This window comes from Thermomonas carbonis (assembly GCF_014396975.1).
Taxonomy (GTDB): Bacteria; Pseudomonadota; Gammaproteobacteria; order Xanthomonadales; family Xanthomonadaceae; genus Thermomonas; species Thermomonas carbonis.
On record NZ_CP060719.1, the window covers coordinates 497501 to 612843 of the forward strand.

General features: G+C 67.1%; 102 protein-coding genes, 3 pseudogenes and 1 riboswitch (2 of these 106 running past the window's edge). Of the genes and pseudogenes, 47 read left to right on the top strand and 58 right to left on the bottom strand.

Annotation, left to right across the window (positions count from 1 at the left end):
* On the bottom strand, positions 1–167 hold the 5' portion of the coding sequence (locus tag H9L16_RS02430) for a rubredoxin (RefSeq protein ID WP_187553016.1). Its footprint begins 25 nt before the window's first position; 167 of the gene's 192 nt are visible here — the first part of the coding sequence; it begins with the start codon at positions 165–167; its stop codon lies beyond the left edge, outside the window.
* Positions 168–266: 99 nt separating this feature from the next.
* On the opposite strand from H9L16_RS02430, the gene thiE reads away from it, so the two are divergent.
* Genes thiE through H9L16_RS02455 form a run of 5 tightly spaced genes read left to right on the top strand, consistent with a single transcriptional unit; the run spans position 267 to position 5159 of the window.
* A complete protein-coding gene (gene thiE, locus H9L16_RS02435; RefSeq protein WP_187553017.1) occupies positions 267–905 on the top strand; it encodes a thiamine phosphate synthase in 639 nt (212 codons plus the stop codon).
* On the top strand, positions 902–2185 hold the full coding sequence (gene hemL, locus H9L16_RS02440; RefSeq protein WP_187553018.1) for a glutamate-1-semialdehyde 2,1-aminomutase: 1284 nt from the start codon (positions 902–904) through the stop codon (positions 2183–2185). The genes thiE and hemL overlap by 4 nt, the downstream gene beginning before the upstream one ends.
* Positions 2186–2188: 3 nt before the next feature.
* The gene (locus H9L16_RS02445) at positions 2189–3067 is read left to right on the top strand and encodes an ion transporter (protein ID WP_187553019.1); all 879 of its coding nucleotides are present in this window, start codon (positions 2189–2191) and stop codon (positions 3065–3067) included.
* Between the two features lie 7 nt (positions 3068–3074).
* Entirely contained in the window at positions 3075–4214 is a 1140-nt protein-coding gene (locus H9L16_RS02450; protein ID WP_187553020.1) for a trans-sulfuration enzyme family protein, read from the top strand.
* 9 nt (positions 4215–4223) lie between these two features.
* Complete coding sequence (locus H9L16_RS02455; protein ID WP_187553021.1) at positions 4224–5159, top strand: MBL fold metallo-hydrolase; 936 nt, start codon at positions 4224–4226, stop codon at positions 5157–5159.
* A 17-nt stretch (positions 5160–5176) separates the two neighbouring features.
* Here the strand turns inward: H9L16_RS02455 and H9L16_RS02460 are convergent, their stop codons facing one another.
* The 7 genes from H9L16_RS02460 to H9L16_RS02490 form a co-directional block, all read right to left on the bottom strand.
* Positions 5177–6412 (bottom strand): acetylornithine transaminase, encoded by a 1236-nt coding sequence (locus tag H9L16_RS02460; RefSeq protein ID WP_187553022.1) that lies wholly within the window; start codon positions 6410–6412, stop codon positions 5177–5179.
* A 14-nt stretch (positions 6413–6426) separates the two neighbouring features.
* On the bottom strand, positions 6427–6825 hold the full coding sequence (locus tag H9L16_RS02465) for a DUF350 domain-containing protein (protein WP_187553023.1): 399 nt from the start codon (positions 6823–6825) through the stop codon (positions 6427–6429).
* Between the two features lie 15 nt (positions 6826–6840).
* Complete coding sequence (locus H9L16_RS02470; protein WP_187553024.1) at positions 6841–7272, bottom strand: VOC family protein; 432 nt, start codon at positions 7270–7272, stop codon at positions 6841–6843.
* A 104-nt stretch (positions 7273–7376) separates the two neighbouring features.
* The gene (locus H9L16_RS02475; protein WP_187553025.1) at positions 7377–8057 is read right to left on the bottom strand and encodes a hypothetical protein; all 681 of its coding nucleotides are present in this window, start codon (positions 8055–8057) and stop codon (positions 7377–7379) included.
* 80 nt (positions 8058–8137) lie between these two features.
* On the bottom strand, positions 8138–9268 hold the full coding sequence (locus tag H9L16_RS02480; protein WP_187553026.1) for a hypothetical protein: 1131 nt from the start codon (positions 9266–9268) through the stop codon (positions 8138–8140).
* Entirely contained in the window at positions 9265–9825 is a 561-nt protein-coding gene (locus tag H9L16_RS02485; protein WP_187553027.1) for an RNA polymerase sigma factor, read from the bottom strand. Before H9L16_RS02485 ends, H9L16_RS02480 begins: the two co-directional genes overlap by 4 nt.
* A gap of 35 nt (positions 9826–9860) precedes the next feature.
* Positions 9861–10679, bottom strand: coding sequence for an SDR family oxidoreductase (locus tag H9L16_RS02490; protein ID WP_187553028.1), 819 nt, complete (start codon positions 10677–10679; stop codon positions 9861–9863).
* A gap of 70 nt (positions 10680–10749) precedes the next feature.
* On the opposite strand from H9L16_RS02490, the gene H9L16_RS02495 reads away from it, so the two are divergent.
* On the top strand, positions 10750–12681 hold the full coding sequence (locus tag H9L16_RS02495) for a bifunctional DedA family/phosphatase PAP2 family protein (protein ID WP_187553029.1): 1932 nt from the start codon (positions 10750–10752) through the stop codon (positions 12679–12681).
* Between the two features lie 9 nt (positions 12682–12690).
* On the opposite strand, the gene H9L16_RS02500 is transcribed toward H9L16_RS02495, so the two are convergent.
* From H9L16_RS02500 to H9L16_RS02510, 3 genes are all read right to left on the bottom strand, one after another.
* Positions 12691–13284 carry an LON peptidase substrate-binding domain-containing protein gene (locus tag H9L16_RS02500; RefSeq protein WP_187553030.1) on the bottom strand — a complete coding sequence of 198 codons (594 nt, stop codon included), beginning with the start codon at positions 13282–13284 and terminating at the stop codon, positions 12691–12693.
* Positions 13277–14602, bottom strand: a complete 1326-nt coding sequence (mpl, locus tag H9L16_RS02505) for a UDP-N-acetylmuramate:L-alanyl-gamma-D-glutamyl-meso-diaminopimelate ligase (RefSeq protein ID WP_187554013.1) — start codon at positions 14600–14602, stop codon at positions 13277–13279. Before mpl ends, H9L16_RS02500 begins: the two co-directional genes overlap by 8 nt.
* 95 nt (positions 14603–14697) lie before the next feature.
* Positions 14698–15276: an adenylate kinase gene (locus tag H9L16_RS02510; RefSeq protein ID WP_187553031.1), complete on the bottom strand. Its 579-nt coding sequence runs from the start codon at positions 15274–15276 to the stop codon at positions 14698–14700.
* Positions 15277–15404: 128 nt separating this feature from the next.
* Between H9L16_RS02510 and H9L16_RS02515 the strand changes: the two genes are divergently transcribed.
* From H9L16_RS02515 to H9L16_RS02525, 3 genes are all read left to right on the top strand, one after another.
* A complete protein-coding gene (locus H9L16_RS02515) occupies positions 15405–16661 on the top strand; it encodes a 6-phosphofructokinase (protein ID WP_187553032.1) in 1257 nt (418 codons plus the stop codon).
* 67 nt (positions 16662–16728) lie between these two features.
* The gene (locus tag H9L16_RS02520; protein WP_187553033.1) at positions 16729–17523 is read left to right on the top strand and encodes a CsgG/HfaB family protein; all 795 of its coding nucleotides are present in this window, start codon (positions 16729–16731) and stop codon (positions 17521–17523) included.
* Positions 17524–17612: 89 nt separating this feature from the next.
* Entirely contained in the window at positions 17613–17837 is a 225-nt protein-coding gene (locus tag H9L16_RS02525; RefSeq protein WP_187553034.1) for a DUF167 domain-containing protein, read from the top strand.
* Between the two features lie 43 nt (positions 17838–17880).
* Here the strand turns inward: H9L16_RS02525 and H9L16_RS02530 are convergent, their stop codons facing one another.
* The gene (locus H9L16_RS02530; RefSeq protein WP_187553035.1) at positions 17881–18393 is read right to left on the bottom strand and encodes a hypothetical protein; all 513 of its coding nucleotides are present in this window, start codon (positions 18391–18393) and stop codon (positions 17881–17883) included.
* Positions 18394–18583: 190 nt separating this feature from the next.
* Between H9L16_RS02530 and H9L16_RS02535 the strand changes: the two are divergent.
* The 3 genes and pseudogenes from H9L16_RS02535 to ppa all read left to right on the top strand — a co-directional run.
* Positions 18584–20611: pseudogene (locus H9L16_RS02535) on the top strand (sodium-translocating pyrophosphatase); the annotation flags it as partial.
* Positions 20612–20695: 84 nt separating this feature from the next.
* Positions 20696–21070, top strand: coding sequence for an OmpA family protein (locus H9L16_RS16065; protein ID WP_229796577.1), 375 nt, complete (start codon positions 20696–20698; stop codon positions 21068–21070).
* Positions 21071–21226: 156 nt separating this feature from the next.
* Positions 21227–21775, top strand: coding sequence for an inorganic diphosphatase (ppa, locus tag H9L16_RS02540; protein WP_187553037.1), 549 nt, complete (start codon positions 21227–21229; stop codon positions 21773–21775).
* A gap of 42 nt (positions 21776–21817) precedes the next feature.
* Here the strand turns inward: ppa and H9L16_RS02545 are convergent, their stop codons facing one another.
* The 6 genes from H9L16_RS02545 to H9L16_RS02570 all read right to left on the bottom strand — a co-directional run bounded on the left by H9L16_RS02545 (position 21818) and on the right by H9L16_RS02570 (position 28361).
* Entirely contained in the window at positions 21818–22753 is a 936-nt protein-coding gene (locus H9L16_RS02545) for an aspartyl/asparaginyl beta-hydroxylase domain-containing protein (RefSeq protein WP_187553038.1), read from the bottom strand.
* Between the two features lie 61 nt (positions 22754–22814).
* Positions 22815–23501: a two pore domain potassium channel family protein gene (locus H9L16_RS02550; RefSeq protein ID WP_187553039.1), complete on the bottom strand. Its 687-nt coding sequence runs from the start codon at positions 23499–23501 to the stop codon at positions 22815–22817.
* A 40-nt stretch (positions 23502–23541) separates the two neighbouring features.
* A complete protein-coding gene (locus tag H9L16_RS02555) occupies positions 23542–24123 on the bottom strand; it encodes a DUF4136 domain-containing protein (protein ID WP_187553040.1) in 582 nt (193 codons plus the stop codon).
* 135 nt (positions 24124–24258) lie between these two features.
* Positions 24259–27396 carry a TonB-dependent receptor gene (locus H9L16_RS02560; protein ID WP_187553041.1) on the bottom strand — a complete coding sequence of 1046 codons (3138 nt, stop codon included), beginning with the start codon at positions 27394–27396 and terminating at the stop codon, positions 24259–24261.
* Between the two features lie 168 nt (positions 27397–27564).
* Positions 27565–27864: a transposase gene (locus tag H9L16_RS02565; RefSeq protein ID WP_187553042.1), complete on the bottom strand. Its 300-nt coding sequence runs from the start codon at positions 27862–27864 to the stop codon at positions 27565–27567.
* Positions 27861–28361, bottom strand: coding sequence for a helix-turn-helix transcriptional regulator (locus H9L16_RS02570; protein ID WP_187553043.1), 501 nt, complete (start codon positions 28359–28361; stop codon positions 27861–27863). The genes H9L16_RS02565 and H9L16_RS02570 overlap by 4 nt, the downstream gene beginning before the upstream one ends.
* A 47-nt stretch (positions 28362–28408) precedes the next feature.
* Here H9L16_RS02570 and H9L16_RS02575 point away from each other — a divergent pair, with 47 nt between their 5' ends.
* Positions 28409–28723, top strand: a complete 315-nt coding sequence (locus H9L16_RS02575) for a hypothetical protein (RefSeq protein ID WP_187553044.1) — start codon at positions 28409–28411, stop codon at positions 28721–28723.
* Positions 28724–28908: 185 nt separating this feature from the next.
* Here H9L16_RS02575 and H9L16_RS02580 read toward each other — a convergent pair whose 3' ends face one another.
* From H9L16_RS02580 to ilvD, 4 genes are all read right to left on the bottom strand, one after another.
* Entirely contained in the window at positions 28909–31131 is a 2223-nt protein-coding gene (locus H9L16_RS02580; RefSeq protein ID WP_187553045.1) for a winged helix-turn-helix domain-containing protein, read from the bottom strand.
* 95 nt (positions 31132–31226) lie between these two features.
* Positions 31227–33113 (bottom strand): phosphomethylpyrimidine synthase ThiC, encoded by a 1887-nt coding sequence (thiC, locus tag H9L16_RS02585; RefSeq protein WP_187553046.1) that lies wholly within the window; start codon positions 33111–33113, stop codon positions 31227–31229.
* 70 nt (positions 33114–33183) lie between these two features.
* A riboswitch (TPP riboswitch) is annotated at positions 33184–33291 on the bottom strand.
* 29 nt (positions 33292–33320) lie between these two features.
* On the bottom strand, positions 33321–34694 hold the full coding sequence (locus tag H9L16_RS02590; RefSeq protein WP_187553047.1) for a glycoside hydrolase 5 family protein: 1374 nt from the start codon (positions 34692–34694) through the stop codon (positions 33321–33323).
* A gap of 110 nt (positions 34695–34804) precedes the next feature.
* Positions 34805–36661, bottom strand: a complete 1857-nt coding sequence (gene ilvD / locus H9L16_RS02595) for a dihydroxy-acid dehydratase (RefSeq protein ID WP_187553048.1) — start codon at positions 36659–36661, stop codon at positions 34805–34807.
* Between the two features lie 384 nt (positions 36662–37045).
* Between ilvD and ilvC the strand changes: the two genes are divergently transcribed.
* The 7 genes and pseudogenes from ilvC to leuB all read left to right on the top strand — a co-directional run bounded on the left by ilvC (position 37046) and on the right by leuB (position 44771).
* Positions 37046–38059, top strand: coding sequence for a ketol-acid reductoisomerase (gene ilvC / locus H9L16_RS02600; protein WP_187553049.1), 1014 nt, complete (start codon positions 37046–37048; stop codon positions 38057–38059).
* Positions 38059–39816 carry an acetolactate synthase 2 catalytic subunit gene (ilvG, locus tag H9L16_RS02605; protein WP_187553050.1) on the top strand — a complete coding sequence of 586 codons (1758 nt, stop codon included), beginning with the start codon at positions 38059–38061 and terminating at the stop codon, positions 39814–39816. The genes ilvC and ilvG overlap by 1 nt, the downstream gene beginning before the upstream one ends.
* Positions 39800–40036, top strand: coding sequence for an ACT domain-containing protein (locus H9L16_RS02610; RefSeq protein ID WP_187553051.1), 237 nt, complete (start codon positions 39800–39802; stop codon positions 40034–40036). The genes ilvG and H9L16_RS02610 overlap by 17 nt, the downstream gene beginning before the upstream one ends.
* Positions 40027–40944, top strand: coding sequence for an aminotransferase class IV (locus H9L16_RS02615; RefSeq protein WP_187553052.1), 918 nt, complete (start codon positions 40027–40029; stop codon positions 40942–40944). The genes H9L16_RS02610 and H9L16_RS02615 overlap by 10 nt, the downstream gene beginning before the upstream one ends.
* Positions 40944–41927: pseudogene (locus tag H9L16_RS02620) on the top strand (threonine dehydratase); the annotation flags it as partial. The gene H9L16_RS02615 and the pseudogene H9L16_RS02620, both read left to right, overlap by 1 nt.
* A gap of 113 nt (positions 41928–42040) precedes the next feature.
* Positions 42041–43630: a 2-isopropylmalate synthase gene (locus tag H9L16_RS02625; RefSeq protein ID WP_187553054.1), complete on the top strand. Its 1590-nt coding sequence runs from the start codon at positions 42041–42043 to the stop codon at positions 43628–43630.
* 49 nt (positions 43631–43679) lie between these two features.
* On the top strand, positions 43680–44771 hold the full coding sequence (gene leuB, locus H9L16_RS02630) for a 3-isopropylmalate dehydrogenase (protein ID WP_187553055.1): 1092 nt from the start codon (positions 43680–43682) through the stop codon (positions 44769–44771).
* Positions 44772–44843: 72 nt separating this feature from the next.
* On the opposite strand, the gene leuD is transcribed toward leuB, so the two are convergent.
* Together leuD and leuC are read right to left on the bottom strand one after the other, a co-directional pair.
* Positions 44844–45491 (bottom strand): 3-isopropylmalate dehydratase small subunit, encoded by a 648-nt coding sequence (gene leuD, locus H9L16_RS02635; RefSeq protein ID WP_187553056.1) that lies wholly within the window; start codon positions 45489–45491, stop codon positions 44844–44846.
* A 10-nt stretch (positions 45492–45501) separates the two neighbouring features.
* Positions 45502–46929 carry a 3-isopropylmalate dehydratase large subunit gene (gene leuC / locus H9L16_RS02640; protein WP_187553057.1) on the bottom strand — a complete coding sequence of 476 codons (1428 nt, stop codon included), beginning with the start codon at positions 46927–46929 and terminating at the stop codon, positions 45502–45504.
* Between the two features lie 144 nt (positions 46930–47073).
* Between leuC and H9L16_RS02645 the strand changes: the two genes are divergently transcribed.
* On the top strand, positions 47074–47943 hold the full coding sequence (locus H9L16_RS02645; RefSeq protein WP_187553058.1) for a LysR family transcriptional regulator: 870 nt from the start codon (positions 47074–47076) through the stop codon (positions 47941–47943).
* Positions 47944–48100: 157 nt separating this feature from the next.
* Here H9L16_RS02645 and H9L16_RS02650 read toward each other — a convergent pair whose 3' ends face one another.
* Both H9L16_RS02650 and H9L16_RS02655 read right to left on the bottom strand, forming a co-directional pair.
* Complete coding sequence (locus H9L16_RS02650) at positions 48101–51277, bottom strand: efflux RND transporter permease subunit (RefSeq protein ID WP_187553059.1); 3177 nt, start codon at positions 51275–51277, stop codon at positions 48101–48103.
* A gap of 6 nt (positions 51278–51283) precedes the next feature.
* Entirely contained in the window at positions 51284–52390 is a 1107-nt protein-coding gene (locus tag H9L16_RS02655; protein WP_229796520.1) for an efflux RND transporter periplasmic adaptor subunit, read from the bottom strand.
* Positions 52391–52480: 90 nt separating this feature from the next.
* Here H9L16_RS02655 and H9L16_RS02660 point away from each other — a divergent pair, with 90 nt between their 5' ends.
* The 3 genes from H9L16_RS02660 to H9L16_RS02670 all read left to right on the top strand — a co-directional run bounded on the left by H9L16_RS02660 (position 52481) and on the right by H9L16_RS02670 (position 55329).
* On the top strand, positions 52481–53155 hold the full coding sequence (locus H9L16_RS02660; protein ID WP_187553060.1) for a TetR/AcrR family transcriptional regulator: 675 nt from the start codon (positions 52481–52483) through the stop codon (positions 53153–53155).
* 132 nt (positions 53156–53287) lie between these two features.
* The gene (locus H9L16_RS02665) at positions 53288–53941 is read left to right on the top strand and encodes a protein-L-isoaspartate O-methyltransferase family protein (protein WP_187553061.1); all 654 of its coding nucleotides are present in this window, start codon (positions 53288–53290) and stop codon (positions 53939–53941) included.
* Positions 53942–53976: 35 nt separating this feature from the next.
* Positions 53977–55329, top strand: a complete 1353-nt coding sequence (locus H9L16_RS02670) for a TolC family outer membrane protein (RefSeq protein WP_187553062.1) — start codon at positions 53977–53979, stop codon at positions 55327–55329.
* Positions 55330–55405: 76 nt separating this feature from the next.
* Here H9L16_RS02670 and waaA read toward each other — a convergent pair whose 3' ends face one another.
* Positions 55406–56695, bottom strand: a complete 1290-nt coding sequence (waaA, locus tag H9L16_RS02675; RefSeq protein ID WP_187553063.1) for a lipid IV(A) 3-deoxy-D-manno-octulosonic acid transferase — start codon at positions 56693–56695, stop codon at positions 55406–55408.
* Positions 56696–56739: 44 nt separating this feature from the next.
* Between waaA and lpxL the strand changes: the two genes are divergently transcribed.
* Positions 56740–57657, top strand: coding sequence for an LpxL/LpxP family Kdo(2)-lipid IV(A) lauroyl/palmitoleoyl acyltransferase (lpxL, locus tag H9L16_RS02680; protein ID WP_187553064.1), 918 nt, complete (start codon positions 56740–56742; stop codon positions 57655–57657).
* Here lpxL and H9L16_RS02685 read toward each other — a convergent pair.
* The 8 genes from H9L16_RS02685 to H9L16_RS02720 all read right to left on the bottom strand — a co-directional run bounded on the left by H9L16_RS02685 (position 57648) and on the right by H9L16_RS02720 (position 63933).
* Positions 57648–58529: a lysophospholipid acyltransferase family protein gene (locus H9L16_RS02685; RefSeq protein ID WP_187553065.1), complete on the bottom strand. Its 882-nt coding sequence runs from the start codon at positions 58527–58529 to the stop codon at positions 57648–57650. The two genes, lpxL and H9L16_RS02685, sit on opposite strands and share 10 nt — an antisense overlap.
* Positions 58526–59290: a glycosyltransferase family 2 protein gene (locus H9L16_RS02690; protein ID WP_187553066.1), complete on the bottom strand. Its 765-nt coding sequence runs from the start codon at positions 59288–59290 to the stop codon at positions 58526–58528. The genes H9L16_RS02685 and H9L16_RS02690 overlap by 4 nt, the downstream gene beginning before the upstream one ends.
* A 1-nt stretch (position 59291) precedes the next feature.
* Positions 59292–60587, bottom strand: coding sequence for an O-antigen ligase family protein (locus H9L16_RS02695; protein WP_187553067.1), 1296 nt, complete (start codon positions 60585–60587; stop codon positions 59292–59294).
* The gene (locus tag H9L16_RS02700; RefSeq protein ID WP_187553068.1) at positions 60584–61696 is read right to left on the bottom strand and encodes a glycosyltransferase; all 1113 of its coding nucleotides are present in this window, start codon (positions 61694–61696) and stop codon (positions 60584–60586) included. The genes H9L16_RS02695 and H9L16_RS02700 overlap by 4 nt, the downstream gene beginning before the upstream one ends.
* 13 nt (positions 61697–61709) lie before the next feature.
* Positions 61710–61904 carry a zinc-finger domain-containing protein gene (locus H9L16_RS02705; RefSeq protein WP_187553069.1) on the bottom strand — a complete coding sequence of 65 codons (195 nt, stop codon included), beginning with the start codon at positions 61902–61904 and terminating at the stop codon, positions 61710–61712.
* Positions 61905–62008: 104 nt separating this feature from the next.
* Positions 62009–62716, bottom strand: a complete 708-nt coding sequence (locus H9L16_RS02710; RefSeq protein WP_187553070.1) for a pirin family protein — start codon at positions 62714–62716, stop codon at positions 62009–62011.
* Between the two features lie 7 nt (positions 62717–62723).
* Positions 62724–63314: a YceI family protein gene (locus tag H9L16_RS02715; RefSeq protein WP_187553071.1), complete on the bottom strand. Its 591-nt coding sequence runs from the start codon at positions 63312–63314 to the stop codon at positions 62724–62726.
* A 28-nt stretch (positions 63315–63342) separates the two neighbouring features.
* The gene (locus H9L16_RS02720) at positions 63343–63933 is read right to left on the bottom strand and encodes a malonic semialdehyde reductase (protein WP_187553072.1); all 591 of its coding nucleotides are present in this window, start codon (positions 63931–63933) and stop codon (positions 63343–63345) included.
* 116 nt (positions 63934–64049) lie between these two features.
* Here H9L16_RS02720 and H9L16_RS02725 point away from each other — a divergent pair, with 116 nt between their 5' ends.
* Complete coding sequence (locus tag H9L16_RS02725; RefSeq protein ID WP_187553073.1) at positions 64050–65003, top strand: mitochondrial fission ELM1 family protein; 954 nt, start codon at positions 64050–64052, stop codon at positions 65001–65003.
* Here the strand turns inward: H9L16_RS02725 and glnE are convergent.
* The gene (gene glnE / locus H9L16_RS02730) at positions 64989–67790 is read right to left on the bottom strand and encodes a bifunctional [glutamate--ammonia ligase]-adenylyl-L-tyrosine phosphorylase/[glutamate--ammonia-ligase] adenylyltransferase (RefSeq protein WP_229796521.1); all 2802 of its coding nucleotides are present in this window, start codon (positions 67788–67790) and stop codon (positions 64989–64991) included. The two genes, H9L16_RS02725 and glnE, sit on opposite strands and share 15 nt — an antisense overlap.
* Positions 67791–67832: 42 nt before the next feature.
* On the opposite strand from glnE, the gene H9L16_RS02735 reads away from it, so the two are divergent.
* Positions 67833–69317 carry an AAA family ATPase gene (locus H9L16_RS02735; RefSeq protein ID WP_187553075.1) on the top strand — a complete coding sequence of 495 codons (1485 nt, stop codon included), beginning with the start codon at positions 67833–67835 and terminating at the stop codon, positions 69315–69317.
* A gap of 171 nt (positions 69318–69488) precedes the next feature.
* Here the strand turns inward: H9L16_RS02735 and H9L16_RS02740 are convergent, their stop codons facing one another.
* Positions 69489–71081, bottom strand: a complete 1593-nt coding sequence (locus tag H9L16_RS02740) for a flavin monoamine oxidase family protein (RefSeq protein WP_187553076.1) — start codon at positions 71079–71081, stop codon at positions 69489–69491.
* A gap of 101 nt (positions 71082–71182) precedes the next feature.
* On the opposite strand from H9L16_RS02740, the gene H9L16_RS02745 reads away from it, so the two are divergent.
* On the top strand, positions 71183–73243 hold the full coding sequence (locus H9L16_RS02745) for a tetratricopeptide repeat protein (protein WP_187553077.1): 2061 nt from the start codon (positions 71183–71185) through the stop codon (positions 73241–73243).
* A 120-nt stretch (positions 73244–73363) separates the two neighbouring features.
* Here H9L16_RS02745 and H9L16_RS02750 read toward each other — a convergent pair whose 3' ends face one another.
* The 7 genes from H9L16_RS02750 to H9L16_RS02780 all read right to left on the bottom strand — a co-directional run bounded on the left by H9L16_RS02750 (position 73364) and on the right by H9L16_RS02780 (position 82601).
* A complete protein-coding gene (locus H9L16_RS02750; protein WP_187553078.1) occupies positions 73364–74992 on the bottom strand; it encodes a phytoene desaturase family protein in 1629 nt (542 codons plus the stop codon).
* 46 nt (positions 74993–75038) lie between these two features.
* Entirely contained in the window at positions 75039–75965 is a 927-nt protein-coding gene (locus tag H9L16_RS02755) for a hypothetical protein (protein WP_187553079.1), read from the bottom strand.
* Between the two features lie 115 nt (positions 75966–76080).
* The gene (locus H9L16_RS02760; protein ID WP_187553080.1) at positions 76081–77310 is read right to left on the bottom strand and encodes a RuBisCO large subunit C-terminal-like domain-containing protein; all 1230 of its coding nucleotides are present in this window, start codon (positions 77308–77310) and stop codon (positions 76081–76083) included.
* Complete coding sequence (locus tag H9L16_RS02765; protein WP_187553081.1) at positions 77307–77975, bottom strand: IspD/TarI family cytidylyltransferase; 669 nt, start codon at positions 77973–77975, stop codon at positions 77307–77309. The genes H9L16_RS02760 and H9L16_RS02765 overlap by 4 nt, the downstream gene beginning before the upstream one ends.
* Before the next feature lie 2 nt (positions 77976–77977).
* Positions 77978–79294, bottom strand: a complete 1317-nt coding sequence (locus tag H9L16_RS02770; RefSeq protein WP_187553082.1) for a LicD family protein — start codon at positions 79292–79294, stop codon at positions 77978–77980.
* A 26-nt stretch (positions 79295–79320) separates the two neighbouring features.
* Complete coding sequence (locus H9L16_RS02775; protein WP_187553083.1) at positions 79321–80298, bottom strand: hypothetical protein; 978 nt, start codon at positions 80296–80298, stop codon at positions 79321–79323.
* Entirely contained in the window at positions 80268–82601 is a 2334-nt protein-coding gene (locus tag H9L16_RS02780; protein ID WP_187553084.1) for a tetratricopeptide repeat protein, read from the bottom strand. The genes H9L16_RS02775 and H9L16_RS02780 overlap by 31 nt, the downstream gene beginning before the upstream one ends.
* Before the next feature lie 219 nt (positions 82602–82820).
* Between H9L16_RS02780 and H9L16_RS02785 the strand changes: the two genes are divergently transcribed.
* Complete coding sequence (locus tag H9L16_RS02785; protein WP_229796578.1) at positions 82821–83960, top strand: cytochrome-c peroxidase; 1140 nt, start codon at positions 82821–82823, stop codon at positions 83958–83960.
* Here the strand turns inward: H9L16_RS02785 and H9L16_RS02790 are convergent.
* From H9L16_RS02790 to H9L16_RS16460, 4 genes are all read right to left on the bottom strand, one after another.
* Positions 83957–85408 (bottom strand): hypothetical protein, encoded by a 1452-nt coding sequence (locus tag H9L16_RS02790; RefSeq protein WP_187553086.1) that lies wholly within the window; start codon positions 85406–85408, stop codon positions 83957–83959. The genes H9L16_RS02785 and H9L16_RS02790 overlap by 4 nt on opposite strands.
* A 327-nt stretch (positions 85409–85735) precedes the next feature.
* Positions 85736–85891: a hypothetical protein gene (locus H9L16_RS02795; RefSeq protein ID WP_187554242.1), complete on the bottom strand. Its 156-nt coding sequence runs from the start codon at positions 85889–85891 to the stop codon at positions 85736–85738.
* 13 nt (positions 85892–85904) lie between these two features.
* On the bottom strand, positions 85905–87689 hold the full coding sequence (locus H9L16_RS02800; protein ID WP_187553087.1) for a GDSL-type esterase/lipase family protein: 1785 nt from the start codon (positions 87687–87689) through the stop codon (positions 85905–85907).
* A gap of 198 nt (positions 87690–87887) precedes the next feature.
* Positions 87888–88955 carry a hypothetical protein gene (locus tag H9L16_RS16460; RefSeq protein WP_425507216.1) on the bottom strand — a complete coding sequence of 356 codons (1068 nt, stop codon included), beginning with the start codon at positions 88953–88955 and terminating at the stop codon, positions 87888–87890.
* 646 nt (positions 88956–89601) lie between these two features.
* Here H9L16_RS16460 and H9L16_RS16465 point away from each other — a divergent pair.
* Positions 89602–89889: a hypothetical protein gene (locus H9L16_RS16465; protein WP_425507217.1), complete on the top strand. Its 288-nt coding sequence runs from the start codon at positions 89602–89604 to the stop codon at positions 89887–89889.
* Positions 89890–89941: 52 nt separating this feature from the next.
* The gene (locus H9L16_RS16070; protein ID WP_187554243.1) at positions 89942–90286 is read left to right on the top strand and encodes a DUF5989 family protein; all 345 of its coding nucleotides are present in this window, start codon (positions 89942–89944) and stop codon (positions 90284–90286) included.
* Positions 90287–90305: 19 nt separating this feature from the next.
* On the opposite strand, the gene H9L16_RS02815 is transcribed toward H9L16_RS16070, so the two are convergent.
* The 6 genes from H9L16_RS02815 to groES all read right to left on the bottom strand — a co-directional run bounded on the left by H9L16_RS02815 (position 90306) and on the right by groES (position 95438).
* Positions 90306–90716: an SxtJ family membrane protein gene (locus H9L16_RS02815; RefSeq protein ID WP_187553089.1), complete on the bottom strand. Its 411-nt coding sequence runs from the start codon at positions 90714–90716 to the stop codon at positions 90306–90308.
* Complete coding sequence (locus H9L16_RS02820) at positions 90709–92547, bottom strand: carbamoyltransferase family protein (RefSeq protein WP_187553090.1); 1839 nt, start codon at positions 92545–92547, stop codon at positions 90709–90711. Before H9L16_RS02820 ends, H9L16_RS02815 begins: the two co-directional genes overlap by 8 nt.
* Positions 92544–92849: an O-antigen ligase family protein gene (locus tag H9L16_RS02825; protein WP_187553091.1), complete on the bottom strand. Its 306-nt coding sequence runs from the start codon at positions 92847–92849 to the stop codon at positions 92544–92546. Before H9L16_RS02825 ends, H9L16_RS02820 begins: the two co-directional genes overlap by 4 nt.
* A 110-nt stretch (positions 92850–92959) precedes the next feature.
* Positions 92960–93226, bottom strand: coding sequence for a hypothetical protein (locus H9L16_RS15980; RefSeq protein WP_223158163.1), 267 nt, complete (start codon positions 93224–93226; stop codon positions 92960–92962).
* A gap of 179 nt (positions 93227–93405) precedes the next feature.
* Positions 93406–95046, bottom strand: a complete 1641-nt coding sequence (gene groL, locus H9L16_RS02835) for a chaperonin GroEL (protein WP_187553092.1) — start codon at positions 95044–95046, stop codon at positions 93406–93408.
* Positions 95047–95150: 104 nt separating this feature from the next.
* Positions 95151–95438 (bottom strand): co-chaperone GroES, encoded by a 288-nt coding sequence (groES, locus tag H9L16_RS02840; RefSeq protein ID WP_187553093.1) that lies wholly within the window; start codon positions 95436–95438, stop codon positions 95151–95153.
* 255 nt (positions 95439–95693) lie between these two features.
* On the opposite strand from groES, the gene H9L16_RS02845 reads away from it, so the two are divergent.
* The 14 genes and pseudogenes from H9L16_RS02845 (at position 95694) to H9L16_RS02905 (ending at position 109386) form a co-directional block, all read left to right on the top strand.
* Positions 95694–98045, top strand: coding sequence for a protein-disulfide reductase DsbD family protein (locus H9L16_RS02845; protein ID WP_187553094.1), 2352 nt, complete (start codon positions 95694–95696; stop codon positions 98043–98045).
* A gap of 206 nt (positions 98046–98251) precedes the next feature.
* Positions 98252–98425 (top strand): annotated as a pseudogene (locus H9L16_RS16470) (TlpA disulfide reductase family protein); the annotation flags it as partial.
* A gap of 467 nt (positions 98426–98892) precedes the next feature.
* On the top strand, positions 98893–99333 hold the full coding sequence (aroQ, locus tag H9L16_RS02850; protein ID WP_187553095.1) for a type II 3-dehydroquinate dehydratase: 441 nt from the start codon (positions 98893–98895) through the stop codon (positions 99331–99333).
* Positions 99334–99350: 17 nt separating this feature from the next.
* Positions 99351–99842, top strand: a complete 492-nt coding sequence (gene accB / locus H9L16_RS02855) for an acetyl-CoA carboxylase biotin carboxyl carrier protein (protein WP_187553096.1) — start codon at positions 99351–99353, stop codon at positions 99840–99842.
* A 12-nt stretch (positions 99843–99854) separates the two neighbouring features.
* Complete coding sequence (gene accC / locus H9L16_RS02860) at positions 99855–101222, top strand: acetyl-CoA carboxylase biotin carboxylase subunit (protein WP_187553097.1); 1368 nt, start codon at positions 99855–99857, stop codon at positions 101220–101222.
* Positions 101223–101227: 5 nt separating this feature from the next.
* Positions 101228–101857, top strand: coding sequence for an HD domain-containing protein (locus H9L16_RS02865; RefSeq protein ID WP_187553098.1), 630 nt, complete (start codon positions 101228–101230; stop codon positions 101855–101857).
* A gap of 115 nt (positions 101858–101972) precedes the next feature.
* Positions 101973–102209 carry a hypothetical protein gene (locus tag H9L16_RS02870; RefSeq protein ID WP_187553099.1) on the top strand — a complete coding sequence of 79 codons (237 nt, stop codon included), beginning with the start codon at positions 101973–101975 and terminating at the stop codon, positions 102207–102209.
* The gene (locus H9L16_RS02875; protein ID WP_187553100.1) at positions 102143–103291 is read left to right on the top strand and encodes a hypothetical protein; all 1149 of its coding nucleotides are present in this window, start codon (positions 102143–102145) and stop codon (positions 103289–103291) included. The genes H9L16_RS02870 and H9L16_RS02875 overlap by 67 nt, the downstream gene beginning before the upstream one ends.
* A 67-nt stretch (positions 103292–103358) precedes the next feature.
* Positions 103359–104288, top strand: a complete 930-nt coding sequence (gene prmA / locus H9L16_RS02880) for a 50S ribosomal protein L11 methyltransferase (RefSeq protein ID WP_187553101.1) — start codon at positions 103359–103361, stop codon at positions 104286–104288.
* Complete coding sequence (locus H9L16_RS02885; protein ID WP_187553102.1) at positions 104285–104794, top strand: DUF3426 domain-containing protein; 510 nt, start codon at positions 104285–104287, stop codon at positions 104792–104794. The genes prmA and H9L16_RS02885 overlap by 4 nt, the downstream gene beginning before the upstream one ends.
* A gap of 142 nt (positions 104795–104936) precedes the next feature.
* Positions 104937–105200 carry a DNA-binding transcriptional regulator Fis gene (gene fis / locus H9L16_RS02890; protein ID WP_187553103.1) on the top strand — a complete coding sequence of 88 codons (264 nt, stop codon included), beginning with the start codon at positions 104937–104939 and terminating at the stop codon, positions 105198–105200.
* A gap of 179 nt (positions 105201–105379) precedes the next feature.
* Positions 105380–106942, top strand: coding sequence for a bifunctional phosphoribosylaminoimidazolecarboxamide formyltransferase/IMP cyclohydrolase (purH, locus tag H9L16_RS02895; RefSeq protein ID WP_187554015.1), 1563 nt, complete (start codon positions 105380–105382; stop codon positions 106940–106942).
* A 1-nt stretch (position 106943) separates the two neighbouring features.
* Positions 106944–108242, top strand: coding sequence for a phosphoribosylamine--glycine ligase (purD, locus tag H9L16_RS02900; protein WP_187553104.1), 1299 nt, complete (start codon positions 106944–106946; stop codon positions 108240–108242).
* Positions 108243–108246: 4 nt separating this feature from the next.
* Entirely contained in the window at positions 108247–109386 is a 1140-nt protein-coding gene (locus H9L16_RS02905; RefSeq protein WP_187553105.1) for a pyridoxal phosphate-dependent aminotransferase, read from the top strand.
* A 3-nt stretch (positions 109387–109389) separates the two neighbouring features.
* Here the strand turns inward: H9L16_RS02905 and H9L16_RS02910 are convergent, their stop codons facing one another.
* Both H9L16_RS02910 and H9L16_RS02915 read right to left on the bottom strand, forming a co-directional pair.
* Positions 109390–110508: an NADH:flavin oxidoreductase/NADH oxidase gene (locus H9L16_RS02910; protein ID WP_187553106.1), complete on the bottom strand. Its 1119-nt coding sequence runs from the start codon at positions 110506–110508 to the stop codon at positions 109390–109392.
* Positions 110509–110595: 87 nt separating this feature from the next.
* On the bottom strand, positions 110596–111177 hold the full coding sequence (locus tag H9L16_RS02915) for an arylesterase (RefSeq protein WP_223158164.1): 582 nt from the start codon (positions 111175–111177) through the stop codon (positions 110596–110598).
* On the opposite strand from H9L16_RS02915, the gene H9L16_RS02920 reads away from it, so the two are divergent.
* Positions 111176–111928, top strand: coding sequence for an ABC transporter ATP-binding protein (locus H9L16_RS02920; protein ID WP_187553107.1), 753 nt, complete (start codon positions 111176–111178; stop codon positions 111926–111928). The genes H9L16_RS02915 and H9L16_RS02920 overlap by 2 nt on opposite strands.
* Complete coding sequence (locus tag H9L16_RS02925; RefSeq protein ID WP_187553108.1) at positions 111925–114414, top strand: ABC transporter permease; 2490 nt, start codon at positions 111925–111927, stop codon at positions 114412–114414. Before H9L16_RS02920 ends, H9L16_RS02925 begins: the two co-directional genes overlap by 4 nt.
* A 4-nt stretch (positions 114415–114418) precedes the next feature.
* On the opposite strand, the gene H9L16_RS02930 is transcribed toward H9L16_RS02925, so the two are convergent.
* Together H9L16_RS02930 and ygiD are read right to left on the bottom strand one after the other, a co-directional pair.
* Positions 114419–114691 (bottom strand): hypothetical protein, encoded by a 273-nt coding sequence (locus tag H9L16_RS02930; RefSeq protein WP_187553109.1) that lies wholly within the window; start codon positions 114689–114691, stop codon positions 114419–114421.
* Between the two features lie 118 nt (positions 114692–114809).
* Positions 114810–115343, bottom strand: the 3' portion of a protein-coding gene (gene ygiD / locus H9L16_RS02935; protein ID WP_187553110.1) for a 4,5-DOPA-extradiol-dioxygenase. It continues 333 nt past the right edge of the window; 534 of the gene's 867 nt are visible here — the last part of the coding sequence; its start codon lies off the right edge, out of view; it ends in the stop codon at positions 114810–114812.

Sequence of the window (115343 nt, forward strand, 5' to 3'; positions counted from 1 at the left end):
TCCTTGCTGACGCCGCAGTCCGGGCAAGTCCACGTATCGGGCACGTCTTCCCAGCGCGTACCGGGCGCGATGCCGTCTTCCGGCATGCCCTGCGCCTCGTCATAGATGAAGCCGCATACCACGCACATCCAGGTGCGGTACGGCGCGTCGGAGTCGGATGCGGTCATCGGGGCGATAATTGGGAGAGCCGGCACCGATTCTCCCATCCTGCGTCGACCTGCGGAAGCGCAATGCCACTCACCACATTCCAACGCGGCCCTACGACCATGCTCGGGACAGGCCTGTACCTGATCACGCCCGACGATCCCGATCCGGCGCGACTGCTTGCGCGCACCACGCCATTGCTGCCGTTCGCGTCCTGCCTGCAATTGCGCAACAAGGTGATGGATGCCGCTCAGTTACGCGATGCGGGCCGCAGCCTGCGCGACGCATGCAGCGACGCGAGCGTTCCTTTCATCGTCAATGACGATGCCGCACTCGCCGCCGAACTCGGCGCCGATGGCGTGCACCTCGGCGAGGAGGATGGTGGCATCGCATTGGCACGCGCATTGCTGGGCGATGCCGCGATCATCGGCGCATCCTGCTACGACGATATCGAACGTGCCCGCCGCCTGGCCGCTGAAGGCGCGGATTACCTCGCATTCGGCGCATTCTTCCCCTCGCCGACCAAACCGCAGGCACGCCGCGCTTCACTGCAGTTGTTGCGCGACAGTGCCGGCCTTGGCTTGCCGCGCGTGGCGATCGGCGGCATCACCCCGGACAATGGGGGATCACTCGTTACCGCCGGCGCCGACCTGATCGCGGTGATCAGTGGCGTGTTCGACGCACCCGATCCGATTGCTGCGGCGCAGGCCTATCTCTCCCTTTTCCGAAACACGCTTTCCGGGACCAACAAAATCGCATGAACAACGCACGCTCGCACGACCTGTTTTCCCGCGCCCAGGCGCTGATGCCCGGCGGGGTGAATTCGCCGGTTCGCGCCTTCAAGTCGGTGGGCGGCGAACCCTTCTTCGTGCAACGAGCGGACGGCCCGCATCTGTTCGACGTGGACGGCAACCGCTACATCGACTACGTGGGCTCCTGGGGCCCGATGATCGTCGGCCATAACCACCCGCAGGTGCTCGATGCGGTCATCGAGACCTCACGCAATGGTTTGAGCTTCGGCACGCCGAATCCGCTGGAAGTCACGATGGCGGAAACCATCGCCCGGCTGATCCCAAGCTGCGAAATGGTGCGCATGGTCAATTCCGGCACCGAGGCCACGCTGTCGGCGATCCGGCTGGCGCGCGGCGCGACCGGGCGCAACCGGATCGTGAAGTTCGAAGGCTGCTACCACGGTCACGGCGATTCCTTCCTGGTGAAGGCCGGCAGTGGCGCGCTGACCTTCGGCGTGCCGACCTCGCCGGGCGTGCCGAAGGCGCTGGCCGACCTGACGCTGACGCTCACCTACAACGATTTCGACGGCGCGACGAAGCTGTTCGAGGAATGCGGCAGCGACATCGCCGGACTGATCGTGGAACCGGTGGTCGGCAACGCCAATTGCCTGCCGCCGCGCGAAGGCTACCTGCAGCACCTGCGCGACCTGTGCACGCAACACGGCGCGCTGTTGATCTTCGATGAAGTGATGACCGGCTTCCGCGTCGCGCTCGGTGGCGCACAGGCGCGTTACGGTGTGGCGCCCGATCTTTCGACCTTCGGCAAGGTGATCGGCGGTGGCATGCCGGTCGGTGCCTATGGTGGTCGTCGCGAACTGATGCAGCAGATCGCACCGAGCGGCCCGATCTACCAGGCTGGCACACTCAGCGGCAATCCGGTGGCGATGGCTGCAGGCCTGACGATGCTGGAGCTGGTGCAGGCACCGGGCTTCTACGAAGCGCTTGAAGCGAAGACGAATGCACTCTGCGATGGCCTGGAAGCGGCCGCGCGGGATGCCGGCGTGGCATTCACCACGCAACGCGTCGGCGGCATGTTCGGCATGTTCTTCACCGACCAGATCGTCGACACCTTCGCCCAGGCGATGGCCTGCGACAGCGCCGCGTTCAACCGCTTCTTCCACGCAATGCTGGAGCGTGGCGTGTACCTGGCGCCGTCCGCATACGAGGCCGGCTTCATGTCCAGCGCACACGACGATGCGGCGATCGCAGCCACCGTGCAGGCCGCACGCGAGGCGTTTGCTAGCCTGTAACGCATGGACGACCCGAACGCCACCGAGCGACCTCGCAACCTGTTCGAAAAAGAGTACTACCCGGCCTCGACGTCCGGCGCGCGCTATCGCTGGTATCGGCTCGTGTTCCACCATGACGCGCCCGACGAACGCAATTTCGACCTGTGGCTGATCGCGGCGATCCTGGCCAGCGTGGCGGTGGTGATCCTGGACAGCGTGCCTGCCGTCAAGGCGCAGTGGCATGGCGCGCTGTACCTGGCCGAGTGGTTCTTCACCCTCCTGTTCACCGCCGAATACATCCTGCGCCTGTGGGTGGTACGCAAGCCGCTGCGCTACGCGCGCAGTTTCTATGGCGCGATCGACCTCCTGGCGATCCTGCCCACCTTCCTGTCGCTGCTGTTCCCGGCCAGCGCCTCGCTGACGGTGATCCGCGCATTGCGTCTGTTGCGCATCTTCCGCGTCCTGAAGCTCGTCGAGTATTCGAGCGAGGCCGGCGTGCTGATCGAGGCGCTGCTGCGCAGCCGGCGCAAGATCTTCGTGTTCATCGCCACCCTGCTGACCATCGTGGTGATCTTCGGCGCGTTGATGTACGTGGTGGAGGGCCCGGAAAAGGGCTTTACCAGCATTCCGACCGGCATGTACTGGGCGATCGTGACCGTGGCGACCGTCGGGTTCGGGGACATCGCCCCGACCACCAGCTTCGGCCGCTTCATCACCTCCGTGCTGATCGTGATCGGCTACAGCATCATCGCGGTGCCCACCGGCATCTACACCGCCGAACTCGCGCGCAGCCTGCAGCCGAAGCGCCGCGTCGTGCGCTGCACGGAATGCGGCCTGCCCGACCACGAGAGCGACGCCTGGCATTGCCGCAAGTGCGGCCGCTCCCTTCCTTCCGACCAGTGAGACCTGCATGAACACGATCCGCCATCCCGCCACCGTCGCGGTGCATGCCGGCAACGCACCCGACGAAGGCACCGGCGCGGTGGCACCGCCGCTGCACCTGAGCACGACGTTCCGCCATGGCCCCGCCGGCGAACGCGTGGCCGGCTACGAGTACCAGCGCGAAGGCAACCCGACCAACGACCGCCTGCGCGAATCGCTGGCGGCGCTGGAAGGCGGCCAGACCGCCTGCACGTTCGCGTCCGGGATGGCGGCGATGACAACGCTGCTGGACTGCCTGCCGAACGGCGCACGCGTGCTGTTCCCCGACGACTGCTACAGCGGCCTGCGCATGCTGTTCCAGGAGTTCCTGCCGGAGCGCGGCATCATCGCCGAGGTGGTGGACATGGCCGACCTGGAGGCGGTGCGCGCGGCCTGCACGACGCCGGTCGCGATGCTGTGGATCGAGACGCCCTCCAATCCGCTGATGAAGGTCAGCGACATCCCCGGCCTCGCCGACATCGGCCACGCAGCCGGTGCCGTCGTAGTAGTCGACAACACCTTCGCCACCCCGCTGCTGCAACGGCCGCTGGCGCTCGGTGCCGACATCGTGATGCATTCGACCACCAAGTATTTCGGCGGTCACAGCGATGTCCTCGGCGGCGCGCTGGTGTTCGCCAAGGATGACGAGCTTGCCCACAAGGTGGCGCACCGGTTGCATGTCACCGGCGCGGTGCTGTCGCCATTCAATGCGTGGCTGACCCTGCGCGGCTGCCGCTCGCTGGGCGCGCGGATGGCGATGCACTGCGCGAACGCGCGCAAGATCGTCGACTTCCTGGCCGCACATCCGGCGATCGAGCGGGTGAACTGGCCAGGCCTGGCATCGCATCCGGGCCACGATATCGCCGCGCGGCAGATGCGGGAGTTCGGCGCGATGCTGAGCATCGAGGTGCGCGGCGGTCGCGAGGCCACGCTGGCGATGGCAGGCAAGCTGCGCGTGTTCACCAACGCCACCTCGCTTGGCGGCTGCGAATCGCTGATCGAACATCGCGCCTCCGTGGAAGGCCCCAATCCGCGTTCCCCGCAGAACTTGTTGCGGATCTCGATCGGGTTGGAGCATGCCGACGACCTGATCGCGGATCTGGCGCAGGCCCTCGACGGAACGGACTGAGCACCGCGCATGATCAGGCTGGCGCGTCGGGAATTCCTTGCCACCCTCGCGGCGGGCGGCCTGCTGGCCTGTGCGCCGAATCTATTGGGATCACCTGAGTCCGGCGTGCGACTGGTGGTGCTTGGTACTGCCGGCGGCCCCACGCCGAAACCCAATCGCTTTCCGGCGGCGTATGCGCTGGTGGTCGGTGAAGACGTCTACCTGATCGATGCCGGCAACGGCGTCGCCCAGCAACTCGCGCGTGCCGGCATCGGCATCAATCGCGTGCGCCACGTCTTCATCAGCCATCACCACTCAGACCACGACGCCGATGCCGGCGCGGTCGCGCTGCTGGCGTGGGCGACCAATCCGAAGCTGCCTTTGACGCTCTGGGGGCCGCCGCCGATGCGCGCGCAAATGGCGGCCTATCGCGACTACGCACGCTTCGACATCGAGACCCGCACCGCGGACGAAGGACGACCGGACTTCGACGCGTCGACCCGCGTCATGGAGTTCAACGAAGAAGGACTGCTGCTCGACGACGGCAAAGTGCGGGTGCGTTGCGCGCGCAACCTGCATCCGCCGATCCACGAGTCGTATGCACTGCGCTTCGAAACGCAAGATCGCAGCTATGTGTTCTCAGGCGACACCACGTATTCGCCATCTGTCGTGACCTTGGCCAAGGGTGCCGATGTGCTGGTGCACGAAATCATGTACCTGCCCGCGCTGGATGCACTCATCGCCAGTGAACCGAACGCCAGCACCCTGCGCGAACACCTGCTGGCCAGCCATTCCACGCCGGAACAGGTCGGACGCGTCGCCACCGAAGCCGGCGTCGGCACGCTGGTGCTCTCGCATTTCGTGCCTGGCGGGCCGGTGGTCGCGGACGAGACCTGGCTGGAAGCCGTGCGCCCGCATTTCAGCGGCCGCATCATCGTCGCCCACGATCTGATGACCTTGCCCTGAGGCAACCTTGCCGCGGATCAGCCCACGACGAACGCCTGCAGCGCAGTGCGCAACCGCGCCAGTCCTTCAGCCACATCGTCATCGCCGATGTTCAGGGCCGGCACGAAGCGCAGTACATCCGGGCCGGCCTGCAACAGCAAGAGGCCATTGGCCGCCGCGTGATCAAGGACCTCGCCCGCGCGTCCCGCATATGCAGGCTTCAATACCGCACCCAGCATCAGTCCGCGTCCACGCACTTCGGCGAACAAGTCGAGGTCGCGATTGATGGCATCCAGGCCATCGCGGATCGCCTGCGACTGATGTTGCACGTTCGCGGCGATTTCGTCGGAGCCGAGCTTGCGCAGCGCGACGCGCGCGACAGCGGATGACAACAGGTTGCCGCCGAAGGTGGTGCCGTGCGCGCCGAACTGCATGACCTCGGCGACCTTGGGGCCGGCCAGCATCGCGCCGATCGGCATGCCACCGCCAAGCGCCTTGGCCAGAGTGACGATGTCGGGCACCACTCCGTCCTGCCAGTGCGCGAACAGCACGCCGCTGCGACCCATCCCGCACTGGATCTCGTCCAGCACCAGCAGCGCATCGTGCTTGCCGCAGAGCGCACGCACTGCCTGCAGGAAGCCGGGCGCGGCCGGCATCACCCCGCCCTCGCCCTGCACCGGTTCCAGCATCACCGCAGCCACGTCGCCATCGGCCATCGCTGCTTCCAGCTGGGCGATGTCGTTGAAGTCGACGTAACGGAATCCGCCGGGCAGCGGCTCGTAGCCTTCCTGGTATTTCGGCTGCGCGGTCGCGGTGACCACAGCCAGCGTGCGGCCATGGAAACTGCCGCGGAAGGTGACGATGACGCGGCGGTCGGGTGCTCTGCCCTGTGCACTCGCCCACTTGCGGACCAGCTTGATCGCGGCCTCGTTCGCTTCCGCGCCGGAATTGCACAGGAAGGCGCGCTCGGCGAAACGCGAGGCCGTCACCAGCTCTTCCGCCAAACGCACCGGCGGCTCGCTGTAGAACACGTTGCTGGTATGCCAGAGCTTGCCGGCCTGTTCGATCAGCGCGGCGGTCAGTGCGGGATGGCAGTGGCCGAGTCCGCACACGGCGATGCCACCGGCGAGGTCGACGAATTCGCGGCCCTCGCTGTCCCACAAGCGGCTGCCGATGCCACGCTCGAGGATCAGCTGGCGCGGGCGATAGACGGGCAGGTAGTAGTCGCGGCCGAGGGCAAGCAGCTGCGCGGCATCGGATGTGGATTCAGTCATTGGGGAAGACTCGATCAGAAACTCATCGCAGCGGAATTGATCAGACCGACACCGAGGTGGATCGACCCGGCCAGCACCGCCGCCGCCATCTCGCCGCGGTTGATGCGCTTGGAGAAATCCTTCAGCAGCAACGCCACCAGCGCATAAGCGGCCAGTTGCGCGACCAGCGCCATGAACGCCCATGCCGCCACGTCAGGCAGGCCATTGGCGACCCGCAGCGCACTGGCCAGCGGTACCGCGAAGCCAAGCAGCGCGCCGGCGAGCACCACCGCGGCGGGCAGGTTGTCGCCGCGGATCAGGGTGATTTCCCGATGCGGCGTGGCGTACAGGTACAGCACCACGTACAGCACCATGAAGCCGAGGCCCATGCCGAAGTAAGTGGCGAAATCCGCGAGGCCCTGGGTGAAATGCATGCGCGTGTCCCGTCGTTACCAGACGCCGGTGTTCGGCATCGACGCCCAAGGTTCCTGCGCCGGCAAATTGCCTTCCTGCAGCAGCTCGATCGAGACCAGGTCGGGCGAGCGCACGAAGGCCATGTGGCCGTCGCGCGGCGGGCGGTTGATCGTGTAGCCCATCGCCTGCAAGCGCTCGCAGGTGGCGTAGATGTCGGCCACACGGAACGCGAGGTGGCCGAAGTTGCGGGCGCTGCCGTAATCCTCGCTCGTGACGTCTTCGCCTGGCCAGTTGTAGGTCAGCTCGACTTCGGCATGCGGGGTTTCATCGGCGGCAACGAAGACCAGCGTGTAGCGGCCCTTCTCGTTTTCGATGCGCCGCGTTTCCTTCAGGCCCAGGCCCTCGCAGTAGAAGCGCAGGGAGGCGTCGAGGTCGCGGACGCGGACCATGGTGTGCAGGTATTTCATCGGCGTGGCTGCATCCGGGGGATGCGCCTATCTTCCCATGCGTGACGCGGTTCCGTCCCGCCATCCGTGGCCCGCAGCGTTGCGCGGGCCACGGCGTGTAGGCCTCAGTAGGTGGCTGCGACCTGGCCGATATTGCGCGCGAGCAGCACATCTTCGGTGATGCCGGCGCGGGCGAGGCGTGCATGCGTGTTGTAGTCGCCCTTGCGCTCATCGGCGGCGGACACCAGCGCGGCGGCGAAGCGGATCGAGGCATCGTCGCCACGCAACTTGAGCGCCTCGGCGATGCGCAGGCTGCCGTCGCCCTTGGCGAGCACGCTGCGCAATGCGGCGACATCGACCTTGCCGATGCCGGGCATGTCGTAGCCCTGCAGGCGCGCGATGTCCTGCACGGTCTCGGCGAAGTAGCCGGCATCGAACAAGGCGAGTGCCTTCGCTTGTGGCGTCTTCGCCGCCGTGACGCGTGCATCCAGTGTCGCGGCGAGGCCACGCAGCCTCGTGCCGTCTGCGCTGGCGTAGATGGCGGCGCGACGCAGGGTCTCCATGCGTGCGATCACCGGCACCTGCGCGCCGAGCAGGGACGCGGTGTCGGCGCTGAGGCGCGCGGTGTCATAGCCCCGGTCCGGCACGTTCCAGCCCTTGCCCCAGGGCAGCGACGCCGCGCCACCAGTGTCGAACGGGTGGCAAAGCAGCGGCGGGCCGGCAAAGGCTGCGGACGAGAAGAGCAAGGCAGCGGCGAGCAGCGCGCCGCGCAGGGACGAGCGTGTGGAAGTGCGGAGCGAATTCATGGCGTCCTCCTGTGGATGCGGATGCCGCGTACCAGGCTTGATACGCATGCACCGGAAGGACGATGCGACGAGCCTTGGCGTTAACCGTTTCCCTGCGTGCGCAGCCAGTGCGCCATCTTGCCGCCGCGCGAGGAGAACGCATCCGGCCATTGCGTCCACCAGCGCTTGACCCGCGGATACGGCAGCGCGTCCCACCAGCTGTTGAGAACGGCCATGCGATCGCTGCGCCACGCATCGCGGGTGGCGGGCGCCTTCGTGGGCAGCAACTGCGCGACCCGCTCGAACATCGGACCGTCGGCGAGCTGCGGGTAGTCGCGCAGCAGCACCAGCAGGCTGATCGCATCCTGTTGCCGCGACTCGGCGATCAGGCGTTGGACTTCCTCGCCTTGCGGATCTACATCGCCGTTGCGCGCATCGATCGCTTCCAACGCGGCAACGAACGCCGGGCTCGCCGAGAACGCCTGCGGCGTGCCGGCCGCGCCATCGCCATTCACCCGCACGCGCGTGCCCTGCGGCACCAGCACTTCGCGGCGCAGGTTGTCGACCTGCACCCAGCCGCTGAGCACGCTCAGGCTGCCATTGCCGTCGGCGTCGACCTTGAGCAGGAACTCGCAGCCGAGGTCGATGACATCAGCGCCCGCCACGCCCACACCGAACTGGCCCGGCGGTGCCCACACCCGCGCCCACAGGCTGCCCTGCTCCAGTTGCATGCGATGGTGGCCCGTGCGCGTCTCGACCAGGCGCACGCGCGAGCCGGCACCGACCGCCACTTCGCCGATGCCGGCCGCGCGCAGGCGGGTCATCGCGTTCGCGCCGGTTTCCAGCGTGCCATCGAGCGTCAGTTCGCTTGCCTGCTGGCTGCGGCCGTCGATGCGCACGTCACCCTGTTGCGCGAGCACCTGCCAGGGTTCCCCGGCATCCCAGTGCAGGCGCTGCTTGAACCATGTGCTGACGCCGAGCGCGCAGATCGCCAGCACCGCAGCGGCCGAGAACGCGATGCGCCAACCGCCGCGGCGGATGCGCGAGGCAGGCTTTGTCGGCGCGATGGCGCGCGCGCGGCGTGGTGCGTCGGCATGCGCATGTCCGCGCAACAAACGCTCCAGTCGCGCGACCTCAAGATCCACCGGGCCGCTGCGATCCCACAGATAGTCGTTGTCCCTGCCGTCATCAGGCATGCGGTCGTCGCGCATGCGCTCGTTGCCGTTGTTCACGCGCCTGCTCCCGTTTTTCGTTCCGCCAATGCATCGCGCAGCAAGGCCATCCCGCGATGCAGGTTCACCCGTACGCTGCCGGCGGTGAGGCCGGTGCGCTCGGCGATCTCCGGACCGGTGAGGCCTTCGACCAGGCGCAGCAGCAGCGTGTCCCGATAGGCTTCCGGCAATCCGCGGATCACGGCCAGCGCGCGTTCCGCGTCGAGGCGATCCTCGTGCGTCGCGCGTGCATCCACCGCATCGATCTCGATACCGGTCAGCGGCGTGCGCCGGCGCTTCGCGTCGAGTGCGGCATGTCGGGCGATGCCAAGCAGCCAGCCCGGAAATGCCGCGGCCTCGCGCAGGTCGCCGAGGCGCTGCATCGCGATCTCGAAGACCTCCTGGGTGAGGTCGTCGGCATCGGCCTTCTGCACGTAGCCCAGCAGCACGCCATGCACCACCGGCGCGAAACGCCGGAACAGCGCGTCCATCGCGCCAGCGGTTCCCCGACGCGCGGCATCGACCAGCATCGGCACGCTTGCTGCCTCGTTCACATCGTCCCTGTCATCGCACTTCATGGGAGGACGCGGGCGTGGCGGCGAGTGTTAACGACTCAGTCGAGGAACAGGTCGGGTAGCAGCGGCAGCGCCGGATCCATCGCGTATGCGGAAAGACCAGTGATGCCGGCCTCGCGCAGCACCTCGTCATCGATGAAGAACTGGCCGTTGGTGCTGCGCGCATCGCGCACCAGCACGGCGTGCGCGGCATCGCCCATGATCGCCGGCGAACGGCCGTTGCCGGCCTGCACGCCCGGGATCATGTTGAGCGCGTCGGTGGCGATCAGCGTGCGCGGCCAAAGTGCATTCACCGCCACGCCGCGCGGCCCGAACTCCGCGGCCAGCCCGAGCGTCACGAAGCTCATGCCCATTTTCGCCAGGGTGTACCCGGTGTGCGGCGCCCACCACTTCGGGTCGAGCGAGGGCGGCGGGCACAAGGTCAGGATGTGCGGGTTCGGCGCATGGAGCAGGTGCGGAAGGCAGGCCTGCGCGCACAGGAAGCTGCCGCGCGAATTGACTTGCTGCATCAGGTCGAAGCGCTTCATCGGCGTGTCCAGCGCGCCGCGCAACCAGATCGCGCTGGCATTGTTGACCAGGATGTCGATGCCGCCGAACGCATCCACCGTGGCCGCCACCGACGCACGCACCTGGTCTTCCTCGCGGATGTCGCATTTCAGCGCCAGGCCACGCCCGCCGGCATCATTCACGGCCTGCACAGCGCTGTGGATGGTGCCGGGCAGCTTGGGGTTGGCGACATCTGATTTCGCCGCGATCGCCACGTTGGCGCCATCGCGGGCGGCGCGCAGGGCGATCGCCAGGCCGATGCCGCGCGAAGCGCCGGTGATGAACAGGGTCTTGCCGGAGAGGGAAGCCATGACATGCCCTTGGGACGGGTGAGGCCGGAGTGTAATCCGATGCCTGCATCCCACCTTCTATAATCGGCCGATGCAGAGCGCCTGGTTCGACGCCACCATCGCCTGGATCACCGCTCATCCGCATGCCGCGGGCGGGCTGGTGTTCCTGATCGCCTTCTGCGATGCGCTGGCGGTGGTGGGCATCGTGGTGCCGGCGCTGCCATTGCTGTTCGCGGTGGGCACGCTGATCGGACTCGGTCACATCGATGGCCCCTATGCCGTGACCTGCGCCGCGCTGGGTGCGTTCCTGGGTGATGGCTTGAGTTACTGGATCGGCCATCGCTGGGGTCCGGCGATGCGCGAACTCTGGCTGTTCCGTCGCTATCCGCAATTGCTCGATCGCGGCGAGACCCTGTTCCGCCGGCACGGCACCAAGGGACTGGTGATTGCGCGATTCGTCGGCGCAGTGCGCCCGTTCGTGCCGGCAGTGGCCGGGATGCTGCACATGCCGTTGCGGCGCTACATGCCAGCCAGCGTCTTTGCGTGTTTCGCGTGGGCGGCGGTATTCCTTGCGCCGGGCTGGATCTTCGGCGCGTCGTACGATGCGGTGGCGGCGGTGGCCGACAAACTGGCGCTGGTGTTGCTGGGCTTGGTCGCGGTGCTCGCACTGGTGTGGGCACTGGTGTTGTACACGTGGCGCTGGTTCGCCAATCACGCCGACAACCTGCTGGCGCGCGCCTTGCGCTGGACCCGCGCGCATCCACGGCTCGGCCGCTACGCCGCCGCGTTGATCGATCCGCGCCGGCCGGAATCCGCATCGCTGCTGGTGCTTGCCTGCTGCCTGTTCGTGGTCGCGTGGCTGTGGGCCGGCTTCAGTGCGACGCTGCTCATGCGTGGCGGGCCGTCGCTGTTCGACCACGATGTGCACGCGGCGATGTTCGCCCTGCGCAATCCGTTGGCCGATCGCTTGATGGCATCCCTGGCCGCGATCGGCAGCGCGCCGGTGCTCGGCCTGCCCGCGCTGGTGGCGATGGCTTGGCTGATCTGGCGCAAGCGCTGGATGGCGGCCGCGCACTGGCTGGGCGCGATCGCGGTCGGCCTGGCCCTGACCATCGGTCTGGGCGCGGTCGCCGACATGCCGCGCCCACCGACTGCCGTTGCCGGTTTCGGCTTTCCGTCGATCGCGGTGACCATGACCACGGTAGTGTTCGGCTTCTTCGCCGTGCTGATCGCGCGCGAACTGCCCGGCCGTCAACGCGTCTGGCCTTACCTGCTGGCAGGCGTGGCCACCGCCCTGGTCGGCTTTGCACGCCTCTACCTGGGCGCGCATTGGCTGAGCGACATCACCGGCGGCGTGCTGCTCGGCGTGGTCTGGCTGCTGGTGCTCGGCATCGCCTATCGCCGCCACAGTTCGCGCTCGTTCTGGATGCGGCCGCTGGCCTGGGCGTTCTACGGCAGCTTCGTGCTGGTCGCGCTCTGGCATGCACCGCGCAGTGCAAAGGCCACGCTCGCACAATTCGAACCGCCCGCACCGACCCACGTCATCGACGATGCCCGCTGGTGGTCGCAGGGCATCGACGATCCACGCCATTTCGATCTTGAAGCTGCCGGCAACCTGGGCGTGCTGCAGCGACGCATGCAGGCACAAGGCTGGACCGTGCAGGCACCAGCGGACTGGGTCGCCGTACTCGGCCTGCTCGACGACGATCATGCGCTGGCCGATCAACCGGTACTCCCACTGGCGCTGGATGGCCATCCGGAACGCTTGTTGCTGCGCCGTCCCGGTCCCTTGGCCGATGAACTCGAAGTGCTGCGCATCTGGCCTGCGCCTGTTCGCCTGGACAGCGCCGCGCCGCTATGGGTCGCCCGCTACGAGCGCATGCACGGGCGCAAGCGGTTGCGCCTGTTGACCCTGTGGCAACCGGAACCGCATGCACATGCATTGCCCGAGGATCTGCGCAACTTGGCCGGCACTTCGGCGGAACGCGACGCGGTGTTGCGGATCCGCATCGACCCGCCCTGAGCGGAACGATCAGCCGATCTCGGCGGCGATGCCGTCGAGCAATAGTTGCAGGCGCGCGTGCGGATCATCGAGTTGCAGCAGCACCTGCCGCTGCTGCATCGACAATGGCAACAGCTCTGCCAGCCGCCAGCCCGTCCACGCGGCATCCTCGAACAGCGCGGGATCCGGATCGATGTGGCCGGCATCCACCTGCAGCAGGATCCGTCGCAGCAATTCCACCAGCAGCGCGTGCTCCGGACGCAGGCGCGACGATGCCGCCGCATCCGCGCGCCACTCGATGTCGGCCACGATCAGGCCGGTGTCGCGCACGCGGGTGCGCAGCACGTGGAAGCGGCGTTTGCCACGCACACGCAGCGAGAGCAATCCTTCCGGGGTGTTGCCGAAATCCTCGATCACGGCTTCGGTGCCGAACGCGACCGGTGTCGCCGGCGTGCCGGTTTCGTTCCCCTCCAGGATCAGGCAGACCCCGAAGCCGCAACCGTTGCGCCCGCATTCGCCGACCATATCGAGGTAGCGGCGCTCGAAGATGCGCAAGTCCAGCGCGGCACCGGGCACCAGCACCGTCTGCAACGGGAACAGCGGCAGCGAGGGCGCGTCAGTCATCCCGCAAGGCGGCGTGGAACCGCCGCGGCGCGCCGTCGAAGCCGCCGTTGGACATGAACACCACGTGGTCGCCACTGCGCACGATTCCGCCCAACGCAGCGATCAACGCATCGCCATCGGCCACGGTGCGGGCGTCACCGCGCACGGCCGCGACCACCTTGCCGGCATCCCACGGCAGTTCAGGCCGCGCCAGGAACACCACCACGTCGGCGATATCCAGCGACGGTGCCAGCGCATCCGCATGCGCACCCAGGCGCATCGAATTGCTGCGCGGCTCCATCGCCACCACGATGCGCGCGTCGCCGACCTTCGCACGCAGCCCTGCCAGCGTGGTCGCGATCGCGGTCGGATGATGGGCGAAGTCGTCGTACACGGTGATGCCTTTGAGTTCGCCGATCACTTCCATGCGCCGCTTGACGCTGCGGAAGCTGGCCAGCGCGGGAATCACCGACGCCACATCGACACCGACCGCCGCACACGCGGCGAGCGCGGCCAGGCCGTTGAGCACGTTGTGGTCGCCGAGCAAGGGCCATTCGACGATGCCGAGCTCGCCGCCACGATGCATCACGGCGAAGCTGCTGCCGTCGTCGCGCAACTTGCGTGCACTCCATTCGAACGCGACATCGAATCCGAATCGTTCGAGCGGCGTCCAGCAGCCCATCGCCAGCACCTCGCGCAGGCGTTCGTCGTGGCCGTTGACGATCAGGCGGCCACGCCGTGGCACCGTGCGCACGAGATGGTGGAACTGGCGCTGGATCGCGGCCACGTCCGGGAAGATGTCGGCGTGGTCGTACTCGAGATTGTTGAGGATCGCGACCAGCGGGCGGTAGTGGACGAACTTGCTGCGCTTGTCGAAGAACGCGGTGTCGTATTCGTCGGCCTCGACCACGAATTCGCGGCCACCGCCGATGCGCGCGGACGCGCCGAAGTCCTCGGCCACGCCGCCGACCAGGAACCCCGGCGAACGCCCCGCCGCTTCCAGCAGGTACGACAGGATCGTGGTGGTCGTGGTCTTGCCGTGGGTACCGGCCACCGCCAGCACGTCGCGACCGGGCAGGACCTGCTCGCTCAGCCACTGCGCGCCGGAGGTGTAGCGCAGCCCGGCATCGAGCACATGCTCGACCGCTTCGTTGCCACGCGACAGCGCGTTGCCGACCACGATCTCGTCGCAGTCGCCCGAAATATTTTCGGGCCGGTAGCCCTGCTTAAGCGCGATGCCCAGCGTTTCCAGTTGGGTGGACATCGGCGGATAGATATTCTGGTCGCTGCCTTCGACTTGGTGGCCGAGTTCGCGCGCCAGCGCGGCCACGCCGCCCATGAAGGTGCCGGCGATGCCGAGGATGTGGAGTTTCAAGACAGGCTCCGAGGAATTCCGGGCGAAGATCGGTGGTCGGGGGCTTCGCGGCGACGAACTCAACCGACGTCGTGCCCCGGCTGGATCGCCTCGATGATCCGGGTGAACACCTCGTCCAGCGAGCCCACGCCATCGACCACGGTCAACTGGCCGTGCTGGCGATAGAAATCGATCACCGGAGCGGTCTGCTGGTCGTACACGTTGAGACGGTGGCGCACGGAGTCCGGGCTGTCGTCTGCGCGGCCCTCGGCCTTGGCGCGGCCGGCCAGGCGCTCGATGATCTGCTCGTTGTCGACGGTAAGCTGCACGGCGGCATCGAATTTCTGCCCCAGGCTGTCCAGCAAGTCGCCCAGCGCCGCGGCCTGCGCCAGGTTGCGAGGGTAGCCGTCGAGGATGAAGCCGGCTTTGGTGTCGTCGCGCGAAAAGCGGTCCTTCAGCATGCCCAGCAGGATCGCGTCGCTGACCAGGTCGCCGCGCGCCATGACTTCCTTGGCCTGCAGGCCCAGCGGGGTGCCGGCGGCCACTTCGGCGCGCAGCAGGTCGCCGGTGGAAATGTGCGGGACTTGCAGGTGTTCCTTCAGTCGTGCCGCCTGGGTGCCCTTGCCGGAACCCGGCGCGCCCAACAGAACCAATCGCATCGCATCGCTCCAGAATCGTGGGGCGGCCGCCACGCAACGCGCGCCGGCCTCGTCCGGGCCAGCTTACCGTATCGTTATGGGTCCGGCCCACGGCTTCGCCCAAGGGCCAATTCCCCGAGGAAACCGGCATGCCCGCAGGCACCTTGCTGTACGCCCAGAGCGGCGGCGTCACGGCCGTCATCAACGCCACCGCCTCCGCCGTGCTGCAGGCCGCCCGGACCAAAAAGGTGCGCGTGCTGGCGGCCCGCAACGGCATCCTAGGCGCGCTGCGCGAGGAACTGATCGACACCACCACCCTGTCCACCGCCCAGGTCAAGGCGCTGGCGCACACCCCCGGCGGTGCCTTCGGCAGCTGCCGGTTGAAGCTGAAGTCAGTCGAGGCCGACCGCGCCAAATACGAGCGCCTGCTGGCGGTCCTGCAGGCGCATGACGTGCGCTGGTTCCTCTACAACGGCGGCAACGACTCCGCGGATACCGCGTTGAAGGTCTCGCAATTGGCGGCCGAGTTCGGCTATCCGCTGACCTGCGTGGGCGTGCCCAAGACCATCGACAACGACCTCGCGGTCACCGACTGCTGCCCCGGCTTCGGCTCCGCGGCCAAGTACACCGCCGTCTCGGTGCGCGAATGCGCGCTGGACGTCGCGGCGATGGCCGAAACCTCGACCAAGGTCTTCGTCTATGAGGCGATGGGACGACACGCCGGCTGGCTGGCCGCGGCGGCAGGTCTGGCCGGTGAAGGCCGCGATGAAGCCCCGCACCTGATCCTGTTCCCGGAACGCCCGTTCGACGAGGCCGATTTCCTCGCTCGCGTGGATGCAGTGGTCAAACGCCTCGGCCATTGCGTGGTTGTGGCCAGCGAGGGCATCCGCGCCGCCGACGGCACCTTCGTGGCCGATGCGGGCGGCGGCAAGGACGCGTTCGGGCATGCGCAACTGGGCGGCGTGGCCTCGCACCTGGCCGGACGGGTCAAGGATGTCCTCGGCCACAAGGTCCACTGGTCGCTGCCGGATTACCTGCAGCGCTCTGCCCGCCACCTCGCGTCGAAGACCGATGTCGAGCAGGCGATGGCGGTCGGTCGCGCCGCGGTGGATTGCGCGCTGGCCGGGCAGAACGCGGTGATGCCGGTGATCGTGCGCACCGCCGACGAACCGTATCAGTGGCATGTCGACGTGGCCCCCCTGAGCAAGGTCGCCAACCACGAGAAAACCATGCCGAAGGGTTTCATTCGCGCGGACGGGCATGGCATCACTGCGGCGGCGCGGCGCTACCTCGCGCCGTTGATCGCGGGCGAGGCATATCCGCCCTATGTCCGGAACGGCCTGCCGGATTACGTAGTACTCCCCCAAGCCACGGTGCGGCGCAAGCTGCCCGCCTGGGCCGGCTGACGATCCGCGGCAGATGCAGCCGGGCCGCCATTTCGAATCATGCAGACACCACCTTGAGGGAATATCGATGAAGAAGCTGTTGTTGATCGCGGGCGCCTGCCTGCTGTTGAGTGGACCGGCCGAGGCCCAGCGCAACAAGAACGATCCGAAAGGCGCGGCGGCCGGTGCCAATTCGGAAGGCGCGGCGGCGACCCTGGAACGCTGCGATTCGCCCCTCGGCACCGTCGGCGTGGTCGAGGAACAGGATGGCGACTGGTATCGGTACCTGACCTCCGACCTGCGCCTGCCGTCGACCATCCCGCTGATCCGGATGATGATCCAGCAGTCCAACTGCTTCGTGGTGGTCGAACGCGGACGCGCGATGAAGAACATGATGCAGGAGCGCGCCTTGGCCGACAGCGGCGAGATGCGCGAGGGCAGCAACTTCGGCAAGGGCCAGATGGTCGCCGCCGACTACACCATCAACCCGACGATCAATTTCTCGCAGAGCGACGCCGGCGGCATCGGTGCCGCACTCGGAGCGTTCGGCGGGCGCAAGCTCGGCGCGATCGGCGCGGTGGTCGGCGGACTCAAGTTCAAGAAGGCCGAAACCATCCTGACCATGATCGACAACCGCTCCGGCGTGCAGCTGGCGGTGGCGCAGGGCCAGGCGCGCAAGACCGATTTCGGCGGCGGCATCGCCGGCTGGGGCGGCTCCGGCTACGGCGCGCTGGGCGGCTACACCAACACCCCGGAAGGCAAGGTGCTGGCCGCGGCCTTCGCAGATGCCTACAACAATCTGGTCCGCGCCCTGCGCAACTACGAGGCGCAGGAAGTCGAAGGCGGCATGGGCAAGGGCGGCAAGCTGAAAGTCGGCAACTGAGTTTTCCCCGTCATCGTGCAACACCGGAACGCCCGGCATTGCCGGGCGTTCCATTTTCCGCGATGCCCAGCGCATGCGATGCTCGCCCTATGCCCATCCTGCTGGTCAAAGCCAAACCGAATGCCCGTGTCTCCGCACTGACGCAGCAGGACGATGGCACCTGGCTGGCGCAACTGAAGTCGCCGCCGGTGGACGGCAAGGCGAATGCCGAATTGATCGGACTGGTGGCGAAACAGTTCGGTTGCGCGAAATCCTCGGTCGGGATCAGAACCGGCGCGGGCAGCAAGTTGAAGCGGGTGGCGATCCCGGACTGAAGCCTGGCCAACGTCGTCCTTGGCGACGCTCAGGATGCCGACGTCACTTGCAGGCCAGGCCTTCCATCGTCATCGCCGCGGCGAACACCGGGATCGGCTTGAGATCGCCGGCACGGGCGGCGTCCATGCTGTCCTTGAGGTAGATCCGCGAACGACCCTGCGCATCCAGCGTCGGCGGCGCGACCTTGGTGTCCTTGCGCCAGATGCGCACCACCGCCTGCCGGGCGGGACAGGCCGCGCTGGGTACGCGGATCACGTCATTCAACAACCAGCCGTTGGCGACCGAGGCCTTGGCGTTCGCCGCATCGACCAGCTTCGCGCGCGGCGCACAACGCTCGCTGGTGCGCATCGCAGCGAACTCGTAGGGCTTGCCGGCATTGCCGGTGAACTTGCCTTCCAGGCGCGCGCAGGCTTCCGGGATCGTGCGCAGCGTATGCACCACGCCCGCCGCCTGCGGCGTGGCGACGGCCCGCTTGATTTCCGGGGCCGGATCGGCCGCATGGGCGGCGGAAGACGCGACCAGCAAAGCGGCCAAAAGCATGTGCGATCGCAGCATCGAACGACTCCGGTGGAACGTGATGGTCGGGGCAGGCTTGCACGCGGTGCATGAATCCGGGGTTCATGGCCCGATCCATGCTTCCGCGCGCATCCCGCCAGCGCTGCCCTGTGCCATAGTCGGGGCGTCGCCTGCCCGAGGGCATGCGCACAACCAACGGTCATCCATCGAACACTCCGGGAGGGGTTTCATGCTGGAGCAATACGGTCTGGTACTGGCGCTTGTGTGCGCCGTCATCGCAATCGGCTACGGCCTCTGGGCCACGAGCTGGATCAACCGGCAGCCCGCCGGCAACGAACGCATGCAGGAGATCGCAGGGGCGATCCAGGAAGGCGCACGCGCCTACCTCAACCGGCAATACACCACGATCTCCATTGTCGGCGTGGTGCTGATGGTGCTGATCGGCTTCTTCCTGGGCTGGCATACCGCGATCGGGTTCCTGATCGGTGCGGTGCTGTCCGGCGCGGCCGGCTACATCGGCATGAACGTCTCGGTGCGCGCCAACGTGCGCACCGCCGAAGCCGCACGCAGAGGCATCGGTCCGGCGATGGATGTCGCCTTCAAGGGCGGCGCGATCACCGGCATGCTGGTGGTCGGCCTGGGCCTGCTGGGCGTGGCCGGCTACTACTACGTGCTCGGCGCCATGGGCGTCCCGCAGGACAAGGCGCTGCACGCGCTGGTCGGCCTGGCGTTCGGCTCGTCGCTGATCTCGATCTTCGCGCGCCTCGGCGGCGGCATCTTCACCAAGGGTGCCGATGTCGGCGCCGACCTGGTGGGCAAGGTCGAAGCCGGCATCCCCGAGGATGACCCGCGCAACCCGGCGGTGATCGCCGATAACGTGGGCGACAACGTCGGCGACTGCGCCGGCATGGCCGCCGACCTGTTCGAGACCTACGCGGTCACCGTGATCGCGACGATGCTGCTGGGCGGCCTGATGGTGGCCACCGCCGGCAAGAACGCGGTGCTGTATCCGCTGGTGCTGGGCGGCGCGTCGATCATCGCCTCGATCATCGGTGCGTTCTTCGTCAAGGTCAGCGGCGACAAGCCCAACATCATGGGCGCGCTGTATCGCGGCGTGATCGTCTCGGCGGTGCTGTCGGCGGTCGCGTTCTACCCGATCACCACCCAGCTGATGGCGGATTCCAGCCACGGCGCGCTGAACCTGTACTGGTGCGCGCTGATCGGCCTGGTGCTGACCGGCGCGATCGTGTGGATCACCGAGTACTACACCGGCACCCAGTACAAGCCGGTTCAGCACGTCGCGCAGGCGTCCACCACCGGCCACGGCACCAACATCATCGCCGGCCTCGGCGTGTCGATGAAGTCGACCGCCCTGCCGGTGCTGGCGGTGTGCGCGTCGATCCTGCTGGCCTACAAGTTCGCCGGCCTGTACGGCATCGCCATCGCCGCCACCGCGATGCTGTCGATGGCCGGGATGATCGTGGCGCTGGACGCCTACGGCCCGATCACCGACAACGCCGGCGGCATCGCCGAGATGGCGGAACTGCCGCCGGAAGTGCGCAACATCACCGACCCGCTGGACGCGGTGGGCAACACCACCAAGGCAGTGACCAAGGGCTATGCGATCGGTTCCGCGGCACTCGCCGCGCTGGTGCTGTTCGCCGACTACACCCACAACCTGCAGATGCAGCATCCGGGGGTGAACTTCACCTTCGACCTGAGCAACCACATGGTGATCATCGGCCTGCTGATCGGCGGCCTGATCCCCTACCTGTTCGGTGCAATGGCGATGGAAGCCGTGGGCCGTGCCGCGGGCGCGGTGGTGGAGGAAGTGCGCCGCCAGTTCCGCGAGATCCCCGGGATCATGGAAGGCACCGGCAAGCCGGACTACAGCCGCGCGGTCGACATGCTGACCAAGTCGGCGATCAAGGAAATGATCGTGCCCTCGCTGCTGCCGGTCGCGGTCCCGGTCGTGGTCGGCCTGACCCTGGGCGCGCAGGCGCTCGGCGGCCTGCTGATCGGCACCATCGTGACGGGCATCTTCGTGGCGATCTCGATGACCACGGGCGGCGGTGCATGGGACAACGCCAAGAAGTACATCGAGGACGGCAACTTCGGCGGCAAGGGTTCCGAGGCGCACAAGGCCGCGGTGACCGGCGACACCGTCGGCGACCCGTACAAGGACACCGCCGGCCCGGCGGTGAACCCGCTGATCAAGATCATCAACATCGTGGCGCTGATGATCGTCCCGCTGTTGCCGGCCACGGTCACCGGGGGCGATACCAACCTCCTTGCCACGCCACCGGCAATGGAGGCCGCGGCCACCGATGGCACGGTCGCCATGGATGCCGCAGCCGCCGATGCAGAGGTGGATGCCGCTGCCGTGGATTCCACCTTGCCGGATGCCAGCGCCGCCGCTGTGTATTTCGCAAGCGGCTCCGCAGACCTGCCGGCCGATGCCGGCGACACCCTGGGCCAGCTCGTCCAGCACCTCAAGGACGATCCCGCCGCGCGTGCCACGGTGTCCGGTTACCACGATGCCAGTGGCGATCCGGCGCAGAACGCGGAACTGGCCAAGCAGCGCGCGCAGAATGTCGCCGGTGCATTGGCTGCAGCCGGCATCGACGACACCCGCGTCGACCTGGAAAAGCCGGTCTTGGCCATCGAAGGCACCAGCGCGGAAGACGCGCGCCGGGTCGAGGTCACGGTGAAGTAAGCGAACCCAGTGCGGCATCGAAAACGGCGGCTCCGGCCGCCGTTTTCGTGTCCGGATCCTTGCTGGAGCGCTGGCTCAAGGGCGAGCGGTTAGAATGCGCGCCCCCACACCGTCCAGCGCAGCAGTGCGCGGACACCCGCATCGGAGCACAGCAGCATGGGCCTGGACCTCGTCCCCACCGGCAAGAATCCGCCGGACGAACTCAACGTCATCATCGAAATCCCGAAGGATGCCGAGCCGGTCAAGTACGAGGTCGACAAGGCCAGCGGCGCGATCTTCGTCGACCGCGTGCTGTCCACACCGATGCGCTACCCGTGCAACTACGGCTACGTCCCGCACACCCTCTGCGGCGACGGCGACCCGGCCGACGTGCTGGTGCTGATGCCGCTGGCGCTGATCCCCGGCTCGGTGATCAGGGTGCGCCCGGTCGGCGTGCTGCGCATGGTCGACGAGGCCGGTGCCGACGAAAAGATCCTGGCCGTGCCGATCAGCAAGGTCTACCCGGGTTACGACCACATCCAGCATCTCGACGACGTGCCCAAGCACTGGCTGGACCGCATTGGCTACTTCTTCGAGCACTACAAGGACCTGGAAGCCGGCAAGTGGGTCAAGCTCGACGGCTGGGGCGGTCGCGACGAGGCCCGCCAGCTGCTGGTCGAGTCGATCGAGCGCTACGAAGCGAGCGCGGAGAAGCCGAACTTCTGAGGTCGGCAGCATCGCCCCGCACCCGCGGCGGGGCGTGTGGCGTCAGGAACGCCTGATCGCCATCTTGGCGACCCGCGCGAGGACGCCATCGATCCAGTGCGTGCCGTTGGCCAATCTGATCATCGCGACCGGTTCCGGGATCTGCTGGATGAATCGTTCCAGCGCGGCCCAGTATTCGGCCTTGCCTTCTCCCGAATCGGCGTAACGCGCCCACAGCCCACGCCAGGCCTGGAAGAAACGCTCGATCTGCGCATGCGCGGCGGCCAGGTTGGGATCGCGTGGATCCGCGTCGTCCAGCAGTCGGCGCATGTGGTAGTTGGCTTCCCACGGCGACATCGCCTGCGGGATGTTGTAGTGCTCGAGGATCAAGGCAGGCCGGGACGCGGATGGCGGGACGCGGACTGGCCGCCAGTCGGCACGGTCGGCACCGTGCCCGCGGCCGGCCGCCACCAGGTTCCAGAAGGCTTCGCCGCCGACCGTATCGGCGACCAGGTGGATGCGGCTCTGGCTGGCGTCGTTGATCACGTTGTGGTTACGCCAGGTATCGAAGATCCAGCACTCCCCAGCCGCCATGTTGATGACCGCCGATCCGCATTCGAAACGTACCGTCGGCTGGGTCACGATCGGCACGTGCACACGCACGCGCTCGGCCCAGTAATAACCCTGGTCGACGTGCGGTGTGACTTCCGCCTGGCCCGCAAGCCGCATCAAGCGGGTGCGTCCGAGAGTGGCACCGAAGCTGGCCATCACCTGCATCAGGTACGGGCAACGCAGCAGCTCCGGCGTCGGTGCCATGGTGCCTGCGAACGATTCGTTCGCAGGATCGCCACCCACCGCCAGCAACGGCAGCATCGAATTGCCGGGGAACTTCTGCGGGTGGTCGCGCCATACGCTCTCGCCCAGTGCTTCGATCTCCGCGGCGAGCACGTCGGCATCGAACGACAGCGGCAACTGGATGAACGGAAGGGGCAGCTTCATTCCGGCGGATCCGGGCGAGGTATCGGCGAGGTGGCCATTGTAGCCACCCGGCACACAGGCTTCAGCCGCGCTCGCGGACGATGGTCAGGCCGATCAGCCGCGAGACCACGGTGGCGATGTAGCCCACCCCGGCGAACTGTTCGAGCATGGTCAGCGCGCGCGCCGGCGCGCTGACAGGCAACACGTCGCCCAGGCCCGTCGCCGACAGGTTGGTGAAGCTGTAGAACAGCAGCTCCATCCAGGTGCGCGGACGCTCGGGTTCGAAGCCGGTGAAGCTGCCGGGATACCACGCCTGGCAGACGTAATAGGCGTAGGCGAAGCCCCAGGCCAGCAAGGTGAAGGTGGCCGCCGCGGCGAACAGTTCGTCGGCGGTGACCTTGTGATCGTGCAGCATGTACGAGATCAGGCTGGCCGCGGCGTAGAAATACAGCGCCGCTTCCAGCAAGGCGGAAAACGGCAGCAACGCATCGTTCTCGAAGACCACGGCGAACACGGTCAGCAGCATCGCCGGAATCGCCAGCAGCCACGCGATGGTGTTGACGAACGAACTGCGGTTGACCACCCATACCGCCAGCGGTACCACCACCAGCGCCACCGCGCCGAACAGCACCCGGCCGCCGGCGCTGTCATTGATCAGCGGATACACCAGCAGGCTGAGCAGTTGCGCCGCCAGCAGGAACGCGGAGGGATGGCGTTTGGCCACGCGCCGCAAGCGCTGCGTGTGCAGGGCGACATCCCCGACCGACATCCCGTGTCCTTTCAGTGGATGCGTGATCGTGGCAAACGGGTTACGGCGTGGCTGCGCGATGCGGGTACTGCAGGAAGATCGCGTTGATGGCCTGGTCTACCTCGGCCATCTTTTGCTCGGGTGTTTTGTTGACCACGCGGCCGATCGCGGCACCGGTCCAGACCATGCGGTTGCGACGGGCATCGACCAGGTCCACGGTCAGGGTGCCCTCGCGATAGCGGCTAACCTGGGTGTCGTCGTACCAGACCGGCACGGCGACATAGGCCTTGCGGCGGTAGTTGTAGAACCATTGCGTATCCGCGCGCGGCATCGTCCACACATCGGTTCGATCCTGCACCACGCCCTGGAAGTTCACTTGCAGGTCGGGTGACGACTCGACGTAACGGTAGCCGCGCGCGTCCATTTCCCTGCGTACGTTGTCCTTGATGCGATCGGAGATCCAGGTGGAATAACCGGACTCCTCCATCGCGATCGGGCTGTAGAAGGACCAGGTGCGGTACTGGCTGAAATTCGCGGTGGGATCATGGTCGGTGCGCACCTGCGGACCGGTGGCGCAGGCCGCCAGCACGACGGTGGCGAGGAGGACGAAAAGCCATCGGCTGGTGCGCTGCAGGGTTCGCATGGAAGCACTCCTCGGGTCGGATCCGGACGAGCGGAAACACTAGCACGCAGCCATGCAACGCAAGGCGAATGGCCGTCCGCAAACAGGAAGAGGCCGCCCTTGCGGACGGCCTCCAGATCACACGGTCATGGCGGATCAGAAGTCGTACTGGACCATGAAGCGAACCGAGCGCGGCGCCTGCCAGCCAACCGGCATCTTGTACACGTCCGGCTGCGGGTTGCCCGCCTGATCTTCGCCCTGCTCGACGACGTTGACCGCCTTGTCCGCCTGCAGCACGTTGAACACATCCACCTTGAACTGCAGGCCCTTCGCCCACGCGGGCTTGTAGGCCAGGTTCAGGTCGAGGTTCTGAGTCCAGGGCAAACGCCCCGCCGTTCCGCGGTTGACGATGGTGCGGCCATTGTTAGCGCCGCCATCCCAATCCGGATTCGGGGTGTTGTCCCCGGGCGTGCCGATGTCGCCGTCCGGACCACCATTCAGGTAGCGCGGCTGGAAGGTCGTGGACGAGTCGCAGGAGAAGTAGCCGTTCGCGTAGTGCGACGTATTCGCGCCACCCAGGAAGCCGAAGCAATTGATCGGACGCCCGGACTGCACCAGGAAACTCGCACCGACCGACCACTCGTCGGTGATCTCGAAGTTGCCGAACAGCTTCAGGCTGTGGCGACGGTCGTTCGGCAGGTAGCCGTACGAACCGATCGCCAGCTCCGGGTAGTCGAAGTCCTGCGTGGTGCCGGTGTCGGCCTGGCCGATGTCCGACTTCACGCCACCCTCGGTATTGCCGATGCTCTTGGCGAACGTGTACGAGCCCTGCACGAACCAGCGGTCCCAATTGCCTTCCCAGAAGATTTCCAGCGCGCTGTACTTGCGCTTGGCCTTCGGACCCAGCACGTCGGCCGGAACGACGATCTCTTCCAGCTGTCCATCGCCATTGACGTCCATCTGGAACACACCATCACTGCCCGGGTTGTAGAGGTGGCAGAACGCGAAGCCCGGGTTGTAGACGGCGATGTCGCTGGGCTGGGTCTTGTCGATCGGCTCGATGAAGATGCCGCCGTCGGCGGTGAAGCCCTGCGCCAGGGCCGCCGCAATCAGCGGGCGGTAATCGCAGGTGTCGTCGATCGCACGCTTCAGGTCGCGGTGGATCGCGCGCACGCCCAGCGAGAAGTGCTCGTTCAACTGCTTCTGGAAACCGAGGATGTATTCGTCCTGGTACATCGGCTCCAGGTTCTGCGAGGCGATCGTCAGCGGATTCTTGCTCACTCCGAACTCGTTGTTCAGATAACGGATCGGACGCCCATTGGCAGGGTTGTCGATCAGGGTCAGGCCGGTCGGTGCGCCGGTGACCGGATCCACGCCGGTGTAGGTATAGAACTGCTCGCTGAACAGTGATTTCGATGCCCCGCGCACGGCAACGGTTGCGGTCAGCGGCAGGGCGTAGCGGCCGGCATTGCCGAACACCTTGAACGTGCTGTCGCCGAACACGTCCCAGCTGAAGCCAAGCCGCGGGGCGAACTGGTTCTTGATCTCGACATAGGTTTCGCCATCGCCGTTCTTGTTCTTGAAGGTGTCCCAGCGCAGGCCCAGGTAGGCGACGAAGTTGTCGGAAACGCTCCAGCTGTCCTCGATGTAGAACGCGCGTTGATCCACGCCAACCGTCGAGCCGGACTGGAACACGCGCTTGCGGACGACCTGGTTCTCGCTGGTGTTGCCGGTCGCCGGATAGCGGCCATAGCGCCAGTTCATGCCTCCGGAATTGGACACGCCTGCGACCGACTCGAAGTTGTCGATGTCGACGCCGCCGCGCAACAGGTGATCGCCCAGCTGCCATTCCAGGTCGATGCGGAATTGTTCCCGGCTGTCCTTGCCGTCCGGCCTACCAAGGTTGGCGGCCAGCGTGCAGCCGGTGATCGGGGTGACCTGGCCATTCACCGCCGATGGACGACCATCGATGATGATCGGGCAGCCGCTTGCAGGCTGTCCGACGTTGCCGTTGTATTCGTTGCGGATGCCGGTCGAGGTGATGCTGTAGTTGGAGCGTGCCGATTCGCTGGTGCCCGCCAGCGCCGACAATGTCAGGGTATCGGTCAGGTAGCCGGTGTATTTGGCGATGTAGGTCTCGCCGCCGAATTCCGTGTAGTCGGTCCCGCGGTAGGTCGAGAAGCGCGGATTGCTGACATCGTCGGCATCGGTGACCGTGTCGAAGAAGTCGGTCTCCAGCTTCTGCGTGTCGGAGATGGCGGTGAATTCGAGCAGGTGGTTGTCGCTGATGTTCCAGTCCGCCTTGAGCAACCACTTCGGTTGGCGATTGCGCAGCGAGGTGCTGTTGGCCTGGCCAGGATTGCCCGCGAAGGTATCGGTGTCGATCTTCGCGTATTCCACCAGTCCATAGGCGAACAGGCGATCCTTGATCAGTGCGCCGCCCGCCCATACCGCCGCAGTCAGGTTTTCGCCGAGGGTGTTGGGTGAGTTGTCGGCGAGTAGCGTCCCGGCATTGCTCACCAGGTCGGGGGTCGTCTCGGACAAGGACTCGGGCGACCAATACAGGCTGGCACCGGCACGGAACTCGTTGGTGCCGCGCCTGGAAATCTGGTTGATCACGCCGCCGGTGGAACGACCGAACTCGGCGCCGTAGCCACCCGTCTTGACCTGCTGCTCGGCGATTGCCTCGAACGGAATCAGGGCGAAATTCAGGTTCTGGAACGAGTTGGTGATGTTGAAGCCGTTGAAGTAGTACTGGTTCTCCGCGACCGAGGCACCACCGAACGAGGCCAGGTTGCCGAAGGCCGCATCGCCGCGCACGGTACCCGGTGCCAGCAGCGCGACCGACGTGGTATCGCGACCCACCGGAATCCGGGCAATCTGCTCGGCGGTCAGGATGGTGGTCGACTCCACCGACGACACGTCGATCGGATTGATCGCACCGGTCCCCACGACCGTCACCGTGTCCAGGTTGGTCGCATCGGCACCCACGAAGTCCAGCGTGGTTGCATTGCCGACGTTGACTGTCGCAGCGCGAGGTGCGCCGCCATTGCGACTCAGCTGATATTGGCCGGTCGGCAACTGCGAAAAGCGATAACCGCCATCCGATCCGACGGTAATCGTGCGGCTGTATCCCGTCGCCGGATTGCTGATGGTGATGGCGTCGCCGGACATGGCGCGGCCGGTCACCGCGCCGGCGGTGTTGGTCTGCGCCTGCACACCCGCGGTGAAACACAGGGCGAGAGCGAGAACGAGTGCCTTGCGGCGGCGGTGTGATGGATTGATCTTGGTCACCATGAATCTCCAGCGTTGCAGTGGTTGTGGAAGCGCGATCCCGTTCGCGTGCGGCGATGCCGCTCGATGCGGCTTACGGATTTGTTAACGATTCGATGCTAGGTGCAGCGCATGCCCTTCCGCTTTGCAGGACTTGGCGGATTGCACTGCGCAATCCGGTCGATGCGGTCAACGGAGACTGGAGCGGCGCAGACAGGCGACCAGCGAACCCGCATCTGCCGTGGACTGCGCGGCAACTTGCAACAGCTCACGATCCGGGGTGACACGCAGGCCCGCGCCATGTCCGCGCAGCGCACGAGTGCTCTCGCGCACGCTGCATGCGAATTGCCGGTAGCGGCGCACCCAGAAGAACAACGAGCCCTGGCTGACGCCGAACTCGCGGGCGACATCGCCCACGCTGCGACCATCCTCGACGACACGACGCACCGCATCGACCTTGCGCGCGGCGGAATAGCGCGGCTGGCTCATCGACCACTCCGTGCCTGCTGCCATGGGTGTTGCATGGCCGCGTTCCAGGGGTCGGCGGCATCGCCTGCGGTAAACCCATGCGGATGCAGCAGCCGATACTCGGACGCGGTCATGCCATGCCGCGCACGGAACGCACGCGAGAAACTGCACGGGTTGTCGAAGCCGCACGCCGCGGAAATTTCCGTCACCGGCAGGCGCGTCGTGGACAGCAGCCGGCAGGCATGCGCCAGTCGCAACTGCGCGGCGAACTGCTGCGGCCCGATGCCGTACAGCGCATGGAAGATCTTGGTGAAGTACCAGGGCGAGAAATTGCAGCGTTGCGCCAGTTCGGCCACCCGCAGGCCGCCACCGGCATGCCCTTCCAGGTACAGCCGCGCGCGCTGCATGCGCACCAGCACCTGGCGCTTGCGGCGCAGCGAATGGCCGGGGCAGCGCTCCGTGCCCGCGAGCAGTTCACGTTGCAGCATCGCCAGGAAACCGCGCAACGCGTCTGGCATGCGACCTTCGCCATCGGCCAAGCCCGTGTGCACGCGCCAAAGCCGCAATGCGATCGCACGTGCACCCGCCGGCATCCAGCCACGCGCCGGGAACAGCACGGGGCATCCGCCGCGGCCTGCAAGGCCTGCTGGATGGCCAGGTCGATGCCGACCGCGAACACCACGCTGTCGGCACCCGACCAGACCGTGGGCCGCGAGTCACGATCCAGCGCGATCCACTCGCGCGGCCCCAGCTCGAAGCCGCCCTCGCGCGAGCGCACCCGCACGCGACCACGCAGCACGCACCAGACGATGGCGGCGTGGCGGCCAGCATCGAGCAAGCCATCGCCAGTGGCCAGGACCAGATCGAATGGCGATTGTGAAGCCGCGACGACAGCGCAAGCGGCCAACGGGGGCAGGCGAGTACGGGGAACGAACAGGGACACGGGATGCATGGCCGGCTCCACTTCGGGATGTCGACCGCCATCAACAGGGATGCCTGCACGCAGGTCAGGAAATCGCGGCGAAACTCACCCGAAATTTTCCCGAATCCTTTTGATTCAACGTGTTAGCGGACAGGCTCCGTGACCAACTCCTCCAACCGGAGCAGCCCGATATCGCTGTCCTGCTGGCCCACGACCATGCTCACGTACAGCCAGCGACCGTCCCGCGACACCGTCGGCGCCAGCGTCGGCGCACCGCGCCTTTGCGCGTCCAGGCAACCGGCATCGGCTTCCGTTGCCGGCGTTCCCAGCCAGTGCCAGCGGGACAGACAGGCTGGCGCGGCGGTGCGCAGGGCAAATGCCCGGCCATCCAGCAGTGCCCAACGCCGCAGCCAGTAGTTCGCCGGCGATTCGGCATCGACCTGCACCAGCGCGCGCAGATCCGGATCCACCCGCCAAAGCCCAGGTCGGGTGGTGCGAACGAAATGCACCTGACCGGTGGCGGCGTCGAAACGCGCCTCGCCGACATCGTCCAGTTGCGCCAACACCTGAGGGCTCGTTTTCGACAGGTCCAGGATCTGCAACGCCAACCGGCTCGCGCCACGATCGACCAGCACCAGCATGCGTTGCCCGGGCAGGTACTGGGCGGCATACGGCAGACCCTCCAGCGGCAAGGCGTGGACGCGGCCGCTGGCGACATCGATTTCGTGCAGGCGGGCGCCGCCACTGCCCTTGCTTTCGCCAATCACCAGCAAGCGCCTGCCATCGTCGGACCACTGCGGTGGATGCCGCGAGATGGGAGTGAAATCTTCGATCATTCGCAACTGGTCGGGATCGGCGGGTTCGCCCAGCCACAGCCGCGCGTCGCGGTTACGGTCGGAATGGAAGGCCAGCCAGCGTCCATCCGGCGACGGTGACGGCAGCAGGTCGTTGCCGGTGGACGCGAACAGGGGTTCCGGCACGGCCCCGGCCCGCATCGGCAGCGGGTAGCGGAACATCGCGATGCGTTCCTCGCCGAGGGTGAAGGCCATCACCTTGCCGCGCGCAGCGATATCCAGGCCGACGCCCTCGAAGCCGCCGAGCGCGCGAGTCTGGCCGCTGCCCAGGTCGTGCCGATGCAACTGCGACGGATTGCCGGGCAGGGCCAGCAGCAGGGAGCGACCATCCGGTGCCCACGCCCAGCCGTTGAGGCTGCTTTGCAGCCGGGTGAGCTTGCGCGGCGTGCCGCCCGCCGCCGGCATCGCCCACAAATCGGAATGACTGAGGCCGCGACGGAACACCAGTTGCGTCCCGTCCGGCGAAAAGCGCGGATCGAAATCGACATCGCCCCTGCCATGCGCATACGCCAACGGCTGCCACAGGCCGCTGTCCAGGCGCAGGATCGCCAGCGGCGCGGCGGCACCATCGGCCTCGGATTCCAGTCCGGCGATGATCCCGCTGCCATCCGGCAACCAGTCGTAGCGGCCATTGACGCGGTCGCAGCGACCGACCGCGCGGGTAGCCCCGCCGCTGGCCGGTACCAGCAGCAATTCGCAGCCGGCTTTCTCGTCGATGCGGGCGAATACCAGCTGCCGGCCATCCGGCGACCAGCGCGGCAGATGATCGGAATGATCGTGCGGCGGTGAGGTCAGTTGCCGGGGCGGTGTGGCCTGGGTGGCCTGCACGAACAAGGCCGGGGCATCGTCCGCTCCACCAGGCGGCATCGCGTACGCAACCAGTGCGCCGTCGGGCGACAACGCCGGCTGGATTTCCGGGCCCGGCCGTGAGGTCAGCAAGGTATAGGGCAGTTCGCCCGGTGGCCGGGCCAACGCCGCCGTCATCGGCGCGGATGCATCTTCTGAATGCGTTCGCGACACGACCCAGCCAGCGACCGCCGCCACAATCAGCATGAACAGCCCGATGCCGACCACGCGCCCCCGATCGCGAGGCCTGCGTGCATCGGCATGCGATGCGGCCTGCTCCATGCCTGCCGCGGGCGATGCAACGACCTGGTCCGGCAACCACTCGACCTCGGCCAGCAGGCGATAGCCGGATTTCGGAATGGTTTCGAGATACGCAGGCGCTTCGCGATCGTCGCCCAGCGCCTTGCGCAGCGTGGTGATCGCCTGGGTCACCACGTCGTCGGTCGGCATCGTGCCCGCCCATACCGCATCGAGCAGCGCCTCGCGGCTCACCACCCTGCCCGGCTGCGCGGCCAGTACCTGCAACACCTGTAGCGCCTTCAGGGTAATCCGCTGCGGTGCATCATCGCCACGAACCACTTCGCGACAATCGATGTTCAGCACGCAGGCACCGACCCGCAGACGTGTGCTGGGCGATTCCGGCGATGGCGTGAAGTGGTTTCTCATGGCAGCAGCTCGACTCTAGCGAGTCCAGCCGTTGCAGCACACCTGCCCAGGGTCACGAGGCCGGGACGGATGCATTCGGCAAAGTGACCAGCGACTCAGGCGTCGCGATACACCTCCGCCCCCTGCTCGCGGAACTCGGCGGATTTCTCCGCCATGCCCGCTTCCAGCGCAGCGGCTTCGTCGACGCCGTGCTCGGCGGCGTAGTCGCGCACGTCCTGGGTGATCTTCATCGAGCAGAAATGCGGGCCGCACATCGAGCAGAAGTGGGCGACCTTATGGGCGTCCTTGGGCAGGGTCTCGTCGTGGAATTCCTTGGCCTTCTCCGGATCCAGGCCAAGGTTGAACTGGTCCTGCCAGCGGAACTCGAAGCGCGCCTTGCTGAGCGCGTTGTCGCGCACCTGCGCACCCGGATGGCCCTTGGCGAGATCGGCGGCATGCGCGGCGATCTTGTAGGCCATGATCCCGTCGCGCACGTCCTCGCGATTCGGCAGGCCCAGGTGCTCCTTCGGCGTCACGTAGCAGAGCATCGCGGTGCCGAACCAGCCGATCATCGCCGCGCCGATCGCGGATGTGATGTGGTCGTAGCCCGGCGCGATGTCGGTGGTCAGCGGGCCGAGCGTGTAGAACGGCGCTTCGCCGCACTCGGCCAGCTGCTTGTCCATGTTCTCCCTGATCATCTGCATCGGCACGTGGCCGGGGCCTTCGATCATGGTTTGCACATCGTGCTTCCAGGCGATCTTGGTGAGTTCGCCGAGCGCTTCCAGCTCGCCGAACTGCGCGGCGTCGTTGGCATCGGCGATGCAGCCGGGACGCAGGCCGTCGCCCAGCGAGAAGGCCACGTCGTAGGCCTTCATGATTTCGCAGATGTCCTCGAAGTGGGTGTAGAGGAAATTCTCCTTGTGGTGCGCCAGGCACCACTTGGCCATGATCGAACCGCCGCGCGAAACGATCCCGGTAACGCGCTTGGCGGTCAGCGGGACGTGGCGCAGCAGCACGCCGGCATGGATGGTGAAGTAGTCCACGCCCTGCTCGGCCTGTTCGATCAGGGTGTCGCGGAAGATCTCCCAGTTGAGTTCCTCGGCGCGGCCGTCGACCTTTTCCAGTGCCTGGTAGATCGGCACGGTGCCGATCGGCACCGGCGAATTGCGGATGATCCACTCGCGGGTTTCGTGGATGTGCTTGCCGGTCGAAAGATCCATGACGGTGTCGCCGCCCCAGCGGATCGACCACACCAGCTTTTCCACTTCTTCCGCGATGCCGGAACTCACCGCGCTGTTGCCGATGTTCGCGTTGATCTTGGTCAGGAAGTTGCGGCCGATGATCATCGGCTCGCTTTCCGGGTGGTTGATGTTGTTCGGCAGGATCGCGCGGCCGCGGGCGATCTCGTCGCGCACGAATTCCGGGGTGATGAATTTCTGGATGCTGGCGCCGAACGATTCGCCGGGATGCTGCTTCAGCAGCAACGCATCGCGCACCGCATCAAGGCGCTGGTTCTCGCGGATGGCGACGTATTCCATCTCCGGGGTGATGATGCCCTTGCGCGCGTAGTGCATCTGGCTGACGTTGGCGCCGGCCTTCGCCACGCGCGGCAGGGTGCGCGACGGGAAGCGCACGCCGGCAAGCTTCGGATCGTGCTCGCGGCCGCGACCGAAGGCGGAACTGAGCTGCGGCAACAATTCGGTGTCGCCGCGCTCCTCGATCCACTTCGCGCGCAGCGCGGGCAGGCCGACCGAGAGATCGATGCGCGCATCGGGATCGGTGTACGGGCCGGACGGATCGTAGACGGTGATCGGCGGATTGGTCTCGCCACCGAACAGCGTCGGCGTCTGGGTCTGCGCGATCTCGCGCATCGCGACTTGCAGGTCGGGCCGCGAGCCTTCGACGAAGATCTTGCGCGAGCCCGGGATCGGCCGGGTCACGGATTCGGACAACTGCCCGGTCTGTTGCAGGAGGTCGGCGGCGGGCTTGGGAATGGCATTCATCGGCATCGTCCAGTGGCTCGGCCGCGAAGGAGTCGCGTGCCGTGAACGAAGCGAAGGCGCATGCATGCCATGGGCGTGCTGCGAAGCTTCCCTACGCCGGTCTGAACCGGATCAGGTTCGAAGGGACTGTCTCAACCGCCAGGCCGGTTCACGGCCCGCGGTACCCCCGCTTCAGCGCGAATTAGACCACAGCCGGCCGAGGGGCGCTCAGGGCTCGAGGGCGTGGATCGCCTTCGCGTGGTCGGACACGACCTGCAGCGTCGAGGCGTCGCTGTCGAACAGCGAGAAAAGTCCCTGCGCTTCCTGCGGCGGATCGCCGGTGAACGGATCGCCGGCCTTCCACATGAAGTCACTGTTGGTCGTGCGGCCACGCCCGCCCCAGGCCCAGAAGTTCGAGCCGGCGATGGCGTCGCCGGCCTGCATGCGTTGCAGCAGGCGTTCGTAGATCGCGCGATGGAAGCGGTCGCGCGCGATCACCCCCGACGCCGGATCGAACGACCCGCCATCGCGGTTCAGGCCGAACTCCGACAGCACGATCGGCTTGCCCATTTTTCCGGCGGCGTCGATGTGGCGGTCGATGTATTCCAGAGACGTTTTCAAGCCGGACTCCAGCCGCGCCGCCGGATCCTTGTGGTCCATCCAGCTCCAGTTCGATGGCCACAGATGGAAGGTCAGGTAATCGACGTTCGCGCTCTTGTGCGCCTGCAGGAACAGGTCGAGGTCGCCGATCGAACCCATCGCGCCCTCGCTGCCGGTGCTGACCAGTTGCCTGGGCGCGAGTTCCTTGATGTAGCCAGCGGTCTCGTCGATCCAACGATCGTAGGCGGCGATGTTGGCGCGGCCACCGTCCTGGCTGCCGGGGCGCGGCTCGTTGGCCAGTTGCCACGACATCACCGTCGGATCATCGACGTACGCGACGCCGCTGATGCCATTGGTGCGGCCGATGACGGTGCGGATCGCGTCACGATAGATCGCCTGCGCTTTCGGCAACGCGTAGAAGCGCGCCGAGTGCTGCATGAAGCCGTTCCAGTCGCCGGTCTTGTCGGGATCGGACAACGGCTCGCCGGTGGCCCATGCCACGTACTGCGACATGCCACCTGACCATTGCCAGAAATTGTTGAGGTAGAGCACCGCCTTCATGTCGCGCTTGCCCATCTCGACCAGCAGGGTGTCCAGCCCCTGCAACATCCGTTCGTCGTACTCACCGGGCGCGGTCATGATCGCGGGACGCACCGCGCGCTGGAACGCGCTCGCCTCCGACATCGCCAGCACGCGCAGGTTGTCGATGCCGGCAGCCTTCAGCTGGTCGAGTTCGGCGCGCAGCCGCTCACGGTCGCCGATGCCGTCCGCCGCGCCGAGGTAGGCGCCGTACCAGAAGTTCGCGCCGGCGAAACGATAGGGTTTGCCGTCGATGGTGAAACGGGTGCCTTCCACTTTGACGAAGCCGGACTGCGCGTTCGGTTGTGCGTGCGAAGTGCCTGCGTCGGGATGCGTTGCGGGGGTCGCTTCCACCTTGGCGGGCGGCGGCGCGCAGCCGACCAGCAACAACGCGAACGACAGCAGCAAGTGCAAAGGGCGCATGGACGGGCCTGCCTGATGACAAGCCCGCACGATAATCCAGCGCGCCAGCCGCGACCATCGCCAATTCCGGCATAGCCGGCGCGTGTTTCGACATGCCTCGCGGCAGGCGGTCAGAGCGCGTCGAGCATCGCCTTGTCGCGCACGGCGCCCTTGTCGGCGCTGGTCGCCAGCAGTGCGTAGGCCTTGAGCGCGGTGCTGACCTTGCGCGCGCGCGGCTGCGCCGGCTTCCAACCTTTCGCGTCCTGCTCGGTGCGACGGGTCGCGAGCTCATCGTCGGCGACGAGCAGGTTGATGGTGCGGTTCGGGATGTCGATGCGGATGCGGTCGCCATCGCGGACCAGGCCGATCGCACCGCCGGCCGCGGCTTCCGGCGAGGCATGCCCGATCGACAACCCCGAGGTGCCGCCGGAGAAGCGGCCATCGGTGAGCAACGCGCACGCCTTGCCCAGCCCCTTCGACTTCAGGTAACTGGTCGGATACAGCATCTCCTGCATGCCCGGCCCGCCCTTCGGGCCTTCGTAGCGGATCACCACCACATCGCCGGCCTGCACTTCGTCGCCGAGGATCCCGGCCACCGCCGCGTCCTGGCTTTCGTACACGCGCGCCCTGCCTTCGAACACATGCACGGATTCGTCGACGCCGGCGGTCTTCACCACGCAGCCGTCCACCGCGATGTTGCCGGCGAGCACCGCCAGTCCGCCTTCCTGCGAATAGGCATGCTCGACGCTGCGGATGCAGCCTTCCACGCGATCGATATCGAGCGTCGGCCAGCGAGTGGCCTGGCTGAAGGCGACCTGGGTCGGGATGCCGGCCGGGCCTGCGCGGAAGAACGTGGTGACCTTCTCGTCGTCGACCGTGGCGATGTCCCACTTCGCGATTGCATCGCCGAGATTCGCTGCGTGCACGGTGGCGACATCCGTGTGCAGCAGGCCACCACGCACGAGTTCGCCGAGGATCGCCATGATGCCGCCGGCGCGATGCACGTCCTCGACATGGTACTTCGGCGAATTCGGCGCGACCTTGCACAACTGCGGCACGCGCTTCGACAGGCGATCGATATCTGCCATGCCGAAGTCGACCTCGGCTTCCTGGGCAGCGGCGAGCAGGTGCAGGATCGTGTTGGTCGAGCCGCCCATCGCGATATCGAGGGTCATCGCGTTCTCGAACGCCTCGAAGGTGGCGATGCCGCGCGGCAAGGCGCGCGCATCTTCGCCTCCATACCAGCGATGGCAGAGTTCCACCGCAGTGCGCCCGGCCTGCAGGAACAACTGCTCGCGGTCCGCATGCGTCGCCAGCACCGTGCCGTTGCCCGGCAACGACAGGCCCAACGCTTCGGTCAAACAGTTCATCGAGTTGGCGGTGAACATGCCGCTGCAGGAACCGCAGGTCGGGCACGCACTGCGCTCGACCACGGCGACTTGTTCATCGGATGCATTCGGATCCGCGGCCATCACCATCGCGTCGATCAAGTCGAGCTTGTGGCCGGTCGTGGAGCCGTCGGCGAGCCTGGTCTTGCCCGCTTCCATCGGACCGCCCGACACGAAGACCGTCGGGATGTTCAAGCGCAGCGCCGCCATCAGCATGCCGGGCGTGATCTTGTCGCAGTTGGAGATGCACACCAGCGCGTCTGCGCAGTGCGCATTGACCATGTACTCGACGGAGTCCGCGATGATTTCGCGCGAAGGCAGCGAGTACAGCATGCCGTCGTGGCCCATCGCGATGCCGTCATCGACGGCGATGGTGTCGAACTCCTTGGCGACGCCGCCGACGCGTTCGATCTCGCGCGCGACCAGTTGCCCGAGATCCTTCAGGTGGACATGACCCGGTACGAACTGGGTGAACGAATTCGCGATGGCGATGATCGGCTTGTGGAAGTCGCCGTCGGTCATGCCGGTGGCGCGCCACAGCGCGCGGGCACCGGCCATGTTGCGGCCGTGAGTGGAGGTCTTCGAACGGTACTCGGGCATCGGCTTGAGGCTTCGCGATTTCGCGTGGCGCGCTGGAAGCCTTGATTCTGCTGGGTTTCCACGGTTTCAGGTGCAACCGTCCTTCATGCGAAATCGGCATAAGCCGATCTGTTGACACCACCGCGTGGCGCATGGTCTTCTCGCCCCATGTTGCAACGCCGCACACCACTGACGACCAGCCCGACCGCACTTGCGGCGACCGTCCTCGTACTCGTCCTTATTACCTCGCCAACAGGTGCGGGACGATCCGGCGCGTAAGCAGAAACACAACGCCAGAATCGCAAACCCCGCACCGAGAGGTGCGGGGTTTTTCGTTTCTGGACGCGGAAAAAAAGAAAACGAAGACCACCGCACCACCACCGAACCCAACCCAGGACAGACGCAATGACCAGCACCAGCAAGCCCCGCATCGCCATCGTCGGCTACGGCAGCCAGGGCCGCGCGCATGCGCTCAACCTTCGCGACTCCGGCTTCGACGTCACCATCGGCCTGCGCCCGGGCGGTCCCACCGAGATCAAGGCGAAGGCCGACGGCTTCACCGTGAAAACGCCGGCGGATGCGGTCAGGGACGCGGAGATCGTCGCCGTGCTGACCCCGGACATGGTGCAGCCGCAGCTGTATGGCGAGGTCATCGAGCCGAACATCGCCAAGGGCGCCTGCCTGCTGTTCGCGCACGGCTTCAACGTGCATTACGGCCAGATCACCCCGCGCGAGGACCTGGACGTGGTGCTGGTCGCGCCGAAGGGCCCGGGCGCGCTGGTCCGCCGCGAATACGAGATCGGCCGCGGCGTGCCGTCGGTCTATGCGATCCAGCAGGACCTGAGCGGCAATGCCGAACAGTTGGCGCTGACCTATTGCGGCGGCATCGGTGGCGCGCGCCAGAACGCAATCAAGACCACCTTCAAGGAAGAAACCGAGACCGACCTGTTCGGCGAGCAGGCGGTGCTGTGCGGCGGCGCGACCAAGCTGGTCCAGGCCGGCTGGGAAACCCTGGTGGAAGCCGGTTACCAGCCGGAAGTCGCGTACTACGAATGCCTGCACGAGCTGAAGCTGATCGTCGACCTGTTCTACGAAGGCGGCATCACCCGCATGCACGAATTCATCAGCGAGACCGCGCAATACGGTGCGCTGACCCGCGGCGATTACATCGTCGACGCCAACACCCGCGCGCAGATGAAGAAGGTGCTGACCGAAATCCAGGACGGCACCTTCGCCCGCCAATGGATCGCCGAGTACGCCGCCGGCAACGCCAACTACAAGGCGCTGAAGCAGGCCGACCTGGATCATCCGATCGAGGCGGTCGGCAAGAAGCTGCGCGCCAACATGAAGTGGCTGGCCACCGCGCCGACCCCGGCGAAACCTGCGACCGAAGCGCAACCGCAGAGCGAGGCCGCGTAATGAATGGAGCCCGCTGGCTGGCGCAAGCCCTGGTCGCGGAAGGCGTGGAGACGCTGTTCGGGTATCCCGGCGGCACGATCATGCCCTTCTACGACGCGCTGCACAGCGCGCCCGGACTGAAGCACGTCCTGGTACGCCACGAGCAGGGTGCGGCGTTCGCCGCCAACGGGTATGCGCGTGCCAGCGGGCGCGTCGGCGTGTGCGTGGCGACCTCCGGCCCGGGTGCGTCCAACCTGGTCACCGGTATCGCCGACGCGATGCTGGATTCGGTGCCGATGGTGGTGATCACCGGCCAGGTGCCGACCCACCTGATGGGCACCGATGCGTTCCAGGAACTGGACGTGTTCGGCATGACCCTGCCGATGGTCAAGCACAGCTTCATCGCGCGGCGCGTCGAGGACCTGCCGATGATGGTCGCCGAGGCATTCCGCCTGGCGCGCTCCGGCCGTCCCGGTCCGGTGCTGATCGACCTGCCGAAGGATGTGCAGATCGCCGATGCCGCACATTTGCCGGCGCACGCATCGCTGGGCACCGATCCGGTGGAAATGCCGAAGGATGCGTCGCTGCATGAAGCACTCGCGCTGATCTCGCAGGCGCAGAAGCCGGTGATCTATGGCGGCGGCGGCATCGTCCTGGGCGATGCAGTGCAGGCGTTCCGCACCTTCGTCGATGCCACCCAGATCCCGACCGTGCTGACCCTGAAGGCGCTGGGTTCGCTGGCGACCGCGCATCCGCTCCACCTCGGCATGATCGGCATGCACGGCAGCCGCGCCGCCAACCTGGCGGTGCAGGAATCCGACCTGCTGGTGGTGGTCGGCGCGCGTTTCGACGATCGCGCTACCGGCAAGCTGGCCGAGTTCGCGCCGAACGCACACGTCGTCCACATGGACATCGACGCCTGCGAGATCGGCAAGCTGCGCCATGCCGACGCCGGCGTGCGCGGCGACATCGCCACCACCCTGACCAAGCTGACCCTGCCCTGCGCTGCGCACTTGCATGGCCGCCACGGCACCGCGCGCAAAGCCTGGCGCGCGCAGTGCCAGCAACGTGCGCGCCAGCACGCGGCACGCTACGACGCCCCCGGCGACACGGTGTTCGCACCTGCGCTGCTGAAGCGGCTGTCGGAACTGGCACCGGAGGCGATCGTGTCCTGCGATGTCGGCCAGCACCAGATGTGGGTGGCCCAGCACTGGCGCTTGGACGATCCGCGCAAGCACCTGACCTCCGGCGCGCTGGGCGCGATGGGCTTCGGCCTGCCCGCGGCGATGGGCGCGCAGGAATCCATGCGTAACGAGGGCCGCCACGACGCGCAGGTGATCTGCGTCAGCGGCGATGGCTCGATCATGATGAACATCCAGGAGCTGGCGACGCTGAAGCGCTACCGGCTGCCGGTGAAGATCGTGCTGCTCGACAACCAGGCGCTGGGCATGGTCCGCCAGTGGCAGGAACTGTTCTTCGAGAAGCGCTATTCCGAGATCGACCTGTCCGACAACCCGGACTTCGCGGCGGTCGCCACTGCGTTCGGTATCCAGGCCTTTCACGTGGACAAGGCGGCCGATGTCGAAGCCGCACTGCATGCCTTGCTGGCCGCCGAGGGCCCGGCCTTCCTGCATGTCGCCATCGACACCGCCGCCAACGTCTGGCCGCTGGTGCCACCGAACCGCAACAACGCGGAAATGATGGATGACAGCCCGATGGATGCCGCTGCGCCCTCGCCCACCCACGCCGCGGACGCTGCCCATGCGCTACCAGCTTGACTTGACCCTGCGCCGTGCCGAGGGCGCGCTGGTGCGCGTGCTGGGCACGACCGAGCGTCGCGGCTTCCAGCCGGTTCGCGTGGATGGCGAAACACTGGGCGATGACGACCAGTGGCAGCTGCGCCTGACCGTGGAAGGCCAGCGCGAACCCGAAGGCCTGCAGCTGCAGCTGGCGAAGTTGCATGACTGCCTGTCGGTGCAGGTGCAGCCATGTCCGTGAGTGCCGCCGCCCACGTCACGCCGATGTTCGATGCCGCGCATGCACCGAAGCCGAAGACCTGGTTCGACGGCGAACTGATCGAGAGCGACGCGCTGCAGGCCGGCCTCACCACGCACGCGATGCATTACGGCAGCGGCGTGTTCGAGGGCATCCGCGCCTACGCGACCGCCGACGGTGGCGCGGCGGTGTTCCGCCTGCCCGAACACCTGGAGCGCATGCGCAAGGGCGCCAACCTGCTGGGACTGGCCTTCGATCCCGCGCAGGTCACCGAGGCGGTGCTGGCAACGCTGCGCGCCAACGGCCATCGCGACGCCTACATCCGCCCGCTGGCGTGGTTCGGTGAGGGCAGTTTCGGGTTGGACGTGGAAGGCCATGTGCCGCACATGATGGTTGCGACCACCGCAACCCAAGTGCACTTGAACGGCACCCGCGCACGCCTCGGTGTGTCGTGCTGGCGGCGCAATCCGGCGGACTCGTTGCCGCCGCTGAAACTCTGCGGTGCCTACGTCAACTCGATCCTGGCCAAGCGCGAAGCGAAGTCGCGCGGTTTCGACGAGGCGATGTTCACCGATCGCGCCGGCAACGTGGTCGAGTGCACCGGCGCCAACCTGTTCATGGTCAAGGACGGCAACATCGTCGCCATCGAACATCCGGATGCATTGCCCGGGATCACCCGCGACAGCCTGCTGGCGCTGACCGGCGCGACCTCGCGGATGGCGACGCTGGAGGAATTGCTGGACGCCGACGAAGTCTTCGCCTGCGGCACCGCCGCCGAAGTCGCGCCGATCTCGCAGGTCGAAGAGCGCGAATACGGCACCAATCCGGTGACCCGCGCCATCGCCGCGCACTACCAGCGCGTGGTGCGTGGCGAAGACGCTTCGTATCGCCACTGGCTGACCGCGGTCTGATGGACGATCCGGTAGCCCGCGCCGTGCAGGTGACCGCCAGCGACGTGCTGGCGGCGCAGGCACGGCTGCGTCGTTACCTCAATCCCACCCCGCTGCATTACGCCGAGCGCTTCGGCTGCTGGCTGAAGCTGGAGAACCTGCAGCGCACCGGCTCGTACAAGGTGCGTGGCGCGATGAACGCGCTGCTGGCCGCGCGCGAACGCGGCGATACCCGCCCGACCATCGCCGCCTCCGCCGGCAACCACGCCCAAGGCCTGGCCTGGGCCGCGTATCGGCTGGGCATGCCGGCGATCACGGTGATGCCGAAGACCGCGCCGGAAACCAAGGTGGCCGGCGTGGCCCACTGGGGCGCGACCGTGCGCCTGCATGGCGACACCTACGACGAAGCGAAAGCCTTCGCTGCCGATCTCGCCGCGCAGCACGGCTATCGCCTGCTGCCCGCCTTCGACGATCCCGACGTGATCGCAGGACAAGGCACGGTCGGGCTGGAACTGGCCGCGCTGATGCCGGACGTGGTGCTGGTGCCGATCGGCGGTGGCGGCTTGGCCGCCGGCGTCGCCCTCGCGCTGAAGACACAGGGCGTGAAAATCATCGGTGCGCAGGTCGAAAACGTCGATGCGATGGCGCGCGTGCTGCGGGGCGACGTGACCCTGCGCGAACCCGCCGCGACCCTCGCCGATGGCGTGCGGGTCAAGGAGCCGGGCTACCTCACCCGCGCCCTGCTGCATGACCTGCTCGACGACATCGTGATCGTGCGCGAGGCCGAACTGCGCGAGACGCTGGTGCGGCTGGCGCTGGAAGAACACGTGATCGCCGAAGGTGCCGGCGCGCTGGCGTTGGCCGCGGGCCGGCGCGTGGCCGGCAAGCGCAAGTGCGCGGTGGTGTCCGGCGGCAACCTCGACGCCAGCGTGCTGGCCACGCTGCTGCAGGACGTGCGTCCGCGTCCGCCGCGCAAGCCGCGCCGTCGCGTGCAGGAACCGTTGCCGGCGATCGCCACGCAGGGACCGGTGCTCGACATCGCCGAAGCGCGCGCGGGTGCCGCGCGACTTAGGCCGGCGGCGGCCACCCGCATCGCTGCACCGACATCCGCCATCGCATGCACCACCGAGGATTGCACGACGTGACCGACCAGACACCGAGCGACGTAACCGCCCACGGCACGCAACGCATCAAGATTTTCGACACCACCCTGCGCGACGGCGAGCAGTCGCCGGGCTTCACCATGAACGCCGCGCAGAAGGTCCTGTTCGCGCATGCGCTGGAGGAGCTGGGCGTCGACGTGATCGAGGCCGGCTTCCCCAACAGCTCGCCCGCCGACTTCGGTGCCGTGCAGAGCATCGCCCGCGAGATCCGCCACGCCTCCATCTGCGCGCTCGCGCGCTGCCACCCCGCCGACATCGACGCCTGCGGCAGCGCGCTGCAGGGTGCCGCCGCGCCGCGCATCCACGTGTTCATCTCGACCAGCCCGCTGCATCGCCAGCACAAGCTCAACATGAGCGAGGACCAGGTCATCGAGCACGCGGTGATGGGCGTCACCCGCGCACGCAGCCACGTCGACGACGTCGAGTTCTCCGCCGAGGACGCCCTGCGCACCGAACCCGAATTCCTGGTCCGCGTGTTCGATGCCGCCATCGAAGCCGGCGCGCGCACCCTCAACGTGCCCGACACCGTCGGCTACACCACGCCCAGCGAGATCCGCGCGCTGTTCGAGTACCTGCGCGCTAACGTGAAGGGCGCCGACGGCGTGGTGTTCAGCGCGCACTGCCACAACGACCTCGGCCTGGCCGTCGCGAATTCGCTGGCCGCGATCGAAGGCGGCGCGCGCCAGGTCGAATGCACGATCAACGGCATCGGCGAACGCGCCGGCAACGCCGCGATGGAAGAACTGGCGATGGCGCTGAAGGTGCGCCCCGGCTACTACGGCGCCGACACCCGGCTCGACACCACCAAACTGCTGGCGACCTCGCGCCTGCTGTCGCGGATCACCGGCATCCAGGTCCAGCGCAACAAGGCGATCGTCGGGTTGAATGCCTTCGCCCACGAATCCGGCATCCACCAGCACGGCATGCTGAAGAACCGCGGCACCTACGAAATCATGCGGCCGCAGGACGTGGGCTGGGAGGATTCGCAGCTGGTGCTGGGTCGCCACAGCGGCCGCGCCGCGGTCGCCAACCGCCTGCGCGCGCTGGGTTACGTGCTGGAAGAAGGCCAGCTGGACCAGGTGATCGCCGAGGCCAAGGCACTGACCCACACCCAGCACGTGATCACCGACACCGACCTGCAGCGACTGGTCGAAGGCGAGCACGTCGGCCCCGGCTGGCGGATCGCCGGGATGGGCCTGTCCGACAACGCCGGCACCACCCATGCGCGCGTCGACCTCTCCGATCCCGATGGCCGCCACGTGGTCCAGAGCGCCGACGGCGACGGCCCGGTCGCGGCGCTGTTCGCCGCGCTGGCGCATGCCACCAAGGTCGACTTCGTGCTGGAAAGCTACGAGGTGCACAGCATGGGCGTCGGCAACGATGCACGCGGCGAGGCCAACCTGAGCGCGCGCGTCAATGGCGAGCTCATGAGTGGCCAGGGCACCAGCCGCGACGTGCTGGAAGCCAGCGCGATCGCCTGGCTGGACGTCGCCAACCGGCTGCTGCGCGAGCGCCAGCCGCTGCGCGTCGCCGCCAGCGCCTGACCTCCAACGAACACGCTCTTCCCCATCACACACGCAACGGAATCGCCCCATGCACGCTGACATCGTCGTATTGCCCGGTGACGGCATCGGCCCCGAAGTGACCGCCGCCGCGGTCGACGTCCTGCGCGCGGTCGCGCGTCGCTACGGCCACCATTTCCGCTTCGACGAGAAGCTGATCGGCGGTGCCGCCATCGACGCCACCGGCACCCCGCTGCCGGCCGATACGCTCGATGCCGCGCAGGCGGCCGACGCAATTTTGCTCGGCGCAGTCGGCGGGCCGAAGTGGTCGGACCCGAACGCGAAGGTGCGCCCGGAACAGGGCCTGCTGGCGATCCGCAAGGCACTCGGCCTGTTCGCCAACCTGCGCCCGGTGAAGCCGCACGTGGCCGGCCTGGGCGCCTCGCCGATCAAGCCGCACCTGCTGCAGGGCGTGGACCTGGTGGTGGTGCGCGAACTGACCGGTGGCATCTACTTCGGTCGCAAGCAACGCAGCGCGGACAGCGCCAGCGACCTGTGCGAATACAGCGTCTTCGAGATCGAGCGGGTGGTGCGCCACGCCGCGAAACTGGCGCGCAGCCGCAGTGGCCGGCTGACCTCGGTCGACAAGGCCAACGTGCTGGAGACCTCGCGGCTCTGGCGCGACGTCACTACCCGGGTCATCCGCGACGAATTCCCGGACGTGACGCTGGAACACCAGCTGGTCGATTCGATGGCGATGCACCTGATCGCCAAACCGCGCGCCTACGACGTCATCGTCACCGAAAACATGTTCGGCGACATCCTCACCGACGAGGCCTCGATGCTGGCCGGTTCGCTGGGCCTGCTGCCGAGCGCATCGCTGGGCGAGGGTCGCTGCGGGATCTACGAGCCGATCCACGGCTCGGCACCCGACATCGCCGGCCTGGGCGTGGCGAATCCGTACGCCTGCATCCTCAGCGCGGCGATGCTGCTGCGCCACTCGCTGGGCCTGGAAGGCGAAGCCACCTGCGTCGAGCAGGCGGTGTCGCGCGCACTGGATGCCGGCTTCCTCACCGCCGATCTCGCCGGCGAAGGCCAACGCGCCATCGGCACGCGCGCCGCCACCCAGGCGGTGATCGAACAACTGGAGTTGCCTTGCCAGGTGATGGAGTTGCGCGATTGAGTCGATGACTCGCGTCGCAAACGAAAACGCCGCCCGAGGGCGGCGTTTTTGCATCCGTCGATTGCACGCGCGTCAGCCGCCTGCGTCGAACAACCAAGGCTGCGCCGCACGATGCCGCGCCTCGAACCCGCGGATCGCATCGTGGTCTCGCAGGGTCAGGCCGATGTCGTCCAGGCCGTGCAGCAGGCAATGCTTGCGGAAATCGTCGACCTCGAAGCTGTATCGCACGCCATCCGGTCGGGTCACGGTCTGCGAAGCCAAATCAACGGTGATTGCGTAACCTTCGGTCGCCTCGCACTGCGCGAACAACGCATCGACCTCATCGGCGGCCAGCACGATCGGCAGCAGGCCGTTCTTGAAACTGTTGTTGTAGAAGATGTCGGCGAAGCCCGGGGCGATGATCGCGCGGAAGCCGTATTCCTCCAGCGCCCACGGTGCATGTTCGCGCGAGGAACCGCAGCCGAAGTTCTCGCGCGCCAGCAGCACGCTGGCACCGGCATAACGTGGTGCGTTGAGCACGAAGTCGTGGTTGAGTGGACGCACGCTGTTGTCTTGCCCCGGCTCGCCGACATCCAGATAGCGCCACTTGTCGAACAGGTTCGGGCCGAAGCCGCTGCGCTTGATCGACTTCAGGAATTGCTTGGGGATGATCTGGTCGGTGTCGACGTTCGCGCGATCCAGCGGGGCGACCAGGCCGGTGTGGGTGGTGAAGGCTTTCATCGGCGTGTCCTCAAGACTGCATCAGTTCGCGCACATCGACGAAGTGGCCCGCCACCGCAGCAGCCGCGGCCATCGCCGGACTGACCAGGTGGGTGCGGCCACCGCTGCCCTGGCGGCCCTCGAAATTGCGGTTCGACGTCGATGCGCAATGCTCGCCATCGCCCAGCTTGTCGGGATTCATCGCCAGGCACATCGAACAGCCGGGCTCGCGCCACTCGAAGCCTGCATCGAGGAAGATCCGATCGAGCCCTTCGGCCTCGGCCTGCGCCTTGACCAGGCCGGAGCCCGGCACCACCAGTGCCTGCTTCACGCTCGCCGCGACCTTGCGGCCCTTGGCGACATCCGCCGCCGCGCGAAGATCCTCGATCCGCGAGTTGGTGCACGAGCCGATGAACACGCGATCGAGCCGGATCGTGATGATCGGCTGGTTCGCCTGCAAGCCCATGTACTTCAGCGCGCGCTGGATCGAATCCTTGCGCACCGGATCGGCTTCGCGATCGGGATCCGGGACGTTCTGGTCCACCGCCAGCACCATTTCCGGCGAGGTGCCCCAGCTGACTTGCGGCTTGATGTCTTCGGCGCGCAATTCGACGACGCTGTCGAACACTGCGTCGTCATCAGACACCAGCGTCTGCCACAACGCCACCGCCGCGTCCCAGTCCGTCCCCCTCGGTGCGAACGGACGCCCGCGCACGTAGTCGATGGTCTTCTGGTCGACCGCGACCATGCCGACCCGCGCGCCGGCCTCGATCGCCATGTTGCAGATGGTCATGCGGCCTTCCATCGACAGCGCGCGGATGGTGCTGCCGGCGAACTCCAGCGCATGCCCATTGCCGCCGGCGGTGCCGATGTGGCCGATGATCGCGAGCACGATGTCCTTGGCGGTGACGCCGAACGGCAGCGCGCCCTCGACCCGCACCTGCAGGTTCTTCATCTTCTTGGCGACCAAGCATTGCGTGGCCAGCACGTGTTCCACCTCCGAGGTGCCGATGCCGTGCGCGAGCGCACCGAACGCGCCATGCGTCGAAGTGTGCGAATCGCCGCAGACCACGGTCATGCCCGGCAGGGTGGCACCCTGCTCGGGGCCGACCACGTGGACGATGCCCTGGCGCACGTCATCCATCCTGAATTCGAGGATGCCGAAGTCGTCGCAGTTCTCGTCCAGCGTCTGCACCTGCAGCCGCGACACCGGATCGGCGATTGCCTGCAATCCTCCGTCGCGCTCGATCTTCGTCGTCGGCACGTTGTGATCGGGCGTGGCGATGTTGGCATCGATCCGCCAGGGTTTGCGCCCGGCCAGGCGCAAGCCCTCGAAGGCTTGTGGCGAGGTCACCTCGTGGAGGATGTGGCGGTCGATGTAGAGCAGCGACGATCCATCATCGCGGCGCACGACTTCGTGCATCTCCCACAACTTGTCGTACAGGGTCTTGCCGGCCATGCGCGCCTCGGTCAGGTCTGGCGGCAGGCTGGCATCGAACCCCGGCCCGCCGCCTGGAGGCCCATGCTGCCGGCTTGCCTTCGATAACTCAAATGCATATTTTTCATTGGTTCGATTCCCATCCGGAATCATCGAAGGACTGCAATGGACTGGGCCAGCCTCAATGCCTTCGTCGCCGTCGCCGACCAAGGGGGCTTCTCCGCCGCGGCCGCGCAGCTGCACCTGACCCAGCCGGCGGTAAGCAAGCGCATCGCCCTGCTTGAATCATCACTAGGTGCGCGCCTGTTCGACCGCTTGGGCCGGCAAGTGGTGCTGACGGAAGCCGGCCGCCTGCTGCTGCCACGCGCGAAACAGATGCTCGCCGAAGCCGATGCCGCCCGCCGCGCCATCGACGATCTCGACCAGGACATCGGCGGCCGCCTCAGCCTCGCTACCAGCCACCACATCGGACTGCATCGCTTGCCGCCACTGCTGCGCCGATTCAGCGCGCTGCACCCGCGAGTGGCGCTGGATCTCGGCTTCATGGATTCCGAACAGGCGTATACGCGGGTGCTGCAGGGCAGCGCCGAACTCGCCTTGACCACGCTCGGCCCGACGCAACCGCCACTGCACTCCACGCCGATCTGGGACGACCCGCTGCACGTGGTGGTCGCGCCCGATCATCCACTGGCCACGCGCGCGAAGGTAACGCTGGCCGATCTTGCTGCGCATCCCACCGTGTTGCCGGATGCGGTGACGTTCACCCACACGATCGTCGCCGATGCCTTCGCACGCCGCGGTCTGTCATTGCAGTTGCGGATGACCACCAACTACCTGGAGACGATCAAGATGCTGGCCGCGGTGGGCCTGGCCTGGACCGTATTGCCGCAGACGATGCTGGATGCGCAGGTGCGCGTGCTGCCGGTCGCGGGCCTCAAGCTCACGCGCCAACTCGGCTGCACGGTGCATGGCGGGCGTACCCTGTCGCGCGCGGCCCAGGCGTTCATCGCATTGCTGAAGGCCGACGCTCGATAGCCGACCTCTCGAAGCGCTCCGGTGCGGTGCGTGCCGAAGCGAATGTCCTCCGGCATCGGCTCGAAAAGTCGGGTCGAGTGGAGTAGCACTCGTGCCGATGCCTCCTCCTTGATTTCGCTTCGGCACGCACCGCACCGGAGCGCCAACCGTAGCGAGCTCAAGCCGCCTGCGGCGGCTTCACCCGGAACCACGCCGCATACAGCGCCGGCAGGAACAGCAAGGTCAGCGCGGTCGCCACGATCAGTCCACCCATGATCGCCACCGCCATCGGCCCGAAGAACACCGAGCGCGACAGCGGGATCATTGCCAGCACCGCAGCGAGTGCGGTCAGCACGATCGGCCGGAAGCGGCGCACCGTGGCGTCGCTGATCGCATCCCATGGCGCACTGCCATGCGCGATGTCCTGCTCGATCTGGTCCACCAGGATCACCGAGTTGCGCATGATCATCCCGAACAGCGCGATGGTGCCGAGCATCGCCACGAAACCGAACGGCACCCGCAGCACCAGCAGGAACAGGCTTACCCCAATCAACCCCAACGGCGCGGTCAGCCACACCAACAGCACCCGCGAGAAACTGCGAAGTTGCAGCATCAGCAGCGTGGTCACCACCAGCACGAACAGCGGCATGCCGGCGTTCACCGAGTTCTGCCCGCGCGCCGAATCCTCCACCGTGCCGCCGACCTGCAGCAGGTAGCCGGACGGCAATGCCATGTGGATGTCATCCAGCGTCGGCCCGATCTGCGCCATCACGCTGGCCGGCAATTCCTTCCCATAGATGTCGGCGCGCACGGTGACCGTTGGCAAACGGTTGCGATGCCAGACGATGCCGTCCTCGAAGCCATCTTCAAGCGTGGCGATCTGGCTCAGCGGCACCGCCTTGCCGCTCGCGGTCGGAACTGCGAGCGAGCCGAGCATGCCGAGCCGCTCGCGTTCCTCGCCCGGCCCGCGCAGCAGAATCTCGATCGCCTCGTTGCCTTCGCGATACGTACTGACCGAGGTGCCGGACAGCGAGCCCGACAGGAATTTCGCCACCGCCGCCGAACTCACGCCCAATGCGCGCGCGCGTTCCTGGTCGATGCGCAGTCGCACCACCTTGCTCGGCTCGTTCCAGTCCAGGTTGACGTTGGTCACGTGCGGATTCGCACGCACCTTGTCGGCGACTTGCCGCGCAATCGCCTGCACCCGGTCGATGTGCTCGCCGGAGACGCGGAACTGCACCGGGTAACCCACCGGCGGACCGTTCTCCAGTCGCGTCACCCGCACCTGCAACTCCGGGAATGCCGGCGCAGCGGTGTCGATCAGCCATTGGCGCACCGCCTCGCGCGATTCGATGTCATGCGTGAGCAGCACGAACTGGGCGAAGTTCGCTGCCGGCAGTTGCTGGTCCAGCGGCAGGTAGAAACGCGGTGAACCGGTGCCCACGTAGGTCACGTAACTTTCCACGCCTTGCTGTTTCTGCAGCATTGCTTCCAGCTTCTTCGCCTGCGCGGCGGCGGCCTTGAGCGATGCGCCCTCGGCCAGCTCCATGTCGACCATCAGTTCCAGTCGCGTGGACGACGGGAAAAACTGCTGCGGCACGAAACGGAACAGCGCCAGCGACACGATGAAGATCACCACGGTCACCGCGATCACGGTCTTGCGGTACTCCACGCACCATGCGACCAGGCCGCGGAAACGTCGATAGAACCGCGTCTGGTAGGGATCGTGCGCCGCTTCGTGGTGATGCTTCGCGGTGATGTGGTCGGACAGCGCGTCACCGATGCGCGGAATGCGTCGAGCACCTGAGGCAAAGGCATCGCGCAAGCGACGGAAGCCGCGACCGATGCGTCCTTTCGGCGCGGCTTCGGCACCCTGTTCTTCCAGCAACTGGTAGCCCAGGTACGGGATGAACACCACCGCCGCGACCCACGAGATCAGCAGCGCGATGGTCACCACCTGGAAGATCGAGCGCGTGTATTCGCCGGTGCTCGATGCCGCAGTAGCGATCGGCAAGAAGCCCGCCGCAGTCACCAGCGTGCCGGTCAGCATCGGGAACGCGGTGCTTTCCCATGCGAATGCGGCCGCCTTGACCCGATCGAAGCCCTGCTCGATCTTCACCACCATCATTTCGACCGCGATGATCGCGTCGTCCACCAGCAGGCCGAGCGCCAGCACCAGCGCGCCCAGCGAGATCTTGTGCAGGCCGATGCCGAACCAATGCATCGTCGCGAAGGTCATCGCCAGCACCAGCGGGATCGACAGCGCGACCACGGTGCCGGTGCGCAGGCCGAGCGACAGGAAGCTGACCAGCAGCACGATCGCCACCGCCTCGGCCAGCACCTTGATGAATTCATCGACCGAGCGCGTCACCGCGAGCGGCTGGTCGGAGACCTTGCGCAGCGCCATGCCGGTCGGCAGGGTTTTCTGCAGGCGCGCGAACGTCGTTTCCAGCGACTTGCCCAGCTTGAGGATGTCGCCGCCGTTGCGCATCGACACCGCCAGCCCGATCGCGTCCTCGCCCATGAAGCGCATGCGCGGCGCTGGCGGATCGGAGAAGCCGCGGGTGACCGTGGCGATCTCGCCCAGGCGGAAGGTGCGGTCGCCGCTGCGGATCGGGAAATCGCGGATCGATTGCACCGAATCGAAGCGGCCGCTGACGCGCATCTGCACGCGTTCGCCGGCGGTCTCGAAATAACTTGCCGGCACCACCGCGTTCTGCTGGTCCAGCGCTTCCTGCACATCCGTCAGCGGAATGCCGAGCGAGGCCAGCTTGGTGTTCGACAACTCGATGAAGATCTTCTCGTCCTGCAGGCCGAGCAGGTCCACCTTGCCGACATCGGGCACCCGCTGCAGTTCCAGTTCCAGCCGCTCGGCGTAGTCCTTGAGCACGGCGTAGTCGAAGCCCTCGCCGGTCAGCGCGTAGATGTTGCCGAAGGTGTCGCCGAATTCGTCGTTGAAGAACGGGCCGATCGCATCGCGCGGCAGGCTGGACTTGATGTCGCCGACCTTCTTGCGCACCTGGTACCAGAGCGGCGGGATGTCCTTGCTGCCCAGCGAATCCTTGGCGATGAAGATGATCTGCGACTCGCCCGGCCGCGAGTACGCGCGGATGAACTCGTACTGGCCGGTCTCCATCAATTTCTTTTCGATGCGGTCGGTGATCTGCCGCGACACCTCTTCGGCGGTCGCGCCCGGCCAGATCGTGCGCACCACCATCGCCTTGAAGGTGAACGGCGGATCCTCGGACTGGCCCAGGTGCTTGTAAGACCACGCACCCAGCAGGCCGAGCATCAGGATCGCGTACAGCACGATGGTGCGGTTGCGCAGCGCCCATTCGGAAAGATTGAAGCGCATGGCCGCTTACTTCGCCGCCGTCGCGGTGGCGGCCATCTCTGGCGCGGCATTGCCCAGCACCGGGCGGTTGTCGCGATCCACCGGCGACACCAATTGTCCCTCGCGCAGCAGATGCCCACCGGCCGCAACGATCCACGCATTCGCATCCACGCCGCCCAGCAGCGGCACCATGCCCTCCGCGTAGGCACCGAGTCGGACGGGCGCGAGACGCACGCGTCGCGATTTCGGATCGACCACCCACAGCGACGCCGGCTTGCCATCCGCCGCGCGTTGCACCGCCGACAGCGGCACCCGCAGCGCGGCGCGCTCGCCCGACTGCGCCATGTAGACGCGCGCACTCTGGCCAAGTTCGACCGCATTCGCCGCTTCGCCTTCCAGTGCGACACGCGCGGCAAAGGTGCGCGCTTGCGGATCGGCGGCCGGCGAAATCTCGCGCACGCGGCCCGGCAACAACTGACCCGGCGCACTCCACAACTCCACCATGACCTGCTGTCCCACGCTGACTTCGCGAATGCGCGATTCCGGCAGCGCGATCGCGACCTCGCGGCCGGCATCGCCGGCCAGCATGTAGATCGCCTGCCCGGCGGCGACGGTCTGCCCGGCTTCAGCGGAGCGCGTTGCGATCACGCCATCGCGCGGCGCATGCAGGCGCGTGTAGGCGGACTGGTTGCGGGTCAGTTCGTACTGCGCGCGCGCGGCGCGATATGCCGCCTGCTGCGCGTCGAAGGTGGACTGGCTGACCAGTTTTTGCGCGACCAGCTTGCGATAGCGCTCCAGGTCGCCGCCGATGCGGGTCATTTCCGCCTGGGCGGCACTGGCCTGCAGGGCGGCATCGCCGGGATCGAGTTCGGCCAGCAGCTGGCCGCGCTGGACGCGATCGCCGGCATCGACCAAACGCTTCACCAGATTGCCGCCGACGCGGAACGACAGCGGGCTTTCGTTGCGTGCGCGGATGTCGCCGGCATAGGCCGCCGGCGCGGTGTCGGCACCCGCGGCGGGATGCACGACCAGCACCGGGCGCGGGGCTTCGACGACGGGCTCCTGCCCGCCGCAGGCCGCGAGTGTCGCCAGCAATGCCATCCCCAGCAGCACACGCATGCGGTCTGCGATCATCCCCGTTCCCCTTCACTTTGCTGGCTTGCGCCATTATTGGACTGGTCAGTAGAGTATAAATATCGAACCGAATAGTCTAGTATTCCCGCCATGTCATCACGTCCCGCGAAAACCCCCGCCGAAGCCGCCCCCGACGTGGCTCCCAAGCCTGCCGGTCCCGGCCGTCCGAAAGACCCGGGCAAACGTGCGGCGATCCTCGATGCCGCCAAGCGGATGTTCGTCAGCCATGGCTTCGACGGCGTCAGCATGGACCAGATCGCCAGCGAGGCCGGCGTCTCCAAGCTGACCGTCTACAGCCACTTCGGCGACAAGGAGAGCCTGTTCGCCGAGGCCGTGCGCGCGCATTGCGAGCAAGGGATGCCGACCCGCCTGTTCGAGGCCGATCCGACCATGCCGCTGCGCGAACGCCTGGCCTCGATCGGCAAGGCGTTCTTCGCGATGGTGATGACGCCCGAGGCGATCGCCGGGCATCGCATCCTGTGCTCGCCCCAGGTCGCCACCAGCACCATGCCCGAAGTGTTCTGGGAAGCCGGCCCGCAACGCGTGCACAACTCCTTCACCGATCTGCTGGAGCGTCGCATCGCCGCCGGCGACCTGGAGATCGACGACACCGATCGCGCGGCCGCGCAGTTCTTCACCCTGCTCAAGGGCGAAGCGCATGCGAAGGCCGTGTTCGGCTATTGCTGCAACAGGCGTCAGGACACGCCGGATCAGCATGTGGATGCCGTGGTCGAGTTGTTCCTGCGCGCGTATGCCCGCCGTTGAACCCGTCACTGCTGCGTCGTTGGTGCCGGTGACTTCCGGCACTGCGTACCGGTGTCCTAGCACAGCCACACTGCCGACCATGAAATGCGCCGCCGTTACAATGGCCGGCTCGACGCCACGGACCTTTCCCGCATGAACATCGACTTCGCCCGCGCCCGCGAAACCATGGTGGAACAACAGGTTCGCCCGTGGGATGTGCTGGACGCGCGGGTGCTGGAGACCATCGCCACGCTGCCGCGCGAGGCCTTCGTGCCGCAGGCCGTGCGCAGCCTGGCCTATGCCGATACCGAGCTGCCGCTGGGGCATGGCGAGACCATGATGAAGCCGGTGCTGGAAGGCCGCACACTGCAGTCGCTGCTCCCGCAAGCGCATGAATCGGTACTCGAAATCGGTACCGGCAGCGGCTATCTCACCGCCTGCCTGGCGCACCTTTGCCGCGAAGTCGTCAGCCTGGAGCAGCACGCCGACCTGGCCGATGCCGCCCGCGCGCGATTGGCCGCACAGTGCATCGCCAATGCAGACGTGGTGGTGGCGGATGCATTCGCCTGGACCACCGATCGCAGCTTCGACGCCATCTGCATCACCGCCGCAGTGGAACGGGTGCCCGCGCGCTTCACCGACTGGCTGAAGCCAGGTGGCCGTCTGTTCGTGGTGCGTGGCCGCTCGCCGGCGATGGAAGCGGTGCTGGTCCATCGCGATGTCAACGCACTGCGCACCGACTCGTTGTTCGAGACCGACCTGTCGTACCTGGCAGGTGCCGCACCGGCACCCGCCTTCATTCTCTAAAGCCTCCCCAGGACATCCCGCAAGGATCTGCCCCTATGTCGCGTCGCCCGCTTGCCCTCGCCCTTGTCCTTGCCCTGCTGCCCGCCGCGGCGCAGGCGGACGACCTGCTGCAGAGCTACACGAATGCACGCAACAGCGACCCGCAATACGCGGCCGCCGAATCCAACCGCGCCATCGCCGCCGAGCGTCCGGTGCAGGCACGCGCCGTGCTGTTGCCGCAGGTGAACGGCTCGGTCGGCTACGACCTCGCCAATCGCGGCGACATCGATGACGACGGCGACAGCGACGGCACCTCTCGCAGCGCCAGCTGGGGCCTGAGTGGTTCGCAGTCGATCTTCGATTACGGCAACTACACCGCATTGCGCGCCGCCAAGGCGCTGGATCGCGCGGGTGGCTTCGACCTGGAAGCGGCCGGCCTCAACCTGATCACCCGCACCTCCGCCGCCTACTTCAACGTGCTGGTGCAGCTGGAAACGCTGTCCGCCGCCGAAGCAGCCGAAACCGCGCTCAAGAAGCAGTTCGACTTCGCCAGCAAGCGACTGGAAGTCGGTCTGGCCCCGATCACCGATGTGCATGAAGCACGCGCGCAATACGACGGTGCCCGCGCCAACACCATCCTGGCTCGCAACGCGGTGCAGGACGCCTACCAGGCGCTGGTCGAGATCACCGGCGAACCGGTCGCCAGTCTCAAGGGACTGCCGGACGACTTCAAGCCGGCTCTGCCGGAAGCCCTCGACGTCGAGGGCTGGGTCGCCACCGCGCTTGCAACGAATCCTTCGCTGAAGGCACAGGCCGCCGATCTCGAAGCCGCCGAGCACAACATCGCAACCGCGCGTTCGGGCCACTACCCGACGCTTGGCCTGCGCGCCTCCTATGGCAAGGCCCTCCCCGGTCTGTACGACAACCCGTCCTTCTTCGGCAACAACGACGCCAACACCAGCGTCGGCCTGACCCTGAGCATTCCGATCTTCTCCGGCTTCGCCACCCAGTCCAATGTGCGCAGCGCGTTGGCCCAGCGCGACATCTCGCGCGATCAGCTGGAACAGCAGCGCCGCGCACTGGAGCGCAACACCCGCAATGCCTATCAGGGGCTTGTGGCCGGTATCAGCGAAGTCGAGGCCCGCCGCTTGGCGCTGTTCTCGGCGCAGAGCGCGTATGAAGCATCGCAGGTTGGTCTGGAAGTCGGCACCCGCACCGTGCTGGACGTACTGAACAACCAGCGCACGCTGTTCTCGGCGCAGCAGGCCTACGCGCAGTCGAAGTACAACTTCCTGCAGAGCCGCCTGCTGCTGGAACAGGCCGCCGGCACCCTGGAAATTTCCGACGTGGAAGACGTCAACCGCCTTCTGACCACCGACGAGTCGGTCGCCAAGGTCATCGCGCAGTAATCGCGGCTGCAAGCCGCTTACACCAGATCATTGCCGCCCCGAGCGGGAGCGGCCTACCGCCGCGATCTGTTGCCCATCACTTCGGCAGCGCCGGTTCGATCAGGGTGACGGTGCGCGCCAGTGCACCGCGCCCGTCCTCCAGCAAGCGTGACGCATTCGCCGCCAGTTGCAGGCGTGCCGGTTCGTCCGCGAACAGCGCCTGCAGCGCATGCGCCAACCCGCTTGCATCATCGACCACCCGCATCGCCTCCGCCTCGCGCAGGCGGCGCGCGATGTCGGCGAAGTTGTGCAGGTGCGGGCCAGTGAGGATCGCGGTGCCGGTCGCCGCCGGCTCCAGCAGGTTGTGCCCGCCGACCGGCTGCAGGCTGCCGCCGACGAAGGCGATGCCGGCGCAGGCATAGAAGCGCACCAGTTCGCCCAGGGTATCCACCACGAATACTTCGGTTCCACGCCCGGGCCACGAGTCCGTGCTGCGCGTGGCCACCGCGAAGCCGGCGGCCGTCGCCCGATCGGCTACCGCACGAAAGCGCTCCGGATGCCGCGGTGCCCACAGCAGCAGGGCATCGGGCTGCGACTGGCGCAGCAGCCGATGTGCATCCAGCACCGCTGCCTCTTCGTCCTCGTGGGTGCTGGCGGCGATCCACACCGGGCCGGTGCCACTGCGATGCGTGGCGAACTCGGCGGCGAAGGCAGCGGCATCGACCGGGGCCATGTCGAACTTCAGGTTGCCGCCGACCTGCACCCGTTCCGGCTGCGCGCCGAGCATGACGAAGCGGCGGGCGTCGTCGCGCGATTGCGCGGCCACCAGTTGCACCGTGCGCAGCGCGCGACGGATCAACGGGGCGAGCACGCGGTAGCCGCGCAGCGAACGCGCCGACAACCGCGCGTTGAGGATGTGGGTGGGAATGCCACGGTCGCGGCAGCCGAACAGCAGATTCGGCCAGAGTTCGGTTTCCACGATCAGCGCCAGCGCCGGGCGGAAATGATCGAGGAAGCGCCCCACCGCACCCGGCAGGTCGTAGGGCAGGTACACATGGGTGACCGCATCGCCCCACAGCGCGCGCACGCGCTCCGAGCCGGTCGGGGTGATGGTGGTCACCACCAGCCGCAGGTCGGGCCGCAACCGGCGCAGGCGGTCGATCAGCGGTGCCGCGGCATTGACCTCGCCCACCGAGACCGCATGTAGCCACAACGGCGCCGACGGACCGCGCTCCGGATAGTTGGCGTAGCGCTCGCTCCAGCGATGGAAGTACGCGCGCTGGCGGAAACCGCGCCAGATCAGGTGATAGAGGGTGATCGGGACGAGCACGTACAGCGCGGCCGAATAGAGGCCGCGCAAGACGCGTTCGGTGAAGTCGGCCCGCATCGCGACAGGATAGCGAAGCCGCGCGCGCCAGTAGAATCCCCCGAATGAACGATGTCGTCCGCACACCGCCGCCTCGTGGCCCACGCCACTGGCCCGCGTGGCTGGGCATCGGCATCGCCGCACTGCTGGCGCGGCTGCCGTGGTCGCTGCAGCGCGTGCTGGGCCGCGGCATCGGCAGGCTGTTGATGGCGTTGCTCGGCAGCCGTCGGCGCGTCGCCGCGCGCAACATCGCCCTGTGTTTCCCGGAACTGGATGTCGTTGCGCAAGCCGCGCTGCTGCGCCGCAGTTTCGAGGAACTCGGCATCGGCCTGTTCGAATTCGCGCGGGCCTGGTGGGGCTCGGTCGAACCGATGCGCGGCAAGGTCGTTGTCGAAGGACTGGAGCATCTCGAAGCCGCGCGTGCCGGCGGCCGCGGGGTGATCATCATTTCCGGGCACTTCATCACCCTGGAACTGGCGGCGCGGCTGATGTGCGACCACGCGCCGCTGGCCGGCATGTACCGCCCGCACGACGGCGCGGTGATGGAATGGGCGGTGCTGCGCGGACGCCTGCGCTATGCAAGCGCGATGTTCACCCGCGAGGAACTGCGCCCCGCGTTGCGCCACCTCAAGCAGGGCGGGCTGCTGTGGTTCGCGCCCGACCAGGACACCCGCCGCGGCGACAGCGTGTTCGTGCCGTTCTTCGGCCGGCCCGCGTACAGCCTGACCTCGACCCACCAACTCGCGCGCTTGTCCGGCGCGGCGGTACTCGGCTTCGCCCATGTGCGCCACGACGACGGCAGCTACACGCTGCGACTGACGCCTGCGTTCGAGGCGTTTCCTTCGGCCGATGCGACCGCCGACACCGCGCGGGTGATGACCGCGATCGAGACGATGATCCGCGCCGCGCCGACGCAATACCTGTGGATCCACCGTCGCTTCAAGCACCAGCCCGACCAGCCCGACAACGCGCTTTACCGATAGACCGGCAGTTCGCCCGGCGGGCGCGTCTTGAATCGCCGATGCACCCACAGGTACTGCTCGGGTGCCGCCTGCAGGCGCTCGCCGATCCACGTCATGTAACGTGCCGCCGTTTCGGTGTCGTCTGCGCCTGGCCAGCCCTCCCAGGCCGGTTGCAGGTCGATGTGCTGGCGGCCGTCGGCATCGCGCCGCGCCCACATCAACAGCACGCGCCCACCAGACCGCTGCAGCACGCCGCCGATCGCCCCCAGCGTGGCCGCCTGCACGCCCAGGAACGGCACGAACACGGTGCGCCGCGCCGCATTCTGGTCGGGCACGTAGAACACGCCATGCCCGGCGCGCACGGCCGCAGTGAAGCCGGCTATGTCCTTCTTGTCGTAAGTCTTGCCGGCATACGTGCTACGGGCTTCCGCGATGACGGCCTCGATGCAGGGATCGTTGTTGCGACGGACCAGGATCGGCATCGGCTGGCCGCTGGCATCGGCGACATGGCGCATCGCCAGTTCGATGCCGTCGTAGTGCGCGCCGACCACCACCACGCCGCGTCCTTCCGCCATTGCCGCATGCAAATGTTCAAGGCCGACGATGTGCGCGTGCGCGGTCAGTTGCGCAGGCGTGGCGAACCAGCCGCGCAGGGTTTCCAGCACGCCGGTGGTGTTCGAGACCAGCGTGTTCGCCAACAACGCCTTGCGCGCGGCATCGTCCAGTTGCGGGAAACACAATTCGATATTGGTCGCGGCAATCCGCCGGCGCTTCGCATTGATCCATGGCAATCGCGTCAGCCCGCGCGCCAATGCCTGCGCTTTCGCCGGCGAGCGCCCGGCGACCCACCGACCCAGCGCCGCGAATGCGCGGCCATGCCAGCAACGCGTCATGCGCGCGGGCCGCGGCCGGGATCGCGCGTCGCTTCCAGCACTTTGGCGTACTTGAGGAACGCGTAGAACGCCTGTGTGCGCGCGGCGAAATAACCGGCCCAGCCGTTGAGGAAATAACGCTTGCCGAGATACAGCTTGAGGAACACCAGCGGCGGATACAGCAGCAATCGCAGGCCGATGAAGCGCACGCGTCGTTCGCGCTTGTGTTCGACCAGTCCGCTCGAATAACGGTTGACCTTGTCGACGCGATCCGCGAGTCGTGGCTCGCCGTAATGGCGGAACGGCGCATCCAGGTCGATGACGGTGCCGTCCACCACCGGCGCCGCATGCACCGGCACCATGTTCATGCGCCCGTGCGCCTTGCGGAACAGCCGCAGCTGCCAGTTGGGCCGCGTCGCCGGATGCGGCCAGCGCCAGAACAGCCATTCGCGCCGCGGCAGGCGATAGCCATCGGCGCGCGGCGCGGCGAGCTCGCGCTGGATCGTCGCGCGGCCGTCCTCGGCCAGCGATTCGTCGGCATCCAGCAACAGGATCCACTCGCCTTGCGCCAGTTCGATCGCCGCCTGTTTCTGCGGGCCGTAACCGGCGAACGGCTGCGTCGCGATGCGCGCGCCGTGCTTCGACGCGATCTCCAGGGTGGCATCGGTCGAACCCGAATCCAGCAGCACGATTTCATCGCAGAAACGCAGGCTGGCCAGGCACGCATCCAGCGTGGCCGCGTTGTCCAGCGTGGTCACCACCGCCGAGATGCGCAACGACATCTCAGTCCTGCTCGCGGCCGAGCAGGCTGCCGGCATACAGGGCGGAGAGCAGCAGCAGCACGCCGCCCCAGAACGTCGAATACGAGGCCAGATGCGTGTTGAGCGGGAATACGGTGACGGCGAGCGCCAGCATCGCCGGGCGGGCGCGATCGCGCGCCGCGGCATCGGCGTAGCGCCACGCGCGCCAGGCCAGCGCCGCGCCGGCCAGCCACAGCAACAGGCCGATGCCACCGGTTTCGCTGAGGATTTCCAGCACTAACTGGTGCGCATGCAGGGCCGCGCCTTCGCCCCACGCCGCGATCACGCCGGGCTGCGGGTCGCAGGGCGGGAACGCGTGGCGGAAGCCGCGCGCACCGACACCGTTGACCGGATGCTCGCCCGCCATGCACAGCGCCGCCGACCAGATGCGCGTGCGTCCGGACAGCGCGGTGTCCATGCCCTTGGAATCGGCGGTGAGTACGTGTGTCGTGCGTTCGATGCGCTCGCGCACCTGCGGCACCATCAGCGTGGTCGCGACCAGCGCCAATGCGCCCAGTGCGAACACCATCAATAGTTTCTTCCGACCCAGCGTGCGCCAGCCGGTCCACAGCAACACCAGGCCGTAAGTCAGCCACGACGCTCGCGAGCCGGCCAGCAACACCACCAGGCCGATGCCGACTGCAGCGCCCAGCCAGCCAAGCCGACCGAAGCGCCGACGCATCGCGTCCAGCGCGAACGGCGACAGGCTGGCCAGGACGATGCCGAGCTTGAGGTTGCACGGCCCCAGAACGCCCGCCAGCCGGTCCGCCGCCGCGACCTGTGCCGCGGTGCACATGCCGTGCCCGCTGATCGCCCGCTTGGCGGCATCGATGCCGCTGAACAACGGACTCGTGCCAGTCGCGGCTTCGATGAGCGCATCCAGCGTCCACACGCCGACGATGATCGCCAGCCCGCCGAAGGTGCGACGGCGGCCGGCATCGTCCGCCACCGCGGCGGCGACGATCCACAGAAATGGCAGATAGCGCAGGTCGACCAGCGCCTCGCGCAATGCGCGGCCGCGATCCATCGCATCGACAGCGGAGAACGCCTCCGGCAACCAGTAGGCGAAGAACAGCACGCTGGTCAGCGCCCACGCCGGCCCACTGAGCAGCGCATTGCCGCCACGGAAGCGGCTGCCGACCAGCTTGATCAGGCCCGCCAAAGCACCCAGCGCGAGCACGCCTTCCGCATAGCCCGGTGCCGGCCACAAGGCGACGAAGGCCAGCACCCACGCCGGGGCCCAGCGCCAGCCGTGCACGGCCTGCGTTGCGTCGTTCATGCCTGCACCAGTGCGTGGTACTGCACCAAGGTCGCCTCCTGCATCGCCTGCAATGTGTACGGCATCGTAGCCGGTGATGTCGGCGGATTCGCGAGCAGCACCCGTGCGCGTTGCCGCAACGCATGGCCATCGAAGGGCATGACCGCACCCTCGGGTTGCAATTCGCGCAGCAAATCGCCGACGCCGCCATGGTTCCAGCCCAGCACCGGTCGACCAATTGCCAAGGCTTCGATCACGGTGCGGCCGAATGCCTCCGGCTTGCGCGAGAGTTGCAGCACGATGTCGCTGGCGGCGTAGGCAAGCGCGATGTCCGATGTCGGTTCGGTCATCGCCACGGCGTCCTCGACATCGACCTCGCACGTCATGGCGTTGAGTTCGGCGAGGTACTCCTCGCGCGCGGCCTGCACCACGCCCGGCATCCACAACCTCGCGTCACTGCCATTGGCGCGCAGCCGGGCAAGCAATGCTATCGCATCGGCATGGCCCTTCAGGCGAGTGCCACGACCGGGCAGCAAAAGCAGCGGGCCGTCGCCGGCGAGTTGCGGATGCAAGTCGGCGATGCGCGCGCGCGATGCGCGATCCGGATGCGGCGTGCGCGGAAAAGCCGCGGGATCGATGCCGCGCGGAATCACAGTCAATCGGGCCGGATCGGTCACCGGATACTGCGCCAACAGGTAATCGCGCACGGTCTGCGAGACGCAGATCACCCGCTCGCCGCGGGCCATGATCGCGCTGTAGCGCGAGGGCGAGTTGAGTCCATGCGCGGTGGTGACGAAATGCGGGGCCTTGCCATGCATGCCGCGCAACGCCCACCAGCCCAGCCACGCCGGCAGTCGTGAACGCGCATGGACGATGTCGGCATCGACCTCGCGGAACAACCCACGCAAGGCATGCACATGACGCAGCACCAGTAGCGACTTGCGGCCGATGTCGAGCTGGACGTGTTCGCCGCCGACGGCTTCAAGCTGCGGCAACAGGCGCCCACCGGCAGAGACCACGATGGCGCGATGGCCGGCGGCGACCAGCGCTTCGACGATCTCGAGGGTGGAACGTTCGACGCCGCCCGCGTCCAGCGCCGGCAGCAGTTGCACCACGGTCAGGCGGCGCATCGTCGCTACGCGGTCAGTCCACCAGCACGTAGATCGCGCCGCAGTACGGGCAGTGACTCTGCCCGCCCTCTTCCTCGATCGGCAGGTACACCCGTGGATGCGAATTCCACAACGCCATCGATGGCTGCGGGCAACTCAGCGGCAGGTCGGCGCGATGCACCTCATAACGCTGCTGGGCATTGGCTGGCGACGAGGCGGTATCAGTCATGGCGATGCGGCGCGGTGGCGGGAACCGCAGCAGTTTACTGCACGCCGTACTTTTGCCGTCATCCGCTTTTTGCTGTCATCCCGGCCTAGCCCGGGATGACGAGCCTATGCCGGCAGGTCGAACAGCAAGACGTCGCTGCTGTCGCCGATGCCGCGCACGGCCAGATTGCCGGATTCCTGCACGAAACCGAGCGCATCGCCGGCCTTCAGCACGCGCTCGCCGATCGCGACTTCACCAGTGGCCACATGCACCCAGTACAGGCGCGCTTGATCCAGCGTGGCGGTGACATCGTCACCGGGTTGCAGGCAGGCCGCACGCAGGGTGGCCTGCTGGCGGATCGCGATCGACCCGTCCGCGCCATCCGGCGACACCAGCACGGCCCAGCGCCCGCGCCGGTCGGCCGGCTCGAAACGCTGCTGCGCGTACGCGGGCTGCACGTTGAGCCGGTCCGGCTGGATCCAGATCTGCAGGAAATGCACCGGCGCGGCATCGGAGCCGTTGTACTCACTGTGTTCGATACCGTGGCCGGCGCTCATCCACTGCACGTCGCCAGCCTCGATCACGCCCACCGTGCCGGTGCTGTCGCGGTGCGCCAGCGCGCCCTGCAGCACCACGCTGATGATTTCCATGTTGGCGTGGCGGTGCGGCGAGAAACCGCCGCCGGGGGCGACGGTGTCGTCGTTGATAACGCGCAACGGCCCGAAGCCCATCCAGGCCGGGTCGTGGTAATGGCCGAACGAGAATGTGTGCCGGCTCTGCAGCCAACCCAGGCTCACCTCGCCACGGGCGTTGGAGGGGCGTTCGATGATCATCGCGGCATCACTTGGCGGCGTCGGCCTTCGGCGCGGTCGCTTCGGTGGTGATGCGCAGGGTCACCTCGTCGCCCACGTTCGGCACATACGCGCCCACGCCGAAGTCGGTCCGCTTGATCGTGGTGGTGGCGTCGAAGCCGATCGCCGGGACCTTCTTCATCGGGTGATCCGACGCCTTGTTGAGGGTCGCATCCAGTACCACCGGCTTGGTGATGCCCTTGATGGTCAGGTCGCCGGTGATCTTCAGCTTGCCGTTGCCGGCGGCCTCGACCTTGGTGCTCTTGAAAGTCGCGGTCGGGAACTTCCCGGCATCGAAGAAATCGGCACTGCGCAGGTGCGCGTTGAACTTGTCGCTGAAGCCGTTCAGGCCGGACAGCGGCAGGGTCACTTCGACGCTGGACTTCGACACATCGGCGGCGTCGTAGACCAGGGTGCCATCGACATCGCCGAAGTTCGCGAACGGGTTGGAATAGCCGAAGTGGTTCCAGCTGGCCAGCACGTTGGTGTGGGTCGGGTCGAGCTTGTAGGTGACACCGGCGGCGAAGGCATTGGCGCTGGCGGCGACCAGGGCGGCGGTGAGCAGCAGTTTCTTGAACATGGTGAATCTCCGGGAATGGGTGTGGCGATCAGAGGATCTGGCAGGCTTCGTCGAAGCCGAGGCGCGGCGAACGCGGGAAGATGCTGGCCGGGTCGCCCTGGCCGAGGTTGACCAGGATGCTGGAACGCACCGGGGTTCCGGCAAAGAATGCCTCGTCGACCTTGGCGTTGTCGAAGCCGGTCATCGGCCCGCAATCCAGGCCCAGCGAACGTGCGGCAAGGATCAGGTAGGCGGTCTGCAGACTGCTGTTGCGGTTCGCGACCCAGGCCAGGTCGGCCTCGTCGCGATGCTCGAACCACGGCTTCGCATCGACATGCGGGAACAGCACCGGCAGCTTGTCGAAGAAGCGCATGTCATAGCCGATGATGGCCACGCACGGTGCCGCCATCGTCTTCTTGTAGTTGCCTTCGCTCAGCGCCGGGCCCAGCTTGGCTTTGGCCTCCTCCGACTTCACGAACACGATCCGCGCCGGGGTGGTGTTGGCCTCGGTCGGGCCGAACTTGAGCAGGCCGTAGAGCTGCTGCAGGGTCTCGTCGGACACCTCGCCGGTGAATGCGTTGTAGGTACGCGCGGTGCGGAACAACTGGTCGAGCGCGGCATCGTTCAGGGCTTGGGTCATGCGATCCTCGTGGCGGGGTGCGGAAGCGCACAGTGTAGAGTTCCACGAGTGAAGCGAATGCGCCGAGAAAGGAACGGATCGGTTCCATCCATGGAACAACCCCGGTGCTCTCGCCGATGAATCGCGTGCTCGCCCTGCACGATGGCCGAGCCGGCAATGCGCGCCAGGCAACTGCGTTGGCGCGAGCGCTGGCGCCAGACGACGCACGCGAATTCGTGTTGCAACCGAACCTTGCGGCGCGTCGGTTCGCGCCCCGCACCTGGCCGCTGCTGTCTGATCCATTCGGCCACTCCTTCCGTGCCGGATGCGAGCATCCGCCGCACATCGCAATCGGTTGCGGCCGGCAGGCGGCATTGGCGACGCGGCTGTTGCGCGCGCGCGGCAGCCAATCCGTGCAGATTCTCGACCCGCGCATCGACACTCGCCACTGGGATCTCGTCGTCGCACCGGAACACGACAGCCTGCGCGGCGACAACGTCATCACGACGCTGGGCAGCCTGCATCCGGTCGATGACCGGTGGCTGGCGCAGGCGCGGAAGGAGGCGCCGCAGCTCGCGGCACTGCCATCGCCGCACACGTTGTTGCTGGTCGGTGGCCCGACCCGGCATGCGGCACTGGACGATGCTGCCTTCGCTGCACTGCTTGCGCAGCTGTCAGCGCACGCACTCCGCGAAAACGGCAGCTTCAGCATGGTGGCATCGCGACGCACCCCGGAACGCTGGCGCGCGATGTTGACCACGGTGCCTGCCGACATTCCCGGCATCCGCTGGCGCGACGAACGCGACGGGCCGAATCCCTACGCCGGCCTGCTGGCGCACGCCGACCGCATCGTCTGCACCCCGGACTCGGTGAACATGCTCAGCGAAGCCGCAGCCACCCCGGCACCGGTGTTCGTATGGTCGGCGGGTGTTGCCCGCGGACGCTTGCGGATATTCCTCGATGCGCTGCGTGCCAGCAGACGCGTGCGCGGACTGGACGACGCACTTTTGCCGTTTGCCATCGAACCATTGCGCGAGACCGCACGCGTGGCGGCTGAGGTACGACGGCGACTGGGCTTACCGCTGGCCTGATGCCTCGAACTGCAATCCCCGCGCGCGCACGGCATCGCGGATCGCCTCGCGCGCAAGTTCGATGCGTTCGTCGCGCGCGACGCGGCGCGGGCGACGATCAAGGGTGCAGCGCAAGCCGGCATCGAGTAGCGTGGCATGCGCGACCTGCAGGGCCGCGCGGGTGTTGGCATCGAACACATCGGCGGCATGCAGTGCATCGATGATCGCCGGTGACGCGCGCGGCGTGCGCAGGCCGGGATGCGCGCGGCTTTCGCGCAAGAGCAGGAACTGCAGCAGGAATTCCAGGTCGACCAGGCCACCGTCGCCCTGCTTGAGGTCGAACAGCGCGGCATCGCTGCGATCCAGTTCCGCGCGCATGCGTCGACGCATCGCCAACACGTCTTCGTGCAACTTCTGGATGTCGCGATCACGCGCGAGCACGTCGCTGCGCAGCAGGTCGAAGGCATCGCGCAACGCGGTATCGCCGGCAATCGCGCGCGCGCGCACCAGCGCCTGGTGTTCCCAGGTCCAGGCGCGCTCGCGCTGGTATTCGGAGAAGCTGGCCAGGCTGGAGACCAGCAGGCCCTTCGCGCCGTCCGGGCGCAGGCGCACATCGACCTCGAACAGACGGCCAGCGCCGGTACGGGTATCCAGCAGCGCGACGATCTTCTGGCCGAGCCGGGCGAACCAGCGCGGCGCGTCCAGTGGCCGCGCGCCGTCCGACATCGCCGCCTCGGGCGCGTCGTACAGGAACACCAGGTCGAGGTCGGAGCCGAAGCCGAGTTCCTCGCCACCCAGGCTGCCGTAGCCGAGTACCGCGAATCGTGCGCCGTCGATACGCCCGTGCGACGCATGCATGCCGGCTAGCGCGAGCTTCAGCACGCAATCGACCACCGCATCCGCCAGCCAGGCGAGCAGACGCGCGCACTCCTGCGCTTCGATGCGGCGATCGAGTAGCGCCAAGGCAATGCGGAAGCTCAAGGCCTGGCGGATTTCGTTGAGCGCGTCCAGCGCGGCTTCGGTGTCGACATCGGTATCGCCTAGCGCGGCTGCACAGGCTGCATGCATCGCCGCGTGCCCGGGCAGTTCGCCGCCGATGCGCACATCGAGCAATTCATCGAGCAACAAGGGATGCGCGGCCAATCGCTCACCCAGCAAGGCACTGCGCGACAACGCGTCGACGAGGCGATGCAAAGCCACCGGTTGTTCATCCAACAGGGCGAGGTAACTCGCGCGGCGCAACAGCATGTGCAGCAACGGCACTAGTCGGCGCAACACGGCATCGGGATGCGGCGATGCGACGGCGGCCTGCAACAACGCCGGCAGCACGCGATCCAGGCGCGCGCGCGTCGCGTCGGACAAGGTGCGCACCGCCGGCACGCGGGCGAAGTCGGCGAGGCTGCGATGCAGGTCTTCGCCGGCCTCGAAACCGGCCGCCGCCAGCACCGCGCCATCGCCGGCATCGGGCAGGCCTCGCCAGTACGAGGCCAGGTCGCTGTCGCCAGTCGCCTCGCGGCGTGCCGCCAGCAGCGCATCGAATTCGCCAGATACACGCTCGCGCTGCACCGCCAGCGCATCCAGCAAGGCCTGCCAGTGCGGATAACCCAGGCCGTCGGCGATGCGCGCGCGCCGCAGCGCATCCCCGGGCAGGGCATGGGTCTGCGCGTCGCCGAGCATCTGCAGGCGATTCTCCAGCGTGCGCAGGAAGCGGTAGGCCTCCAGCAGCATGTCGCCGGTCGTGGCATCCATATGGCCCGCCGAAACCAGCGCGCGCAGCGCCGGCAGCAGGCGGCGATCACGCAACGCGAGTTCGCGCCCGCCGCGAATCAGTTGCAGTGCCTGCACCAGGAATTCGATCTCGCGAATCCCGCCGGGGCCACGCTTGATGTCGTCGGCCATGTCCTTGCGCACGACCTCGGCGGCGATCGCCGCCTTCATCGTGCGCAGGCCGTCCAGCGCGCCGTAATCCAGGTAACGCCGATACACGAACGGGCGCAGCGCCTGCAGCAGCCGCTCGCCGGCGCCCAGGTCACCGGCCACCGGACGCGCCTTCTGCCAGGCATAGCGTTCCCAGTCGCGACCCTCGGTGAGGAAGTAGTGCTCCATCGCCGCGAACGACAACGCGACGCGGCCGGCATTGCCGAACGGACGCAGGCGCAGGTCGACGCGGTGGCAGAATCCATCCGCGGTGACTTCGTCGAGCAGCTTGGCCAGTTGCTGGCCGAGCCGCGCGAACCAGTCCTGCGCATCCAGCGAACGCGCGCCATCGGACTCGCCCTCGTGCTCGTAGGCATAGACCAGGTCGACATCGGAACTGAAGTTCAGTTCGCCACCGCCGAGCTTGCCCAGGCCGAAGACGACCAGCCGCTGCACGCTGCCGTCGGCCGCGCGGACCACGCCGAAACGCTGCACCATCTCTGCTTCCAGCGCGTCCAGCGCCAGCTGCAGGCAGCCATCGGCGAGGGCGGTGCTGGCGGCAAGGATCTCCTCGACCGGTGCGGCTTGGATGACGTCCCGCCACACCATTCGAGTCGATTCCGCCTGCCGGTGCAGGCGCAACAGGCGGGCCCAATCGGCACGGTTGCCGGCATCCAAGATCGGTAGCGGCAGCGGCGTTGCGGCGTCGGCCTGCAGTGTCGCCAGCAGCGTCGGCTGCCGCACCAGGGTGGCGATGGCGAACTCGCTGGCGATGGCGAGCTTGCCTATCGCGGGCTCGTCGGCGACATCGATCGCGCAACCCGCCGCGCGCAGTCGGGAGCAGGCGCGCTGCGCGATGTCCCGCAAGTCGTCCGCGTGATCGAGATCCATGCCCGATTGTGGCATCGCGTGGCCGCCGCTATGGTGCCGGCCATGAGTGAATTGCAGGACCTGGTCGCGCTGATCCGCGCCGACACCCCGTTGCTGGTCATCGAGACGCCCGACGAAGCGCGCGTGGTCGAGCTGTTCCGGCAATCGCTGATGCATGCCTGGCGTGCGCTGTATCGCTGGTCGGTGACCGAAGGGCTGCGCCGGATCGACATGGATCGCGAGGACGAGGAGGGCATCGCGCCCGACCTCAGCGCGACCCTGCAGGAGATCCGCAATGCGAGCCAGCGCGGCATCTACCTGCTGCTGGACGCGCATCCCTACCTCGGCTACGCCAGCTACCAGCGCGCGCTGCGCGACCTGATCCAGCGCCGCGGCAGCCAGCCGCACGTGCTGGTGCTGATCGGCACCAAGGTCGAACTGCCGGCCGCGCTGGAACCGTTCGCGGTGCGCGTCTCGCTGCGCCTGCCCGACGCCAACGCGCTGCTCAAGCTGGTGAAGGAGGAAGCCGCGGCCTACACCGCGCAGAACGGTGGCCGCAGGGTCGAAGTGGATGCCGACGCGGTGCGCCAGATCGTGCGCAACCTGCAGGGCATGAGCCTGACCGACGCGCGCCGGATCGCTCGCCACCTCATTTACCGCGACGGTGCGCTGGGACCGGGCGACCTGCCGGAACTTTCGCGGCTGAAGTTCGAGCTGCTCAACAAGAGCGGCCACCTGCATTACGAGTACGACACCGCCCGCTTCGCCGACGTCGGTGGCGCGCGCCGGCTGAAACGCTGGGTCGAGCAGCGGCGCCTGCCGTTCGTGCAGGACCCGCCGCCAGCCGGCCTGGAACCGCCCAAGGGCATGCTGCTGCTTGGGGTACAGGGCTGCGGCAAGTCGCTGCTGGCGAAGGCGGTGGCCGGCGGGTTCGGGGTGCCGCTGGTGCGGCTGGACTTCGGCACCCTGTACGACAAGTACCACGGCGAAACGGAGAAGAACCTGCGTGCCGCGCTCGCCTCCACCGAACAGCTCGCGCCCTGCGTGCTGTGGATCGACGAGATCGAAAAGGGCCTGGCCGCCGGCAACGGCGAGAGCGACGGACTGTCGCGGCGGGTGCTGGGTTACCTGCTGACCTGGATGGCCGAGCGCAAGTCGCGGGTGTTCCTGGTCGCCACCGCCAACCAGGTGCATGACCTGCCCGCGGAACTGCTGCGCAAGGGTCGCTTCGACGAAATCTTCTTCATCGACCTGCCCGACCCGGCCACCCGCGTCGATATCTTCGCCCTGCACCTGGACCGGCGCTCGCTGGCAAAGGATGATCTCGACCTGTCGGCACTGGCCGCCGCGGCCGATGGCTTCTCCGGCGCGGAGATCGAACAGGTCATCGTCAGCGCGCTGTATGCCGCGCATGCCACTGGGGCCGGGCTCGATACCACCACGCTGATGCAGGCGATCCGCGACACCCGCCCGCTGTCGGTGCTGATGGCGGAACAGGTGCAGGCGCTGCGCGAATGGGCGCTGCCGCGCACGGTGCCGGCGGACTGATCGCCACGCCGGCGTCGCGGCCGGAAAAGGCGACAGGCATAAAAAAGCCCGCTCAGACCGAAGTCTCAGCGGGCTTGCTCCCTCCCCCACGTCGGGACGCGGGGCGACTGTGAAGGATTCGTTAGGTGGTTTGCACGCTGCACTGCAAAATTGCACCGCGCGGTGCAGCAATCACGCCGCGCGTGCGATGCCCCGCTGCGCCAGCACGGCCTGCGCCGCCAGCTCGCCGGATTCGCAGCCACCCTCCATGAAGCCCTGCGCTTCGACCGAGCAATGTTCGCCGGCAAAGTGCAGGCCGCCCACGGACTCGCCCATTACCCCACCCAGGCCCGCCCAGTCGCCGGGCCGGAAGCAGGCGTAGCTGCCCAGTACCCACGGATTGCTCGGCCAGTGCATGCGTGCCTCGCGGGCATTGCCGCGCGCGGCGGCTATGCCCGGGAACAGGCGCTCCAGGTCGCGCACGGCAGCTTCGGCCTGCTGCTTCGGCGTGCCCTGCCCCAGTTCGATACCGTGCCGGCCACCGGTGAAATTGGTCAGCGCCCCGGCGATGCCGGCCTGCTTGCGCGAGGTGTCCCACGTGGTCTGGTAGGCGAGGTCGCTCATCGATGCGCCGTTCGCGCCGTGCTCGCGCCAGGTGCGCCGCTCGAAGCCGATCATCAGCTTGGCGTTGGTGCCGTAGGTGAGTTGTTCGATGGCGTGCTTCTTCAATGCCGGCAATTCGACATCGACGCGCACCTTGCGCAACAGCGTGAACGGCAACGCGAGGATCACTTGCCTTGCACGTACCTCACGCGAGGTCGCGCCCTTGCGGAAGGTCAGGACATAGCCGCCGGCCTCGCCACGGATCGCTTCCAGCACATGGCCGGGTTCGATCGCATCGGTCAATTTCGTGCCAAGCGTGCGCGGGATCAGATCGTTGCCGCCACGCACGTGGAAGCGTTCGTCGCTCTCGCCGAAGATCTTGAACGCGTCCTTGTCCTCGGTGCCGACGAAGGTGAGGAAATTCAGCGCGGACTGCTGGTCGATCTCCAGCCCCATCTCGGTGGTGTAGGCCACGTCCAGCAGCTTGCGCAGCCAGCCAGTCACGCCGTTGCGATCGAACCACTGGCTGATGCTCATCGCGTCCAGCGCGCGGAACGCCGGGTTGCTGTCGGTATGGTCGTAGGCGCCATCGCCGGCGGAGGCGAGGTCGCGCTCGATCGCCGCGGCGACCGGCACGAAGGCGCGTACCAGTTCGGCCTCGCCGATCGCGCGGCCATCGAAGAACCAGGTCTCGTGGTCGCGGTCGCCATCCAGCAGGTCGTCCAGCGCGATGCCGAGTTCGCCCGCCAATGCGCGGATGCGCGCGTGGCCGGTGTCGATCAGTTCGCCGCCGAGTTCGATCACCTGTCCATCGGCGCCATTCGGGAACAAAGACGGATCGCGCAGGCTGAGCATGCGTCCGCCGATGCGCTCCTGCGCCTCGAACACGCGCACTCGCACGCCCTGCTGCCGCAATCGCCACGCCGCGGTGAGTCCGGCGATGCCGGCACCGACGATGACGACCTCGTCAGCGGCTCCGGCGCGCATCGGTGCGGGCACCGAACTGCAACCGGCAAGCAATGCACTCGCTCCCGCGCCCTGCAGCAGGCGGCGCCGGCGGCGGTCGATCCGCTGCGCGTGCACCGCATCAACGAATTCGTCCAGCGGCATGCGCTGGTGGCGCGACGCGCGGGCGATGGCGGCAGCGCGCTGCAGCAGGCGGAAGAGCGGCGTGCGTCCCATGGTGTCTCCCCAATGTCCCTTTCAGCGGGAATACGCGGCGCGGGCACGGAACGGGCCACCGCCCTGTCCTGCGCATGGACTCGCCCGCGTTTGCCCTACCGATGGCACCCATCCGTTATCTCCCTGCCCCGCGCTGGATCGGCATCGTCCTGCTGCTGACGCTCGCGTTGCTTGCCGGACTGCGTTCGTCGGTGGGCACCAGGCTCGACAGTTTCACCGTGGACGAGCCCTGGCACGTGGTGGCCGGCACCGCTTACGTGCGCGGTGAAGGGTTCCATCTCAACCCCGAGCATCCCCCGCTGGTGAAGCTTTGGGTCGGCGCGTGGATGCCGGAGACGTTCCACCTGCCACCCACGCCGGATCTGCGGGAAAAGTCGCAGGAACGCGAATGGGTCGAGAAGACCATGTTCTTCGGCAACGACCCACGCGCCGTACAGGTTCGCGCACGGATCTCGCTGTGGACGCTGCACTGCCTGATGCTGGCGGTGCTGGGTCTGCTCGTGTGGCGCGCGTTCGGGCTGGCGTGGGCCACCGGAACGCTGGTGTTCCTCGCCCTTGAACCCACCGTGGGCGCGCACCTGCCGGTGGTGATGACCGACCTGCCGCTGGCGCTGTCGCTCGCCATCGCCGCGCTGTGCGCCGGCCTGCTCGCCTCGACGTGGCATTGGCGATGGGCGATCGCATGCGGCCTGGCGATGGGCGTCGCGCTGGCGTCCAAGCATTCGGCACTTGCGGGATTGGGCGGGCTCGGCATCGGCCTGGTGATCGCGGCGTGCTGCGGCTGGCGGCAAGGAGGCATGGCGCTTATCCGGCGCGCTATGCAACTTTCGGTAGTGGCGTTGTTGGCGGTGGTTGTTCTGTGGTCGATGTACGGACTGCACTTCCATGCCGGGGCCGATGGCGGCGATGCCTTCAACCGGCCGATCGCGGACAAGATCGATGAACTGAAACTGCCGCACTGGCGCAACGCGATCGCCTTCGCCGACGAACACCAGTTGCTGCCGCGCGCGTATCTGTGGGGCTTGGCCGACACCGTCCGCACCGGCGTGGAAGGCCGCGGCATCGGCATGCACCAGGTCTGGGGCAAGACCTATTACGGCAACCCGCCCTGGTTCAGCTGGCCGGCGATCATCGCCTCGAAACTTCCGCTCGCGCTGATGGCATTGCTGCTCGCCGCGTTGCCCTTGCTGGTGCGCACGCGATTGCCGCCCAGCGCGCGCTGGAGCCTGGCCGCGGTGGTCGCGGCCTGCGGCTTCCCCATGGTGGCGCTGATGGGATCGGAAGGCATCTGGGGCGGCGTGCGTCACGCATTGCCGGTGCTGGTGGGCATGGCGATCGTCGCAGGCGGCGCGCTCGGCATCGCGATGCAACAGCGCTCGCGTCCACTGCTCATCGGCGTGGCGGCGTTGTATCTGCTGGCCGCAGGCATGACTCTGCGCGAGCCGCGGCTGTGGGAGTACCACAACGAGCTTGCCGGCGGCAGCAAAAACGCCTATCGCTATTTCGGCAACGAGGGTCTCGACCTGGGCCAGCGCTTCCACGAGATCCGTGGCTTCCACGACCGCGTGATCGCGCCCTCCGGCGAGCCGCTGTACATCGACTACTGGATGGGCGAGCAACAGATCCGCGCAGGGAAGTTGAATTTCCGCCGGCGCGTGGAATCGCTGGACGACACCAATGTCGCCGGTCATTACCGCGGGTACTTCGTGTATCCGATGATGGACACGCTGCCGTGGCCGCAATGGGACTGGGATCCGCAGGTCGTGTTCAAGGACATGACACTGGTCGAGCGCTTCGGCATCGTCGGCATCTGGCACGGCGAGATGACGCGCCCGCAGACCCGCGCCGGCAGCATGTTCTCCAAGGTCAGCGACTACATCTACAAGGAAAATGGCGACGACTGGAAGCTGGTCTCCGACCGCCTGGAAGAAGTCGTCGCGCAGCTACCCGCGAAGGTCGATGCGGGGGTGGAACTGGGCAATGCGTATTTGCGCCAAGGCCGGCGCGCCGAGGCCATCGCCGCCTATCGTCGCTTGCTGACGCAGACCAAGGTACCGGTCGAACCGGGCATCGCTGCGCAACTGAAGGCGCAGATCGCCGCCATCGAAGCAGCCCCGAAGGATGCGACGGTCGCGCCGATGCGCAATCCGTGGCTGGAATAACAGGCTTTTACACGATGCCGGTTCGTGACCGGCACCGGGCGTGGCGGGAATTCGCTACGCGGCTCGAAATGCCGCTGCGCGAACTCCCGCCACACCCGATGCCTGCATCTTCGTTGCCGACTAGTCCGGCCGAGGACCCTTGCCAAGATCCTTGAGGATTTCACGCGCGGCATTGCGTCCCGGCAGGCCGGTGACACCACCGCCGGGATGGGTGCCGGAGCCGCAAAGATAGAGCTGCTTGAACGCACCGCGATAGTTGCCCTGCCCGAGCAGCGGGCGCGCACTGAACATCTGGTCGAGGCCGAGCGCGCCGTGGAAGATGTCGCCGCCGACCAGGCCGATGCGTCGCTCCAGGTCGAGCGGGCTCAACGCCTCGTAGCCGAGCACGCTGCGCGCGAAGTTCGGCGCGTAGTCGTTGACGGTGTCGATCATCAGCTTCGCAACCGTGTCGCGATGCGCGTCCCAGCCGCCGTCCTCGTCGGAGATGATCGGATTCACCTGCTGGCAGAACAGACTGGCGACGTGCTGGCCCGCAGGCGCCAGCGTGTCGTCGAGCGTCGACGAAATCACCACCTCGACGATCGGCTTGCGTGCCCAGCCGGCGTTATGCGACTTCGATTTCGCATCGAAATACGCCTGCTCGAAATACTGCAGCGAAGGCCCGATCAGGATGCCGCTGGAGTGGTGCGGCTGCAGATGGGTGCCCGGCATCGCGGTGAAGTCCGGCAATTCGCTCAGCGCGACGTTCATGCGGAAGGTGCCGGAACCATTGCGATAGCGTTCGATGCGCTGCGCGGTGTCGTCGTCGAGTTGCCGGCGTTCCACGAGCTTCGTGTACAGCAGCTTCGGATTGAGGTTGCTGACGATCGTGGATGCGCGCAGCTCGCGGCCATCGGTGAGCACGACGCCAACGGCTTTCTCGTTCTCGATGATGAGTCTGACGACCTCGGCACCGGTCTCGATGGCGACGCCGCGCGCTTCGCATTCCTTGCGCATCGCCTGGGTGATCGCACCCATGCCGCCGATCGCGTGGCCCCACACGCCGGTCTTGCCGTTCACTTCGCCGAACAGGTGGTGCAGCAGCACATAGGCGCTGCCGGGGGTGTACGGACTGGCGAAATTGCCGACCACCGAATCCCAGCCCAGCACCGCCTTCAGCGGCTCGCCTTCGAAATAATGGTCGAGCAATTCGCCGGCGGACTTGGTGAACAGGTCGAGCAGGTCGCGGCGGCCACGCAGGTCGAGATGCTTCAGGCGTTTCGCCACCGCATACGAACCGAGCCATTCGGCGAAGGCGATGCGCTCGCCGATGTTGGGTGGCGTGAGGTGGATGAGTTCCTTCAGCACCGCCACCACGCGGTCGAGCATCGCGGTGTAGTCGGCCCAGCGGGCGACGTCGCCCGGCGCGAACTTCGCGATCTCGCTTTCGGTATGTCCGCCGCCCAGGCGGAAGCTGCGCCCGTCCGGCAACGGCAGGAAATTCGCGTACGGTCGCTCGACCACGCGCAGGCCGTGCTCGTGCAGGTGCAGGTCGCGGATCACCTTCGGATTGAGCAGGCTGACCGTGTAGCTGGCCACCGAATTACGGAAACCGGGGTGGAATTCCTCGGTCACCGCCGCGCCGCCGACGATGTGCCGGCGCTCCAGCACGCGCACTTTCAGGCCTGTCGCCGCGAGATACGCCGCGCAGACCAGGCCGTTGTGGCCGCCACCGATGATCAGGACATCGGCGTTCGTTGGTGTCGTCATGAAACCCTCCAAGGCCGGCAGCATAGCCGGCCTTGGAGGCCCCTCCCTACTTCAGCCGCGCCACCAGTTCCGCGTTGAAGGCCTTGCCGGCGGCGAGCATCGCGGCCTCGGCCTTGGCCCAGTCGGGGGTCATCTGGTAACCGGTGCGATCCACGCCGCCCATGCCGCCGATGAAGCGGATCACGTTCTCCGCCGTGCCCGCCTTGGAGCCGGCGATTTCGCCGAGTGTGCCGATGTCCGGCACCACCACCAGACCCTCTGGCTTGATGTTGATGTTGCCCCAGCCGCCACGCTCGGCACCGTTGAAATCGGCGCGCGCGTTGAACCACAGGCCGGCGCCGGCTTCGGTTCCGAGCATGCGCGAATCGGTTTCGCCGACCGTACCGGGCGCGAAGGTGTAGACGATGTTGGCGTTCAGGCCCTTCTTGCCCTTGAGGAAGCGCTGGATCGCCATGCCGTTACTGATCGCCTTCGGATCCACCGGCGCGGTGCCGGGAAGCGAAACGACCACGTGGTCCTGCGCGTTGACCGTGTCGTTGTACTTCAGCAGCGGCAAACCCAACTCCGCATCCGGCTTCAGAGTCTTCATCTGCGGCATATCGGTGCCGAGTTCGCCCGCGGTCATGGCCTGCCAGCCGGCCGCCTCGAAACGCGCGGCAAGATCATCCTGCAAGGCGACCAGCACGCGCTCCAGCACCGCCTGGTCGAACGGCGCGAAGATTTCCTTGCTGGACTTGTGCTTGCGGAACACGCCGCCGGTGGCGGTGGCCTTGCTGCGTACCGCCCAACGCAACTGCATGGCCGGCAGGTAGGCGATCTGCGCTTCCTTGCCCTGGATGCGGCCGAGGTAATCCTCCATCTGCTTCGCCGGCAGGGTGACGACGGGCGCGTCCTGCGCCTGTGACGGCGCGACGGCGCACACGCCGAAGCAGGCGATCGCCAACGCGATCATCGGTGTCCTGAGCTTGCCCATGTCGCGGTTCCCTTCGCTGCCGGGCCAAGCGCCCGCAACGGAAGTGTCGCTGCGAGCGATGCGCGCTTGAATCCCGCAGCTGCGGGGGTGCTGGCGCGGACGCCGCGTCTCGGGCCTAGGCTTGCGTATCGATGGCAGCGCGGAACGCGCGTGCGGCGGCCTCGACGCCGTCCTGGTGCACATCCAGCCACGAGGCCACGTTGAGCACGTAGTCGTCGCCGCCGATGGCGCGGCGGTATGCAGCCAGCCCGGCGGGTTGCTTGCCGCCCTGCAGCAGCGGCAGCGCACGCGGAGCGGCTGTCGCGCCCGGCTGCGACCATTCACCTGCAATGCCGTCGTCACCGAAGCCGCCGGGCGCAATGACCATGTCCGCGCCATAACACTCGAAGATCGCGTTGAGCAGCGTCGGCGCGATGCCCCATCCCGGATGCCGGGTGAACAGTTCGGAACAACTGGTATGCGCCAGGATCGGCATGCCGCCCTGCTTCGCGACCCAGGCCAGTGTGCCCAGGCCCTGCAGCATCGGCGCCAGCAACACCCCGTCCACGCCGGCGTCGTGGGCGATCTGCAGGCGCGAGGCGAGTTCGTCCGGTTCGCAGACAAGACTGGCGATGTAACCCTTCTTCTCGCCGGCGCGATCCGCTGCCGCATCGCGCGAGGCGGCCATCGCGCGCACATGGGCGGCGAAGGCCTCGTCATCCGCGAACGCCTGCAGCTCGCAGTCCTTGACCAGATGGCAACCGCCGACCAATACGTCGTGGTTGAGGCGGGCCATGGTGTCGATGTCGATGCCCACCGCCGGCCGCTGCGGCCGGCACAGCAACGGGCCGCGGGGCACGTCGAAGCGCTGGCGCAAGCCGGCGACACCGAAGCCCGGGCCGGGCCCGAAACCACTCTCGGGGAAGGCCAGCGCCTCCAGCCGGAAGCGGGTGATGAAACCGTAGCGCGGCATGTCGCCGACCACGCCGTTCAACAGCTGCGTGGGCCTGGCAGGCAGCAGGCGCAGCGGGATCGCCAGCGCGATCCGCCATAGCCGCGCGCGCGCGGGGTCGTGCTGCGCAGGATCGCCATCGTAGGGCGCGATATCCGACATCGCCGGCGCATCCAACGCGTCCACCGACAGCACACGCACGGTACTCGCGCGCATCAGCGCATCCGGCTCCACATATCCGCGGATCGCGGTGATCGCCGCGCTCTGCTCCATCGCCATCGCCACCGCGGTGGTCTCGCCGTCCAATTGCGAACCCACGGTGTAACGCGCCTCGATGTAGTCGGCGCGATCGAGGCCGGTGTCCCACCGGAACAGGTCCGGATGGTCGACCAGCAGACGCAGTGCGGAAGTCATGCCAGCAGATGTCCCAGGTGTTGCGCCACGTGCCAGTCACCGGCGGTGGTGATCTTGAAATTGTGCGCTTCGCCCGGCACCGCGTGAACCTCGATGCCAGCGGCCAGCGCCAGTTGCACCGCCGACTGCGCAAACCAGCCGGGCACGGTGGCCTGATGCTGCAGCATCCTGTTCATGTCGGCGCGCGAATACACCTGCGGAGTCTGGAAGATGCCGACTTCGTGGCCGGCATGGGCTTCGACCACACGCCCCTCGCGCAGACGCGCAACCGGCACCGCCGGCGACAGGAACGCACCCGCACAACCGTGTTGCCTTGCCGTGGCGATGACCTGCTGGAACAGCGCGAGGCTGACAAACGGGCGCGCCGCGTCATGCACCAGCAACCAGTCACCGCGCGCCTGCCCGGCCAGCATGGCGATGCTGTCCTGGCGGCTGTCGCCACCGGCGATCACACGGCACTGCGGCAATAGCGCCGCAGTGGTTTCCACGCAGTCCAACGGCACCGCCACCAGCACCTCGTCGGCCACCTGCAGGGCCTTGTCGGCCACCCAGCACAGCAATGGCCGGCCGTGCAGCTCCAGCAAGCCCTTCGGCCCCAGGCCCAGCCGTTCGCCCGTACCCGCCGCAGGAATCAGGCAAGACACCATGCCGTCCGCATCCGCCATCGTCAGGCCGAACCCGCCGCAGCCAGGCGTGCGCGCAGGCGACGTACTTCGGTCAGATCCTCGCGCGCCAGCACCTGGAGCGCCAACGCATCCGCCTTTTCCAGGTTGCCGTTGCGCAGGGCTTCGACCAGCCGCAGCAGGGCCAACGTCACCGCGCGCGGCAGCGAATCCGGCGTGCGCGAGGGATTCGATACCTGGGTGTCGAAGTAGCGCCGGTCGAACCCGCGGCCATGCACTTCGCCGTTCCAGTCGGGACCGTAGAGCGCGGACAGATAGCGCTCGGGCGGCGACGGCACCGACCAATCGCGACCGCGCCAGGTCAATGCCTCCAGCCCGTACGCCGGGACTTCGCACGCAAGGTGATCGGGCCATCCAAGCTGGAACCGTATGCGATCGCCGCGCGCCTGCACGAACATGAGGTCGACACCGATGCCGGTGGCCTGATGGGTGAAACCCATCACCCATTCGCGGGAGTCGGCCGCCTGCTGGCTGTCCGGACGCACCATCGGCACGAATCCGTCCGCCAGCGCCGCCTCCACCGCACCACGATCCACGTCATGCGGCATCCCCAGATCGATGTCCTTGTCGTGCGGGAACAGCGCGCCGTCGCGGTACAGGGCCAGCAAGGTGCCGCCGATCAAGTGGAACGGCAAGCCGGCACGCTGCAAGGCATCGGCGGTCGCCAGCAAGGTGTCCGCCACCGCTTCGCCTGCGTCCTCCTGCCCGGGCTTGGTTGCAGCAGGGCTCTGCATCGCGGCGCGCGGCAGCGGCATTGCCTTCAGTGTCGCCAGTACATGCCGGCGGGCGATGTCGTGGCGTTCCAGCAAGCGGGCGTTCTCGGCCAGGGCCCTGTGCAATCGCCACTGCCGGGGATTGGCCTGGACCGCACGGGTCAACACCTCATGCGCCTGTGGCAGCCGCTCCACCACGCGCAGCATCCCTGCATAGTTGAGTGCGGCCGCCTCCACTCCTGGCGCATGTTGCAGCGCCTGGTCCATCGCCTGCGCGGCATCGCGCCGCTGCCCCGCATGCCAGCTGGCCACGCCCAGGTTCACCCACGCATCGACATGGCGCGCATCCAGTTGCAGGGCGCGCATCGCGTGCTGGCGCGCAGCCGCATGATCCTGCAACCCGATCGCCAATGCCGCCAGGTTGGACCAGCTGGTGGGATGCACGAAGCGCATTGCCAGCGCCTCCCGGTAACCGCGCATTGCACCCGCCTTGTCGCCCGCCCCAACCGCGCGGATCGCCTGAAGCACGCCATGCGCGGCCAGTTCCGGGGATTTCGAAACCCGGACTTCCAGTTGCAGTTTCGCCACGGCACCTCCTGCGCAGATGCGACAGGTTACTGAATCCCGGCCCCCAGCAGATGCCGGCGGACGGCCTCTACCTCGCCAATGAACTCGCGCACCAGGACCTGGTCGCACAACGCGAGCGCCTTCGCCCATTGGCCTTGGCGCAATGACGCGATCAGCCGCAGCAGCACCAGGTTGACTGCGCGCGGTATCGACTCGGCCACCAGCCCCGGACACGATACTTGGGTATCGAACCAGCGCTTGTCGAAGCGGCGACCGTCACCCACCTCGCGCCACGGGCTGCGCCAGTCGTCACCGTAGTTGCTCGCCAGGTAGGCCTCCAGGGGGGCCGGCACCGGCCAGTCGCGTCCGCGCCATGCCAGCATGCCGGGGACGAACGACGGATAGTCGTACAACAACTGGTCTGGCCAACCCAGCCCCTGGCGGATCGTGGTGTCGCCGCGCTGCATGAAGAACAGGTCGATACCGATTCCGGTCACCTCATGGGTGTAGCCCATGCACCAGCGCCGCGCGTCGCGCGCGTGCGCCGCAGGCACCCGCACCGGCGTGAATCCGGCGGCGAACGCCGCCGCGACGGCATCGCGATCCACGCCATCGTCCAGCGCGATATCGATGTCCTTGTCGCCGACGAAGGGGTTGCCTTCGCGGGCGATGCCGAGCACCACGCCGCCGATCAGCACATGCGCGATGCCGGCATGTTGCAGACGGTCGCAGGCATCGGTCATGGCCGCTAGCAAATGCGCCTGCGCGACATCGGCCGCGGGCTCGGAACCGTCCTCCGGTAGCTTCGCTGGCAGCAACGTCGGCAACAGGATCGCCAACGCGGCCGACGCATGGCGACGTGTCGCCTCCGCATCGCCGGCCAGCCGGCACAAGCCGGCATTGACCTGGTGCAGGCGCACCGAGCCGCCATTGCGCGCCAGTGCGTCTTCCAGCGCCGCACGTGCACGCTGCGGCTCCTGCGCGGCGCGGAACATCAACGCCAGGTTGAGGGCTGCCGTTTCCATCCCCGGTGACAGCTGCAGCGCGTGGTGCGTGGCCTGCGCGGCCTCGCGACGCACTCCCGCATGCCAGCTGGCCACGCCGAAATTGACCCAGGCATCGGCCGAACGCGGATCCAGCGACAACGCCCGCTTGGCATGCGACCGGGCCACAGCGGCATCGCCCAGGCCAACGGCGAGCGCCGCCAGGTTGGACCAGCTCGACGCATGCCGCGGACCGGCATCCAGTGCCTGGCGATGGATGCGTTGCGCCGCAGCGGCATCGCCCCGCTGCAGCAATGCGACGGCCGCCGCGGCCTGCTGGCCTGACGGTTCCGGTGACGCGGCAATGCAAAGCTCAAGCAAGATCGACCCCAACTGCGCGAAGGTGAAACACAAGGGTACGTGGTTGCAGCGATACCCAGGGACCTGCCCACCGACCGCGCCCCGCGTCTATCGAGACATGGGGCGGGCGGACGTGCTGCACCCGCCGCTGGCGTGGCCGGGGACTTGCCCGCATCAGTCGTTGCCAGCGGCACCTCGAAGCGGATCGCCGCCAGTTGCTCGGGGGACTTGCCCTGCTTGCGCAGGAACGGCAGCCAGCGCGGATCGCGCTTGATGTTGGCGAACATCGGGTCCGCCGCGATCAACGGCAATCCCGAGTCGCGATACTCCACCGCCTTGTCGAGCCAGGCGAAGGCTTGGTCCACGTTGCCGCGCCAGGCCTCGACATAGGCGATGTTATAGGCGGCATCCTTCTCGTACTTGGCGATCGTCGCGGCGAGTTCGGCGTCGGAACGCGCCTTGTCGCCCAGCGAGTGGTAGGCCATCGCCCGGCCGAACATCCGGAACGGCTCGAACGGCTCCGCGTCCGCTTCGGCCAGCGCCTCGCGCGCATCGCCCTTGGCCAGCAACGCAGTGGCCAACGTGTAATGGGTCACGATGCGGTTGGGCGATAGCTCAAGCGCCTTGCGACACTGGACGATGCTGTCGTCGACCCGACCGGACTGGAACAGCGCCAGGCAGAGTTCCGAAAACGCATTGGACATGAGCGGGTCGCGTTCGACCGCCTCCTGCTGGAGCCTCACCGCGACATCGAGCCTGCCCAGGCTCTTGGCCAGGGTCGCGGCACCACCCAATGCGTAAACGTTGTGGGGTTCCAGCGCCAATGCCTGTTGCAGGTAGCGCGCCGCCTCCTTCTGATCGTCTTCGGCGCTGAGCGCGACATGCGCCAGCTCCGCGTGGGCGTCGGCCGAGTCCGGGTCGATCGCCAGCGCCTTGCGCGCCGTCTCGATCGCCATGGCATAGCCCTGCTCGCCCGGTATCAGGCCCTTGTCGGCCAGGCTGCTGTAGACCACTGCAAGCATGTTCCAGGCATCGACGTACTCAGGATCGATATCCAGCGCCTGGCGGGCCAGCGTCCTGGACTGTTCGTAGGAAGCGGGCGTGTGCTGGCGGTAGGCCGCAAGGCTCTCCAGGTACAGACGCAGCGCTTCCGGCTTGGTCTTGCGCACCGTCGGCACCGCGCCCAGCAACTCGATCTTGAGTTGTTCGACCACGGTCGCGGCGATCTCGTCCTGGATGGTGAAGATGTCCTGCAGCGGGCGATCGAAGGTCTGCGACCACAGTTGGGTGTCGGAGCGGCCATCGATGAGTTGCGCGGAAATGCGGATGTGATCGCCAGCCTTGCGCACCGACCCGTCCAGCACGTAGCGGACGTTCAACTTGCGCGCGATGGTGGGGATGTCCACGTCCTTGCCCGCGAACGAGAATGCCGACGCGCGCGAGGTCACCCGCAGCCCCTGCACCCGGGTGAGCAGGTTCAACATCTGCTCGGCGATTCCTTCGGAGAAATACCCCTGGTCGCGCGCCTGGCTCATGTCGCGGAATGCCAGCACGGCGATCGACTGGTCGCCGAATGCGGCGACGATGGCTTCACTGCGGCCCTCGTCGCGCGCCACCTGCATGCGCGCCTGTTCGCGCGCCGGCGACAACACGAACTTGTCCACCGCGAAGTACCCCAGCGCCAATGCCAGCAGCACCATGATCCAGCGATCCAGGCGCTTGCCGGTGCGCACGCTGCCGTCGCGGGTTGCGTCGGCGTCGCGCACCAGCCCGTCGGGGGTCCACTCGAAGGCCCAGGTGAGTACCAGTACCGGCACGAACCCGATCGCCAGCACGATCAGCAAGGTGCGCGCGATCCAGGCGGGCGCATCCAGCATCGGCAACACGGTGCCGGCGACCTGCACCAGCAGCCAGACCCCGGCCAGGTAGAGCCCCGCCACCCGGATCACGCTGCGGCGTTTGATCTCCGCGAAGAAGGCGCTCATGGCACGACCCGCGCCCACCGGCGCAACCCAGCCGGCACGTCCCCCGGATTCCGATTCCGCCCCTCGCTGGCGACCATGCTGTTCCCCGCAGAACTGGCCAGCGGACACCATATCCGTCCGCGCACCGCAGGGCCAGCGAGGCGGGAAGGAAGCCCTGGTTCCCCGCCAAACCGGGCTAGGATCATTCGGGGACGAAGGGAGAGAACCGACTTGCAGAGCGTGAGAGCGCTGACGCTGACCGCTGCGATGCTGGCGCTGGCGGCGTGCAACCGCGAACGCGCGCCGCCTTCCACACCGGCGGGCGTCGCGGCGGCCACGACCATCGATTTCGCGGATGTCGCCAACTACGCGGCACCTACGCTTCCCGCGTACTTCGACGAGACGGTGGCCGCGCTGGACAACAACCCGGCCTCCAACCCCGTCGATGACCGGGTGGCGACGCTCGGACGGGTGCTGTTCCACGATCTGCGGCTGAGCACCAACAACCGCGCCTCGTGTGCGTCCTGCCACCAGCAGCGGTTCGGCTTCACCGACCCGATGCGCTTCAGCAACGGCATCAGCACCGCCGGCACCACCGATTTCCACGCGATGCGCCTTGGCAACCTGCGCTACTGGCAGCCGGGCACGATGTTCTGGGACCGCCGCGCCGCCGATGTCGAGGCGCAGGCGAGCCAGCCGCTCCATGCCCTGGTCGAGATGGGCTGGGGCGGCCCGGCAGGCGGCATCGACGCGCTGACCCGGAAAATGGCGGCGACCGCCTATTACCCGGACCTGTTCGCCTGGGCATTCGGCAACGCGACGATCAGCGAGCCGCGCATCCAGCAGGCGCTCGCCCAATTCGTGCGCGCGATGGTCTCCCGCGACAGTCGCTGGGATGCCGGCTACGCGCGGGTGTTCTCGCCCACCGCAGCGAACCGGGCGCTTGACGTCGACTTGCCGGATTTCACCCCGGAGGAGAATCGCGGCCGCCACTTGTTCATGGCCGATGTCGACCAAGGCGGTGCCGGCTGCGCTGCCTGCCACCGGCCGCCGACCTTCGCCCTGGCGGCGGACGCGCGCAGCAACGGGCTGGATGCCGGCGAGACGCGCCTGTTCAAGGCACCGTCATTGCGCAGCGTGGGCCTGACCGGGCCTTACATGCACGACGGCCGCTTCGCGACCCTGGCGGAGGTGGTCGATTTCTATGCGTCCGGTGCCCGCGACGGCCCGGCGCTGGATCCTCGCCTGCGTCATGGGAGCGAGCCACGACGCCTGGACCTGGATGCGGCTGATCGCGCGGCACTGGTCGCCTTCCTGAAGACCCTGGACGACCCCGCGCTGACCACGGATCCCCGCTTCGGCGATCCGTTCCGGCGTTAGGCCCGGATCGCGTAGAGCTTGGCATCGCTGATCGCGTAGACCCCGCCATCGGCACCCACCCAGGTCGGCGTGTAGGCCTGGCCAAGGCCGGCATTGAGCCTGATGCCCTGCGCCAATGTGTTGGTGGTCAGGTCCCAGCGATACAGCATCCCGTCTTCGTTGTTGGCGAGGATCGACTTCCGTTCCGGATCCGTGACCATGGTGTTGATGCACCACTCGCGTCGACCCGTGGTGGAACCGGCGTCCAGCGTCGGCCCGAGGATGGTCAGCACCTCGCGCATCACCTGCACGCTCGGCGTGATCGCATCGGCCTGGCTTGCGCCGGGATCGAGCACGGCCAGCTGATTCAACCCGAGACCGGTGCCGACGCCGGCGTAGTTGTTGTATTTCTGCGCCAGCAGATAGGTCGAGTCGCCGGTGTACGAAGGCACCATCGATGCCGGGATCACGCTCGGCGACACGTCCCAACCGAAGCTGCCCGGTACGCCCACCGGATTGAGCGCGGCATCGAACTGCAGCAGCCAGCCGCGCGCATTGTGGGAGCCGAACGTCCGTTCCAGCACGCCATAGAACACTCGACCATCCGGGCCGACGACCGGTGTCGCGGTGCCGTCGTCGCTGAGGCGCGCCGGACCGCCCAGGAACGGATCGAGCAGGGCCACGCTGGCCCGAGTCGCCAGCGTGGTGCTGTCGAGGGCAAGCAACATGCCGTTCTGGGTCGCGCTGGTCGCGCCGCGGTTGACCGCGATGTAGACGGTGGCGCCATCGTTCGACAACGCCGGCGCGCAATTCATCACCGGCTTCACGATCGACGCATCGCCGGCGGCCGCGGCCACGCCGACCCAGGTGCCGGTGCCGCTCGGCGTGACCCGGGCGATGCCGCTCACCAGTCCGGCGGGATTCGTTCCGGCCACCTGGAAGCCGAAGAAAATATTGCCTTGCGCATCCGCGGTCAGCGGGGTGTTGATGAAAACGCTGGCGTCGAAGGCAGCAGGATTGGCGTTGTAGTTGGCAGCGCCATAGAACACCTGCGGCGCGAACGTGCCGGAGGCCGCATCCCCATCGGTCCGCACCAGCAGCTTGCCGCCGGCACCTTGCACGTAGAGCCGGCCCTGCGCGGTCAGCAGCGGGCTGTAAGGCGGCAACCAGTTGCGCGGCGGCGTCGCGTAGTCGGTGTTCGCCGACCAGATCAGCGCGCCACTCGCGCCGTTGCGACCTTCAACACGATAACCACCGCTCGCTCCCGTCTTCACCGGGATGATCACGGTGTTATTGGTGGTGACGACCGGCGAGCCGTAGTGGGTAAGCAGTGCACCGGAGGCCGTGTATTGCGGTGCGAGGTCCACCGGGGTCGTCCACGCGATGCGCACCAGGTCCTGCGAAGCGATCGTGCTCGCTGCCGTGTGCTGCGCATTGCGCCCATAGCCGAACCAGGCCGGGCCGGTCACCGGCGGCGGCGGCGGCGGGGGTGGCGGTGGAGGGGGCGGCGACGGCGTGGGATTCGACCGGCCTCCGCCACCACCACATGCTGCAAGCGCGACGGACGAAGCCAGCATCGTGAGCGTCTGACGACGCGAGAAGAGTGCGGGCATGGGCGGGACCGGGGGAACGGGAGGCTTGTTCATGGCGCGAGAATAGGCCTCGGGTAGCCGGAGCGCACCTGCCGCAGCATTCAGCTAACCGGCCTCGCTGAACGAACAGAAACACGGTCATCAGACGCACGAAGCCCGGTACAAGGCCGGCTTCGTGTATTGCGTGAAACGGTTGGAGCTCGATCAGAAATCCATGCCGCTCATGCCGCCCATGCCACCGCCGCCCGGCATCGCCGGCTCGTCCTTCTTCGGGGCCTCGGCCACCATCGCCTCGGTGGTGATCATAGGGCCAGCGATCGACGCGGCGTTCTGCAGCGCGGTCAGCGGTACTTGCGACACACGATGAGGTGCTTCAGGGCTTCCCGCCGACGCGACCGAGCTCAGCGGGAGCCGACCTCACGGGCACGATTGCGTTCTTGCGCAGCAATTCCGCAATCTGCTCGGCTGCAGATCGGTGCGCGATTTCATTGGGGTGATAGTCGCCGTCCGCGTGCACCAGGAGACCTCGCCAATTTTCGTCGGTGATCAGAGCATCGCCGACATCCAGGAACGGCACGCCTGTCCCCGCAAGCCCGCCCGAAATCGTATCCGCCAAGTTCTTCCAATCCCCGTACCAAAGTGGTTGATTGCGGAAGGAGATCACCACCAATCGCGCGCCCGCGTCCTCGACCAATTTCTTCAAGGTCAGCACTTCCGCAAGACTCCCGCGAAAGTCCAGCGGCAGTGTCGAGTGGCTGCCTGCTGCGGCCTTGGCTCGTCCGAAAATGCGGAAAAGACGTTCGTACTTGGTGCTGTTCGGGACATTGCCATTGGCGACATCGGTTCGCCAGGAACGATCATCGTTGAGGACCATGGTCAGCACGACGATATCCGGCTGCAACACTGGCCCGAGAATCTCGAACAACTGACGCTCTTGCTTGGTCGCGTAACCGCTCACCCCGCAATTGACCACCTCGAAGCTCTCGCCCCGGCGAGCTGCCGCTGGGCTGTTCAGCAGCGACTGCAACTGCACGGCGAAGGTGTCCTCCTCATGGACGCCCACCCCGAGTGTGTAGGAGTCACCCAGCATCAGCACCCGTCGACGACCAGCCGGCCGCTCGTTCCCCACATCCGGGCCACGACAGCCCTGTGCGTTGAAGCGATAGCTCACGGCGTACTCCAATGTCGGTGGCTCGATGACACTTTCGGAGGTATCGAAGTGTTCGACGGCCACTCCGCGTATGTCCACGGCCCGGAGGTCGTCGCCCAGGTCAAAGGTGAATCGCGCCCGCTCCTCGTCGCTGGTGGCACGAAAAACGCCGGCGACCTCGCGCCATTCCGGACCGATATCGGTCTTCTGGTACCAGCCAAGATTCTCCCAGGGCGGGTGACCCTGGCTCACTCCATAGGAGAACGGACGGGGACCCGCGCCACGCACTTCGAATCTGATCTTGTAGCGATCATCCTTATTCACGGCAAAGCTTCCAAAGGTCGCCTGCACATGCCAGGGCGTTGGGACTTCGATACGCTCGATTTCCATCCGGATGCCGTCTTTGGGCACCCCCGGCAACACCAGGCGAGCGCCGCTGCCAGGATGGTTCAAGCCAATGTGCCATTGTTGGAGCCGGCTATCCTGCGTGCGAAAGTAGCCCCGAGGATTGGACGCGTAAATGGTTCGGGCAGTGCTATTGGGCGGGTAGTACTCCTCCAGGATCGGATGCGGTGCCGTGCCCCCTTCCCAGCGCACGATTCCTGGCTTGACCTCGGTGTAGCCAGTCAGGCGATAGATGCTGGCCTCGGTGAGCGTGAGGCCCAGCGCAAGGACCATTGCGGAGACGAGCAGGCCCACGGCGACCCGTGGGGCGATCCATGCGCCGATGCCGGCCAACAGCATCGACGAGTAGCCGTACATGACAGCGATTTGCAGAATCCGCGCGGGATACGGCTCGGGCTCGAGGGTCATATGCACGACAAAATTGGCGAGTCCCACGATCGCCAAAACGACCATGGCCCGCAATTTCATGCGCAAGCTCATCGGTAGCCGCAAGAGCAGCACGCTGGCGAGCAGCACGGCAATCCCGATGATCCGCTGCGTCGTGCCGCCGGTGGTCAGGTAAATGGCTCCCTGCAGGGTGGCCATCACTGCCAGCAGCAGCATTGCCAGGCGCGCTGCCAATGTCTCCTCGCGCCTGGCCGACTGGGGGGGGTCGTCCGGCCCGTGAGAGTCGGGTGTTGCTGTATCCACACTGTCCAACCGTATCGCCTCGCTATTTGGTTTGCAGCAGGTCCCGGCCGCCCGCAAGCAACCGGACTTCCCCGATTTCGACCGGCACCTCACTGGATCCGATCGCCAAGGTCATTCGGGCATGGGTCTCGTCGGCGGTGGCGATAAAGTCTCGTCGCACCTCCTGCCACCCGGGACCCAACTCCGTCCTGCCCCACAAACCGAGATTCTCCCAGCTCGGCCGATCGAGCGTGATCGCATACTCCAGGGGCGGGCCCGGGCGGCCCGCGCGCGCAGTGCAAACGTGTACTCACGTCCGGCCTCCAGGGCAATTCCATCCAGTTGCAACTGGATCTCCCAGATGTCTTCGCCACTGGCCTGCACCCGCACGAGAAATGGCGTTTGCGGTACCGGAGAAACATGCTCCAACGAAGCCTGCGAAGGATGCTCGGCCGAGAGCTTCCACTGCGGCTGAGCAAGTGACGCAGCGGCCGCAGCCAACTCGTCACCGGCAAGCTCGCGCAGTAACGGCGCGGTGGCGAATTCGATCGACTCGGTGCTTGCTCCAACCGACAGCGCCAGCGCCGCTGCAGTGTCGTCGCCGGTCGCCACGAAGTAACGACGCACCCTTTGCCACTCCGGGGTCAGCTGGATGTCTCCACGAAGACCGAGGTTATCGAAAGGAGCCGTTGCGCGATCAAGCGCGAATGTCAGTGGGCGCTGGCCCGATGCCCGTGCCACCATCTCGAACGCATAGGTGCGACCCTTGGTCGCGCGAATGTCGCCATGACGCACCACCGAACTCCGGACTTCTCGCGCGGGCGGTCCGACAAACTCGACCTTGAGGGTGTCGGTTGGTTGCGCCGGGTAGCGGATGAACAGCTTTCCGGCCCCCAGGCTCCGGTCCCACGATGAGTGCCATTCGCGCATCGGCGGATCGGCGATGGCTGAGGGGGCGAGCAGCTCGGGCATGCCGGTCAGGTTCGACAACAGGGGGTCGGCGGCAATCGCGTGGGCGACCACCTGATGCCAGAGCGGTGCCGGATGACCTTCGTTAGGGTGAAACGCCGTGCTCAGGCCGCCCACGTCCATGAGCTTCACGCCTGGAATCGCAGTGAAGGCCGCTTTGATTTCAGGGTCCGTTGGATCCAGCAGCACAATGATGAAAGGCACGCCGTGCTCGCGCGTGAGCGCCGCCATGGCCCGCACGAGTGCAATGGTCACAGCGACCTCTTTCTTATCCAGCTCGGGTCCTTCGGGCATCTTCGCCTGCGAACCGGGAACCATGCCAACCCAACTCAGCTCGCCGCTTTCCACCTCGAACCGTGGAATCTGGCGTGCCTTCGACTTGGAGAACCAGCTGGCTCGCAGGTAATTGCGCTGCCGGTGGTGATTGATCCACCCGTACAGGATTGCGCGCGGCTTGGTCTTCTCCGTGAGCAGGTTTTTCAGGACCAGATATGCCTGTGTCGTGCCCCAGCCGGACACGGAGAAATTGCGAACTTGCGCCGTCGGCCAGGCTTTTTGCGCAAGTAGCGCGGGATAGGCCTGCTGATCATCGACGCCAACGCCGAAGGTGAATGAGCAGCCGAGGAACCATATTTCGGGGCTGCCGGCCGGACGCGCGGGCAAACGGCGCCAACCTTCACCATCGATCGCGTAGCTGACCTTGAAATCCTGGTGGCTCTGACGAGAAACGGTGTTCGGCTTGTTGCTCCATCCAAAAAGCGGATCACCACGGACATTGATTTCTGTCCATTCCGTTTCCGATTGCCACGAGACCATGCGCCCGTTCACGACCGTCAGATCGCCGGCATGCACCGGGTGATAGCCAGCTGAGAAAGCGATGATCATCGTCAGGACCGTGCTGTTCAGGACCAGCGCAAAATCGTTCCGCATCTTCCAGGCAGCAATCGCCAGCCCGGTGACGAGCAGCCCGGCCGCCCCGACGACCGCTGCGCCGAAACGAAACGAAGTCAAAGGGATGTTGACGGTCTCCACCCATTGCGCGATGGCCAGCAGCAGCAAGCCCTGGAGCAATGCGGTGACGCAGAGGCCGCGCCGGATTCTTTGTGTCGAATGGCTCACGGATTGGCGGCTCGTCGTCAGTCGCCGGTCCAAACAAAGTCGGTGAGCGGCGGTGGCTGGGTGGCAAGGGCAGGAATCGGTACGGTTGGGCACGTGTAATGCAGCGTGCCACGCAGGAAGATGTATTAGCCGAGAGACCCCGGTTCGGCGAGCACGGCCAGCACGATCGCGTTGATCGCACTCAGGCGGATCGCGTTGTGCACGACGGTCAAGCGGATTCGCGCCGTGCGCTGGTCGTCGGCCCGTCGTGTATCGTGTCGGCTGTCTCGCTACTCGCCACGGCGTACGTCATGTTCGACTTGCTCTCCGACTTATGGGCGTACATGCGGACCCGCAGGAAATTCTGGCTGGCGCCGCTCATCATCGTGCTGATCCTGCTCGGCGCGTTGCTGGTCTTTGCCCAAGGCTCCGTGCTGGCGCCCTTCATCTATACCATTTTCTGAAACGCGGCTGCCGCGTCCGTCAGAACGGGCGCGTCAGGTCCTTGGCGGGGTCCTTCGAGGTGACAGGTACGCGATAGCTCGCGGCACTTGCATCACGTCCCCGGGCGATGCCGTGCCGCCCCAGCAACCGCATCAGCGCACCCAGAGGCACGACTAGAAGGAAGAACACCGCTCCTAGCAGCAGTCGCGTGTTGATCCACCCCAAGACATTGCCGACCCGCATCCAGCCACGATGCATGGGGGCGAGCGACCGTGGCCACGTCGCGGCGAGCAGCACCAGCAGGGCGGCGATGCCGACAGGCCACCACGGAATCTCCCGGCTGTAGAGCAAGGGCAGCAGCAGGCAGAACACCACGACCAAGGCGACGGCGAGGATCGCGCCGAACCAGCGCAGCTCGCGATCGGTGAGCTGCGGCGTGTGCTCAGTCAAGTTCGAACTCCTGCTGCCAACGCTCATCCTTCGCCACGGGGGGCTGAGCGGCCTTCCGCATCACGCAGTTGCCTACCACCAGCTGGTCAATCTCGGTGCGCATGAAGCAGCGGTAGGCATCCTCCGGCGTGCAGACGATCGGCTCGCCGCGCACGTTGAACGACGTGTTGATCAGCACCGCGCAACCGGTTTCCTCATGAAAGGCATCGAGCAACGCATGGAACCGCGCATTGTCCTCGCGCGTGACGGTCTGCACGCGCGCCGAGTAGTCGACGTGGGTGATCGCGGGCAGCGTGGAGCGACGCTGCATCAGCTTGTCGATGCCGAACTTCGCTTCGTGCGCGGCATCGGCCAGGCGCAACGCCGGTTGCACGGGGGCGACCAGCAGCATGTACGGGCTGTCGGTATCGAGCTCGAAGTACTCGTTGACGCGATCGCGCATCACCGCTGGCGCGAACGGCCGGAACGACTCCCGATACTTGATCTTGAGGTTCATCGTCCGTTGCATGCCGGGGTTGCGCGGGTCGCCCAGGATCGAACGGTTGCCGAGCGCGCGCGGCCCGAATTCCATGCGTCCCTGGAACCACGCCACCACCTCACCCGTGCCGAGCGCACGCGCGGTGTCCGCATACAACGTGGCATCGTCCACTTCAGTGAATACCGCGCCGGCGGACGTCAACCGCGTCCTGATCTCCGTTGCCGAATATGCGGGACCGAGACAGGAACCCTGCATCGCATCGCCTGGTTGCACGGTTCGCGGCGCGCGCAGATGGTCGTGCCATGCACACAACGCCGCACCAAGCGCGCTGCCCGCGTCGCCGGCCGCGGGTTGAACCCAGATGCGCTCGAACGGACCTTCACGCAGCAGGCGGCCGTTGGCCACGCAGTTCAGGGCCACCCCGCCCCCCATGCAGAGGTCGCGCATGCCGGTTTCCCGCGCCACCGTCCGGGCGATCCGCAGCACGACCTCCTCCGTCACCTGCTGGATCGAGCGCGCGAGGTCCATGTGTCGCTGGTCCAGCGGCGACTCCGCGCGGCGCGGCGACCCGCCCAGCAGCGCATCGAAGTGCGCGTTGGTCATCGTGAGGCCCGTGGCGAAGTCGAAGTACTTCATGTCGAGCCGGAACGTGCCGTCGTCCTTCAGGTCGAGCAGGTGCTCCTGGATCAGCGCCGCGTAGCGCGGCTCGCCATAGGGAGCGAGCCCCATCAGCTTGTACTCGCCCGAATTGACCTTGAAGCCGCAGTAATAGGTGAACGCGGAATACAGAAGCCCCAGTGAATGCGGGAACCGCAGCTCCCACGCTGGTTTGAGGCCATCACGCGTGCCGGTCCACACCGAGGTGGTGGCCCATTCGCCGACGCCGTCGAGGCAGATGACGGCGGCCTCCTCGAAGGGGCTGGGGTAGAACGCCGCGGCTGCATGGGCCTGGTGATGCTCGGTAAACAGCAGGGGCGGCAACTTGGCGGATCCGCCACCAGGCATCAGTTCCAGTTCCTTGCGCAACAGCCGTTTCAGGTAGAGCTTTTCCTTGAGCCAGACGGGCATCGCCTGCAGGAACGACGCGATGCCGCGCGGGCTGTACGCGAGGTAGGTTTCAAGCAGCCGCTCGAATTTCAGCAGCGGCTTGTCGTAGAACACCACGTGATCGACATCGCCCAAGCCGATGCCCGCGGCTTCAAGGCAATAGCGGGTGGCTTGGCGGGGGAACCGCGCGTCGTGCTTCTTGCGGCTGAAGCGCTCCTCCTGCGCGGCTGCCACGATGCGGCCATCCTCGATCAGCGCCGCCGCGCTGTCGTGATAGAATGCCGAGATCCCAAGGATGCGGGTCACGGGCGAAGGTCTCCGTCGCTGCTGCGGATGCGCGTGACCGGCCGCGCATGCGAGCGCAATCCGCACGCGCAGGAATAGATGCCGAACACCGCTTGAGCCAGCGCCGGCAGTCCGTTCTCCGCTAGCCGCTCGATCCAGATGTTCTCGTTCCTTGCAATGACGCCGCAGAAAGCGTCGACCTTGCTGGTGCCGGGCAGTTCGGCGTCGGAGCGGCTGAAGACACACTCGCCGTAGGCGCGCGGGCCCACGCCGAACCACGGATGCCGGTCCCAGACCGAAAGCCCCTGCTGACTGATCGACAAGCGATCGGTGCCCGATGTGGACTCGTCCGTGATGTCGTGACTCCAAGTGGTTCGCCGGCAAGAGGCACTTCGCCGAATATCTGGCGCGTACAGGAAATTCAAACACCCTTCTAGGCCAGTCTGGCGGGTAGGCGGCGGTCGCACAAGCGCCGGTTTGGTGGCGGATCGGACGTCTGTGCGCGGGATTTCGGGATTTCGGGGCGGTGCCGCTTCGTGGTGTTGGCGATTATCCGCACCGTGCCGCTGCAATAGGTGGAGGTGCTCACGTCGATGCCGAACACGCGCTTGAGGCGTTGCGCCCCGGTCATCGCGCGGCGCTTTTCATCGGGGGTGCGGTGGCGCGCGATGGTGCCGGCCAGCTGCGCAACTGCGCGCACGGCGGCGCGCGGGCAAGGCGCAGGCGCGGCCTGCGCTGCGGTTGCTGCACGTTCGTCTCGTACACGCCATCCGTGATCGGATACGACATCGACGCGGCGCAGTGCAGGGATCGGCTGCAAAGAAAAACCCCGCCTTGCGGCGGGGTTCTCTGTGAGCATGTTGCAGTGGAAAGGCTCGATCAGAAATCCATGCCGCCCATGCCGCCCATGCCACCGCCGCCCGGCATCGCCGGCTCGTCCTTCTTCGGGGCCTCGGCCACCATCGCTTCGGTGGTGATCATCAGGCCGGCGATCGACGCGGCGTTCTGCAGCGCGGTGCGGGTGACCTTGGTCGGATCCAGGATGCCGAACTCGATCATGTCGCCGTACTCGCCGTTGGCAGCGTTGTAACCGAACGCGCCGCTGCCTTCGACCACGCGATTCAGCACCACCGACGGCTCTTCGCCGGCGTTCGCCACGATCTCGCGCAGCGGGGCTTCCATCGCGCGCAGGGCGATCTGGATGCCGTGGGTCTGGTCTTCGTTGGCGCCCTTCAGGTCCTTGATCGCGGCCTTGGCACGGATCAGGGCCACGCCGCCGCCCGGGACGATGCCTTCTTCAACGGCCGCACGCGTCGCGTGCAGGGCGTCTTCGACGCGCGCCTTCTTTTCCTTCATCTCGACTTCGGTGGCCGCACCGACCTTGATCACCGCAACGCCGCCTGCCAGCTTGGCCACGCGCTCCTGCAGCTTCTCGCGGTCGTAGTCGGACGAGGTCTCCTCGATCTGCGCCTTGATCTGCTTGATCCGGGCCTGGATGCCGTCGGCATCGCCGGCGCCGTCGATGATCGTGGTGTTTTCCTTGGTGACCTGGATCTTCTTGGCGCGGCCGAGATCCTTGATCGTGGCCTTCTCCAGCGACAGGCCCACTTCCTCGGAAATCACGGTGCCGCCGGTCAGGGTGGCCATGTCTTCCAGCATCGCCTTGCGACGATCGCCGAAGCCCGGTGCCTTGACCGCAACGACCTTGACGATGCCGCGGATGGTGTTGACCACCAGGGTCGCCAGCGCTTCGCCTTCGACTTCTTCCGCCACGATCAACAGCGGCTTGCCGGCCTTCGCCACGCCTTCCAGCACGGGCAGGAGGTCGCGGACGTTGGAGATCTTCTTGTCGTGCAGCAGGATGTACGGGTCATCCATCTCGGCCGACATCGACTGCTGGTTGTTGATGAAGTACGGGCTCAGGTAGCCGCGGTCGAACTGCATGCCCTCGACCACGTCGAGTTCATTGTCCAGGCCGCTGCCTTCCTCGACGGTGATCACGCCTTCCTTGCCGACCTTGTCCATCGCCTGGGCAATCAGGTCGCCGATGTTGGCGTCGGAGTTGGCGGAGATCGCGCCGACCTGGGCGATTTCCTTGGAGGTCGACGACGGCTTGCTCAGCGACTTCAGCTCGCCGACAGCAGCCTTCACGGCCTGGTCGATGCCGCGCTTCAGATCCATCGGGTTCATGCCGGCGGCGACCGCCTTCATGCCCTCGCGGATGAACGCCTGCGCCAGCACGGTGGCGGTGGTGGTGCCGTCACCGGCGTTGTCGGAGGTCTTGGACGCGACTTCCTTGACCATCTGCGCGCCCATGTTCTCGAACGCGTCGGCCAGCTCGATTTCCTTGGCGACGGACACGCCGTCCTTGGTGATCGTCGGCGCGCCGAAGCTCTTCTGCAGCACGACGTTGCGGCCCTTCGGGCCAAGCGTCGCCTTGACGGCATTGGCGAGCACGTTGACGCCGCGCACCATCTTGGCGCGTGCGTCTTCGCCGAAACGAATGTCTTTTGCAGCCATTGGAATTACCTCGAATATGTGGGACGGGGTTCAATCCGCCGCCCTGGAATGGGGATGTCTCGATGGCGGGCCGAAACCCGCCGTGCAAAGGAAACGACGCGCGATCAGAGGATCGCGAAGATGTCGTCTTCCTTGACCACCAGCAGGTCGGTGCCGTCCAGCTTCACTTCCGTGCCGCTGTACTTGCCGAACAGGACCTTGTCGCCGACCTTCACCTGCGGGGTGCGCAGCTGGCCGTTGTCCAGCACCTTGCCGCCGCCCACGGCGATGACTTCGCCCTTGATCGGCTTCTCGGTGGCCGAATCCGGGATCACGATCCCGCCGGCGGACAATTTCTCTTCTTCCATGCGCTTGATGACCACGCGGTCGTACAGCGGCTTGATGTTGGACATTGGCAACCTCGGTAAATGGTTGATTGACAGGGGAAAACCCGGCGATTTTAGCAGTCGCCAAGGGCGAGTGCCAAACCGCGGACGACGAAACCGGGCGAACCCGGGATGCCACGGAGATGGGGCAGCGCCCGGCCCTTTCAAGGGCGGGCGGCGAAATCCGCTGGAACCGCTGAGGCGGCACGCGGTCGAAAGCCGGCCTCCTGCCCCTGTGCGCGCAGCGGCTCCCCCGCCAAGCCCGCCCGGTAAACTGATGCGATGACCGCACTCCCCACTCGCCTGCGTCGCTGGCTGGCCGCCCTTGTCCTGCTCGCCGTGCTGCCGGCTGCCGCGCTGCCCGCTTTCGCAGACGATCTCGAATTGCCGCCGGTCGACGAGGTCTTCGTGCTGTCCGCGCAGGCCACCGCCCGCGACCGCATCGAGGTGCGCTGGCAGATCGCCGACAAGTACTACCTCTACCGGCATCGCACCTCGGTCAAGGCCGATGCGGCCTTCACCAGCGCGACGCTGGCCCTGCCCAAGGGCAAGGCCTATCGCGACGAGTTCTTCGGCGATGTCGAAACTTACCGCCAGCAACTGGTCGGCACGCTCACCGGCGTCCCGGCGAATGGCGCGACCACCGCCACCCTGACGGTGAAATACCAGGGCTGCGCCGATGCCGGCATCTGCTATCCGCCGCAGACGCGCACCCTCAAAGTGCTGCTTCCTCCGCCCGAATCTGGGGGTGAAGACACTTGGGCCGGGTATGCAGGCAATAACCGGCCAATCCGCCAGCTCATTCCCACCGGGGGAAATCCTGGTGCCACCGATGCCCTGCCCCTGCCTGCGGAGCAAGCCTTCACCACCGAGGTCATCGCCGGCGACGGCAATACACTGCTGTTGCGGCTGACCCCGGCGCGCGGCTACTACCTTTACCGCGACAAACTGTCGGTGAAGCTGGAGGCCGGCAAGGGCCTGTCCGCTGCGCTGCCGCCGGCATCGAAACTGCCGAAGGCGAAGCCCTATCGCGACGAACATTTCGGCAACGTCGCGGTGTATTTCGACCAGGTCGAGATCGCGGTGCCGGTGGCGCGGACGGTGGCCGATGCCACCAGGGGCACGCTGGTGCTGGACCTGCAGGGCTGCCAGGACGGCGGCATCTGCTATCCCCCGATGAACCGGCGGCTGGCGGTGTCGTTGCCTGCGGGCAAGATCACGCCCGCAGTCTCGAGCGAATCAGGCACAGCGGTCACCCGAGCTGCCGCTTTCGACGACAGCATTGATCCAGGCGCGGCAAGCGATGCGCCGATCGCAACAGCGATTTCGACCGACGATGCCACTGCCGTCGACCGCGACACCGCACCACCCACTGACGCCGAACGCACGCCCCCGCCGCAGCAACAGACCCACGGCCTGCTTGTTTCGCTGCTGCTGGCCCTGTTCGGCGGCCTGATCCTCAACCTGATGCCCTGCGTGTTGCCGGTGCTGTCGCTGAAAGCCTTGTCGCTGGCCCAGAGCGGTGCAAGCCGCGAAAGCGCGCGACGTCACGCACTGGCTTACACCGCCGGGGTGATGGTCAGCTTCGCTGCGCTGGGCGCGCTGGCGCTGGCCTTGCGCAAGGCCGGCCTGGCACTGGGCTGGGGCTTCCAGTTGCAGCAGCCGCTGGTCGTTGCACTGCTTGCGCTGGTGGTCTTCGCCTTCGGCCTGAGCCTGTCCGGCCTGTGGTACGCCAATGTCGGCATCGGCCAGCGCGGCAGCGCGCTGGTGCAACGCGACGGCGTCTCCGGCGATTTCTTCACCGGCGTGCTGGCGGTGGTGCTTGCCACGCCGTGCACGGCTCCATTCATGGGTGCGGCGCTTGGCTATGCGTTCACCGGCCCGACCGTCGGCGGGATGCTGGTGTTCCTGATGCTGGGCTTGGGCCTGGCCTTGCCATTCCTGTTGATCGGCTTCGTCCCCGCCTTCGCGCGCTTGCTGCCGAAGCCGGGCGCATGGATGGAAACGCTGAAGCAGTTGCTTGCATTCCCGATGTACGCCACCGCCGCGTGGCTGGTCTGGGTGCTGGCCAAGCAACGCGGCGCGGATGCCGCCGGGCTGTGGATGGCGGCGGCGATCGCGCTGGCGCTGGGTGCGTGGGCATGGACGCGGCTGCGGAGCGGCGGCGGGCATGGCTGGCTTGTGGTCGCCCTGGTCGCGCTGCTCGGCACTGGCTGGCCGCTGCTGAAACTGCACCAGTTGCCGAAGGCGCAGCCGACAGGCGCGGCAACCCACAGCGGCATCGCCAGCGTCGCGTTTTCGGAACAGGCGCTGGCCGACCTGCGCGCGCAGGGCCGGGTCGTCTTCGTCAACATGACCGCGGACTGGTGCGTGAGCTGCAAAGCCAACGAGAAGACCGTGTTCGCCCGCGACGGCTTCCGCAATGCGTTGGAATCAGCCGATGCGGTGTACATGGTCGGCGACTACACCGACGTCGATCCCGCCATCACCGCCTACCTTGAGCGACACAAGGCTGTGGGCGTGCCGCTCTACGTGGTCTATCCGCGCAGCGGCGGCGAAGGCGCGATCCTGCCGGTGATCCTGACTCCGGGCATCGCTGAAGCTGCGTTGGCGCAGGCCGCGAGCGGCCGCTGATGCCGTCGAACAAACTGATCCTGGTCGTTGCCCTGCTGGGCGCATTGGCCGGTACGGCCGCAAGCCTGTACTTCGAACCCACCATCGCCGCCCGTCTGGCGGGCACCGAACTGGGACAGCGCGTGCTCGGCGCGGTGCTGGAAGCGAAAGCGCCAGCACCAACTACTGGCGTGATCATCGCCAAACGTGGCGATATCGTGCCGACAATGACGCTCGCGACCCTCGATGGCACGCAGGCGGAGATCCCGACCGCCTGGGCCGGCAAGACGACTCTGGTCAATTTCTGGGCCAGCTGGTGCGCGCCCTGCCTGAAAGAGATGCCGGAACTGCAGGCATACGCAGACGAACAGGCAGCGAATGGCACGCAAGTCGTCGGCATCGCGTTGGATGATGCAGCCTCCGCGCGGGCCATGATGGAACGACTCGGTGTTACCTACGCCAACCTTATGGCCCCCCCGGCCCCGCAGATGCCAGCGTCCGCCTGGGCAATCCCGCGGGCGTGCTGCCCTACTCCGTGCTGGTGTCCGCGGATGGGCGCGTGCTCAGAACCAAGATCGGGCCTTTCGAAGACGAAGCCGACATCGCTGCCTGGGCGCAGTGATGTCGGGCTGAGGGGTATACGCAGCCACTCCGTCCAGTCATCCACGACTGAGTCGCGGGCGCGGGCCTTCCATGGCCCGCCCTGCGTATACCCCCAGCCCGACATCACTGCGCGACACAATCACGCTGTTTTAGAGCCTTCGCTCAAACAAGCGCTTAAAATTCGATTATCCGTGGCAAGTTCGCCGAACTGGACAGCATCGCCAGCCTGCGCGACACTGCCCACCCGTTCGGACGTGCACTATCGATGGCGCAGCTGCTGGTCCTGCATGGCCCCAACCTCGACCTGCTCGGCACCCGCGAGCCCGACGTCTACGGGCGCACCACCCTGGCCGACATCGATGCCGACCTCGCCGCGCGCGCCTCCGCCGCCGGCCACGCCTTGCAATCGTTCCAGTCGAACGCCGAGCACCTGCTGATCGAACGCATCCACGCCGCCCGCAATGACGGCACCGCCTTCATCCTGTTCAACCCGGCCGCCTTCACCCACACCTCGGTCGCCCTGCGCGACGCGCTGGCCGCGGTGGCCATCCCCTTCATCGAGATCCACCTGTCGAACCCGCATACCCGCGAACCGTTCCGCCAGCACAGCTATTTCAGCGACAAGGCGGTCGGCGTGGTCTGCGGGTTCGGTGCGGATTCCTATCGCTACGCCCTCGATGCCGCGCTTGCGCGGCTCGCGGCCTGACCCAAGAGGACCGTTCCATGGACCTGCGCAAGATCAAGAAGCTGATCGACCTGCTGGAAGAATCCAACCTGGCCGAAATCGAGATCAAGGAAGGCGAGGAATCCGTGCGCCTGGCCCGGGTCCCGAAGGGCGGTGGCTACATGCAGGCGTCCGCGCCGATGGTCCAACACGCCGCGCCTGCACCGGCCGCCGCACCCGCGCAGGTGATGCCGATGCAGTCGCCGTCGGAAGCCGCCACCGGCGGCTCGCACAAGCCGCACACCGACCTGCCCGCGGGCCACGTGGTGCGCGCGCCGATGGTGGGCACGTACTACGGCAGCCCGTCGCCGGACAAGCCGGCCTTCGTCAGCGTGGGCCAGGCAGTCAAGGCCGGCGAGACCCTGGGCATCATCGAGGCGATGAAGATGTTCAACCCGATCGAGGCCGACGTCTCCGGCACCGTGCTGGCGATCAAGTGCGAAAGCGGGCAGCCGGTCGAATTCGACCAGCCTCTCTTTGTTATCGGGTAAGCGGGGGTTCCCATGCTCGATAAAGTCGTCATCGCCAACCGCGGCGAGATCGCGCTGCGCATCCTGCGCGCCTGCCACGCGCTCGGCATCCGCACGGTCGCCGTGCATTCCACCGTGGACCGCAACCTCAAGCACGTGGCGATGGCCGACGAATCGGTCTGCATCGGCCCGGCACCTTCCAGCGAGAGCTACCTCAACATGGCGTCGATCATCGCCGCGGCCGAGGTCACCGACGCCCAGGCGATCCATCCCGGCTACGGCTTCCTGTCCGAGAACGCCGACTTCGCCGAACGCGTGGAGCAGTCCGGTTTCGTCTTCATCGGGCCGAAGGCGGACACCATCCGCCTGATGGGCGACAAGGTCGAGGCGATCCGCGCGATGAAGTCGGCCGGGGTGCCCTGCGTGCCCGGCAGCGGCGGCCCGCTCGGCGACGACGTGGCCACCAACATCCGCATCGCCGGCGAGATCGGCTATCCGGTGATCGTGAAGGCCGCGGGCGGTGGCGGCGGGCGCGGCATGCGCGTGGTGCATACCGAGGCCGCGCTGGCGAGCGCCATTTCCACCACCAAGCAGGAAGCCAAGGCCGCGTTCGGCAACGACATGGTCTACATGGAGAAATTCCTGGAGAACCCGCGCCACGTGGAGATCCAGGTGCTGGCCGACGGCCAGGGCCGCGCGATCCACCTGGGCGAGCGCGACTGCTCGATGCAGCGCCGTCACCAGAAGGTCGTGGAAGAAGCTCCCGCGCCCGGCATCAGCGAGACAGCGCGCGCCGAGATCGGCAAGGTCTGCGTGGACGCCTGCCTGCGCATCGGTTATCGCGGCGCCGGCACCTTCGAGTTCCTCTACGAAGACGGCCGCTTCTACTTCATCGAAATGAACACCCGCATCCAGGTCGAGCACCCGGTCACCGAACTGGTCACCGGCATCGACCTGGTCCGCGAGCAGTTGCTGATCGCGTCCGGCCACAAGCTGTCGATCAAGCAGTCCGACGTGGCGCTGAAGGGCCACGCGATCGAATGCCGCATCAATGCGGAAGATCCCGACACCTTCATGCCGTCGCCGGGACTGGTCAGCCATTTCCATTCGCCGGGCGGCCCTGGCGTGCGCGTGGACTCGCACATCTACGAGGGCTACCGCGTCCCGCCGAACTACGACTCGATGATCGGCAAGCTGATCGTGCATGGCGCCGACCGCGAGCAGGCGATCGCGCGCATGCGGGTCGCGCTGAGCGAGATGGTCGTGGACGGCATCAAGACCAACGTGCCGCTGCAGCAGCGCATCCTCGCCGATGGCGGTTTCGCCCAGGGCGGGCAGAACATCCATTACCTGGAAAAGCGCCTGGCCGAGCGCAAGGAAAAGGCGCTGTCGATCCTCTGACGCGAGTGACCAAGGGCACCGCGATGACGCCCGACCGCTGGCAAACGCTGATGCTCGGACTGGGCTGGCCGCAGAACGAAGCGACGTTCGCGGCCCTCTCCGATGCCTACCGGCAATCGCATCGGCACTACCACACGCAGCAACACATCGCTGACTGCCTGACCCGGTTCGATTCGCTTCGCCATGAAGCCGAACAGCCGCATGCCATCGAGCTCGCACTCTGGTTCCACGATGCCGTCTACGACCCCTACCGGTCCGACAACGAGCAGGCGAGCGCAGACTGGGCGATGCGCTTCCTGCACGAGAACAGCGCACCGGTGTCCCTGCGGGATCGCGTGCACGGATTGATCGTGGCCACGTTGCACGATGCCGTCGCCACCGACCACGACACCGCGATCATGATCGACATCGATCTTTCGATCCTCGGCGCGACACCAGACGCCTACGACGCCTACCGCCACGCGATCCGCCGCGAATATCGCTGGGTACCCGGCCTCCTGTTCCGCCGCAACCGGCGTGCCGTGCTCGAGTCCTTCCTCCGGCGCAAACGGATCTTCCAGACCGACCATTTCCATTCCAGCCTTGAAGACCAGGCACGCCGCAACATCAACGCCGAGCTGGAAGGACTTCGCTGAGTCGAACCCGAGCGCAGGAAAAAGGCATTGTCGATCCTCTGATCGCGGCGGGATGACCGCTTCCGGGCCGATTTTCCGCTTTACAGTGCATATCGACCCGTCGTCCGGAGCCGCCATGCAACGCCGTCACGCCCTGTACCTCGCCTTCGCCGCCACGCTTGTCGCCCTGCCCGCGTCGAGCCAGCAGAACAAGAACCCGCCGACCAACCTCTACATCGACGTGCTGACCCACAACATGGCCGGGATGCCGGACATGGGCGGGATGATGGGGGGCTGGGCGGCTTCATGGCCCGCCGCATGGGCGGCGAAACCGGCAAGCCCACGTACCCGACCACCCGCGCCGGCGGCATGAGCGGGCAGTACCTGGACATCGCCCTGCACAACGCGCTGAAGCCCGGCGTCGAGGCGCAGGAGCAGATCCCCGCGGGCCTGAAGCTGGGCAAGTCGCTGACCCTGATCCCGATCGATCCCAGCAAGCCTGGCCAAAGCTCCACGTCGCCCGCCAAGGTCCCGGACGTGCAGGTCAAGATCACCGAGTACTGGGGCTGCGGTGCCACGGTGCGCCCGGGCCAGCCCAAGGTCGCGACCTTCAAGCTCAAGGGCAACGGCAAGACCGCCGACCCCAACAACCCCATGGCCTCGATGCAGGGCATCGACTTCTCGACGACCGGCAGCATCTCCAGGCAAATCAGCGTCGCCGACCGCGATATCGACCTCAAGCCGGGCTGGGTGTACTGGCCGAACCGCCAGCACGGCAAGCAGGTGCCCAACGGTGCCCGCCTGGCCGGCGAGCACAGGATCACCGGCGACGGCATCCCCGCGTCGATGCAGTTCCAGGTCCAACAAGCCGCGGATTTCATGCCCAAGCTCGCGTTGCGCACCCAGGGCGAGGCGACCGACGCGATCGGATTGAGCTGGCCCGCCGTCGAGCGCGCCCGCGGCTTCCACATCACCGGCATGCACATGCAGGTGCTGGGCGAGAACTCGTTCGCGATGACGATGTGGAGCAGCGCCGAGATCCCCGGCGCGCGCGAGGACCTGCACACCAACCTGACCGGTGGCCAGCTCGACAAATGGCTGAAGCAGAAGGTGCTGCTGCCGTCCACCGCGACCAGCTGCACGATCCCGAAGGGCATCTTCGCCGGCGCCTCGAACGTGGAAGGCCAGCAGATGACCATGCCGGGCATGCTCAGCATGACTGCCTACGGCCCGGAAAGCTGGATCACGTATCCGCCCAAGCCCGCGGATCCCAAGCTGCCCTGGAACCCGGAATGGAGCGTGCGCCTGCGTGCGCGTTCCAGCGCCACCGCGATCCTGGGCCTGGACTTCGGCGGCATGCAGCAGATGGAAGACAGCGAAGAGGGCGAGCAACAACAGCAACAGCAGAAAAAGCCCGGCATGAAGGGCCTGCTGAAGGGCATCCTGGGCGGTTGATCGTCCGCGGGCTTGTCGTCGCGCGCGCGCGCGGCGACCATGGGGCTTCGCCGTCACCGAAGCCCCGATGCCTTACCTGCAACTGACCCTGCCCTGCAGCGAAGCCGACCAATCGCGTTACGAACGCGCGCTGGAGGATGTCGGCGCACTTGCGGTGAGCCTGCAGGACGCGCACCTGGATGCCGCCGACGAACAGGCGATCTTCGAACCCGGCGTGGGCGAGATCCCGCTGTGGGACGAAATGACCATCACCGCGCTGTTCCCCGCCGACACCGACGGGCTGGTGCTGCTGGCGGCGATGGAGTCCTTCGATCCCGGACTGGACTGGTCGCAGGTGCGTTTCGCCGCGGTCGAGGACCAGGACTGGGAACGCACGTGGATGGACCTGTTCCAGCCGATGCGCTTCGGCGCGCGCACCTGGATCGTGCCGTGGAACCATGCACTGCCCGATGAAGCGAACACGGCCGATGCCGCGATCATCCGCCTCGACCCTGGCCTGGCGTTCGGTTCCGGCACCCATCCGACGACGGCACTGTGCCTGCGCTGGCTGGACACGCTTGCCACCAACGGCGAACTGCAGGGCCGCAACGTGCTCGACTTCGGGTGCGGCAGCGGCATCCTCGCGCTGGCCGCGATGAAGCTGGGCGCCACGCGCGCCACCGGCGTCGACAACGATCCGCAGGCGATCATCGCCACCGCCGACAACGCCGAGCGCAACGGCGTGAGCATCGACACTTTCATGCCCGCGGACGAACCAGCCGCGACCTATCCGGTCGTGGTCGCCAACATCCTGGCCTCCGCGCTGGATGCCTTGGCGGAGACCTTGGCCGCACGCACCGCGCCCGCCGGGCGCATCGCCATGTCGGGAATCCTCGCCGGCCAGGAGCACGAGTTGCTGCTGCGCTTCGCCCCATGGTTCGACGCACTTCGCGTCGAGCGCGAGGACGACTGGATGCGCATCGACGGCGTGCGCAACGCGCATCCGGTGAAGGCATGAGCCGCACACCGAGTTTCGCGCTGCGCGACACGCCGGTCGCGACGCGTCGCCGCGGCGAATGGCTGGCGCTTGTCGCACTCGCGCTGGCATTGGCCGGGCAACTGTTCCTGGGCGAACGCGCGGCGCTGGCGACGAATGCGCACTGGCGACCTGTGGTCGCGACCGTATGCGATGCGATCGGTTGCAGCGTGCCAGCGTGGCGGGAACCCACCGCCTTCGTGATGCTCGCGCGCGACGTGATCGCGGTCCCCGAACGTCCGGGCGTGCTGCGCGTGCAAGCCAGCTTCCGCAACGATGCGCGTTGGGCGCAAGCCTGGCCTGCGCTGGTACTGACCTTGTCCGATGCGGACAACCGCACGCTGGGCACGCGCCGCTTCCTGCCGCGCGACTACCTGGGCGATGCGCCGACATCATCATTGCTCGCGCCCGGCCAAGCGTCGCAGCTGGCCTTCGACATCGTCGAGCCCTCGCCGAACGTGGTCGCGTTCGACTTCAGGTTCGATTGAACGCGCCCGACTGAATCGCCGCATCGCGCATTTTTTTCGCGATGAATGCGGCAACGCACTCACGCCGCGCCATGCATCGCGCTAGACTCCCCTCCCCGCGACGGTGGACCTCCCGCCGCGGCCTGCACCGAGGGGCCTCCGTTTGAACGTTTCCGCCGACCGCCAGGACGCCAGCCGCGCGCCGTTGCGCGACCATGTCGCCACGTCAGTGCGCCGTTACCTGCGTGACCTCGATGGCTGCGACACCGACGACCTGTACAACATCGCCCTGCGCGAGCTCGAAATCCCGCTGTTCGCGGAAGTGCTGCGCCACTGCGATGGCAACCAGAGCCGCGCGGCCGGCATGCTCGGCATCCATCGGGCGACCCTGCGCAAGAAGCTGAAGGATTACGGGCTGTCGTCCTGATCGTGCCGCGCAGGTGCGCGTGGGGCGCGCTCGCGACGCGGCATTTCGGGGCGCAGAGCGAGTGCCCCGCGCGCGTACCTGCGCAGGCCCGGCAACGACCCGGTGGGGCAACGCGCTTATAATTCGCGCTTCCCCACTGCTGCGCCCCTCCCATGACCGCCCCCCATCTCGACGGTCCGATGGTGACCGTTCGCCGCGCCCTGTTGTCCGTCTCCGACAAGACCGGCCTGCTCGATCTTGCCAAGGCGCTCGCCGCGCAGGGCGTGGAACTGCTCTCCACCGGCGGCACCGCGAAGGCATTGCGCGATGCCGGACTGGCGGTGAAGGACGTCAGCGAGCACACCGGCTTCCCGGAAATGATGGACGGACGGGTCAAGACCCTGCATCCGAAGGTGCATGGCGGCCTGCTCGGGCGCGCCGGGATCGATGACGCGGTGATGGCCGAGCACGGCATCGCGGCGATCGACCTGCTGGTGCTGAACCTGTATCCGTTCGCGAAGGTGTCGATGGATCCGTCGAGCAGCTTCGAGCACGTGATCGAGAACATCGACATCGGCGGTCCGGCGATGCTGCGCAGCGCGGCCAAGAATTTCGCGCGCGTCGCGGTGGCCACCGATCCCGCACAGTACGCCGGCATCATCGACGAGTTGAATGCGAACGCTGGCGCACTGTCGGCGAAGACGCGCTTCCAACTCGCGGTGGCGGCGTTCAACAACGTCGCGTTCTACGACGCCTGCATCAGCAATTTCCTCTCCGCGAAACAGGACGATGGAACGCACGCGCAGTTCTCCGCGCAGGCCAACGGCAACTTCGTCAAGGTCATGGACCTGCGCTACGGCGAGAACCCGCACCAGCAGGCGGCGTTCTACCGCGACCTCTGGCCGGCCCCGGGCTCGCTGGCCACGTTCACCCAGCTGCAGGGCAAGGAACTGTCCTACAACAACATCGCCGACAGCGACGCGGCGTGGGAATGCGTGCGACAGTTCGACGTGCCGGCCTGCGTGATCGTCAAGCATGCCAACCCCTGCGGCGTCGCCGTCGGCGCGGCCTGCGGCGATGCCTACGAGCTGGCCTACGCCACCGACCCGACCAGCGCCTTCGGCGGCATCCTCGCGTTCAATACGAAGCTCGATGCCGCGACCTGCAAGGCGATCCTCGACCGCCAGTTCGTCGAGGTGCTGATCGCGCCCGACTACGAGGAAGGCGCTCTCGAGTACGCCCGCAAGAAGGCCAACGTGCGCGTGCTGCGCATTCCGATGGCCGCGCCCGCGCCCGGCTTCATCGACACCAAGCGCGTCGGCTCCGGCATGCTGATGCAAACCGCCGACGACCGCGTGTTGACCCGCGATGAATTGAAGGTCGTCACCAGGCTCGCGCCGACCGAAGCCCAGTTCGGCGACCTGCTGTTCGCATGGAAGGTGGCGAAGTTCGTGAAATCGAACGCCATCGTCTACGCGAAGGACAATCGCACCATCGGCGTCGGTGCCGGGCAGATGAGCCGGGTGTATTCGGCACGCATCGCCGGGATCAAGGCGTTCGATGCCAACCTGCAGGTCGAAGGCTCGGTGATGGCCAGCGATGCCTTCTTCCCGTTCCGCGACGGGATCGACGCCGCGGCCGAGGCCGGCATCAAGGCCGTGATCCAGCCGGGCGGTTCGATGCGCGATGCCGAAGTGATCGCCGCCGCCGACGAACACGGCCTGGCGATGGTGTTCACCGGCGTTCGTCACTTCCGGCACTGACATGAAAATCCTCGTCATCGGTACCGGCGGCCGCGAGCACGCGCTTGCGTGGAAGCTCGCGCAGTCGCCGCGCGTGTCGGAGGTGATCGTCGCGCCGGGCAATGCCGGCACTGCGACCGAAGCGCGCTGCCGCAACGCGGACGTCAAGGTCACCGACATCGACGGCTTGCTCTCGCTGGTCGAGCGCGAAGGCATCGCGCTGACCGTGGTCGGCCCGGAAGTGCCGCTGGTGGCGGGCGTGGTCGATCGTTTCCGAGCCGCGGGCCATCGCATCTTCGGCCCGACCGCCGCGGCCGCGCAGCTGGAAGGCAGCAAGGCGTACGCGAAGGATTTCCTCGCCCGCCATGGCATTCCGACAGCGTTCTACGCCGTGCATACCGAGGTCGATGCCGCGCTCGCCTACATCCGCGAGAAGGGCGCACCGATCGTGGTCAAGGCTGATGGCCTGGCCGCGGGCAAGGGCGTGATCGTGGCGATGACGCTGGACGAAGCCGAAGCTGCGGTACGCGACATGCTCGATGGCAATGCGTTCGGCGATGCCGGCGCGCGCGTGGTCATCGAGGAATTCCTGGACGGCGAGGAAGCCAGCTTCATCTCGATGGTCGACGGCAAGACCGCGCTGCCGATGGCGACCTCGCAGGACCACAAGCGCGTCGGCGATGGCGACACCGGCCCGAACACCGGCGGCATGGGCGCGTACTCACCGGCGCCGGTGGTCACGCCCGAGGTGCATGCGCGGGTGATGCGCGAGGTGGTGAATCCGACCGTGCAGGGCATGATCGCCGACGGCACCCCGTTCACCGGCTTCCTCTACGCCGGCCTGATGATCGATGCGGGCGGTGCGCCGAAGGTGATCGAATTCAACGTGCGCTTCGGCGATCCGGAAACCCAGCCGGTGATGCTGCGCCTGCAGTCGGATCTCGTGGATCTTGTCGAGGCCGCGATCGACGGCCAATTGCACGTCACCGACGCGCAGTGGGATCCGCGTCCGTCGCTGGGCGTAGTGCTGGCATCGAGTCCCTACCCGGACGCGCCGATCACCGGCGATGTCATCTGGGGTCTCGACAGGGTGCCCGCAAAGGCGAAGGTCTTCCACGCCGGCACCACGGAGGATGCCGATGGCCGCGTGGTCAGCGCCGGCGGCCGCGTGCTCTGCGTCGCTGCGCTCGGTGAGTCCGTTTCCGACGCACAGCGCAATGCGTATGCGGGCGTCGATGCGGTTTCATGGGCGAATGAATTTCATCGCAACGACATCGGCTGGCGCGCGATCGCGCGCGAGCAGTCCGAACGCGGCGGCTGACACCATGCGCGAGCGCGTCGAGCCGTTCCGGGCGATGGCCATCGGCCAACTGGCGCGCGAGCTGGAAGCCGAAGGTCGTTCGGTGATCCACATGGAATTCGGCCAGCCATCGACCAGTGCGCCGGCCGCCGCATTGGCCGCGGTGCGAGACGCACTTGACTGCGATCCGCCCGGCTACTGGGAGAGCGTGGCGCTGCGCCAGCGCATCGCGCAGCTGTATCGCGAACGCCACGCGATCGAGGTCGATCCCTCGCGCATCCTGCTGACCTGCGGTGCGTCGCCGGCGCTGCTGCTGGCGTTGCTGGCGCGTTTCGAGGCCGGCGACCGCATCGCCTACGCCACGCCCGGCTACGTCGCGTATCGCAACACCAGCATCGCCGCGCACATGCAGCCGGTCACGATCACGTGCGGACCCGATGTCGGCTACCGACTCACTGCCGACGCCATCGCCGCGCTGGATCCGGCACCAGCCGGACTGATCATCGCCAGCCCCGCCAACCCCACCGGCGCGATCATCGCGCCTGACGCCTTGCGCGCCATCGCCGATATCTGCCGGCAACGCGGCATTGCGATCATTTCCGACGAGATCTACCACGGCCTGCACTACACCGCGCCCGCGCATTCGATCCTCGAATTCGCGGACGATGCCTTCATCGTCAACAGCTTCTCCAAGTACTGGAGCATGGTCGACTGGCGGCTCGGCTGGCTGCTGGTGCCGCCGGCGCATGTCGATACCGCCCGCGCCATCGCCGGCAACCTGTTCCTGACTCCGCCCTCGCCTAGCCAACAGGCCGCATTGGTGGCGATGGACTGCAGCGACGAACTGCAGGGCCACCACTCGATGTACGCGCGCAATCGTGCGCTGCTGCTCGATGCGTTGCCGGCGCTCGGACTAGCGAACATCGCGCCGCCGGACGGCGCGTTCTACCTCTGGGCCGACGTCGGCCACCTGACCGACGACAGCATGGCGTTCTGCACGCGCCTGCTGCGCGAGACCGGCGTCGCGCTGGCGCCGGGCGTGGATTTCGACCCGGTCGCCGGCCATCGCTTCATCCGCTTCAGCTTCGCGCCGGACAGCGCGCGCATCGAGGAAGCGCTGCGCCGTCTGCGGCCGTGGTTCGCGGCGCAAGCGCGGATCGACTGAGGCTCAGCCAGCGCTGCCGGTCGCGAGTTGCAACAACTTCGATTGCCCATGCGGGGCGCAGCGCAGGTACTGCGGCGGCGACGCGACCTGCGCGCCCAACTCCGCAGCCGCACGCCACGGCCAGCGCGGCTCGAACAGCATCGCCCTCGCCAGAGCGACGGCGTCGGCCTGTCCATCGACCAGCACCGCCTCCGCCTGCCGCGGCTCGGTGATCATGCCGACCGCGATCACCGGCATCGCGACCTCGCGCCTGATCGCCTCGGCGAACGGCAACTGGTAGCCGGGACCCGCTGCGATCTTCTGCGCCGGGTGCAGGCCGCCACTCGACACATGGATGAAGTGGCAGCCACGCGCGTCCAGCGCCTTCGCCAGCACCAGACTTTGCTCGAGATCCCAGCCACCCTCGACCCAATCGGTGGCGGAGATGCGGATACCCAAAGCGATCGACTCCGGCAGCACCGCTTTCACCGCATCGAACACCTCCAGCACCAGCCGCATGCGGTTTTCCAGCGAGCCACCATAGGCGTCGCTGCGCCGGTTGCTCAGCGGCGACAGGAACTGGTGCAGCAGGTAACCGTGTGCGGCATGAATCTCGATCAGGTCCAGGCCGAGCCGGACCGCGCGCGTCGCGCTGTCCACGAAGGCCTGCACGATCTGTTCGATGCCCGCATCATCGATGGCCTCTGGCAACGGATCGCTCTCGGCATACGGCAGCGCGGACGGCGCTCGCGTGGTCCAGGCGCGCGCATCGCCGGCCGGGATCGGGCCGCCACCGGCTTCCCATGGCTTGAGCGTGGAGGCCTTGCGGCCGGCATGGGCCAGTTGCACGCCCATCCTGGCCGGCGACCAGCGCCGCACCGTGGCCAGCGCCTTCGCGAACGCGGCTTCGGTGGCATCGTCGTACAGCCCAAGGTCCGCCCAGCTGATCCGCCCGCGCGGCTCGACCGCGGTGGCCTCGACGATCACCAGCCCCGCGCCGGACAACGCGAGGTTGCTCCAGTGCTGCACGTGCCAGTCGGTGGCTTCACCATCGATCGAGGAGTACTGGCACATCGGCGCCACCACGATGCGGTTGGTCAGCGACAGCGGGCCGAGGGCGAGCGGCGAGAAGAGTTGGCTCATGCGGTCACTCCGAAACGGAGCGCCACTATCCGGTGCCGACAGCGTCGCAACAACGCCATGCGCGGAACAGTGACGTGCAGGCCGGCTTCAGCGGGTCGCCGCCGGCAACGCATCCAGCGCCTTCAACACCTGCGTGGCCAGCAGCGGCTGCGCTTCGGCGATCGGATGCAGGTTATCGGCCTGGAACCATTTGCGCTGGATGCCCAGTGGCGCCAGGAAATGCGGGATCAGGCCGGTGCCCAGGCGCTCGCTGATCAGCACGTAGCTGCGCTGGAAGTCGGTGGCGTAGGTGCCGAAGTTCGGCGGCAGTTGCAGGCCGACCAGCAACACGCGTGCGCCCACAGCCTTCGAGGCTCCGATCATCCAGCCGAGATTGGAACCCATCTGTTGCAGCGGCAGTCCGCGCAGGCCGTCGTTGGCACCGAGCTCGATGATGACGATGTCGGGCTTGGCGCGCTGCAGTTCGGCAGCGAAGCGGCTGCGACCGCCCGCGGTGGTTTCGCCGGACACGCTGGCGTTGTGGAAGGTGTACGCCACGGATTTCGCATCGGCCAAGGCCACCCAGCCCTGCTCGGGTCGCAGGCCGTAGGCGGCCGACAATGAATCGCCCATCACCAGTACCTTCAGCTCACGCGCGAAGGCCGCCGGTGCCGCTAGCATCGACAGCATGGAACAGACCCCCAGCACCCACGCCCGCATCGCCCTCGACATCGATTCCACTCCAGGTCCAAACGCCGCAGACGCTAGCACGCCCGCCCGTGGCGGTTTGCGAACCCGCGAGGCGGGCAAGGTGGTCGCGCTGCCGGAGAACGACCTGACCATCCTCGATGGCATCAGCCTGGACATCGCACCGGGCGAACGGGTGGCGATCGTCGGCAGTTCCGGCTCCGGCAAGACCACCCTGCTGTCGCTGCTGGCCGGGCTGGACCTGCCCAGTCGCGGCGAGGTCTGGCTGGATGGCGTGCCCATCCACGCCGCCGACGAGGACGCCCGCGCCGCGGCGCGTGCCGCCGCGGTCGGTTTCGTGTTCCAGAACTTCCAGCTGATGCCGGCGATGAGCGCACTCGACAACGTGGCGCTGCCGCTGGAACTGCAGGGCCGGCCGGGCACCGATGCCGCGCGTGCATTGCTGCAGCAGGTCGGCCTGGGCGAACGCCTGCACCACCTGCCGCGCCAGCTGTCCGGCGGCGAGCAGCAGCGCGTCGCGATCGCGCGCGCCTTCGTCGCGCAGCCGCGCATCCTGTTCGCCGACGAACCCACCGGCAACCTCGACCGCCGCACCGGCATCGCGATCGAAGACCTGCTGTTCGACATCGACAGCGCGCGCCGCACCACCGTGGTGATCGTCACCCACGACGAGCGACTGGCTGCGCGCTGCGACCGCCAGTTGCGGCTCGAAGCCGGGCGGCTGCAGGCGTGAATGCAATTGCGTTGATGCGGATGGCCGCGCGCCAGGCGTGGCAGGGCTGGCGCGCCGGCGAATTCAACGTGCTGCTGGCCGCCCTGTTCGTGGCGGTGCTGGCACTGGCCGGCGTGGGCAGCATCGCCCAACGCACCACCGACGCACTGGCCGAACAGAGCCGACGCCTGGTCGGTGGCGATGCCGCCTTCAGCAGCGATGCGGGAAATGTCGACGACGCCGAACGCGACGCGCGCCGACTTGGTCTCGCCCTGTATCGCAGCGTGGAGCTGTCGAGCATGGTCGGCTCGAGCAAGGCCACGCCGCAGCTCGGCACGCTCAAGGCCTTGGCCGGCGATGCGCCCTTGCTTGGTGCCTATCGCGTGCGCACCGCGCGTGGCGTGCAACTGCTGCCGCGACCGAACGCCGGCGAAGCCTGGCTGAGCAGCAGCGGCGCGCAACGCATGCGCGCGGCGATCGGCGAGCGCATCACCGTCGGCGGACGCACGCTGGTGATGACCGGGATCATTGTCGAGGAACCGGATCGTCCGCTCAACGGCGTGGAACTTGGCCCGCGGATAATCCTGCCGCTGGCCGAAGTGGAAACCGGCGGCCTGCTCGGTCCCGGCGCGCGTGCGTCCTGGCGGATCTCGGTGGTTGGCGCACCCGCGGCCGTCGCCCAATGGGTGAAGGCGCGCGAAGCCGATCCCACCCCCGGCGCGCGGGTGGAAACCGGCGACGACATCAGCCCGCAGTTGCGCAATGCCCTGGATCGCGCGCAACGGTTCCTGTCGGTGTCGCTGGTGCTGACCGCAGCGCTCGCCGCAGTCGCGATCGCGATGGCCTCGCGCCAGCATGCGGAGCGCCACCGCCGCATCGCCGCCACGTTCCGTGCGCTTGGCGCGCGCCAGCGCGACATCGCCGGCCTGTACGTCGGCACGCTGGCCCTGCTGGGCGGCATCGCGATCATCGCCGCGCTGCTGGCCGCGACTGTGCTGCAGTTCGTCGCCGGCCTGTGGATCGCACGCGAGCTCGGCACTACCCTGCCGCCGCCGCGTATCTGGCCCTTACTGCAGGGCGCGCTGGTCGGCGGGTGGATCCTTCTCACGTTCGCGTTGCCGCCATTGCTGGCGCTGCGGCGGGTGAGCGCACTGGCGGTGCTGCGCAGCGACCTGCGCACGCCCTCGCCGCCGGCGCTGGTGCTGTTCGGGCTGGCATTGGCCGGTATGTTGGCGATGTTCTGGCAGGCCGCCGGCAATCCGAAAGCTGCCGCCATCCTGCTCGGGGGTTTGCTGGCGACCGCCGCGATCCTGGCCGTCGCCGGTGGCTCGCTGGCATGGCTGGTGGCACGCGCCGGCCGCAGTGGCAGCGGCATCACCCGCTACGCCTTGCTCAACCTTGCGCGTCGACGCCGCCTCACCATCGCCCAGGTCGTCGCGCTGGGCACCAGCCTGATGGCGCTGCTGTTGTTGCTGCTGGTGCGTACCGACGTGTGGGACCAGTGGCAGGCGACGGTGCGCGGCGACGCCCCCAACCGCTTCGTCATCAACGTGCAGCCCGAGCAGCGCGTAACCTTCGATGCGACGTTGCAGCGCCTCGGCTTCAGCTCGGCCGGCCTGTCGCCGGTGATCCGCGCGCGCTACGCCGGTGCCACCGCGCAGGAACGCGGCCGCCCGCAGCCGCAGGGTCGTGGCGAGCGCCTCATGGATCGCGAGTTCAATCTCTCCACCGCCGACAGCCTGCCCGAGGGCAACACGCTCCAGTCAGGCACGTTCTGGGATGCCAAAACCGCGCGCAACCAGTTCTCGGTGGAAACGAAATTCGCCGAACAGCTGCAATGGAAACTCGGCGATACCCTGGTGTTCGATGTCAGCGGGCAACGCATCGAGGGCAAGATCACCAGCCTGCGCGACGTGCGTTGGGAAAGCTTCACCCCGAACTTCTTCGTGCTGGCATCGCCCGACCTCGCGCCTGGGCTGGCGGCGACCTACATCACCGCAGTGCGCGTGCCGCGCGGTGATGCAACGCTTGCGACCGCGCTCGCAAGCGAGATCCCGAACGCGAACGTCATCGACATCGACGCGATCACCGGCGAGATCGCGCGCATCGGCGACCAGGCCGCGATGGTGATCCAGGTGGTGTTCTGGTTCGCGTTCCTGTCCGGCTGCCTGGTGTTCGTGTCGGCGGTCGCGGCGACGCGAGATGAGCGCATCACCGAGCTTGGCGTTTTGCGCACACTGGGCGCGAGCACCGCGCAACTGCGGCGCTCGCAGTTGGTTGAATTCGGCGCGATCGGCGCCATCGCCGGCAGCATCGCCGCACTCGCCGCGGCCGGCATCGGCAGCCTGTTCGCGCAGCGCGTGCTGGACCTGCCGCCGACCTGGAGTCCGACCACCCTCGCCATCGGTGCCTTGGCCGGCACCCTGGCGGCGATGCTGGCTGGCTGGCTCAGCATGCGCCGCTTCCTGCATGCCAGCGTCCGGCAGACGCTGGCGGCGGCGGACTGACGGGTTACGCGGCTTCCGCCTCAGGGGCCGGCTGCAAGCTGGTGGCCAAGGCCTCCAGTTCGCCGATCTCTTCGTCCAGCGCTGCGTGGAATTCGGCCTGGCGGGTCATCAGGTCCTCGAATGAGCTGGCCTGCTTGAGCTTCTTCAGCGCCCCGTCGAACAGCAGCCATTGCGCAGTGAGCTGCTCGACGTAGGTCTTCGAGTAATGGCGCATTTCCTTCAGCTGGCTCAGTGCGGTGTTGACCTGTTCCAGCGGCGTGGTGGTATCGGCCGTCATGGCATGCTCCTTCGCGTCGGAATGACCGACGCAGGCTAGGCAAGCCTGGCTGGCTCGTTCCCGAACACGCATCCCTGCGTCGACATCTCGTTCAGTCAGGAACGGAGTCCACAACAGGCTAGATGTTCGCCTCTCCCGGCGGCACGGTGGTGTCCAACGGTGCCGCACCCTCGCCGCCTTGGGCGACTTCGGGGCAACGCCCGCCCAGCGTGTACGCGGTCATCGACAGCGAACCGTAGGCATAGCCGTCCACCAGCACCTCCGCAGGCTTGCCTGCCGCCGAGGCCAGGCCGGCGAGATACAGCAACGGCAGGAAATGCTCGTCGGTGGGCACCGCCATGCCGTAATCGCGATGCGAGGCCAGCGAGGCGATGTCGTGCGGGCGCTCCAGCATCAACTGGCGGGCGTCGTTGTCGAAACGCTCGGCCCAGTCGAAGGCGCCATCCGGATTCTTCCAGTCGATCGCGCGCAGGTTGTGCACCACGTTGCCGCTGCCGACGATCAGCACGCCTCGTTCGCGCAGCGCCGCCAGCTTCGCGCCGAGGGCCAGGTGCCACTCGAGCGGCTTGCGCGCGTCCAGCGACAACTGCACCACCGGGATGTCGGCGTCGGGAAAGGCGTGTACCAGCACGCCCCAAGTGCCGTGGTCCAG

Coding starts and splice junctions, on each gene's coding strand:
- waaA (WP_187553063.1), bottom strand. CDS start 56,695: ATGCGGGCCGACTTCACCGAACGCGTCTTGCGCGGCCTCTATTCGGCC.
- leuD (WP_187553056.1), bottom strand. CDS start 45,491: ATGAAAGCCTTCACCACCCACACCGGCCTGGTCGCCCCGCTGGATCGC.
- H9L16_RS02565 (WP_187553042.1), bottom strand. CDS start 27,864: ATGAGCCAGCCGCGCTATTCCGCCGCGCGCAAGGTCGATGCGGTGCGT.
- H9L16_RS02615 (WP_187553052.1), top strand. CDS start 40,027: ATGTCCGTGAGTGCCGCCGCCCACGTCACGCCGATGTTCGATGCCGCG.
- H9L16_RS02930 (WP_187553109.1), bottom strand. CDS start 114,691: ATGACGGCCGATACCACCACGCCGCTGGAACAGGTCAACACCGCACTG.
- leuC (WP_187553057.1), bottom strand. CDS start 46,929: ATGGCCGGCAAGACCCTGTACGACAAGTTGTGGGAGATGCACGAAGTC.
- mpl (WP_187554013.1), bottom strand. CDS start 14,602: ATGGGCGGCGTGGCCGCGCTGGCGCGCGAACTCGGCCACCAAGTCGAA.
- H9L16_RS02740 (WP_187553076.1), bottom strand. CDS start 71,081: ATGGGACGCACGCCGCTCTTCCGCCTGCTGCAGCGCGCTGCCGCCATC.
- glnE (WP_229796521.1), bottom strand. CDS start 67,790: ATGGATCTCGATCACGCGGACGACTTGCGGGACATCGCGCAGCGCGCC.
- H9L16_RS02715 (WP_187553071.1), bottom strand. CDS start 63,314: ATGTTCAAGAAACTGCTGCTCACCGCCGCCCTGGTCGCCGCCAGCGCC.
- H9L16_RS02515 (WP_187553032.1), top strand. CDS start 15,405: ATGCCCGCAGGCACCTTGCTGTACGCCCAGAGCGGCGGCGTCACGGCC.
- ppa (WP_187553037.1), top strand. CDS start 21,227: ATGGGCCTGGACCTCGTCCCCACCGGCAAGAATCCGCCGGACGAACTC.
- H9L16_RS02450 (WP_187553020.1), top strand. CDS start 3,075: ATGAACACGATCCGCCATCCCGCCACCGTCGCGGTGCATGCCGGCAAC.
- H9L16_RS02550 (WP_187553039.1), bottom strand. CDS start 23,501: ATGTCGGTCGGGGATGTCGCCCTGCACACGCAGCGCTTGCGGCGCGTG.
- H9L16_RS02590 (WP_187553047.1), bottom strand. CDS start 34,694: ATGCGCCCTTTGCACTTGCTGCTGTCGTTCGCGTTGTTGCTGGTCGGC.
- H9L16_RS16065 (WP_229796577.1), top strand. CDS start 20,696: ATGGATGCCGCAGCCGCCGATGCAGAGGTGGATGCCGCTGCCGTGGAT.
- hemL (WP_187553018.1), top strand. CDS start 902: ATGAACAACGCACGCTCGCACGACCTGTTTTCCCGCGCCCAGGCGCTG.
- H9L16_RS02510 (WP_187553031.1), bottom strand. CDS start 15,276: ATGCGATTGGTTCTGTTGGGCGCGCCGGGTTCCGGCAAGGGCACCCAG.
- H9L16_RS02465 (WP_187553023.1), bottom strand. CDS start 6,825: ATGCATTTCACCCAGGGCCTCGCGGATTTCGCCACTTACTTCGGCATG.
- H9L16_RS02500 (WP_187553030.1), bottom strand. CDS start 13,284: ATGACTGACGCGCCCTCGCTGCCGCTGTTCCCGTTGCAGACGGTGCTG.
- H9L16_RS02520 (WP_187553033.1), top strand. CDS start 16,729: ATGAAGAAGCTGTTGTTGATCGCGGGCGCCTGCCTGCTGTTGAGTGGA.
- H9L16_RS02655 (WP_229796520.1), bottom strand. CDS start 52,390: ATGATCGCAGACCGCATGCGTGTGCTGCTGGGGATGGCATTGCTGGCG.
- groES (WP_187553093.1), bottom strand. CDS start 95,438: ATGTCCAACATCAAGCCGCTGTACGACCGCGTGGTCATCAAGCGCATG.
- H9L16_RS02530 (WP_187553035.1), bottom strand. CDS start 18,393: ATGCTGCGATCGCACATGCTTTTGGCCGCTTTGCTGGTCGCGTCTTCC.
- H9L16_RS02920 (WP_187553107.1), top strand. CDS start 111,176: ATGGAACAGACCCCCAGCACCCACGCCCGCATCGCCCTCGACATCGAT.
- H9L16_RS02555 (WP_187553040.1), bottom strand. CDS start 24,123: ATGCGAACCCTGCAGCGCACCAGCCGATGGCTTTTCGTCCTCCTCGCC.
- thiE (WP_187553017.1), top strand. CDS start 267: ATGCTCGGGACAGGCCTGTACCTGATCACGCCCGACGATCCCGATCCG.
- H9L16_RS02735 (WP_187553075.1), top strand. CDS start 67,833: ATGAGTGAATTGCAGGACCTGGTCGCGCTGATCCGCGCCGACACCCCG.
- H9L16_RS16460 (WP_425507216.1), bottom strand. CDS start 88,955: ATGGCGGCGCTCACGCGCGAGCACGGCGTGCCTTTCATCATTGTGCTG.
- H9L16_RS16070 (WP_187554243.1), top strand. CDS start 89,942: ATGCAGCGTGCCACGCAGGAAGATGTATTAGCCGAGAGACCCCGGTTC.
- H9L16_RS02685 (WP_187553065.1), bottom strand. CDS start 58,529: ATGACGCGTTGCTGGCATGGCCGCGCATTCGCGGCGCTGGGTCGGTGG.
- H9L16_RS02780 (WP_187553084.1), bottom strand. CDS start 82,601: ATGAGCGCCTTCTTCGCGGAGATCAAACGCCGCAGCGTGATCCGGGTG.
- H9L16_RS02690 (WP_187553066.1), bottom strand. CDS start 59,290: ATGTCGTTGCGCATCTCGGCGGTGGTGACCACGCTGGACAACGCGGCC.
- H9L16_RS02445 (WP_187553019.1), top strand. CDS start 2,189: ATGGACGACCCGAACGCCACCGAGCGACCTCGCAACCTGTTCGAAAAA.
- H9L16_RS02660 (WP_187553060.1), top strand. CDS start 52,481: ATGTCATCACGTCCCGCGAAAACCCCCGCCGAAGCCGCCCCCGACGTG.
- H9L16_RS02470 (WP_187553024.1), bottom strand. CDS start 7,272: ATGAAATACCTGCACACCATGGTCCGCGTCCGCGACCTCGACGCCTCC.
- H9L16_RS02575 (WP_187553044.1), top strand. CDS start 28,409: ATGCGATCGCACGTGCACCCGCCGGCATCCAGCCACGCGCCGGGAACA.
- H9L16_RS02845 (WP_187553094.1), top strand. CDS start 95,694: ATGACCGCACTCCCCACTCGCCTGCGTCGCTGGCTGGCCGCCCTTGTC.
- H9L16_RS02705 (WP_187553069.1), bottom strand. CDS start 61,904: ATGACTGATACCGCCTCGTCGCCAGCCAATGCCCAGCAGCGTTATGAG.
- H9L16_RS02720 (WP_187553072.1), bottom strand. CDS start 63,933: ATGACCCAAGCCCTGAACGATGCCGCGCTCGACCAGTTGTTCCGCACC.
- H9L16_RS02915 (WP_223158164.1), bottom strand. CDS start 111,177: ATGCTGTCGATGCTAGCGGCACCGGCGGCCTTCGCGCGTGAGCTGAAG.
- H9L16_RS02875 (WP_187553100.1), top strand. CDS start 102,143: ATGGCCCGCCGCATGGGCGGCGAAACCGGCAAGCCCACGTACCCGACC.
- H9L16_RS02580 (WP_187553045.1), bottom strand. CDS start 31,131: ATGAGAAACCACTTCACGCCATCGCCGGAATCGCCCAGCACACGTCTG.
- H9L16_RS02650 (WP_187553059.1), bottom strand. CDS start 51,277: ATGCGCTTCAATCTTTCCGAATGGGCGCTGCGCAACCGCACCATCGTG.
- H9L16_RS02910 (WP_187553106.1), bottom strand. CDS start 110,508: ATGAGCCAACTCTTCTCGCCGCTCGCCCTCGGCCCGCTGTCGCTGACC.
- ilvD (WP_187553048.1), bottom strand. CDS start 36,661: ATGCCCGAGTACCGTTCGAAGACCTCCACTCACGGCCGCAACATGGCC.
- H9L16_RS02710 (WP_187553070.1), bottom strand. CDS start 62,716: ATGATCATCGAACGCCCCTCCAACGCCCGTGGCGAGGTGAGCCTGGGT.
- ilvG (WP_187553050.1), top strand. CDS start 38,059: ATGAATGGAGCCCGCTGGCTGGCGCAAGCCCTGGTCGCGGAAGGCGTG.
- H9L16_RS02800 (WP_187553087.1), bottom strand. CDS start 87,689: ATGCTGCTGCTGGCAGTGATGGCCACCCTGCAGGGAGCCATTTACCTG.
- ilvC (WP_187553049.1), top strand. CDS start 37,046: ATGACCAGCACCAGCAAGCCCCGCATCGCCATCGTCGGCTACGGCAGC.
- H9L16_RS02725 (WP_187553073.1), top strand. CDS start 64,050: ATGAATCGCGTGCTCGCCCTGCACGATGGCCGAGCCGGCAATGCGCGC.
- H9L16_RS02545 (WP_187553038.1), bottom strand. CDS start 22,753: ATGAAGCTGCCCCTTCCGTTCATCCAGTTGCCGCTGTCGTTCGATGCC.
- H9L16_RS02570 (WP_187553043.1), bottom strand. CDS start 28,361: ATGCCAGACGCGTTGCGCGGTTTCCTGGCGATGCTGCAACGTGAACTG.
- H9L16_RS02475 (WP_187553025.1), bottom strand. CDS start 8,057: ATGAATTCGCTCCGCACTTCCACACGCTCGTCCCTGCGCGGCGCGCTG.
- purD (WP_187553104.1), top strand. CDS start 106,944: ATGAAAATCCTCGTCATCGGTACCGGCGGCCGCGAGCACGCGCTTGCG.
- H9L16_RS02495 (WP_187553029.1), top strand. CDS start 10,750: ATGCAGAGCGCCTGGTTCGACGCCACCATCGCCTGGATCACCGCTCAT.
- H9L16_RS02460 (WP_187553022.1), bottom strand. CDS start 6,412: ATGACTGAATCCACATCCGATGCCGCGCAGCTGCTTGCCCTCGGCCGC.
- H9L16_RS02455 (WP_187553021.1), top strand. CDS start 4,224: ATGATCAGGCTGGCGCGTCGGGAATTCCTTGCCACCCTCGCGGCGGGC.
- groL (WP_187553092.1), bottom strand. CDS start 95,046: ATGGCTGCAAAAGACATTCGTTTCGGCGAAGACGCACGCGCCAAGATG.
- H9L16_RS02755 (WP_187553079.1), bottom strand. CDS start 75,965: ATGGGCAAGCTCAGGACACCGATGATCGCGTTGGCGATCGCCTGCTTC.
- lpxL (WP_187553064.1), top strand. CDS start 56,740: ATGAACGATGTCGTCCGCACACCGCCGCCTCGTGGCCCACGCCACTGG.
- purH (WP_187554015.1), top strand. CDS start 105,380: ATGGTGACCGTTCGCCGCGCCCTGTTGTCCGTCTCCGACAAGACCGGC.
- accC (WP_187553097.1), top strand. CDS start 99,855: ATGCTCGATAAAGTCGTCATCGCCAACCGCGGCGAGATCGCGCTGCGC.
- H9L16_RS02670 (WP_187553062.1), top strand. CDS start 53,977: ATGTCGCGTCGCCCGCTTGCCCTCGCCCTTGTCCTTGCCCTGCTGCCC.
- H9L16_RS02610 (WP_187553051.1), top strand. CDS start 39,800: ATGCGCTACCAGCTTGACTTGACCCTGCGCCGTGCCGAGGGCGCGCTG.
- H9L16_RS02645 (WP_187553058.1), top strand. CDS start 47,074: ATGGACTGGGCCAGCCTCAATGCCTTCGTCGCCGTCGCCGACCAAGGG.
- H9L16_RS02765 (WP_187553081.1), bottom strand. CDS start 77,975: ATGGCGGATGCGGACGGCATGGTGTCTTGCCTGATTCCTGCGGCGGGT.
- thiC (WP_187553046.1), bottom strand. CDS start 33,113: ATGAATGCCATTCCCAAGCCCGCCGCCGACCTCCTGCAACAGACCGGG.
- H9L16_RS02700 (WP_187553068.1), bottom strand. CDS start 61,696: ATGCGCCGCCTGACCGTGGTGCAACTGCTGCCGGCGCTGGACGCGGGC.
- H9L16_RS02905 (WP_187553105.1), top strand. CDS start 108,247: ATGCGCGAGCGCGTCGAGCCGTTCCGGGCGATGGCCATCGGCCAACTG.
- H9L16_RS02870 (WP_187553099.1), top strand. CDS start 101,973: ATGCAACGCCGTCACGCCCTGTACCTCGCCTTCGCCGCCACGCTTGTC.
- H9L16_RS02775 (WP_187553083.1), bottom strand. CDS start 80,298: ATGGAAACGGCAGCCCTCAACCTGGCGTTGATGTTCCGCGCCGCGCAG.
- leuB (WP_187553055.1), top strand. CDS start 43,680: ATGCACGCTGACATCGTCGTATTGCCCGGTGACGGCATCGGCCCCGAA.
- H9L16_RS02760 (WP_187553080.1), bottom strand. CDS start 77,310: ATGACTTCCGCACTGCGTCTGCTGGTCGACCATCCGGACCTGTTCCGG.
- H9L16_RS02885 (WP_187553102.1), top strand. CDS start 104,285: ATGAGCCGCACACCGAGTTTCGCGCTGCGCGACACGCCGGTCGCGACG.
- H9L16_RS02485 (WP_187553027.1), bottom strand. CDS start 9,825: ATGAAGTGCGATGACAGGGACGATGTGAACGAGGCAGCAAGCGTGCCG.
- H9L16_RS02490 (WP_187553028.1), bottom strand. CDS start 10,679: ATGGCTTCCCTCTCCGGCAAGACCCTGTTCATCACCGGCGCTTCGCGC.
- prmA (WP_187553101.1), top strand. CDS start 103,359: ATGCCTTACCTGCAACTGACCCTGCCCTGCAGCGAAGCCGACCAATCG.
- accB (WP_187553096.1), top strand. CDS start 99,351: ATGGACCTGCGCAAGATCAAGAAGCTGATCGACCTGCTGGAAGAATCC.
- H9L16_RS02745 (WP_187553077.1), top strand. CDS start 71,183: ATGGCACCCATCCGTTATCTCCCTGCCCCGCGCTGGATCGGCATCGTC.
- H9L16_RS02695 (WP_187553067.1), bottom strand. CDS start 60,587: ATGAACGACGCAACGCAGGCCGTGCACGGCTGGCGCTGGGCCCCGGCG.
- H9L16_RS02750 (WP_187553078.1), bottom strand. CDS start 74,992: ATGACGACACCAACGAACGCCGATGTCCTGATCATCGGTGGCGGCCAC.
- H9L16_RS02525 (WP_187553034.1), top strand. CDS start 17,613: ATGCCCATCCTGCTGGTCAAAGCCAAACCGAATGCCCGTGTCTCCGCA.
- H9L16_RS02665 (WP_187553061.1), top strand. CDS start 53,288: ATGAACATCGACTTCGCCCGCGCCCGCGAAACCATGGTGGAACAACAG.
- aroQ (WP_187553095.1), top strand. CDS start 98,893: ATGGCGCAGCTGCTGGTCCTGCATGGCCCCAACCTCGACCTGCTCGGC.
- H9L16_RS16465 (WP_425507217.1), top strand. CDS start 89,602: ATGATCATCGTCAGGACCGTGCTGTTCAGGACCAGCGCAAAATCGTTC.
- H9L16_RS02625 (WP_187553054.1), top strand. CDS start 42,041: ATGCACCACCGAGGATTGCACGACGTGACCGACCAGACACCGAGCGAC.